Genomic DNA, 115,343 nt, shown 5'->3' with positions numbered 1-115,343 from the left:
GAATCATTTAAACACTAGACTTGTTCTGCTGGGGCAGGTTGGTGGAGAAATTGATGCATTATTGACCACGCGAAGCCTTTTTTGAGGAGCCTAGCCGTAGCTAAGCGACTCAAAAAAGGCACAGTGTGGGAAAATGCCGAAGGCATGCCTATGGCATAAGGCGCAATTTATACCCGACATGATCCCAGCAGAACAAGTCTACTACCCCCAAAGTCGCGAAATCGCCTGCACTTTAAACGCAAAACCCCCTCTTCTCGGAGAGAGAAGAGGGGGTTTTGACAGAAAATAAGCAACAGCTTATTTTAGTATTCCCAAAGATCGTGTTCGAAGTTGAAGATCGTTTGCTTGATCTTATCTGCTTCCAACAGAAGGTCTACGCCTTGAACGTAATCCTGTAAACGACGATTGTGAACATTAGATTCTTTGTAGATATAGCTAGAGAAGAAACGCATTTCCATCAGCGCTTCCCAAGTGATTGGGGCAGCATCGTTGCCAGCGGTGAATACTTTCTCACGAGCTAAAACCTGGCGAGCTTCTGGGTAGTACACCCAAAACATAACTTGCTCATACTTGAAGTTACCATTCTCGTCTTTCACATCCAATAAAGGAGCGATACCAAGAATACGAACTTGCATACGGGAAGTTTCTTCATCGAAGAACCATACCTCTTTCAAGCGGTAACGCTTGATGTCTTCAGGGTTCAGTTCATTACGAACAACCTGAATTTTTTCTTCGTAAGTAACCGGATCAAAAGTGGTTACTGTATCTACTGACGCTCCCATTGATGCTACCTCGTCCGGGCTTAGCCGGTGGGTAAACTTATCATCTTCAGCGCTATAAACGTTAATTTCTTCATTTTCGGCAGCTTCCTGCAGAATAGTAAAGAATGGACGTTCTGGATAAGCAAAAGGAAGGTTCATCTTTTCGCGGATATCAATTACCCGCCAGATGCGCTTTTCCCAAAAAATATCCGCTTCGCGTACTGGATCGTAAGGAAGGATACGCACCGTCTCAATGGTACGCTTGTCAGTGATGTCATCCGTTGGCGGGTCTTGCTCAACGACCTGACTATTACCAGATTCCGTCATAATTACGTTATCCGGTACTTGTGCCACCAGCTGGCCGACACAGAAAAACAGCATTAAGCCCAGGAGCTTCAGAGCGATCTTCATGGAAGTAAATTTTTACCGAGTTGATTGTATTTATACACTTGTTGGAAGGAACCTAACCCTTCCTTTTTAAAACAGATTTCCGACAGGAGTGGTACTCACTTCTGTCGGATCGCTAAATTGCGCTTATTTAACGGATTAACCAAACCCGCTATTGCCTTTAACATACTTGAGGGGGAAACTTTTAACAAATCTCCCCCTCAAGGTTCAAATATTACTGAATTGTGAAGACCATACTGTTAATCTTACGAGTAGCAGTATCTCCAGGACACTTGGCCCGAACGTTCTCAAAGTAGTAGATATCACCTGGCTTAGCCTGGTTCACTAAACGACGAGAAGCATCGTTATAACGTGGTCCACGGTTCTGCGAAGGAATTGCATCCTGACGCTTAGGTACGTATACCAATTCGAAACCGGCAACCTGACAAGTAGCATCGAAATCAAAATCATCAAGGAAGGCACCAACACCACCTTGGGCTTTGAATTCACCAGATCCCATACCACCGCCATTCTTACCAGAAAGACGTGCTTCAGGGTTAGGAATACGCTTTACACGGAAGTCGAAACTACCTAGGCTTTTACCATCAGCAGATACACTGACCTTTGCTGCACCAGGAGCACTAGCATTGATAGTTCGGCTACTACCGCTGCCTTTAATGGTAATTGGCCCTGTAGTACTTACCCTTACATCATTAGAGCTCACTCCAGATGCTACAATCGTAATTGGGTTATCTACACCGATGTAAAATACATTCATTTTGTCAGCAGCAACCGTTACCGAACGAGCTCCTACCTCATAGACAAACTCACTTTCTCCTTTTGACACTTCACCTGTCAGTGGGTTAACTACCTCTACACGTAGAGGGATAGTCTTTTGACCAGCACCGCTACCCGTGATCGAGTATTCTGCAATACCGCCTTGCCCTACTGGCAACTGAGAACCTCCAGCGTAAATTTTTACGTTTTCTGGCTGTAATGAAGTACTATAAGTACCTACTGAAATTTGAGCAGAAATCTTCTCACCACCAACTACATAAGAGCGGTCTGCTTGTACAACAGGGAAGAATGCATCAAATTCAATCGTACGACCACCTGTCAATTCTGCCATATCATTAACCATCGCAGCTTCAGAGCTCTTCAGGTTAGACTGCATCTGAGAAAGCAGTGGCAAAACAGCAGCTAAAGGCATTTGACGGAATTTAAAATCCGACCAGCTCGCCTTGTCACTACCTGGAGCTTGCCAGGTTTCATCATCAATATTGAAAGGCATATTGTTAGCGACACTTTGGATACGGCTCTGAACCTGCTCTGGCTTCAAGCTGAATGAATCACCATTCTCCTGCATCAACTTGGTGTATACGTCAATTAATTCTTGACGGGTTTCCAATATCTTAGCTTTCAATTCTTCTCCACGGCCTTCGTCCACCAAAATACGGGTAGTAACATCCTTGTTTTTCTTACCCTTTGGTACACGCTTACCATAAGAAATGGTGTAATCCTCTTCATCCACTTCACCATTACCATTACCGGCAACATCAATTAACTCGTCGCGGAGTTCGTCAACGTAGCTATTAAATTCAGCCGCTTTCGTACGTACTGCATCAATAGCTGGGCCGATAGGCTGGTACTTGCGCTTAGAATCATCTTTCAATAGATCCTTAACGCCTGTAATAGTAGCTTCTAACTGACTATCAACCGTAGCGATACTTTCTTTATTTCCGTCATCCAGAGCAAAGAAAGCATTCATCACTTCCGCTGATACGTTTAACGCGAGCAGGGCGGTTAACACCAAATACATGATGTTAATCATTAACTGCCGCGGTTCCTTTGGAATAGACATATATTTTGCTTCTTTTTTAGTTCAACAATTAATTCAGGGCAGGTAAATTACTTACCTACGTTAGACATAGCACCAATGATGTTGCCATATACGTTGCCTAAAGAAGCATAAGAATTGTTCAAAGAAGCTATGTTCTTGTTCAGTTCTGTCAATTGTGCCTTGTACTGCTTGGTGTCTTCTACAGAATCAGCCAAGTCAGCCATAGCTTCGTTCAGTTTACCGTAGAAGTTGGTCATAGACTTCACCTGATCAGATACGCCAGAGAAATCTGCTTCCTGTAGTGCTTTTAGGCTACCCAGGCTGCGTGACATACCTTGCAATTCTGTCAACATACCACCCAACTGCTGCTCAACTACTTCGCCGTTCAGGCCAGGAGTCGTATCAACAGCACCACCAGCAGTCAAAGGCTGGATAGGCGTATTGTAATCAGCAAGACCAGGGTACAGTTTGTCCCAGTAGTAATCGGGTTCTGGTCCGATAATACCTAGAAAAGCAAAAATGAAGGCCTCAATACCCATACCGAGAATCAACATCTCAGAAGCGAAAGGCCAGCTTTCAATTTTGAAAAGTGCTCCTGCAAGTACGAAGGCTGCACCTACACCAATAATCAGATTCTTTACGTACTTAAAACTTTTTGTTTTTAAGAAACTCATTCTCGTAACAATTTTACCGAGTTAGTTAATTTGATTGTCTCTCTTGAGTGGCCCCTCCTTTCTTTTAAAGGCGAGGACTAAGCGTTGAAAAGCTTTCACACAACTGTATAATGCAGGGCACAGAAAAAGTAACAGATCAGGGAACACTTTTTTCTAAAAAAAATGCTCTCAACTGTTAATTGCCTCAAAATACACTGACCATCAATAAGTTGTAGGAAATAAAAACATATATGCCGATCTTAAAATGGTGGACTTTTGCCCAAACTACTTTGATCGGTATATCCCGACTGAAGTGTTTGGGCAAGGCTCAAACGACTTAGTTGTCGGTATACAAAAGCGAAAAAGGATACTACTTCTTGAGTAGCATCCTTTTTCACCTATGAAAATCTAGTCTTAAAAATCGTTGAGTGAACGACCTAAGAAGGTTAGGGCGTTACGGAAACCGACGTAGCTCTTAGTGGTATCCTGGTATTCCCAGTGACGAGTACCCGTCTGTAGGAAGTAGGAAATATCTTTCCATGATCCACCACGGATAACCTTACGCTTCCATGATTCTGGATCATCGTCCTTAGCATCATAGCGAATATCAGGGTTCAGATCATGCTGGAAAGAGTAGGCGTTGTCGTAGTAAGCAGAACTTGTCCACTCCGCTACGTTACCTGACATATTGTACAGACCATAATCGTTAGGGTAGTAAGCATCAGCCTTTACCGTGTATTGGCCACCATCCTCTGGATAGTTACCACGACCAGGCTTGAAGTTAGCTAGCAAACAGCCTTTGGCATTGCGGATATAAGGGCCACCCCAAGGGTAAGGCGCATTTTCGCGGCCACCACGTGCTGCATATTCCCATTCGTGCTCTGTTGGCAAACGGAAATCTTCCGTATTAACACCATCACCACGAGTTTGCTGGTAATTATTCCAAAGCAGCGTACGGTAGTAAGCAAAAGCGTTAGCCATGTGCCAATCTACCCCTACTACAGGATAATCATCATAAGCAGGGTGCCAAAAGTAGTTACGTGCCATTGGCTCATTGTAAGAGTAAGCAAAGTCACGCACCCATACCAAGGTATCGGGATAGACATTTACTTTTTTACTCTTAATGAATGCGTTACGAGGAGATTGTCCACGATCACGAGCAGCTTCCTGCCAATCATACCATTGGTATTCGTAAACAAACTTGCTCACGTCTATCTCACGGCGACCAGCAAAGCGATCATCACCTTGGTAGTACAAATCTTCCAGGATTTCATCTTCCCAGTCAATTTCGTATTCCCAATCGATGCTCTCATTGCCATCATCATCAGTGATGTAGTGGTCAAGATAAGCGTGTGCCAATGAGTCACGTACCCAGTATACAAACTGGCGGTACTCATTATTGGTGATTTCTGTTTCGTCCATATAGAAACCAGAAATAGAAATCGCCTTCTGGCGCTGCACGTAGGTGTTGGCTACATCCTGATCACTAGGACCGATATGTAAAGTACCCGATGGTACGTAAACCATACCGAATGGATTAATGCCTTTCCAGGTGGGGCGCTCCAACACGCCAGTGATTTCTCCATTTTCGCGGCGCCCACAAGACACCAGGACAAGCACTAGGAGAAGTAGTGCGACTTTGGATAAGTTCTTCATGTTTATACCCGAGTTTTCCTTCAGATTTTTTTAACCGATTTTCAAAAGCGAACGTAAATATAGACCGTTTGGCTTATTTATCAAAAGAATTTACACTGCCATGGCAGAGTTTAACACATCAACCCATGCATAACGCCAGCTGCCTGACATTTAGTACGAGTAGATTTTAATTTATTGAGTAGAATGAAACATTGGTACTGCTAAATCTGCAGTAAGGAGAAATACTTATCCGGTATTTCTTATCATTTGGCCCGTGGATGATATATAATCCGTGGTGGTTTCCCTTCGCCAAAAGTCTTATTTATCCGGTACTTAATTACGATCTCATGAGAGCCGCTATGTACCGTTTGTAAAGGGGAAAGTGCAACATCATACGCATAAACCAACTGCAACGAAGGAGATAATTGAAAACCTCCCATAACCACTACAGCATCCTGCGTGCTACTGTTGTATCCTCTTAACGAGGCCCCTCCAAAAATATTGCTATTGTATACCGCTAAAAGCGAAACATCTAATTGATTTTCTATTGCATCCGACCTGAACCACATCGAAGGACGTAGTTCAAAACTCCTTCCCACTTCAAAACGGGTCATGACAAAAGCATTGTAAGTTCTTGCTAAATTATAGTTGAATTGATCCAATTGAACGCTCCCTGCATTGATATTCTCAGCGGACAACCCCACTTCCAAACGTTCACTTTGGTAATAAACACCCGTAGAAAATTGGATAGTTGATCCCGACTCGGTCGCTAAACTTAGCAAATCGTCATTATGAGAAACATTCCCTGGCTCTCCATACGTGCCATCAGGCGTAATTAACTCTCCCCCGCGCAGCGTAAATTGCTGAAAACCACCTCCAACACCCAAGGAAAGTACACCACTGCCCAGTTCCATCTGGTAGTTGTACGCTACCTGCGCACGACTCAACCGGTGGGCTCCTATTTCATCATTCTCCACCTGCAAACCAAAACCACCGCGCAAAAAGTACAGTGGCAAGTGCGCACTCAGTCGCTGCCCGGTAGGTGCTCCTTCCAATCCCGCCCATTGCTGCCGGTAGGTCCCCGTTAGGCTAAGCGCATAGTCCAATCCAGCATAAGCAGGGTTGATACGCATCGGGTCCAGCATATAAGTACTGTATTGCGCAGGCTGCTGCGCCTGCAACCCTAACAGTGCAGTACAAAGAATGATAAAAGAGAGAAAGTACTTCATAGGGTTCATTTTTTAAGAGCAGCAGTAAAATAGAATAAATTGTCGATTCCGTCAAGGAAGTTAACTAAAACAAAGGCGGTAAACGTCACGGCCTAGTCAATAAAAGTCAAATCATGGGTAACAGCATACGCCTCCAGCAATGCCGCGATCCCAAAACAAATCATCCAGAAAGTCCGCTTATGGAAAGTTATCCTTTATCATAGACTAAACAATAGAGCCAGAAGATGGTTCTACCTCATTTTTTTCCTACCAATAAGTTTCTTTATGCAGCCCCCCATCGCAAGCTCGGGGCTGGGCTATACGCTTTTACCTGCGGTACCGCTGCTATCCCTGCCTGTTACGGGCTCACCGCCCGTCGGGCTCCGCGCGCTGCGCTCCGCACTAAACAATGTGCTACCTGACGAATGATTTATCTGACTTTTTGTACGAAACCCCATGATTTCTATTAGTGAAATCACGGGGTTTCGTTTTTAACGATAAGTTTTGCGGTTGGTCAGCACGGATTTTGATGACAATCAAAATTCGGGGTGACTTATGTTTAGTAAAGCTTCAAAATCAACAAATCCTGCCTTGGAGGACTATAAATTACTGCACCACCAAACGCTGCGTTTGCAACAAGCCATTAGCTCGTAGTTGCACCAAATAAACGCCGCTGGGCAACTGCAAACTGGCACCAATACGGTAAGGTCCCGCAGGCACTCGCTCTTCGGCTAAAGTACTCAACACCTGTCCATTAAGGTCAAGTATCTGTACCTGTACATCCGAGGCAACTGGCAGCTGAAAATCAATAGCTACCTGATCTTTGGCAGGATTAGGAAATACCTGTAACTGGTAACTAGAAGTTGTTACTTCCCGGTTATTTGTGATAAAACCACCTGGAGGTTCGTCCAAACGAACGGAGGTATACAGGCGGTATTCTCCAGCTACAAAGTCGAGCGATTGGCTCAGGTCTTCTACCAGAATACTGTCTCCGCTAAAATACTCATACCACCATCCTTGCTGTTGAAACGGGTTAGATATCGCCTGTGGCTCAACGGCAAAGTTGCCCAAAACAGCTACATCCATATCGGCAGAATTCAAGTGGATTTTCTTCGCCATACCGTTCAGGCTACTCGTAAAATCGGTCGTCCGGAATACCGGATAATCTGTTTTCAATTCAATCAATGCTTTGGTAACATTGTAAAGGCGTTGGCGATTGGGGCTTTCAAAATAATCCCAGCGAATGGGCTTCGGATCTACCCGACAACCATCGTTTATGGTACCGTTCTGACAGTAATTGATACTAAAACCATACCCTAGTTCACCAAATTGCCAGAGCATTTTAGGCCCCGGAACGGTATAGAAGAATGTACTCGCCAGTTCGCAACGGCGCAAACCCGTCACAGTATTACGCACATTATAACTTCCGCTGGAATTGCCAAACTGGCTATTTTTGTACATCATCCGCTCCTCATCATGGCTTTCCATGTAGGCAACCAAGGCAGGTGTCGTCCATCCACGAGAAGAATAAAAAGCACCACTCAAATCAGATGGAAACCCTAGCGCTGCTTCCAGGTACTGGTTATGAAGCCCGCCACCACTCCAGGAAAGCATACCATTCCCGTAAGTAGTAAGTTCTATTTCTTCATTATTAGCTGCAAAATGCTCAAGAATTACATAGAAATCATCATCTACTCCCCACACTACATCTGCGTAATGTTTAATAATTTCAATCCGCGAAGCATCGTAGTTGCCCCAGGCACCAACGTCTGAATTAAACGTTTGCGTAAAGCCTTTCGACAAATCATAACGGAAACCATCTACCCGGAATTCTTCTATCCAGTATTCCATCACCCGATCCACAAAATAAGTGGTAGCATCACTCTCATGGTTAAAGTCATACCCTACATTAAAAGGGTGACGAGCATCAGGGTTGAGCCAGGGGTTTTCCAGCGTAGGCTTAAAGGCGACAGGGTCCCAGTAGAGTTGCGCCAAGGGGCTCTGGCTGAAAGCGTGATTATAAACAACGTCTAAAATTACAGCAACACCTCGGTTATGGCATTCATCAATAAAAGCTTTCAGTTGATTGGCCGTCCCATAATATTTGTCTAATGCCATGTGGAAGCTCGGATTATAACCCCAGCTAATATTTCCTTCAAATTCGTTGATCGGCATCAATTCAATCGCATTCACCCCCAAATTAGTAAGGTAATCAAGGGTATCCAACAGGGTAATATAATCGTGGTTAGCCAAAAAGTCACGTAGCAAAAGTTCGTAAACAACAAGGTCTTCTTTGGCAGGTGCCATAAACGTTTCCGTCATCCAATCGTATTCCGGTGCACCAGGCTGTAATACACTGGTAATTCCGGTTGTTTTCCCCGTAGGGTAAACTGGCAGGTCAGGAAAAGTCGAAGCAGGGATAAAAGGATCGTTCCAAGGGTCTAAAACAATAGGACTATAAGGATCAGCAATTTTAATGCTTCCATTTACGAGGTACTGAAAGGCATAGTCCTCTCCTTCTGTCAGGTTATCAATTTGCAACCACCATAAATTACCGTCCAGGCTTTGCTTCATCTGATACGCTACAGAAGCTTGCCAATCATTAAAGTCTCCAATCACAAATACGACATCTTTATTTGGGGCATACAATTGCAACAGGTAACTGCCATCTCCCAAGTAATTAATACCATGAGGAAGGTCTAGTGGAGGGTCTTCTTGTTCAATATCTCCGGGAATGACGAACACAAAACTTGAGCTCGCTACTAGTCCGTTGTAAGTTGCTTCAACAACCACCTCCTGGGTTCCACTACCACTAACATTGATCGTCGTACCGATTGTCGCAGCATTGGTCACTGTTTGCACCGGGGTGCCATTAACCAAGATTTGCAGATCTGATTCAATATACGAAGTGGCGTTTACCGGAATCACTGCTCCGGGAAAAGTGATGACTACTGGGTTAGCTGGCGCAGTAATATCTACCCGATAAGTTGCAGTGTAGGTAAAACTTTGGGTAAGTGTATTTGTACCGTCATCAGCTCTGAAGGTAACTTCATGCTCCCCTTCTTCCAGCGCGCGCAGCTCATACGTAAGTTCTGTTACATCAGCTTCTTCTATTACTAGCTCTCCGTCCTCTAAAATAGAGAGAGTTGCTTCTCCTGAAGCGACACCACTAATGGTGATAAACTCTCCCAAGGCTACAGCTATATTATCTTCTAAGGGTGCGTTGAGGCTGATCGACAACGCAATATTGTCTTCAAACACATCATAGTAAATATCTGCACCGCCAGTGGCTTTTCCTTCCAGGCTGCCATCGCCATTACGAAAAACCATTGCTATTTGCTCAATCTCTTCGCCATCAGGCACACCATAGTAGTCCTTTAGGGAAGGAGTGATCGTGAAAGTATATTTATTGTCATCTCCAGGTACTTCTGCCAACTGCCAGTCAGCATTAGCTTCCCCCCAGTTTGTCTGTACATATTTCCAGTCAGAAGGCCCGGTACTTTCAGAAGTAATGACTCCCGTATGAATGTACACATCACAATTACAATCTGCTAAGCCAGCTGTACCTTCGGTAGCGTCGAAAGTAATCGTTACTGCGTCATTAGCTGTGGGAAAAGCAGGCTCAGCAGTGATGAGTTGTGCGTCGAGTTCAGTGTTGAATAACAATGCCAAGAATAGAGGTAATACGCAACGTATTAACATAGCAGTTTTCACCAATGGAGAATTTTTGATTTTTTTCATCATTTAAATTATTGCACTTTTTGAATAAAGGAATAGCATAAACAACCGGTTGTCAATGTATATCATCAACAATTGGCGGTAAGTATAAAGTCGTAATAATAGGATAGATAAGAACCCACAAGATAAGGCCAAGCACTCAAAATTAATCAAAAATTTACCAGAAAAGGAAGGAGCCCTTTCAAAAGTATGACTTAGAGGCAAAAAAAAACGCACGAATACCGAAGCATTCGTGCGTTATGTTATTCTAAATCCTAATTAAAGGACTAGTAGCGATCGCCGCCGCCGTAGCCACCACCGCCACCGCGGCTGTAACCACCACCGCCACCACCACGGTTGTAACCGCCACCACCGCCACCGCGGTTGTAGCCACCACCACCGCCGCCGCGACCGTAGCCACCGCCACCGCGCTTCTCGCGTGGTTCAGATTCTTTAACCGCGATTTCACGGCCATCAAGTTCAGATTGGTCAAGATCCTGAATAGCATTACGCGCTTCATCGTCATTTGCCATTTCGACAAAGCCGAATCCACGAGAACGACCGGTTTCACGGTCCATAATAACTTTGGCAGAAGTAACCTCGCCGAAAGCTTCGAAAGCTTCACGCAACCCGTCATCGGTAGTCGCGTAATTTAATTTAGCAACAAAAATATTCATCAACAAAATATTAAAAAAGTAAAAAGCAATGGACTGAATAACCAGTTCATCTGGCTCAATCCAGAAAAACGAAAGACCAAGAAGTTGAGTGAGGAAAGAAATAGGCTCAAAAAGATGGGCAGATAAAATTCCAACAAACCCACTTGCAGGGTTTTCGATTTCCAATTCTCAGCAAAGGTAAGCTTTATTTAAACACCGCGCCACTTTTTTTCTAATTGTCAGATATTTATACCGTTTTTAGCACTTTAATTAGGGCAAGTGCCAATTATCATGAGAAAAAAGACTGTTTTTTTTAGAGGGATATCTGTTTTGCTGGTGTTATTCTTCCTCTGGTGGGTATTTGCGTTACCTCGCCCTTTATTCAATCTCCCTTTAGCGACAGTCATTGAAGATTCTCAGGGAAACCTTCTTAGCGCACAGATTGCCAGTGATGGCCAATGGCGATTTCCTTCCGTTGACAGTTTACCTATAAAGTTCCAAGTTTGCCTACGGGTGTTTGAAGATCGACGCTTCTGGCAACATCCAGGTGTAGATTTCCGGGCACTGATACGGGCTAGTCGTCAAAACATTCGTTCTGGCCGTATTGTCAGTGGTGCGAGCACCATTAGCATGCAGGTGATACGCTTGTCCAAAGGTAATCCTCCAAGAACCATTGGTCACAAAATTCTGGAAATACTACTAGCTGTAAGGTTAGAGGTTGCTTATTCAAAAAAAGACATTTTACAATATTGGGCAGACAATGCTCCTTTTGGAGGCAATGTTGTAGGCATAGAAGCTGCTAGTTGGCGTTATTACGGCAAAGCCGCTACCTTACTTAGCTGGGCCGAAGCTGCCACACTAGCAGTACTACCTAACAGCCCAGCCCTTATTCATCCTGGTCGTAACCGCGAAGCATTGACTCAAAAGAGAAATAGACTCTTGGCCAATTTAGTAGCACTAGGGGAGCTCGATCAACAGTCTTATGAATTAGCCATTAGTGAACCGCTTCCTGGTGCACCTTTGCCACTCCCTTCATTGGCTCCTCATTTACTGCAACACATCAGAGCTACAAATGGCCCTGGCCGCTGGGTCGTTAGTATCGATGGCCGCTTACAACAAAGGCTCATTCGGTTAGCTCAACAACAGCAGCAACGGCTAGCAGGCAATGGCATCCACAATTTGGCGGTGCTTATTATGAATACTGAAAGCGGTCAAGTAATTGCTTATTTAGGAAACATATCTACGCTTTCTAAAGAACATAGTCCACAGGTTGATTTGATTCAAGCACCGCGCAGCCCCGGAAGTTTGCTCAAACCACTGCTTTACAGTTTAGCAGTCCAACAGGGCGTTATTCTTCCTCAGGAGCTTTTACCGGATATTCCTTCCGTATTCGGTGGTTTCCGGCCAGAGAATTTCCACGAATCCTACGCAGGAGCCGTCCCTGCAAATCGGGCACTGGCACGTTCACTTAATATTCCGTTTGTGCATTTATTGAAAAACTACGGTGTAGCTCCTTTTCATAATGCGCTCCAAGCGTGGCAATTTGACCATATTACCCAAGCACCTGACCACTATGGCTTATCACTGATTCTTGGTGGTTGTGAAGTAAGCCTATGGCAAGCAACAGCTTGGTACAGTAGCTTGGGAAGACTGCTCCTCCACCAGCAGGCTTATCAGGGGCAATACGACCCCGAAGACTGGCGCCTGCCTGATTACCTGGCCCGCCAACAAACTGCTCCTGCTCCTTCACTACAAAATGCCCCCGGTCAGATAGGCGCTGGTGCGGCTTGGGCTACTATTCAAGCCCTTGAAAACTTGGAACGACCTGATAGCGAAGGAGATTGGGAGGCCTTCAGTTCCAGCAACCAGATGGCCTGGAAAACAGGTACTAGTTTTGGTTTCCGGGACGCTTGGGCCGTAGGCCTTGACCCCGACTACACCATCGGTGTATGGGTCGGCAATGCCGATGGGGAGGGACGGCCTGGCTTAGTGGGAGTTCAGGCGGCAGCTCCTTTATTATTTGCTGCTCGTCAATTACTTCCGCGATCTTCAAATGGGTGGTTTGAAACACCATTTAACGACCTGACGCCTGCCGTGGTTTGTCATCAAAGTGGTATGTTGGCTAGAGCTTACTGTCCCGCCGACAGTGTCTTAATGCCTGTAAGGCTTAGCGGGGGGCAGCTCTGTAATCTACACGAACTCATTCATCTGGATCAAGATAAACTGAGGGTAAATCAGCAATGCCTGAAGCAGACTGAAACCTCCCATCCAACGGCTTGGTTTGTGCTACCTTCCTTACAAGCGTACTACTATCGCCAACATCACCCGGCGTATATGCCGCTCCCTCCCTGGAGGAATAATTGCCGCCCGACCTCTGAGGATACGCCACGAATGCAGTGGATTTACCCTACGCAGACCACCAGAATAAATATTCCTCGAAATTGGCAAGGAGAAGCTGAAGCAGTCATTTTTTCAGTAGCACATCGTCAATCAGATGCCATTATCCACTGGCATCTTGACGGGCAATATATAGCTACCACTCGGCAATTGCATACTTTAGAGTTGCAGCCGTCGCCGGGAACACATCAGCTATCCCTCGTTGACCAAGACGGACAACGTTTAACCAGGAAAATAATCATTGAAGAATAATAGAGACATGGCAGCCTAAAGCAACTGTTTTTAAAGCGTGTCATTACAACACAATAACACTTTTAAGTATTCACCTTTTTAGACGATGCCTTGGGGTACTTATCTGCTGTTGTTGACTTCTTAGTTTCTGAAGATTCAGGTACTGCACTTGCCGGTTTATACCGCCATTTTTCCCAGGCAAAAGAAAGGGCTCCAGCAGCTAGATTGAGCATCCCCAACAGGCTTTCAAAGGGCTTATCAATTAACAGGAACAACAGCACGATAACATTAAAAAACAAGAAGATAATTTGTACCCAAGGATAAAGAGGACCTCGCCAGCAGTTGGCCTCCCCTATTTTGCGCCGCCTCAAAATAAATAACCCTACCACCGTAAGGATGGTGAACAATTGAAGAACGAAACCACTGTAAAGCAAGACTTGCTCAAAGGAACTGGTGGTTACAAGGAAAACGGAGATTCCTGCCTGCAACCAAATTGCACGCACGGGTACTCCTGTTTCATTATCACGGGCAAAAAACTTCCACATCTGGTAATCACCAGCCATCGCACGGGTTACGCGTGAACCGACCCAAATCATGGCGCTAATTCCGGCGATCAACAAGCCTGCAATGAGAAAACTAACAATACGTCCTCCCGTCTTCCCATACATTAATTCTGCAACAACCTGTCCAACTTCGACCTTGCCAGCCAATAAACTTGGCGGGGCTTGTCGAAGGAAAGCCACCTGCAAGAGAATAAAAAGTAAACTGACCAATAGTGTCCCTCCCAGCAAGGCTTTTGGTAGATTTTTTTTGGGATTTTTGATTTCATCCGTTAGATAAGCTGCAGCATTCCAGCCTGAAAAAGCATAAATAACATACACCAATGAGACTGCATAAATCGGTTCTATCATTGATGACCAAGAAAAGGAAAATCCTTCGACAGTACTAAATGGACTACCTCCGGCGGCTGGCAACAAAAAACCACTGGCAATGAGGACCAGCACCAGTAAGACTTTCATTCCCGTAAGAATATTTTGAAATCTGCTACTTTGCTTGATATCAAATGAATGAACCAGCGCAACAAAAAGAATGGATAACATAGCCACCGAAGAACCAGGCCAGCCTAGAAATTTTGCCACATAGCTACCTATAGCCATTGCCGCCAATGCAATCGCTGCTGCAAAACCAACAGTGATACTTACCCAGCCAGACAAATAACCAAGAAAGGGATGATAAATACGGGAAAGGAAGTGGTATTCTCCTCCCGATTTAGGTAAGCGCGTAGCTATTTCTGCGTAGGTAAATGCTCCTGCCAGTGCAACAACTCCTCCGATAACCCAAAGTAAAAGGATGGCGCCCATATCCTCCAAACCAGCCAACTGAAACCCAAGTGTAGTAAACACTCCGGTACCGACCATATTGGCCACGACAATCGCAGCGGCAGTTGCCCAGCCTATTTTTGTTTGGTTAAGAGGCATAATAGATCATTCAGCGGATCAATTTATTACCGCTTTACTTTAGACGCCACAATATAACTGCGTAAATCTACAGGTTATTGGACATTGACCAAGAACACTAAACTAGATTAACGAAAGTATAACAGGGATGGTACTTTTACAACCGATGAAGGCGTGGGACTAAAACCCCCAACAAAGCACCAACACCGTAACCGACTAATACATCAGAAGGAAAATGTTTTCCTGCCCGCATTCTTCCATAGCCCGTTATTAGCGGTAAAACGGCAGCGGTAACCCAAACAGTAGACTTGTACCGGCTATCAGGGTAAATATCATTATACATTTGGGCTCCTGCAAAAGTAAAATAAGAAGAAACGGCTGTATGCCCTGAAAAAAAAGAATACCGAGCCTCTTGTTTTAATTTTAATTCCAGCGGAGCAGATCCGTTATAAACAAAGGGTCTTGGTCGGCGAACAATCGTCTTGGTTAGGTTTATTAAGCCGGCGTTGATTAGTGCCCCTTCTAAGGTAATAAGAAGTAACTCTCCACTGTGTTCACGGTTCTCTTTATCCAGCAATAAAGCAAAAGGAAAAGCAATGGAGCTTAGTGCCGTTACATTACTCAACTGGTGACCTGCATTAGAATAATGCCGAATAGAATAACGATCAAAACCCAATATCCTATCAATTTCTAAAATTCCAATTTGTTCTTCTAACAGGGGCTCAACCCTGCGATCAAGGTAAATGGCAACACCCGTTGTCAAAATTCCCGCTCCTAAAAGAGGGAAATCTACCTGGTTGCTTAATTGATAAGGGAAGGTTTGTTGGGCATTAGAACTTACGAAAGAGGCCAGAAAAACAAACACCGTCAAAAAGAAAAATAATCGCATAATATTGAAAATATATAGGTGAATACAACTAGCCAAATAAGCTGTAAAATCAATAGACTTTTTTAGCGAAACAGAATCCCGCCAAAAAAGTCTATTAAGGGAGTTCGCAGAAAATAAAGTGTGTTTTCGTGCTGTTCCTAAAAACCCTGAAAAACAAATATTATTCTTTGTGGGCGTGCTTCTTTTTTATAACACCTTTTCCGTTAAGCCACTCAGGAAGTGCATAAGCTATGCCGCGTCCTTCATAGGGTGTTTTCTTTATATCATCGCGGCGATTGGCCAGTTTTTGTAAACTTCTCACCACCATTTTCTGTACCTCATCCGTACCAGGATTCTCTCCTTGAGCAGCTTTATCTGCTTCAATAAATGCTACGATTTGGGTATTTATCATTGCGTGGCCCGTCTCACGTAGTGCTTTGAAAACGAGTTCATCGTATTCTGACAGGCGATAGCCAGAGGATCTTTCTTTCTTTGTTTTCTTTCCTCCTGCTTTCGGGGTAGGTTTTACTGGTGCTTCTTTAGTCTTCCCCCTTGCAGGGCGGCCACGGCGTTTTGTTCCGGATTTCGCAACTGGTGCAGGAGTATTTACCACTTCTAATTCTGCTTCAACCTCAGCTAACAAAGCAGCTTGTTCTGCTTCTATTTGTTCAATCGCAGGTAAAGTAGATTTTAATTTTTTGATCATATTTCTGGTATGATCAAGTTCGAATTGCAGCTGGCGCTGACGCGACGCGAAATTGGCAAGCAACTGTTTGATGTCGCTGCTGCCAAGTTTTAAATTAGCCATTTGTGTGTGTTAGTTTACCGCAACCCTCTGTAAAACAACCACTTAGCACTTTTCTCCTAAAACAAAATGCTATTCTTCAAGGGACTTCAGGGGATGTAAAACAAAAGGGATGCCATCTTTAAATACATTAAAACTGTCATAGAAAAACGCATTTCAGGCACGAAACATTTTGCACAAAATGCGATTTTCGGCAAAATACGCTTTAAAAATTAAATCTACCTCAATTCAGAAGGAAAAAACATAATTCTATAAGTACCTACCTCCTAAATCAGCAACTAACTATTCTTAGTTATTATCAATATGACAATCAACATTTTAGTCAAAAAATACTCCCGGCCTAACCATTTATTTATTTTTCCAGTCAATTTGAATTTCAATCCCAGCCTAATTCATTTCTTAGTGAAGCGTTAGCCGCTGTAGACCTGTTTTTTGACCAATAGTCATCTTGGATTGTTTTTTTACGCGTTGCTTTTGTGGCTCTCAGCTTACCATCAAATGCACTAGGATATTCATCTATCCACCCCTCTATATAATAAGGTGCAACTGAAGAAAATACGATATTCAGCGTTCTTTTAAACTCTGGATACTCAACAGTATAAACTTTAAGTGCTTCTCCTGAAAATTCAGTTCCTGCGTAATCTGTCAAACTTGCATTCGCGGTGTAGGCCTGGTATGACTGGTGCCGTAACCGGAGAAAGGTAAGTCCTGGAATAACCTTCAAGTCATCCCCCACAGGCAAGCTGCTATAGTCCATTCTTATCCTATTCATCACCTCATCTTCTAGAAAATTTGCAGCGGCTTCTTTTTGCTCATCCCCTTCAGATTCAAAATAGGAAAACAACTTATATTGGTATTGTTCATTTTGCAAATTAATCTGACTAAAAACCTGACCACACCAGTCTTGGGCAGACTGAGTAACTTTGAGTGTCCGTGAAAAATCTTGGGACTTTACGGGAGTAAACACCGAAGTCATAATGGAATAATCGTAAAGCCCTGTGGTAAAGCGAGTGATACCATTCATCTTCAGAATAGCCGTTGAATTAGGATTCTTGTAACTATCGTTTTTTACTTGCTTGTCAGTCAGAAAGTCTTCTGTCACGAAAATAAGTAGTGCTTCACCTGGATGGATTCCCTGGTAACGGTTTTGTTCTAGCTCATAAACATTCAACTCTCCTTTGCCTTGGTACCAATATTTATCTAATGTAACACTGGATTTTTCAAAAGCAGAAGAGGTTAAAGGTAAAGGAGTTAGGCTAGCTGCAGCAGTATTTACCGTTTCTGCATTGCCTGCTGGCGGGGCTTCACAAGAGAAAACCATAGCATAAAGTGCAGCTATCCCTAGCAAATAAAATGATCTTTTCATCACAGCGTTATTTACGCTTAACAACAGTAAATCAGCCCAATAGGTTGAATAAAAAAGCGACTTATCACCGACACCTTGTTAAACAAAATCGCTTTTTTGAATATAATTAATAATGCATCGCTGCCAAAAAATCTAATTTGTTTAACGGTTTTTGCAATTAATAACTATTTTTGCAACGAAAGTTTACTAATGCACTTTTTGTCTCAGGGCTCTTTGCGATGCAAAGAGCCCTAGATTTTTTTTGCATACCCTTGAATAAAAAAAGACGCAACAGTGTCCTGTTGCGCCTTGTAAAAAGCTTAAAGTCGAAATAAATATCTTAGTGCAACTTCAGCACTTCTGTCCATTCTGCTGAAGATGTTAGTATTTTCAGTACGTATTCTCCACGTGGCACTTGCAAAAGATTCATCCGTTTTTCAATGTCTTCCAGGCCATTTATTGTTTCCTCATAAAGAAGATCCCCGCTTGACGTTAATAGATTAATTGTAAAATCGTCTTTCCCTGGATTTCTATAATTGACATCCAATTGTCTCCCTTTTAGCGTGACTTCCGGATAAAAAATCACCTGCCGTTGGCTTAGTTGATATTGAATTGCGCGCTTGGTTAACTTAACAGGTTGGCGGATTTCACTAGAATTCATTTTCAAAATGAAAACATAGTCACCCTCTCTTAATTGTTCCAGACTGTACAAGCCTTGGTAATCTGTCCCGGAAATTTTCTGGCGGAGCAAAACTTCGCCTTTCGTAGATTTCACAGAAAAATCAGCTTGAGCGTGATCCAGGCCTTCTATCTTAAGCCCGAACTGCTTGCCCAGGCCAGCATTGATAATTAGGAAATCAGGTAAATGATTGGCTGCCAGTATAAGCGGCAGGCTGGCTAGCACAAATAAAAAGGCTACTAGCTTGTGTTTTAAAATATTTGGATTGTTCATGTTATTGTCATTTGGTCTAAACATCAATCGTGTGCTTTTAACACTAAGTTGATTATTTATAACAAAAGTACAGTGAAATGGATCTGGTTTCTACCAGTATCTTAACAGAAACTAATGCTTTTTTAACCTAAGACAAATAAATATCGCCATTATTAATCAATATAGATTAACAATAAACGAATTTCACTTGCAAGAAGGAGGCTCCACCCAATGAAAATTCCCCCACTTTTGATAAAACCAAAAGATATTGGGAATTACCGTATCATAATTAAGCCGTACACCCAAGGCGTATAAATCTTATTTTTACCGTCTGTAATCTAAGGTACCCCCATGAACTATTATCTTATTCTTCTATTTTGCTTCTTCTCCTGTACTCCCCTACTCTACAGCCAAGGCTACGAACCCACTTCGGGAAGCATGGCTGCCGCTCATTTCCAGGATGGCCAATCAGCTTTATTGGGTAAGGACTTCGCCACAGCTATCCGACATTTCCGGAAAGCGCTCCGAGAACAAGAAACGCTAACCGTCGCTCACCGAATGATAGGCCAATGCCACGTTTTATTAGGACAATACCCCGAAGCTGCAAATGAATACATTCAAGTACTCAAATCGGATAGTATGTTTTCACGGATGATTTATTTCGAACTGGGAGATACCTATTACAAGATGGGAGAACCGGAACTGGCCCTCCGTTATTTTAAAACCTTTAAGCAGCTACAAAGTATCCCTGTTGAGGAATTTGGCCTTCATGGTGTTGAAGAACTAGCGGATGAACTCGTTATTAGTGATCGACTGAATAACAATATTCGTGCTTGTCAGATGACGATTGACTCCGTAAAGTTTATCAATATCACTGAGATTCAAAATCTTGGCAAAGGCATTAATAGTAGCTTTGACGACTACTTTCCTTTTCTTACCAATGATCAACAACAGCTTTACTACACCCGACAACGGGCAGATGGTGACGAGGATCTCTATTATAGCCAGCTACGCAATGGAACCTGGCGCAATGGTGAACGTATCAAAGATTTTAATACAGAGCAGCCTGAAGGGATGAGCACCTTGGTTCGCAATGGGCGACAACTCTTTTTCACGGCCTGTAAGCGTGATAGCGTTGCTGGCCCATGTGATATATGGGAAGCGCTCATCGAGGGTGCAGAAATACAGGCCATCACGCCACTGGGGGCGCCTATCAATTCGGTGTACTGGGAATCGCAAGCGGCGGTGAGTTGCGATGGGAGTAAACTCTTTTTTGCCAGCAACCGGCCTGGAGGAGTAGGCGGCACCGATATTTACATGACCGAAAAGCTGGCCAATGGCAACTGGAGCTTACCGGTCAACCTGGGCGTACCACTGAATACACCAGGAGATGAAGAAGCTCCTTTTATTTCTAACGATGGTAAAACCCTCTATTTTTCAAGTACTGGTCATTTGGGGCTTGGAGAGCAGGATATTTTCATGAGTTGGTGGGACGAACGCCAGAAGCGGTGGAGCGTTCCTATTAACCTTGGGCCTCCTGTAAACGGTCCTCATCGGGAACTGGGTTTTTATCTATCGGCGAGTGGCAAAACAGGTTTCTTTGCCAGTAACAGGCCGGGAGGAATCGGCGGAATGGATGTTTACCGTTTTGAACTTTCAGAACAACTGTACGGAGAGCCCATTACTTTTGTCGAAGGTATTGTAAAAGACTCTGTCTTACTTACCCCTGTGCAAGCGACGGTAACTATTAACGGTCGGCGTAGCCCTATTGAAACAGATGCTGAAGGGCGTTTTTTTCTTTGTGCAGGGGCAGAAGAAACCCTTGATTTTCAAATTATGGCAGAAGAATACCGCCCTTATCATAATCAGTTCTTCATTCCTCCCTGGGAAAATCGTTCTTTTTTCAACCTCCATCTGTTTCTACAACCCAAGTTTAGTTTTCTTGCCGAATTGGAAGCAGAATCACAACCTCAAGACGTCACGCCTAGAAGTATTCCTAAGAACATTACGCTGGAGCACCATATCCTCTTTGGCTTTGACAGTGCAGACTTAAGCCAGGGTGAACTCGAAAGCATGGAGGCACTGGTAGAAAACCTTAAAAGCAAACAGGTAAAAACAGTAGAAATTGTTGGATACTCTGATGATATCGGAGAACAGTCCTACAACCTGGCACTCTCTGAGCAACGCGCTAAAAAAGTGGCGGTTTTTTTACTCAGCAGAGGCATTGAGGTAGACGATATTCACATCGAAGGTAAAGGGACTATTGTAAATGACCGGACACGAGCCTTTAACCGGCGGGTTGATATTAAGATCACCCTGAATGAATAGGTAAGATGGTTGATGGTTGAATTAAAATTTGAAGCGTGATGAAAGAAGATCAACTAAAAGTAGGTTTCGCTCAAATAGCACCGGTATGGCTACAGCGGCAGGCTACCATTGATAAAATGCTAACTTATGTGCAACAGGCCGGAGAGCAAGGTTGTCAGTTATTAATTTTTGGAGAGACCTTATTACCAGGCTATCCTTTCTGGCTGGACTTTACCGATGGCGCCCGATTCAATTCCTCTTTCCAAAAGGAAATGCACGCCCACTACCTGGAGGAAGCTATTCAAATCGAGCGAGGTGACCTCGATGCTTTTTGCCAAGCTGCCCGTGCCTACCAAATGGCACTAATACTAGGTGTGGTAGAACGGCCCACTGACCGAGGAGGGCATAGTGTATACTGTTCGTTGGTCTACATTACCCCTAAGGGTGAAATTGCGAATGTACACCGCAAACTACAACCTACTTACGAAGAACGCTTGAGCTGGTCGCCCGGAGATGGACATGGCTTGCGGACTTTTCCTTTAGAGAAATTCACGCTTGGAGGCCTCAACTGCTGGGAGAATTGGATGCCGCTTCCGCGAGCAGCCTTGTACGGTTTAGGCGAAGACTTGCATGTTGCCATCTGGCCTGGAAGTGTGCGTAATACGGAAATCCTAACTAGGTTTCTAGCCCGTGAGGGGCGCTCTTATGTTATTTCTGTAAGTGGATTGATGCGGGCAAGTGACATTCCACAAGGAATACCGCATGCTGATCTTCTCAAGGAAAAGGCTCCTTCCTGGATGGCTGATGGAGGCTCTTGTATTGCTAATCCTGACGGAAGCTGGCTTTTGGAACCTGTCACCAAGGAAGAATGCTTGCGGATTGCCACGATTGATCACGCAAAAGTACGGGAAGAACGACAAAACTTTGATCCGGCAGGGCATTACTCGCGGCCCGATGTTACGCAACTGCATGTGAATCGGGAGCGGCAAAGTACGGTATCTTTTAAGGAATAAGCACCTCTAAAGTTGCCAAATCTACGGCCTCCTATTGAGGTAAAGTCTAACAAATTGGTGATTGCCCGAGCTGCCAAAATTTTGATGCACTTGGTGAATGTCATGCTTCTGAAAAAGAGTAAATACTTTATTAAGATCGTAATCAAACATTGGGAAAAAATAATCATTAGAGCCGGTCAATAATCGTCCTAAGCGAGGAAACGTAAATATTAATCTTTGGATACTCTTTTCTTTGGGNGTACTAAGGTTATTATAGGTTAGCTGCAAGAAGGCACTCCCCCCTGGGAGAAGATGGTCCAGCAAATGATCCAGTGTTAGCATTCCCTTATCTGTAGGAATATGCTGAAAAACGATTTCGGAATAGATAAAATCGTATTTCTCTTTAAGAAAAGGAGGGCAATCTGGGATGTTCACAAAAGTAACATTGGAAATATTTTGTTCACGCTTATTCTTTTCTGCCTCAGTCAGCATTGCTTCGGAGACATCAACTCCGGTGACCTGGTCACCATAGGAGCTAAGGGCTAAACTAAGCCGGCCAGTTCCGCAACCAAAATCCAAAACATTAGAAGGTCTAATATCTTTTCTTGGCCAAACTTTTTTCATTTTTCTAAAAACACGTTCCACGCTAAGCCTCCCTGATGCGAAAAAAGCTTCTTTGGCATTGGCATCAAATTGATCGCTTCGGTATTCCGGATGAGTAAGCACGCCAAAGTAAGGATCGGTTTGACCGATTTCCTTCCAAAATTTTGTGTAACCCTTTTTATTCATAAACTAAAGCTAAAAAAAATATTATCCCCAGAGCATGAAGTTTACCTTTAGTCCTGGAAAAATAAATGTTGATCATGAACCAGGCTGCCGAAGTATTTGACAAAATTGTAACTGCCCGCAGGGCTGTAAGGAAATATAAAGAAGATGCTTCCTTCGATTCCGATGCTGTTGCTCGGAGTTTGGCCCGTGCGGTACTGGCCCCTAACAGCAGTAACTTACAAACTTGGGAATTTTACAGGATCAAAACAGCAGCCACCAAAGCTGAAGTCGCCCGCTTGTGTATGAACCAGGGTGCAGCCCGTACTGCGCACGAACTGGTAGTTGTTGTATGCAGAGGTGATAAATGGAGAGAAAACAGCCAACGGGTTTTAGAACACATGCACAAAAGTTTTTCTGACCCACTCACGAAAAGGGACCGCCGCGCGATAGAGTACTACAAGCGCAATATTCCACTGCTGTACATGAATGATCCTTTCGGTTTCATGACGCTTGTACGTACGCTGATCGTTCAATTCAAGAGCTGGCAAGGCCCAATGGTACGATGGAGTGGCAGTGCCAATTCCAGAATCATTACCCACAAAAGTGCGGCGCTAGCTGCTCAGACCTTCATGCTCAGTATGCAGGCGGAAGGCTACGCTACCTGCCCTATGGAGGGGTTTGATGAAAAACGCCTAAAACGATTATTAAAGCTACCTCGCAAAGCGGAGATCAATATGGTGATTGCTACCGGGCCTGCGGAAGAAGGAGGCGTGTATAGCGATCGTTATCGGTTTCCTATTGAGGAGGTGGTGAAGGAAGTGTAGGGGTGGTTAGATGGTTAGATGGTTGATGGTTGATGGTTGAGCTTCCCTAAATAACGTTGACAAGTTTATCAATCATTCAAAGAAGTAAGATCTATTACTCTTTTGTGGCTTTTCTTTGTTGGAGGACCTTTTCGGCGATTTCTACGAACGTTTCTACGCTAATTTGTTCGGGGCGAAGTTGGTAGCGTTCGTTTTGAATTTCCTCGGAAGACAGAACGCCTTTTAGCGAATTGCGTAACATTTTACGGCGTTGGCCGAAAGATAATTTTACCGTTTGCCGAAAGGCTGACCAAAGCTCATTGCTAACAAGGGGATCCTCTCGTCGGACTAAACGAATCACTGCTGATTTTACTTTCGGAGGAGGATTGAAGTTTCCTCTACCCACTGAAAGCATATACTCTGTATGAAAAAAAGCCTGAACAAGAACGCCAATAATACCGTAGGTTTTGCTCCCCGGTCCGGCGACTACACGGTCGGCTACTTCCTTTTGAAACATGCCAACCATTTCGGGCACTTGGTCACGGTACTCAATGGTTTTGATGAGAATTTGGGAAGAGATATTGTAAGGATAGTTGCCGATAATTGCAAAGGGCCTGGTGAAGATTTCCTCCAGGTTTAGGCGCAGGAAGTTGGCGGAAATAATGTTACTGGCAGGCAATTTTGGGTAGTGCGCTTGTAGGTAAGCCACCATATCTGGATCGGCTTCTACGACTTTGAGCTCATAGTCTTTTTCAAGCAAATACTTGGTCAGCATGCCTTGGCCGGGGCCAATCTCTAATACTTGATTGTACTGGTCGGTGAGTTGTAAGCCGTCAGCAATTTGCTGGGCATACTGCTCATTGGTAAGAAAATGCTGGCCGTAGGATTTCTTTGCGCGCACTGGAAAGGAATTAAAATGAATGGGCAAAGGTAAGCTTTTATTGTTCATTGGTTGTATGGCGGCGGAAGTGCAACTTCCGCCCAACGACCAACAGGTGCGGAGAGCACAGGGGCGAGCGAGCACACCCCACCTCTGTCACTTTGTGACACCTCCGCCCGAGTGGATGACTGGACGGGGAGTACAACTCTTCAAATTTAGTAAAATATTTTACCCCAGCGGTAGACCTTTTACTCCGTTTTGATTTACCTCCTAGTGGCTTGATTGTGATGCCGTCCTTTTTCTTGATAAAAAGAACCAAAAATCAAGGCTATGACCATTTACCTAAAAATAGGCAGTGCGTTCCCATCGCTTGCGGAGCCGTTCGCCTGACTACCCTAAACAAAGGAGGTGGAAACGATTCCTTTCCTGTTTTCTCAAACCTTGGGAAATATACCTAGGGCTCAACTTCCGCGCAAGCTTCGCAGTCAATGTCCAAGCTGCCTATTTTTTTAACGGTAAATACTCAATGCCAGTCCTTCTAATGCAAACACTATAAGCCGTCAGGGACGAATAGAACACGCAACACACGTAAGGCTACCCATCTCCGCCCGAGCGGCCACCCACCCCCGGCTCTGCGAGCCGACCCCGCCAGCGGGAATTCCACCCCCGTCTCTGCGAGCCGACCCCGCCAGCGGGGTACATGGGCGGGCGGTGGCCCGTAGATGCTTTGCGCGCAGGCCGGTAGGCCGGAGCGCGGTGCCAGGATGGCGCAAGGACGAGTCCCGATCTTTCATCGGGACGGTAGTGCGCAGCGCAGCAAGTACTAAGAGCGGAACAAGCGGTAGCCAGCGCAGCGCGGCTACGGCCCCAAAATATCAATAAGTACCTCTTTGATTCTTATAGCACCGTATGACCTACAAACTCGGCGTCATCATCGATAATGAGGTCGTCTTGGCGGCGGATACCAATAGCACAGGGGTGATCGCAAAAGAAAACGGAGGCTTGGTAGCGGTGGCCATCTTCGTCGACAGCAAAGCTGGCCAGGTCTTGAAAAACAGGGGGCATATTGCTGTAATCGCCGTCGTTTTCAGCCATTGGACGGGCATTTCCGTCAAAGAGGGCTACGTTTTCTCCGGTGCGCCCGAAGAGGGGTTTGCGGGCGTAACGGCCATCAGGGAAGTCGGTGTAGGAAAACGATGCCTTGAGCAGGGATGGCTCTTGTGGATGATCCCTAAAAACATGGGGCAATACGCCTTTGGACTGCATAATCATGGTCCAGGCGGGGTTAACGACTTTGATTTTGTTCTCCATTACCAGGTCCGTAAGGAGGCCCATTAGTTCGGGTTCTTCGTAGGCAAAAAACTCCCAGGGGATCATTTTGTACCAAAAATCGAACTGGATAAAACGATCCGGACCTATTTCTATAAAGACGCCATTTTCGGGATCGAAAATCACGGCTTCCAGGGCTACTTTATGGACTTCTTTGAAGCCAGCGGCTTTGGCTGCTTCTGCCAAAACTTCAACATTGAGCCAATCTTCTTCGTACCCTAAGGTCGAGAGCAGCAAGGTGGGTTCTTTATCGGGATGCTGCTGCAAAAGGCGCTGAAAGCGGCGGGTAAGCGCTACGAGCAATGGATCAAAAGGCCCACTGCCTTTTTTCTTGCGCATCTCTACCCACAGGTGTCGCTGTACGTGTGCGGTTTCCGGGAGCAGGGAGCAGGTATCGGCATTAAACTCCAGCATTTTGATGGGGTAATCGCCGAAACCTCCAGCAAAATCGAAGCGGCCGACCAGGAAGTCATCCAATTCGTTTTCGATGGAGTATTTTACCAAGCGCTGGGCATTATGGGGGATGCCCAAGTCGCGCCAATTTTGATCTCGTGCTATTCGTTGAGCGGTGTTTCGTAAAGCTTCGAAACAATGCTGTGCAGCCTGTGACCAGGCTCGCTGCTCAGACTCACTGATGCCGATGATTTCGTCCGCAAAATAGTCTTCGTTTTCGCCACTGGACAGCCACTCCATCCCTTCCCTGCGCATAAAACGCGGAGAAGGGACGGGGGCAGGAAACAAACGATTATCCACCATAAGAACGGCTTGATTTGCTGGTGCCATAACCAGAACGGCTGCCACTGCTAGGGCGGCTTACTTTTTGAGAAGTAGAGCGGATGGTATTGCCTGTAGAGTTATTGACCCTGTTATAAGTATTAGGATCTCTATAGGCGCTGGCCGATGGGCGGAAACCGCGGCTCATACTACGGCCAATCATATAACCAAAGAAGCCATAGCTAGCGGCACGCATGATACCGCTGCCTTGCGAGGAGGTGCCTTGCGACTGCATAAGGCGTGCCTCGGTGAGGGTAAAGGTATCAATGCCACCGTCGAGGTATTTGGCGATGATCAAGCTTTGGGAAGTATCCGGAATGGGTACTTCATCTTCGATTTTAAACTCATCTGGCTGCACTTCCTGAACGGTAGTGATCAAGCCTTGGGTAGGAACTTCTTCCTCTTGGTATTCAACGTTACTACCACAGCTGCTAAGGACAGCCATGCCGAAAGAGGTGAAGATAAGTGCAAAAAACAGATTACGAGCTAAGCGTTTAGTAGACATAAGAAAGGGTTTTCCTTTTAATTTCCTCAAATATAGGAAGAATAGGGAAAGATTAATAAACCCTACTTTTGTGATTCGTTAGCATTGCTCAAAACTGACTGCTGTGAAAAAAAAATCTTTCCAACTCTCTGAAAAATCGGCATTGATTATTGCGGTTTTTTTGGCGGGATTATGTTCCATCATTTATGAGTTGTTGATCTCAACGACGAGTTCGTATTTTCTCGGAGATAGTGTCAAGCAGTTTTCCCTGACCATTGGTGTTTACATGGCCGCGATGGGGCTAGGTTCTTACCTATCAAAGTTTATTGATAAAAAACTGTTGACGAGTTTTATCTGGGTTGAGCTGGGGCTGGGGTTCGTTGGTGGGGCGAGTGTACCGATCTTGTACGGCTCTTTCCATTACCTCACGGCGGGGCAATACCAAGGTTTGATGCTTGGGCTTACGGCTGTTATTGGTACCCTTACTGGTTTTGAAATTCCGCTATTGGCGCGAATTATGAAAAAATTCTACCCCCTGAAGGCGAACCTTGCCAATGTGCTTTCCCTGGACTATATCGGGGCTTTGGCGGCAACGCTGTTGTTTCCCTTCCTTTTACTGCCTTTTTTCGGGTTGTTTCGTACTTCGGTCTGTTTTGGATTACTGAATATTGCCTTGGGCTTCTTTATCTACAGCTACTTTCGGTCGGCTACCAGCAATAAAGGGAAAAAAGGTATTTGGGTGATTTCGGGCCTGGTCATTATCTCTTTTGCGCTTTTGCTTCTTTATAGTCAGCAACTGCTTCAGCAATGGGAAAGCCAGGCTTATTCTCATACGATCATTCATGCTGAGCAGACGCCTTACCAGCAAATTGTACTTACCAAAAACCAGGACGAAACGCGGCTGTACCTCAACCGAATCATTCAATTTTCTTCGCGAGATGAATACCGCTATCACGAGGGTCTGGCACTGCTCCCCGCCGGTTACTTGCGCCAACCTAAGCGGGTACTCATTTTGGGCGGTGGTGAAGGCCTACTGGCCCGAGAAGTATTGAAACTACCTAGTGTGGAGGAGATTGTAGTTGTAGATTTGGATCAACGGGTTTTTGATTTAGGTATCAATCATCCACGTTTGAAACAAGTTAATGAAGACGCATTGACCCACCCCAATGTAAAAACGGTAGCCCAAGATGCATCGCTTTTTTTGCGTTTTGACACGACTACCTTTGATCTTATCTTGGCAGACCTGCCAGACCCTTCCAATGAAGCGGTAGCTCGCTTGTATAGTACTTATTTTTTCCGATTGGCAAAAAACAGTTTGGCCCCTGGGGGTATCTTTGCGACACAAGCTGGTAGCCCTTTTCATACCCGAAAGGCGTATTGGTGTATTGTAGAAACGCTGCGGGCTACTGGTTACGCTACGATAGTGCCCTACCATATATATGTCCCTTCTTTTGGAGAATGGGGCTTTGTATTGGCTTCAGATCAACCTTTGGGTAAGCCTACCCTACCCTCCGGGGTTAGCACTCGCTACCTTGAGGCTGGGCGCCTTGATCACCATTTTGAGTTTGCGCCAGACATCAGCGCGCCTGCTGAAGTAAGAACTAACAGCTTGGATCGACCAGTACTGCTGGACTACTACCTCGATGAGTGGAAAACTTGGCGCAAAGAAAAAATCCAGTAAATTGTGCTATTCCTTAAGACCATTAGACCTAAACACATCAAAAAATGTCAAGTAACTAAAATTACCTAATAGAACACGGATTAAACGGATTAAACAGGATTACCACAGACTTGTTTTTTTTATGAAAAATGACCCCAGCGCGCTCGGTCGCCATATTATTTTGGAGCTTTATGATTGCCCTGCTGATTTGCTAAAAGCACCAGCACAGGCAGAAAAATTTCTTCTTGAAGCTGCTGAGCGGATGGAGGCTACGGTCGTTAATGCTCAATTTCATGCCTTCTCTCCCTATGGTGTTTCTGGTGTTGTTGTTATTCAGGAGAGCCATCTTACTATTCATACCTGGCCGGAACACCAGTATGCGGCTATTGATATTTTCACCTGTGGAGCGTTGAAGCTCGAAGAAGGGATTGCTTATTTATGTGACGCATTTCAGTCTAAAAAGCATTGGCAACGGGAGCTTGCTCGGGGGCTTAATCTGGAGCACTCCAGAACAGCTTCAAATCTCTAACCGAGGGTTCGTGCTTACTTTTGTATTTTTGCAAAAAAGTAAGCAAATCGTATGATCGTAGTAACCGGAGCGGCAGGTTTTATCAGTAGTTGTTTGATAGCAGCCCTCAACGAACAAGGCAGAGAAGACCTGATTCTAAGCGATGATTTTAGTCGAGAAGACAAGCTGCGCAACTGGACCGACAAGCAGTTTATCGCCAAAGTTGACCGGGATATTTTTCCTGCTTGGCTGGATACCAATCAAGAAGACGTAGAGGTAATCTTTCACCTTGGTGCCCGCACCGATACTACCGAGCAAGATGAAGCACTCTTTGACCGGCTGAACCTTCATTACACCCAACAGGTGTGGGAGCGTTGCCAGCGCTATGACATTCCCTTGATATATGCCAGCAGTGCTGCTACCTATGGTGCGGGTGAACATGGCTATCAGGACAACCATTCGGTTATTGATCAATTGACGCCGCTTAACCCTTACGGGCGCTCGAAAAATGACTTTGACAAATGGGCATTGCAGCAAGATCAACAACCACGCCACTGGTACGGCCTCAAGTTTTTCAATGTTTATGGCCCTAATGAGTATCACAAGGGTCGCATGGCCAGTGTTATTTTTCACACCTTCCGGCAAATCCAGAAAACCGGCGCCATGAAGCTATTTCGTAGCCATCGCCCTGACTTCAAAGATGGAGAGCAAAGCCGAGATTTTATCTACGTGAAAGATGTGGTAAAAATGATGATCTGGTTGTGGCAAAATACCGCTCCCAATGGTCTTTACAACATAGGCACTGGTCAGGCCCGAACTTTCTATGACCTGGCCGCTAACACCTTCAAGGCGCAAGGATTGACGCCAGACATATCTTTCATCGATACACCACTCGATATCCGCGACACCTACCAATATTTTACGGAAGCAGATATGGACAAACTCCACAAGGCGGGTTATCCTAATGAGTATTATACCCTCGAAGAAGGAATTGCGGATTACGTACAAGGCTATTTGGCTGAGGATAAGGTGTGGTAGGCTGCCTCCAATACCCCAAACGCCTCTTCCAAATCTTGCCCAAACGCAAAAATTCCTTCTTCATGCCCTTCCATAACAAAGAGTTTTCGTGTAGGTAGATCGGTCGTTTCAAGGAGGCGAATAATACCAGCTACCATTTCAGGAGACCCGTAAGGCGCATCAGCAGGAGTCGTAGGCACCTTATTCAATAGATACTGCCAAAGCCCCAAATGGTGGATATGAATAACACCATTCACCCAGGGCAGTTGCTCGTAAATCACAGCATGGCTCATACTTTCTGATGAAGCAAGTATTGGCCCGCTACACCACAACTTGTTATCAACTGCTACCACCGCAGTCACTTTAGCTACTTGTTTAGGCCCCAAGATCGGAATACTACCTGTAGCAGAACCGCTAATAAAAAATGTTTCACTATCCGTGATACGTTCCGAAATATTGCCAAAACCAATTCCATCAGGATACACGCCTATCCATTTTCGTTCATAGCACCTCTGCCGGTACTTCAACAAATCATGAAACTCACTTTCCGGAAATGCAGCTGTTTTTGTCCAAAACGGCTGAAATTTGATATACCCTTCGTCCATTATTCTTATTTTGCACAATAAATCTAGGGCCCTTTTGAAATAAATGGGCACAAAAAATCATTTCAGAAGAGATTTCATCTTTTCTTAACATTAGGAACGGTATATCACTTCACCCCTTATTATTGGACCTGCTCCTTTTATTTGTCAAGCAATTAAACCAACATGTTGAAAAAAACCTTATTAGCGCTTAGCCTAAGCCTCTTCTTTGTTCTAGCTTACGCACAGCCCTTAGCATTACAAATAGAACAACTCAAAACACAAGTAAAGAAAGCAACAGAAAACGATGGCCGTTCCAAGGCGCTGGGCTTAGCACTATTGGGCTATGATTACCTTGCCGCCGACAACCCCGATCTACAGCGTCTCCTTTATGAGACCTATTATTCGACCTCTGAGTACGACATGTATGAAGGCGATTATACCGAAAACACCTTTAATGATGCAGAATGGTCGCCCAACGGCAACCAAATAGTAGCAGCTATGGCAGGTGGAAATATCCGCTTGTATGAGGTTAGTTCGACAGGAAAATTTGAAGAATACCCTATCGTTTTTGGAGGAGATGTTCTGGCCCTTAATTGGTCGCCCGATGGAAAGAATATTGCCTTTGGCACTACTGACGGTATTTTAGGGATTTTCAACATCAGCACCCGGGAGGTAACCCAACAATGGCAGCACGATGATTATCTCCGTGCCGTTACCTGGTCGCCTGACGGAAGCAAATTGGCTGCCGGAGGTGATGAAAACATCATCTTCATTTACGACGTAAACTCCAAGGAGCAATTACGAAGCTTTTCTTCGCATACTGACTGGATACGAAATATTTCCTGGTCTGCTGATGGAAAAATGATCGCAGCTGCTAGTGATGACACTACCGTTACGGTTTGGTCTATCACGGAAGGAAACCTTATTAAAACGCATCGCTCTCATGATGATTATTGCCGCGATGCTGCTTTTGCCCCATCGGGCAATGCACTGGTGAGTTGCTCAGATGATCTGAACATCTACCTTTACGACCCAGCCACCGACAACATTCCAGATCGTAGTTTCTCAGGCCATGAAAACTGGGTAATGGGCCTAGATTGGTCACCTAATGGGAAGATGTTGGCTACCGCTGACAATAGCGGTACTATTATCATCCATACTATTCGTAGTGGAGATCAGATGTTTTTCAACTCTGTTGAGCCGGAGACCTCATGGGCCGATGTCGACTATGCCCCTAAAGGAGATCGCTTTTTGGCGATCAGTGCCTACGAATTAGCCATTTATGAGTTAGGTACCTCTATACCTATTGCCCGCCTTATGCCAGATGGCAATACGGGGCAATCTTCTGACGGTATCAACAACCCGCTGGAAACTTTATTGGCCAACTTACTACCTACCGCTTTCCAGCTGCACTCATCGCCCTCCGGTGATTACCTCGGGATTATTGATGCGGAATATAACTTGCAAGTTATTGATATGGAGGCTGGTAACTCCGTATTCACTATCAATGAGCACAGCGACTGGATTCGCAATATTGCCTGGTCTGCCGACGGCAACCTGATAGCCACCGCATCTGACGATCAAATGGTGGGCATCTGGGATGCACATACAGGTGAAATGCAACACTTCCTCAGCGGCCATACGGACTGGGTACGTGATGTCGACTTTTCGCCGGATGGCAAGGTGCTCGCATCTGCTGGCGATGATGGCTTACTGCGTTTTTGGGATACGGCTACTGGCGACGAACTGGGTACAACCGAAAACATAGGCTCTTATTTACTTGCCGTAAAATGGTCACCCGACCAACGCTATCTCGCTGCACAAAGTTCTGAAGAATACCTTTTCCTCTGGGATGCCAACAACAATGAACTCCTTTTCACTAGTGGTGAACCAACCCTACCAGGTTCTATGAATTGGACGGGTGACCAACAGCTACAGGTACAAAACAGAGATGGCAGTCTGATGCAATGGGCACCTACAACCGGACTGGAATCTGTTGATAACGTATCGGGGTTGGAAGCTAGCAACAAGAATGGTACAACGGCAAAAGTCCAAGGTGCCTACATTGCACTTTCTGGCAAGTCCAGTGGTTTGCTCCAAGGGCACGAAGCACAAGTCGTCAGCCTGGAATGGTCGCCTGATCAGCAGTACCTTATTTCTCAAGGTGCCGATGGGAACATGGGTATCTGGGATGTTAGCAAGCAGCAACTAATCGCCTTACTGCCCATTACTGATGGTTCTCCTAAATCGCTGGTATGGTCTACCGAAGGAAACGGATTTTATCTACCTGGTGCTCCGGGCAAGGTACTTCTTCCCCCTTCTGAGTTGCGTAAAAACATCGCCACAGAACAATACGAGAACCTCTTTTCAGAGAACGATGTGCTGCGTTATCAACTGGAAAAGATTTTTCTGAATGATTCAGCTACTGCTACAAAGCTTAAGGCAGGTGGTGATGCTGGCATACTAACGGCCATTGCCAATTACTATGAAACTCGGGCAGCGGCTCAGGTGGATACAGCAGCTAAAGCTGCCGACGAAAAAATGGCCAAAGCTTTTTCTGCGGCGGCGGGAGAGTAATTAATGTGAGGTTTGCCTCCACAGTACTAGTTTTTAATCAATGGTCTCCCCAATTTTGCAAATCGTAAAGTTGGGGAGATTCATTTTAACACCCTTGTAATGATTCGATCCGCTACGCTATCCGACCTCTCTGCATTGGCCAATCTTTTTGACCAATACCGTGTCTTCTATCGCAAAGAGTCGGATTTACCTGCTGCTGAACAGTTTTTAAAGGACAGGCTTACTTTGGGGGATTCCGTTATTTATGTGGCCGAAATCGAAGGAAAACTAGTAGGGTTCACACAGCTTTATCCTATTTTTTCTTCTACACGCATGCGCCGCCTGTGGCTCCTCAACGATCTTTTTGTACACCCGGCACAGCGTGGCCAGGGGCTTTCTCTCCAATTGCTTGACCAAGCAAAAGTCCTCTGCCGAGAAACCAAGGCCTGTGGGGTAATGCTGGAAACAGAAAAGAGCAATACCATTGGTAATCGCCTCTACCCACGGGCGGGTTTTCAGCAGAATGAAGGGAGTAATTTTTATGAGTGGACGAATAATGAGTAGAAAATTACGCTCCAAGCAAGTTCTTAGCCTATTTGAATGAAGGCATTTTCTAATGCTAATCTCCTTTTCTTAACGGAAGGCACATCCCCCTAAAATCTCTCTCCGTAATTATCCGCAAATGTACTCAACGCCTAGCGCACGCTAGATATCTGGCAATTCATATACCCAAAATTCCAGCCGTTTATCCGTCGAGAGAAGTTCTTCATGCCTAAACCCTCCAGGAATCTCACTCGTATAGTAAAATTCAATCCGCTGTCTATCTATGCTTTTCCTCTGTACTTTACGGAGAACTCTTTGAGCCCGCATGTAGGTGAAGTATACACTATGAAATTGATAGTTTTCCTGTAGATAAAAATCATCGTAAAGTAGTACTCTCATAACTAACTTATGGTTACCCTCTAAAAGGCTAGCCAAGTAATCTATCTTCTCCAGAGATAAACTATCTAGACCTGTTGGAGGCCCTTTTCTGCCTTCTGCTGGAACCCAGAAACTTATTGAGTCAAAAGGAACAACTACCTTTTCCTTAAATATCCCTGTACTATCAAATGGGTGATAGTGAGAATAATAGCTTTGCGATTGTGCAGATATACATAGGGCCATGATTAGTGATAGTATCAAAAGGATCGCTATCGGGAATTTATTAGCTGGCATTTTCTTTTGAAATTTTGGCTTTTCGTTTGAAATATCTCATTATCATAATCATTTAGGTCTTCACTAAAACCGGGGATTAATTATTCGACCGTTACTTAGTTTATCGCTTGCTTTGTCACCCGCGAAGGCCAGCGGCCGGAGCTCGGTGCCCGGAGGGCGCAAGGACAAGGGGGCGCAGTGGTAGTGACGCGCAGCAGGCACTAAGAACGAAGCACCCGGTAGCGCGCGCAGCGCCGCTATGGCCCCAACGTAAAAACCAATTAACTGGTTAACTAGTCTTTATGTTTATGATTTTATGCTTTAAGGAAAAGCCTTACCCCTCCCCTTCCGGAAACAAGCCCAGCAACCCTTCTTCACTCGCCGCGCAAATACCCCGCTCCGTAATGAGGCCCGTGACCAGGCGAGCTGGCGTGACGTCGAAGCCGTAATTGAGACCGGGGCTGGCGTCAGGTGTAAGCTGTACCCATTGATTTTTATTATCGAGTCTTCCCTGGATATGGGTGACTTCGTCGCCGCCGCGTTCCTCAATGGGAATTTCGCGGAGGCCGTCGCGGATGGTCCAATCGATGGTGCTGGTGGGTAAGCCGACGTAAAAAGGAACGCCATTGTCGTGGGCGGCCAGGGCTTTGAGGTAGGTACCAATTTTGTTGGCCACATCGCCTTGACGGGTAGTGCGGTCGGTACCGACGAAGACCACATCGACCATACCGTGCTGCATGAGGTGTCCTCCCAGATTGTCGACAATGACGGTGTGAGGGATGCCCGCTGCCGCTAGTTCATAAGCTGTGAGGCGAGCGCCTTGGTTGCGGGGGCGGGTTTCGTCTACCCATACGTGTATAGGTAAGCCTTTCTCATGCGCTAGATAAATAGGAGCTGTGGCGGTACCGTAATCAATACAAGCCAACTTCCCGGCGTTGCAATGCGTGAGGATATTGATGGTTTCACCGGGCTTGGTAGCTGCAATATCCCGCAATACTTCCAGACCATGCACTCCGATGGCGCGGCATTGGGCAGCGCTGGCGGTGGCAAAATCTTCGGCAGCTTGCCGAGCAACGGCTACGCGATCATGGGGAGCTGCCGCCCGGATACTTAGCTGAGAAGCTTCTAATGCATTGAATAGGTCGACCGCTGTAGGGCGAGTATTTTGCAATTGGTCAATGACCTGAGCCAGGTAATTATCGAAATCAACAGCGCCCTGGTATTCCAGCATCGCAAGATACAGTCCCCAGGCTGCCGTAGCACCAATCAAGGGTGCTCCGCGTACGTGCATCTCTTTGATCGCTACTGCCGCTTGTGCCGTGGTCTTCAGCGGTTCATGCACTAGCTCATGGGGCAAGGCCCTTTGGTCAATAATCCATACGGTTGTGGGATCTTGAGGGTCGAGCCAGATGGTTTGTATAGGGGTCATCGTATTTATTTATTAGTGTATCTCACGCAGAGGCGCAGAGGCGCAGAGCTTTTTATTGTTGGTTAAGCATCCCTTTCAGGAAATGCATCAATGCGTATTTCACTTAATTAGCTTTCCAAAAATAAGGCGTAAACAGCACCAGAATCGTAAACAGTTCTAAGCGCCCAAGCAACATCAGAAAACTGAGCACCAATTTTATTTCACTTGACAACCAGGCGAAATTATCAACTGGGCCTACTTTTCCAATACCTGGGCCTACGTTACCCAAACAAGTTGCGACGGCTCCAATCGCTGTCATAAAGTCCAAGCCCATAGCGGCGAGCACCAGCGAACCCAACACGAATAACGAGAGGTAGAGTAAAAGGAAAATGATAATGTGGGTTATAATTCGCCCTTTGACGATGTCTCCGTTTAGCCGTAAAGGCACCACTGCTCTTGGGTGAATAATACGCTTGAACTCCAAGAGGGAGTTTTTGAAGAAGACCAAATGCCTAATAACCTTTATGCCTCCACTGGTGGACCCAGCACAAGCTCCCATGAACAGCAAAATAAAGAAGAAAAGCGTCAAGCCCACAGACCAACTGGTGTAGTCTGCAGAGACAAAGCCGGTCGTGGTAATCAACGATACGATTTGAAAACTACTGTCTCTGAAGGCTTGTTCCCAAGTGATATCGGCAGCGGCATGAACTGCTATTGTTACGACCAAGCTGAAAAACAAGACCAAAAAAGTATAGGCCTTGAATTCGTCACTGGACCATATTCTTCGCAACTTCCCCTTCAAACCAAAGTAGATAATAGTGTAGTTGGTCCCTGCAAGGAACATAAAAAAACAAACGGTATACTGGATTATCGGAGAGAAAGCAGCCATACTGCTATTACGTGTAGAGAAACCACCTGTAGCCATGGTCGTAAGTGCATGATTGACGGCCTCGTATGGCGACATGCCCTCTAAGAAAAGGATTATGGTAAGGACAAAAGTTAAACCTACATAAATCAACCAGAGCCGCTTGGCGGTTTCGCTGATCCGGGGGTGTAGTTTATCACTGGTGGGCCCAGGGGCCTCGGCTACAAATAGCTCTACACCACCAATCCCCAACAAAGGAAAGATTGCAACGGTCAGCACAATAATCCCCATTCCGCCGATCCACTGGGTGAGGCTTCGCCAGTATAAAATGCCTAGTGGTTGGGCTTCAATGTCCGTAAGTACTGAAGCACCGGTGGTGGTCATTCCCGAAACCGATTCAAAGATAGCTTCCGGGACGGTAGGGATAACGCCACTAAACAGGTAAGGTAACATTCCGAAAAGCACCATTACCAACCAGCCTAGCGCCACAATCAAATAGCCTTCTCTTTTCTTGACGGAGCGATCGTCTCCTAATTTTGGTAGACGCAACAAGCCGCCACAAAGCAGACATACCAGCCCTGACCAAACAAGCGGTTCCATGTCCTTACTCTCGTAATACCAGGAAATGGGAATCCCTGTCCACATCAATAGTCCTATGAGGAGTAAAAGTACCCCCAGGACACGGCTAATAATCCGATAATTGATCATATTAATACTTCTAAGTCTTCAAAGAAGTCGTCTAATTCATCAAAGCTTTTTACGCCTACTTTTTCTTCTGCTGCACCTTGTACGCTGAACCCTTCTACTTTTATTTGTTCTAAAAACTGTGTGGGTGGGGTTCCTTCCAATGGTAGATCAACCAACAGTGGGTATTGCTTTGCCCATGCCTCCAGCTGGTCTGCTCCAAAAGGTGTTCCTTCTTGAATATCGGGCCAGGTGAGGCCGCCTTTATTAAATTGCAGCAAGAAGTAATCTACAGCATCCTTACGTTCTTCCATCAAAGCAGACAACTCTTCTGCCGTGATGTATGCCTCTACAACGATCTCCTGAATGATCTCTACCTTTCCCTTCAAAGCCTGCAAGTTCTCTAGCGGCGTCAGCATTCCGAGCTGGACGGTTTCCAAACCAAGCACCTCTATCGCTGCTTCGATTTCTGGCAAAGTCGCCAAGCTGAACTCTCCACAAATTTTCACCCCATCCACCCATTCTCTAAGGGCAGCAACCAACTGTAGGTCTACGGATTCTTCCGTTCCCGGAGAAAGCATAAATCCGAGCCAGTTCGTTTCCCAAGCTGCGAAATAGCGCGCATCGGTGAGGTGGGTAATGGCACTGGCTTTAACTTTGGTACTCAACATATTTATACAATTTGGAACTTTCCTCCAATAAATGGCGCAAAGGTACATAATGACCAGTCGAAAGTATGCGCAAAAAATGTGATCTTTGAGAATAATTGTGAGTAGTCAAATGAAAGAACTTCCAAAGTATTACGAGAACGTTTACGATGTAGTCCGTTTAATTCCCGAAGGGAGAATCACAAATTATGGTGCCATTGCCAACTTCCTGTCTTTGGGGTCAGCCCGAATGGTGGGCTGGGCCTTAAGTGCAGGTTTACATATCGGAGATGTGCCGGCGCACCGAGTAGTTAACCGCAAGGGAGAGCTTAGTGGCCGCGGGCATTTCTCGACGCCCACCCTTATGCAAGAGCGCCTGGAAGCAGAAGGCATTGTGGTAATTGATGATAAAGTCGTAAATTTTGACCAGCTATTTTGGTCACCCGTCAGTTTCTTAGAATAAAAGTAACCGTTCATGTCCAACCCTTATGAATCAGCCTTTGGGGAAGAAAAACAACCCGCTAAAAAAGCTGCGCCCACGCAGAAGGAAGGTTTGGATTTTTCTAACCTCCCCCCACTTGAAGAGGGCGATCTCACACCAGCACTGGAAGAGTTGCTGGCTCGCTGTGGAGCTTTTGCTCAACAAGCTACTGCGTTTGGGCAGTTACTTTCTCGATTACGGGTTGTTGATCATCAGGTATCCAATATTGTAAAGCAGAATTGGCTAAAATTCCTCATCAAAGTAGAGGACGAGCACCAACAGCCCAGTTTAGCGGGCGAGCGTAAATATTTTCGTTTATTACAGGATAAATTCAGCGCCATTATCGTCCCTATGAAAACATTGGCGCAGCAACACCTTACTTGCTTAAAACAATTTAATGATGAGATCGACGAGCATTATTATGCCCCTAATAAAACAGACCTGGAAGTTAAGCGAGAAATAGAGCAAGTGAAAGCCGATCTTTTGTTGCAAAGGCAGATTTTGCACGATGCTCAAGAAGCACTGACCACCTTAGCTGACGCGATGGAAGCAGCCGAACATCGTTTAGATACCTATGTTAACGCTGGGGGTGAAAACAATTTGGCAACAACAGAATTGGTTTTGATGAAAAAAGAGCGCAAACAACTTACAGAGGGCTTATCTCATCAATTTAACTATAATTTTTTCGCATTAAACCTTCTGGATCAAGCCTCTCTTAAATTTGGGCTCGTCCCCAAGAAGACTACAGCCCAGTATCTCAGCAGCTTAAGTTTAGCATTGGAAAGCAGGGAGTAGTGAAAGCGTAAATTTATCGCAACAGGCTCCCATTTTTTTGTATATTTGTTTCTACTTCTTTGCTATTGCAACGGAGTAATTTTTATTTTAAAAGAGCTTTGAGAGAAAATTGGTACGGTATTTGGTTCTGTCAAGTTGGATGTGCCATTTTTCTAATGCAAAAAATCCAGCCGATGGAAAAACAGAAGATTGAATCGGTAACTTTAACCAACAAAGGAGACGATAATATCCAGTTGGATTATGCCGAGTTACGTAAAGCAGTGATTGTTTTGCGGGCGGTCAACCATAAGTTGCGCCAACAAATTATCAACCTGCTTGACGAAAACGGGAGCATGGCCGTTACGGACATTTACGTAAGCCTGCGCTTGGAACAATCGGTAGCTTCTCAACACCTCGCTATTTTACGGCGTGCTGGAGTAGTAGATACCGAGCGACAAGGAAAGTATATTTATTATGCTTTAGACCAGGATCGTTTAGCTCAAATCGGCAAATTAGTCGAAGAATTAGCAGCTAGCTAAAGCCAACCTTTTTGTAAAAGAGTTACTGTTCATACCAGAACACTAAAAAAACTCCCGACCTTTGACTTTGATCAACTGTCGGGATTTTTTATTTGACTTATCTATAATGGTAATTTTAGCCGGGCTGCTCCGAAGGAATGCCCTTGGCTAAAGCCCAGCTTACGTTTTCTTACCGAGTTACTCCGAATACAAAGCCGCCCTTCCACATAGACTTTGCCTACGTCAAATGCACTCCTAATGGCAAAATCCAGCTTAGTTTTTGTAAAAACGATAATTTATACGATCTTTGCTTGAACACGTTTAATCTTTATTATCAATATCACTGATACAATAAGATTAAGCATCTCTTTTCTCAGTCGTATTTTTTTGACCCACGCAGCAAACACAATTTAAGGCTACTAATTAAGTAACAAATTACGTCCCACTTACCTAAGGGAAGAGGTCAGGTTAACGCCTGTGCCTAACTTTCTAATTGTGTTTACTATGAGCAAAAAAACGAACAACAGAGTCTTTATCGACGATGAGAAACTAGAAGTGTCATCCGAAATTCTACGTGCACTGGCGCACCCTTTACGTATGAAAATCTTATCGTTTATTGATAAACACGGCTCCGTCAATGTCAATAAAATATACAATACGTTACAGCTGGAACAATCTATCACTTCTCAGCATTTACGCATTCTCCGTTTAGCTAACCTTGTTGATACGAATAGAAAAGGTAAATACGTCGTTTACGAGATTGCCTACGATAAACTGGGAGAAACCATTAATTCTGTGAGGGGTTTTATCGAAGATTTTGAAACCGACTATTAGTACGTGCTATCCTATTCCTCCTCTTCTTTTTGTGGCTGGTTGGCTTCTGTAGCTGGTGGGTTATGGAAAAATCCACGGTGAAAGAAAAGTATTTGTGCTACTCCCCAACTAATCGCTACATCAGCAAGGTTAAATACCGGACCAAAGAACAACATGGATTCTCCACCAAAACGGGGAATCCATGCAGGGAGCTGCACTTCAAAGAGCGGGAAATAAAACATATCGACGACTTTTCCATGAAGGAAAGTACCGTATCCACCACCTGGAGGTAAAAATTCCGCTGGCAAACCATGTGCATAGGAAGCCGAGAAAAGCATTCCATAAAAGGTGCTGTCAATGATATTTCCTAAAGCACCCGCAAGGATCAGCGCGAAGCTTATGTACAAACCCTTGGTGATCCCCGGTGTGCGTAGTAAACTCCGCAGGAAGAAAACCAGAAAAGTAGCCGCTACAATTCTAAACAAACTGAGGATCAGCTTGCCGTGAGGAATATTAAACCGTTGCCCGAAGGCCATACCCTCATTTTCCACAAAATGAATGAGCGCTCTGTCCCAACCAAAAATGGGAATCATTTCGCCATAAAGCATATTGGTTTTTACCCAAATTTTGATCATTTGATCAACGATCAAAACCAATACAACAATCCCGGCAACCAAGGTAGAATTCTTCACAAATAAGGTTTATTCTGGAATAATTTCTTCCTCTTCTTCCGTAGCTGTTTTTTTAGCTTTTACTTTCAATGGATTTTCATGCATTTCCAAGTAAACACTACGTTGTCGAGAAATGTCAATCGCCTGAAAGAGAGCCTCCCGAAAGCTAGCCGGGTCAGCTTCGTTCTTACCCGCCAAGCCATAAGCAGTGCCGTGATCAGGAGATGTTCTGATGCCTGAAAGCCCCGCAGTATAATTCACTCCATGACCAAAAGCCAGCAACTTAAAGGGTATTAACCCTTGGTCATGATACATGGCCAGGATACCATCAAATTTCTTGTATTGCCCTGCGCCAAAGAAACCATCCGCAGAGAAAGGCCCTACTGCAAGAACACCGTTTTTCTTCGCCTCAACCACTGCCGGACGAATAATTTTCTCCTCGGCATCTCCCAACAGGCCATTGTCGCCAGCATGAGGATTTAGCCCCAAAACCGCGATGGTTGGCCGTTCTAGCCCAAAATCCATTTTCAGCGTGTGGTGCATCAATCTCAATTTCTCTATAATCAACTCTTTGCTGAGTAAGTGAGCAATCTCAGAAACGGGTACATGGTTCGTCACCAAGCCAATCCGGAGGCTATCACTCACCATAAACATCAAACTCTGTTTGGCTCCAAGCTGATCCGTAATGTATTCGGTATGGCCAGGGAATGGGAAACCTCCCCCCAATTGCATCGCGTGCTTATTAATGGGGGCTGTGACCAACGCGTCAATTCTATTTTCTTTGAGATCAATTACGGCGCGCTCCAAAGCAATTGCGGCGTACTGGCCACTTTCTGTATTCGCTTGCCCAAGCTCAATATTGACTGTTTCTTGCCAACAGTTGAAAACATTAACCTTTCCTGTTGCAATACTCTCAACATCGCGGCAAGCATGAAAATGAAAATCAGGGTTGACTATATTCTTATGATAAGACATCACTTTACTCGACCCGTAAATCACCGGTGTACACTGATTTAGGATACGATCATCTCCTAACGTTTTTATAATTACCTCGGGGCCAATGCCATTGATGTCGCCTATACTAATGCCTATTTTGGGCTTATGCATGAATCTTATTTTTGGAAGCGTAAAGATAGGAGATTTTCTTGCTTTCAGGTATACCGACAACAAAGTGAAGAATCCCTAGAAAAATAGTAGTCGCTGAATTCCTACTACAGCATTATCGGTTAAAAGTTTCACGAAATAAGTCCCCGCAGGCAAGTTCGCCCGGTCGATGATTACTTCGGCAGCATTGACAGCGACCTCTTCGGTATGCAATACTCGCCCATAAGCATCCAGCAGTTGACAGAATCTGACTTGATCATTTTCGGAGAAATAGACCCCTACGCTCTGACGGGCAGGATTAGGAATGAGGCGAATATCTGCGTTTATCAATTCTGCCATCGCTGTCGGAATATCTACCGTAATATCATCGAGATAAGTGAGGTTTCCGAATTCATTCTCCAGTTCAAAACGAATCAACACATCTTCGCCTGCAAAGGAGCTTAAATCGACCTGATGGGTAGCCCACTGGTCTTGTGTTGGCAAGAAAAGCGCTGTAGATTGCGGTGCCGTCGCCAAATCATTGTTGTTTAATTCAAAAAGAAGTTCAAAATTAGCACCACAGTTCGTGGAAACATAGCCACGTAAATCTTCCCGTCCGACACCTGGATAAATAGTATGCGCATAAGAAAAAGAGAGCATCGCTCCCTGATCATCAATGTGCAACAAAGGTAGGTCAAAAGCGTATTTCTGGCCGATATTGCCATCGTAATAATTGATGCGAGCCAGGCTTTGTTCTCCTGTAGCTGAAGCAAACTTGGTAATCGTCCAATCCAATAAATTATCGCTTTGCCGGCTGATTAACGAAGAAGGTAGATTCGTTGTTCCTTCAAAATCTTCGGTAAAAGGAAGCGCTAGCCCTGTGCCATCTTCCCTCGCAAAAGCTACATTTCGGTAATTGTTATTGGGAATATCATCCGGTGTTTCGGTGATCAACTCTACCTGAAAGGTTCTTTTGCCCTCTTCTGTATTGCCTAGGCTAAATGGTAGATTGACAAACAATTGGCCACCAGGTGCCAATCCGCCCCCCACATCAACAGTGAGTGTATCCTGCCAAGTGCCATCTAAGCCTACCCCTGCTTGCAGTGACGTTATGATCTCCAAGCCTTCATTTCTTACGAGAATAAAAGGTTCATCAGCAAAACAAGTCGTTCCTACTGGCAGTACATCTACCAATCCTACATCCCGATTAGGTTCCGGCAATTCTGCAAGGGCTTCCGCAAAAAGATCGATAGCCGATGCCGTTACCGACGTACCATACTGATTGCTGATCATTGCCACCGAAATCCCCGTGCGAGGGTCATACAACAAATAGGAGCGAAAGCCCCAGGCCCCGGCGTGGTAATAAAAGGAGTGCCCGAGATCATTACGCACCCTTACCCCGGTGGTATAGGCGATATATCCATCGCGATAGCGTAAGTCTTCGCTGGAAGGTTCTTCTAGCCAGTCTGAATTAAAGAGTGCCTCGTACCACCGTACCAAATCATAAGGGGTAGACCAAATGGCTCCGGCGCTGGCAGGGAAGGTGAGGAAAGTACGCTCACCGTTACCGTCCAGGCTTACACTCGTGCCGGCAGTATTCCAAAGGTTGGCATAAGGCTGAGCAAAGACATCATCATGTGGCGGGTAAGCCATGTCCAAATCTAGTGGGTCAAAGAGATACTGATGATAAAGTTGCCCCAAAGTAGCCCCTCCGGCAGCTTCAGCGACCAAGCCTGCCACCAGAAAATTGGTATTTGAATAATCAAATTGCTCACCAACACCAAAATAGGGCATTCCCAGCGTGGCCATTAAATCGGCCAAAGACCAAACCCGGTCGTCGTCAGCTCCGTAAGCCGTTTGGGTAGCTCCAGACCAGTCATTGATAAAATCAAAGAGGCCTGTACTGTGATTGAGCAAGGCTCGGATTGAAATATTGCCGTCTACCTGTGGATAATCAGGAAGGTACAGCGATATCGGATCATCTAAATCAAGCAGTCCTTCGTCTTGCAATTTCAGTAGTAATCCAGCAGTGATCGCTTTTGAGTTACTGGCGATACCCAGTCGCATATTGGTCTCCATGGGTACCCCCGGTGCCGCCAATCCATAAGCCCCTGTCCATATTCCCTGGCCGGGAACCAACACGGATGCTGATAGGCCACGATAATCTCCTTGGTCTCCCAGCTCTGTTAATTTTTGCTGAAGTTTTTCTGCGAAAAGCGAATCAAATTCGGGATTGGTAGTTTGGGCGCCAAGTGTGTTTACAAGCAAAAAAGCAAACAATAACGGCAAGTGTAAATAGCGAAGCAAGGATATCATTGGTAGAATTTATTTAACGAATATTACGGCCTCAAAATAGTAAAATTGAGCTTTGCAACAAGCATACCGCATTGTGCCCCTTTTGGGCCTTCTGTCGATACATGGATCTAGATCGCTTCGCGCCCTTTCAATAGTAAAGTATAGGGATTCAAAGACTAAGGGGTTGGCGAATAATAACTTCCTCCCTTTAATACTGATCTTTGGTCGCTGAACTTCGTTGCTCATCCTTTGCGGAACTTTGGCTATGCGCAGTCTTCGCGCCTCGTTCAGCACCCACAATGGCTAGCCTGAAATGGGGAACTTATTATTCGTCGACCCCTAAAAGCGCCTAAAAAGTTACCTTTGGAACCATTACCGTGTTGCTGACGTTAAATATATTGGATTTTTAATTGACCATAAACAATGAGTTTAGAGCAAACGATCATGCAGGATCTCAAAACTGCCATGAAAGCCAAAGATCAGGCCGCACTTCGAGGAGTTCGGGCCATTAAAACAGCCATTACTATGGCTAAAACCGATGGAACGGGCAAGGAGATTGATAGCGCTACTGAAATTAAGATGCTGCAAAAGCTGATTAAACAGCGCCAGGAATCTCTAAAAATCTTTGAAGACCAAAATCGCGAAGACTTGGCCCTTAAGGAGCGGGAAGAAATTGAAGTTATCCAGCGCTACCTCCCCGAACAGATGAGCGACGAGGAGCTGGAAACCCGCATCAAGGAAATCATCCAAAAGGTAGGCGCTACCAGTATGAAAGACATGGGCAAAGTGATGGGTGCCGCTAGTAAAGCCTTTGCAGGCAAAGCGGATGGTAAAGCCATTTCTACTAAAGTCAAGGCTTTGCTGAACTCATAAGTCATGGGTCATCCTGAATTTTGATTGTCATCAAAATCCGTGCTGACCAACCGCAAAGCTTATCGTTAAAAACGAAACCCCGTGATTTATATTAGTGAAATCATGGGGTTTCGCACAAATGATTATATCGTCATTGCTCCTTGGTATTGCGCAGAAAATAAAACACGATTTAGCTTCGCTGCTTCTTATCTGGAAAGTCGGTTAGTTCTTATTACCTTTGCGGCTGCATTTCTTTTAGCTCTAAATAAGACCACAAAAAATGGACAAATCCTTCCTCAAGAAACTCGGACTACAGGCCAACAACGATGGTACAAGTACGGGTTTGAAAACTTCTACTTCTGGAGAATATATTGCCTCTTACTCGCCTGTAGACGGTGAAATGATTGGCAAAGTAAGCAAAACCACACGTGCCGAATACGACGACGTGATGGATAAAGCCATGGTTGCCTTCAAAGAATGGCGAATGGTTCCCGCACCACAACGTGGTGAGGTTGTACGCCAATACGGTGAAGCATTACGCAAGTATAAAGACCCGCTTGGTCGTTTGGTAAGCTACGAAATGGGCAAGAGCCTACAAGAAGGCTTCGGTGAAGTGCAAGAGATGATCGACATCTGTGACTTTGCTGTTGGCTTATCTCGCCAGCTTTACGGCCTTACCATTCAGAGTGAGCGCCCGCTTCACCGCATGATGGAGCAATGGCACCCACTAGGGGTCGTGGGGGTTATTTCTGCCTTCAATTTCCCGGTAGCCGTATGGTCGTGGAATGCCATGCTAGCCATGGTATGTGGTGATGTAATTGTATGGAAAGCTTCTGAAAAAGCTCCTTTATGTAGCGTAGCATGTCAGAACATCTTCAAGGATGTCTTGAAAGCAAACAACGTTCCTGAAGGTGTGAGCAATATCATCAACGGCGACTATAAAGTTGGTGAATTCATGACCAAGGATACTCGTGTACCTTTGGTTAGCGCTACTGGTAGTACCCGAATGGGTAAGATTGTAGCCGGTACCGTAGCCCAGCGTTTAGGCAATAGCCTACTGGAATTGGGCGGAAACAATGCCATCATTGTCACTCCTAATGCTGATCTTGAATTGGTACTAACAGGTGCCGTATTTGGTGCTGTGGGTACTTGTGGCCAACGTTGTACTTCTACCCGCCGCCTGATTGTACACGAAGACATGTACGATGTCATCAAGAATAACCTGGTAAAAGCTTACGCTCAGCTCCGTATCGGTGATCCGCTGGATGAAAACAACCACGTAGGGCCACTGATCGACAAGGATGCTGTGAATATGTACCTCAACTCAATTGCGAAAGCTAAAGAAGAAGGAGCCAACTTCATCGTAGAAGGCGGTGTACTGGAAGGAGAAGGTTACGAAAGTGGCTGTTATGTAAAACCTTGTATTGCAGAGGCAGAAAACCACTTCGAGATCGTACAACACGAGACTTTCGCTCCTATTTTGTACTTGATGAAGTACAAAACCATTGAGGAAGCGATTGAACTCCAAAATGCTGTTCCTCAAGGACTCAGTAGCGCTATCATGACCAACAACATGCGCGAAGCCGAGCGCTTCCTGTCTCCTGAAGGTTCTGATTGTGGTATTGCTAACGTAAATATTGGTACCAGCGGTGCCGAAATTGGCGGTGCTTTCGGAGGAGAAAAAGAAACCGGTGGTGGTCGCGAATCAGGTTCTGATGCCTGGAAGGTGTATATGCGTCGCCAGACCAACACGGTCAACTACAGTACCAAGTTACCATTGGCACAAGGGATCAAGTTTGATTTCTAGGAATGGTTAGACCATAAGATTTCATAAAGCCGTCTTTCACCTGGTGTGGAAGACGGCTTTTTTGTTTTGGGAGAGACAATCGTATGATCGCACTCTACGGTTGGGACACATCTCGAACAAAATCAGGGGTGGAGTCAAACAAAAACACCTCGGAGAGGTGGTATATTGGTAGAAAAGAATAAATAAATGAGAAACCGACCTCGGATGAGGTCGCACAATAGGAAACATCGCATTCTTTTTGGATTTTCTACTCGGTGATCCAATATGAATTGATATTCGACCTCATCCGAGGTCGTTTTAACTCCTAATAAACATGGTTCTACCAATAGATGACCTCTACTGAGGTCAAGACACATAGATGTGTCCCAACCGTAGATCGCACTGGCACGATTGGCTTTTTTTTCCTTGCTTTAATTAAGCAATCCTCTCAACCAAAAACGCCCTACCTTTGTCTACTTCCTAGATAAAATAACTACGCCTGCTATGAAGCGCATATCTATAATTGTTTTTCTCCTTGCTTTCCTCGGAGGTTACACGACCGTCCAAGCTCAAGCTCCTAAACGGTGGTCTTCTACCGAAATTCATGATGGCCTGCAAAAGCTCAATTTCTTGGGTTCTGCCTTGTATTTCGCAGCACACCCCGATGATGAGAACACGCGGATGATTGCTTATCTGGGCAATGTACGCCATGCCAACACCGCCTATCTTTCACTGACACGCGGCGATGGTGGCCAAAACCTTGTAGGCCCGGAGATTCGCGAGCTATTGGGGGTAATCCGTACACAGGAATTGCTGGCTGCACGCCGCACGGATGGCGGGCAGCAATTTTTCACCCGTGCTAATGATTTTGGCTATTCCAAACACCCCGACGAGACGTTCAACATCTGGGACCGTGACCAGGTGATGGCTGATGCCATCTGGGTGATCCGCAACTTCAAGCCAGACATTATTATCAATCGCTTCGACCATCGTTCGCCGGGCAAAACTCACGGGCATCATACTGCCTCTGCTATGCTTTCGGTAGAATCTTTCGACTTAAGCAATGACCCAAAAGTATATCCTGAGCAATTGCAAAGCGTTGCTCCCTGGAAGCCCAGTCGCATCTTCTTTAACACCTCTTGGTGGTTCTATGGTAGCCAAGAAGCCTTTGACGAGGCCGATAAATCCAAGATGGTGTCGCTTGATGTAGGTACTTATCTTCCGAAACGGGGGATTTCTGTCCCGGAGATTGCAGCTACCAGCCGCAGCCAGCACAAGAGCCAGGGATTTGGTTCCAGCGGCACACGGGGTAGTCTTACGGAATACCTCGAATTGGTGAAGGGAGATATGCCGCAAAATAATACTGATCCCTTCGCAGGCATCAACACTACCTGGACCCGCGTTGAGGGAGGTGCTCCTGTTGGTGAAGCAGTGGCCTTAGCGATTGCAAATTTTGATTTTGATCAACCTGAAAAGAGCCTCCCTAGCCTGCTAAGAATTCGCAACATGATCAAATCTTTACCTTCCGGGCATTGGCGAGACATTAAACTTGCCGAAATCAAAAACCTGATCGAAGGGTCGCTAGGTCTCTTTTTGGAGGCCGTAGCCGCAGACCCTAGTGCAGCTCCCGGACAGGATATTGTTATTGAATTAGAAGCCATTAACCGCTCTGGTGTGGAGGTGAAATTGCGCGAAATCAGTTTCCCTGATTTAGACATTGACCAAGAAGTCAATGAGCAACTTGCTTCTAACCAAGGGTTTTCCAAGGAACAGACTTTAAGCATCCCTGCCGACTTCCCTATCTCCAATGCTTACTGGTTGAACCAAAAAGCCAGCCTTGGCATGTATACCGTCAAAGATCAGCAGCTACGAGGGTTACCCCAAACACCATCGGCGCTCGATGTCACTTTTACTTTGGATATTTTTGATAAAGCCAAAAATTCCTGGTCAACGATGGTGATCACTAAACCACTGGTTTTCAAAAAGACCGATCCTGTTAAAGGGGAGCTTTACAGTCCTTTCGAAATCACACCACCTGTATTTACCGGCTTATCCGAGCAGGTCTACATTTTTTCAAACCCAAAGCCGCAGGAAATTACGGTAAAGGTTACCGCAGGTCGTGATAATATTACAGGAACCCTGCGCTTGGCCTATCCCAATGGCTGGCGTTTAGAACCGGAATCATTTCCGCTTACACTTGACCGCAAAGACGAGGAGCAGACATTCAAGTTTACCCTCTACCCTTCCGAAACCCAGGAAGAGAACTTCATCACTCCGATGGTCGATCTAGATGGTATCGTTTACCATAAAGACCGCATAAAAATTGAATACGATCATATTCCGACCCAAACGCTCATTTTGGATGCGACTGCAAAAGTCGTGCGTTTAAACATCAAGAAGGAGGGCCAATACATCGGTTACCTAAAAGGAGCTGGTGATGACATTCCACAAGCACTCGAACAAATTGGCTACGATGTTACTATGCTGGATGATCGTGATATGAATACGGATCGACTTAAAAATTTCGATGCCGTCATTTTGGGCATCCGGGCTTATAACACGCTCGAACGTATGCCCGTCTACCAGCCGGCCTTACTGGAATATGTCAACCAAGGAGGTACCCTCATTGTCCAGTACAACACTAATCGAAGATTAAAAGTCCCAATGGAAGAGCTGGCCCCCTACCCTATCAATGTTAGCAGAGACCGAGTGACGGTAGAAGAAGCCGAAGTTCGCTTACTGGCACCTGACCACCCAGTTCTAAATGAGCCTAACAAGATAACCACCGCAGATTTCGAAGGCTGGGTACAAGAACGAGGGCTTTACTTCCCCAACGAGTGGGCTGACGAATACACCGCCATTCTATCGAGTAACGACCCTGGCGAACCTGCGCGTGATGGTGGTTTGCTGGTCGCAGAATACGGCAAAGGCCACTATGTTTATACAGGCTACTCGTGGTTCCGAGAGCTTCCCGCTGGCGTACCCGGAGCATACCGTTTATTTGCTAATCTTATTTCATTAGGCAATAAGCCTCAACCGTAAAGGGGTGCGCGCTTCGCTCGCCCGCGAGGAACGAGCACCATCACGAGCTTTAGCGAGTACAAACGCGATCCCGAGGCATCGGGATCGCATAACCGTGAGCGCAATCGAACACTACCTCGAACGCAGTGAGCATAGCATTCCACCACAAAAGGTAACCAGCAAAAAGAGGCTTTAACCCCCTTTTGACGCATAGGCTACCCTGTTGTTAAAAAAAACGTAATTAATTGTCGTGTGTAGGATATTTATCTACCTTTAGGCCATTGACTAACTAAATTACACCTTTATGAAATCAAGATTAATGATCTTGGCCCTGGCCGTTTTCTCTTTCTCGGCCTTCCACGCAAACGCGCAGGTAGATGTCACAATTAACCCTATTGGACTTCTCTTTGGCGACCTAAGTATCGGAGGAGACTTCATCCTTTCTGATGAATTCTCTGTTGAAGCTACTATCGGTATCGGTGGAGGTAATGATGATTTTACTAGCCTCAAGTGGAGCAACATTCCAATTGGCGTGGTTGGTAAATATTACTTCAACCCTGATGATGGTGCTGACAAATTCTATGCAGATGCCTTTTTACGTTTCATCTCCCGCAGCTACAAAGCGGATGGTGACACCAACTATGCAGAGTACAGCCAAACCCGTTTTGGTCTTGGTGTAGGTATCGGATACAAATCCGTATCTCGTAGTGGTATCGTTTTTGACATCGGCTTCGGTGTTGGTCGCGCTTTGGTCGACAACACTAAATACGAAGACAGCGGTACTGAATTCACTGTTGATTGGCCAGATATCATGTTCCAGGGTAAACTTGGAATTGGTTACCGCTTCGGTGGATAATTAACAATCACCAACACTTGAAAGAGAATAACTCTTTTAAAAACTACAATGCCCGCTTCGATCTCTCGAAGCGGGCATTTTATTTTAGCGCCTTACTTTGGCCGATGTTACTCTGCGTAACTTTCAATCGGAGGGCAAGTACACACCAGGTTACGGTCACCGAAACCATTGTCTACTCGTGCTACACTGGCCCAAAACTTACGTCCTTCCAGCAGGTAAGGCAAAGGCCACGCTGCTTTCTGTCGACTATAAGGGAAAGGCCATTCATCGGCAGTCAACCATTCCAACACGTGAGGAGCATTGTGCAAGACATTGTTCTCTGCATCGGCTTCACCGCTGGCGATTTCATCAATCTCTTTGCGGATAGCAATCATTGCATCACAGAAACGATCCAGCTCGGCCATGCTTTCACTTTCCGTTGGCTCTATCATGATTGTTCCGGCTACAGGCCAGCTCAAGGTTGGTGCGTGGAAGCTATAGTCAATCAATCGCTTCGCTACATCAGCTGCGGAGATGAGTTCCTTAAAGGGCCGCAAGTCGATAATGAGTTCGTGAGCAGTATGCCCATTTTCTCCTTTAAAGAGCACTGAATAATGTTCTTCCAGGCGGGCCTTGATATAGTTGGCATTCAAGATCGCATAGCGGCTCGCATCGGTCAGGCCGTCAGGTCCCAACATTTTGATGTAAGCGTAACTAATCAATAGGATGCTCGCGCTTCCCCAAGGGGCTGCCGATACAGGAAGTATTCCTTGCTCACCACCCGTTTCTACCAAAGGATGCTTAGGCAGGAAAGGTGCCAGTTTATCATTTACACAAATAGGGCCCATACCTGGTCCGCCGCCGCCGTGAGGAATAGCAAAGGTCTTGTGCAAATTCAGGTGACAAACATCCGCTTTGATCAGGCCCGGGCTGGTCAACCCCACCTGCGCATTCATATTGGCACCATCCATATATACCAATCCGCCAAACTCGTGGATGATCTGGCAAATTTCTTTAATACCCGTCTCAAAAACACCGTGCGTCGAAGGGTAAGTAACCATCAGGCAAGAAAGGTCAGCAGCATTAGCTTCGGCTTTCTCACGTAAGTCGGCGATGTCAATATTGCCTTCGTCATCACATTTCACTACCACTACTTTCATTCCCGCCATTACCGCACTAGCCGGGTTGGTACCATGGGCCGAATCCGGAATGATTGCCACGTTACGATTGTCATCGCCTCGCGAAAGGTGATACGCACGAATCGTAAGTAAGCCCGTGTATTCTCCTTGTGCACCAGAGTTGGGCTGTAGCGAACAAGCGGTAAACCCGGTGATATCACTCAGCCAAGCTTCTAGTTCCGTAAACATCTGATAATAACCAGCAGCCTGATCTTTAGGCACAAAGGGGTGAAGGTTAGCAAATTCAGGCCAACTTACGGGCATCAGTTCTGTCGCCGCGTTCAGCTTCATCGTACATGACCCCAATGCAATCATAGAGTGCGTCAGCGACAAATCCCGGTTTTCCAGGCGCTTGATGTAGCGCATCATTTCCGTTTCCGTCTGGTAGCTGTTGAAAACGGGATGCGTCAGGTAATCGGTCTGTCTGTACAAGCTTTCCGGTGCAGAAATAGTGGCAGGCTCTTCAGTTGCCAATGCGATGGTATCCTGCTCAAAATCGACAGCAAGGATTCCGGCAATTTGCTCGACATCTTCACGAGTCGTCGTCTCATCCAGACTAATCTGAACACCCGTATCTGTATAGTGAAAATTCAGTTCGGCTCCCAAAGCAGCTCGGCGAATAGCCAGCCGGCTTTGGTTATCAGCTTTAATGGTAACCGTATCAAAGTAATGCTCCACTTCCAGCTCGTACCCCAGCTGTTTGGCACTTTGGCCCAGCAATTGCGCCAAGGTGTTGATGCGGACAGCAATCGCCCGCAAACCTTCCGGCCCGTGCCAAGCTGCATACATACCTGCCATAATAGCCAGCAGTGCCTGAGCGGTACAAATATTAGACGTTGCTTTTTCGCGGCGAATATGCTGCTCACGGGTTTGCAGTGCCATCCGCAGTGCAGGTTTCCCTCTTTGGTCTACCGACACTCCGATGATACGCCCTGGTAAAGAGCGCTTGTAAGCTTCGCGACAAGCAAAATAAGCTGCATGAGGGCCTCCATAACCCATTGGCACGCCAAATCGCTGAGTATTACCCACAACTGCATCAGCGCCCCACTCACCAGGAGGCATTAGTACTGTTAGCGCCATCAAGTCGGCAGCTACGGTCACGTAAATGTTTTTGGCGTTCGCTTCGGCAGTCAGTGCGCGGTAATCCTCTACAGCACCATTAGCGGCAGGATACTGTAGCATCAAACCGAAAACCTGGTCGTTTAATTCGAAATCACCGACAGGCTTTACTTGCACCTCAACCCCCAGGGGTTCAGCCCGTGCCTGAAGTACTGCAATCGTCTGAGGAAGTACTTGATCAGCGACCAAAAATACATTGATCGGTTCCTTTTTGTTACGCTTATTTTTCTGGGCAAAAAACAAGGCCATTGCTTCCGCAGCAGCAGTGCCTTCATCCAGCAAAGAAGCGTTGGCGATCTCCATCCCGGTGAGATCACTCACCATGGTTTGAAAATTCAAAAGTGCCTCCAATCGGCCTTGAGCAATCTCTGCCTGATAGGGCGTATACTGCGTATACCAACCCGGATTCTGAAAAATATTCCGAGCAATTACCGATGGGGTAATGGTTGGATAATAGCCCAGTCCGATGTAAGTTTTATACACCTTATTCTTAGCGGCCAATGCTTTTAGGCTGCCGAGGTAAGCATGCTCCGTCTGAGCAACAGGTACCTTTATCGCGTCCTTGCGGCGGATATCTGCGGGCACCGTTTCATCAATTAATTGGTCGAGGCTTTTAACGCCGATGGTCTTGATCATTTGCGAAACCTCTGCAGGAGAGGGGCCAATATGGCGGTTCACAAACTGATCGAAAAATGCCGTTTTACTCATGGTAGTAATTCCGGTTGAGGTAGGTTAGGAACTTCTTTACAGAACATTTGCAAAAGCAGGACTAAAGCCACGGAGTTTCCCCAAAAACAGGGTGCTTGTTCTCCGTACCCGTCTTCCTTGCTGCGAAGATAAAAAATCTTCGTGGTGGATTAACATCCCTACCTCAGGATAGTTTATTTTGACAGTGGAATGTTATTTGGGCGCCTCCCTCCGCTGTGCTTCGGGTCGGGTCGTCCGCCACTCGTTATTCACTCGGCCCTGCGGGCGCACCGGTGCCCGGTGCTGGCTCCCACCCCTGGCGCGACCCATCTTTTCACCCCCCTAATACGGATCGACGTCAATGCTGACGCGGACATTGCTGTAGCCTTGGGTTTGCTTGATTTGTTCGGTGGCGGCGTAGATGTGTTTTTTGGCAAATTTGATCTTCTGCGGGTTCATCTCCAGTTTGATGAGCACATCGAGCAGGTAGTAATTCCTGACGCGTCCAACATGGGGTACCGCAGGGCCCAGTACCCATTCCCCTAACTGCTGTTTGAGCCAGTGGGCATACAATTTCATAGCATCATTGACCACCTGCGGCTTCTTATGCTTGAGGGTAATCCGGATGAGGCGCATAAAAGGTGGATAAGCAAACTCGTGCCGCTCCTTTAATTCACGAGCATAGAAGGCCGCATAATCACCCTCTAGTACTTCCTTGATCACCGGGTGGGCGGTATTAAAAGCTTGGATAACCACTTTGCCCTGCCGGTGTTTCCGCCCTGCCCTACCAGCTACCTGCAACATCAACTGAAAGGCTCGCTCGGATGCGCGAAGGTCAGGAAATTGTAAGAGCTGATCGGCGCTGAGCACACCTACTACGCCTACCCGCTCAAAGTCCAGCCCTTTGGTCACCATTTGGGTACCTACGAGGATGTCGATTTTACCTTCTTCGAATTCGCCGATAATCTTGGCGTGTGCATTCTTGCCACGAACGGTATCCAGGTCCATCCTGCCGATCTTGGCGTCGGGGAGGAATATTTTCAGCTCATCTTCTATCTTTTCTGTCCCGAAACCCTGCATGGTCAAGCCCGTGCTGGCACAGGCCGGGCATTCCGTGGGGAGTTTGGTGCTGTAGCCACAGTAGTGGCACTTTAGCATTTCGTGAAACTTGTGATAAGTGAGGCTCACATCGCAGTTGACACACTCGGAATGCCACGCGCAGGTAGGGCAGCGATAGGTTGGAGAATACCCACGCCGATTCTGAAAAAGGATGGCTTGTTCTCCCCGTTCCAAGGCAGCTTTGAGTTCATCGATCAAGGTATCGGTAAAATGGTTGTACATGCGCTGCTCCAGCTGCGCTTTACGGGCATCGGCGATGATGATCTCCGGGAGTTCGATCCCGCCGAAGCGGTCGTTCATCACTACCAGGCCGTACTTTCCTTTTTGGGTATTGTGGTAGGTTTCCAGCGCGGGGGTAGCCGTACCTAGCAATACTTTGGCCCCAAACTGGTGTGCCAAAACAATAGCAGTATCGCGGCCATGATAGCGAGGATTGGGGTCACGTTGCTTGTAACTGGGATCGTGTTCTTCATCAACAATAACGAGGGAGAGTTCTTGATAAGGCAAAAACATGGCCGAACGCGGACCGACCACAGCCCCTTTGCCCGCTTGTACTTTTTGCCAAAGCTCAATTCGTTCGTTGTGATTGAGGCGCGAATGATAAACCATCACATCATCTCCCAGTACTTTTTGTACGCGCTCAATGATTTGGGTGGTCAGGGCAATTTCTGGTAATAGATAAAGAACTTGACCGCCTTTGGCGATGACCTCCTGCATCAGTTCCAAGTACACCCGCGTCTTTCCACTACCGGTAACACCGTGCAGTAATACGACGCCTTTGTCTTCAAAGTGGGTCTTTATTTCTGTTAATGCACGGGTTTGCTGCTGAGCAAGTGTGGATGCTTCCAGCGTATCTTCTTCATAGCTCCCTATGCGGCTAATTTCGCGTTCGTAAACTTCAAATATTTCCTTTTTGACCATTGCTTTGATGGCCCCATGATCTGCATTTGACTGTTGAATCAATTCTGATTGACGCACAAACTCTTGTTGCTTACTAGTTTGAATGTAAGCCAACAGCGCTGTTTCCTGCCTCGTAGAACGCGAGACCAGCTCGAAAGCGAGGTGCAAGCTATTAGGGTCGGAAGCATAAGGCTCCTGAAAACGAACACAAAGAATTTTCTTGGGTCGATATTTTTCCTTGAGATCTTCCTTGAGGTAGACAATGCGCTTGTCCAGCAAGCGACGGATAATCGGATATACGGTCTTTTGCCCGAGGATGTCCTGTAGGTCATCGATACTGAGCTCTTCCTGAATCGAAAGGGCTTCGGCAATCAGGTATTCTTTATCACTCAGCAAGGCTGGATCCTGATGAAAAAGTGGCCCGAGCGTTACGCGGGTTTCGCTGGTAAGTTTAAAGTTTGCAGGCAGTGCTGCATTCATTACTTCGCCCAAGGAGCAGAGGTAGTAACTTGCCATCCATCGCCACAGCTTGAATTGCTGCTCGGTAACGATGGGTACTTCATCGATGACACTGATGATGAGCTTGGGGTGCTGCTGCGTGGGTGCCTCCTGGTGTACCCGCATAACTAACCCTGTGTACAACTTACTTTTCCCAAACTGTACCTCTACCCTTACACCTACCTGTATTTCGGATACCAACTCTTCCGGTACTGCATAGGTATACGCCCGCGCAATGGCCAGCGGCAAGATGACATCTACGTAATAGCTCGTGGCGGAATGAACAGGATGTAAGTTTTCTTGAGACAAAGCGGGGAATTTAATACTAGGTATGAGGACTTTCTCAATGCGAGCTTATTTGAACCAAATGAGGTAATATAAGGACATGTAAGATTTCTTAGCTGTAAAGCTAGCGTTTTTGTCCAATAATTAAGTTCAAGTACTTGTCAAAAGTTATTTTTTGTTTCACAATTACGGACTCAATCGTACTAGTGCGATTAGCCCTCTAGCAGCTTCAGCGCCTCCCCCATCATTTCCTCTGCATCAGCCGATAGCAGTAGCCGCTCACCTTCTCGCTCCATTTCGTTTTGATAGAGGGGGAGTTCTGCCACAATACGGGCGTCGAGCGCACCGAGCGACCACAGCAAAGACTGCATGGCCCGCTCGCCTCGGGGAGTATGGGGCGTAAAAGTGATAGGCAGTACGGGCTTGCCTACTAATTCGCCAGAGCTGGCAATCCATTCCAGGGCATTTTTCAGGAGGGCCGGAAGATTATGAATGTATTCTGGTGTGGTGATGATAACCGCTGTAGCAGATCGGAGGGCCTGCCGCCATTCGACCACAGACGCTGGCCAAGGTGCGTGATCCAGAGCTGGCAAGAAAAGTGGCAGCTGAGACAATTCGGCAAAATGCGTAAAGCGATAATCGGGGAAGGCCGCAGCAATGGCTTCTAACAACAGCTGGTTGGAAGAACCGGGGCGAGCAGAGCCAGAGAGGGTGAGGATGTTCATCTTGGTTTGTTGGTTGTTGGTGCGAAGATACTTATCGATGGGGGTACAAACCTTGAATTCAGAGACAATACCTTCACATTTTTTGGTTAATCTAAATTGGCCTAGCGATGTGCAGCAGCTACCCGGCACGGGTAGGCCCGAAGGGCCGAGAGCTTGTTTGGGACTTGTTTCTACTACGAATCAAGATTTTACGAACCTGACTTCACTGCGAAATACTCACTTAACCCGCTAAACTCGAATTTCGCAGCTTCGCCAGAACCGTAACTCCTTGATTCTCGTGACGAAACCGCCCCAAACAAGCTCTGAGTGAATAACGAACTGCGCAACGTAGCGCCCGAAGGGAGGCCCCAAAGTCAAAAGGTGAAATATCACAGTTCTAAAAAATGCTTAATTTAGGTCTCAAATAATGACCGATCGGCTATGCTACCTATACTTACTTTCACACAACTTGCACTGACCACCTTTTGGGCTATCGTTTTTGTACAATCGGGCCTAGACAAGGTGCTGGATAGAAAGGGAAACCTCTCTTGGTTGAAGGGGCACTTTAAACACAGCCCCCTAAGGGGAATCGTGCCCTTGTTATTGAGTGTACTGACCATTGTGGAGCTTACTGCAGGCATACTTTGCGTGATTGGAGTTACCCAAATCGTCATTAGTGATGACCTGACGTTTGCGCAATACGGCATACAACTGTCTACGGTCGCATTACTGATGCTTTTCTTCGGTCAGCGCATGAGCAAAGACTATGAAGGAGCTGCTACTATTGCTACTTATTTTGCGGTAGCGCTATTGAGCCTTTACCTTATTGGATAACATAAGTAACTTAGTTTACCTCTCCGTTTTCTGAAAGGAGGATAGCGATTTGCCGCGTGGATTCGAAGCGGGCACACACGATGATCAACATCACCATAATGGGAACACTTAGTACCATGCCCAATACGCCCCAGATAGCTCCCCAGGCAATGAGGGACAGGATGACTACTAGCGGGCTAATATTGAGCGAATTGCCCATCATACGAGGCTCCAAAAAGTTGCCAACCAGCACCTGAATAAGCCCTACGCCCATCAATACCCATAGCCCTGCCCAAGGGTCGCCCTCTTGCAAAACAGCAATAATAGCGGGAAAGGTGGTTGCTATTAAAGAACCGATACTGGGGATATAATTGAGTAGAAAGATGACGATGGCCCAAAGTAAAGGGGTATCCACGCCCAGAATATTCATCACTATATAACTAAGGGTGGCCGTAATGAAACTTGTAAGGGTTTTGATAGAAATATAGTTACCAAAAGACGCATCAATCTTATTGACCAACTCCATCGTCTGTTGGTAGCGCTCTTCTTCCTTAAATAACAGGCGGTGCTTTACTGAAAAAGTTGATTCTTCCATCAGCAAAAATATGACATAAAGCACGATCATAAAGCCATCACCGAGTAATTGGCTTAAGCCATTGACTACCGGCTGCAAGATTTGGGTAAAATCAAAACTGCCCGTAAAATTCTGGATGTAGTCAATAAAGTCAAAGTTGAATTGCTGCTGGAGGTAGTCATTTAATACCGTCACGTTGGCCTCGTAGATAACAAGCTTGTCGGCAAAGGTGGCGATACTGCCTATAAGTAAGCGAGAAACAAAGGTGAGTACGCCAAAAATGATGACAAACACCAGTGTGTTTTGTAACCAACGAGGAAAGCGCCGCTTGATAAAGCGGTTGCGCGCGATAAAGTCTCGAATATCCTTGACGAGGTACCAAATCAATAATGCTACCACAAACGGTAGTAACAACACCTTGGTGACAACCAAAATGTAGACAATAGCAATCAGCAAAATAACGGTATGGGTAGTCTTGATCATAATTACAGCATAGCTTAAAGCTAAAGTACATGAATTGGGAGTAGTGGTCAAGGCTTTTTGGAAGCATCTTAACAATGTGGCGCTAATTACCGTCCAATTACGCACAACGAGTGTTCGATAACGAACATTTTTCGACACCAACCCGACTAACAATTCGACACAAATAACTAAAAGTCAAACACTTACACGTTTTGTCGATTTTCGGCACGCCACTTGCCTATTAATAAGCGAACCCGATCCTCTTTTCACCCGGAGGAAGACCAAAACCAAGAAAGATGAAATACCCGACTGTTGTTACTATCCTTTGCACCCTTTTCTTTTTGAACTTTAGCAATGATTGCCCTGAATGTGTCACCAGTGATACTTTTTTACTGAGCACCGAAGAAACGGTACTGCGTGATGAGCTTCGCCGTGAATTGGTTGCCGATCAACTGGTGGGCAATCATGAAGGTGTAAAAATTGAATTCGAATTCCACGACCTCTTCATCAACGAAGTTATTCCTACTGGTGGGCTAATGGCTAAATACCAGTCTTTGCTCCGGATGCACGGCATTGAGGCTGGCCCTCAACGGCAAGTGCTTATTTCGCCTAGTGGAAAGATTGAAATTGGAGATTATGACGACTGGGGCCAACTACTTGGTGCGCCTATCCGGCTTGGAAAAGCTGTGGCCAGCGCGAAATAATCTGCTCCTAAGAACCTCAATAATAAATACTACGCTCTATGTATCCAAATACGATGGAAGACCGCCCTTACCGCAAAGCGGCACCTAAACCTAGTTTACTTCACCGCCTGAGGGTGATGTTTAGTTTTTTATTTTAACTTTTGAACCACATAAGACACCTAAGGGCACCTAAGGTTTTTATTTTACACAATAGCCACATAGAATTTATGTACACACCGACGTAGGCAAAGCCGACGCCGAACGGGTTATCTTCATTAGCGATGTTGGGTGTAATTGTAGGAGGGTACCGATTGGGAGAGTTGCTGAAAATCGATGTTCATGGTTTTTACGCGGTGCCAGGCGGCCAGGGCTTCGCTGATTTGAGCAGGTTTACTCGCGCCTAATACGACCGATGATACGGCGGGGGAATTTAAGCAATAAGCTAGTGCTAACCCTGAAAAATCTTGCTTGCTCACTTGTTTAAGCATTTCGGCTTGTACCTTTTCAACTTGTTCCGTGCTGTGACTGAGATATGACTGAGGAGGCTTGCCCGCGAGCAGTCCTTTGGCCAATGCTCCTCTGACCAAAACTCCATGATTGGCTTGCTGGAGATGGCCAAGTACAGCCTCTTCCGGCCGCCGATCCAACAGGCTGTACTGCGACATACAGCTTACTCCCTGAGACAGGGCCGTCCATTTACGGATGGTATTCGGGCGGATGCTGGAGATTCCATAAGCACGGATTTTTCCCTGAGATTTTAATAACTCAAAAGCTTCGATGACTTCTTCGAGTGGATCATCGATGGTACCGCCGTGCAGTTGATAGAGGTCAATGTAATCGGTGCCCAGGCGTTGTAGGCTGGCCTCGACGGCGGTCAGGATGTACGCCTTACGCGGCACCCAATCCCAGCCGCTACCATCTTCTCTCCATCGGTTACCGACTTTGGTGGCAATGACGACCTCCTTGCGGATAGATGCTAAGGCTTTGCCGACGATGCGTTCATTCTCCCCTTTATCATAAAGATCGGCCGTATCGAAAAAATTGATGCCACCTTCCAGCGCTGTTTGAATAATTTTCGTACCCTCCGCAGCGGAAGGGAAAGACATGCCACCAAGTGCAATGCGGGAAATACTAACAGAGGAAGAACCGAGGGTAGAAAAATCCATCATGTGCTTGAAAAATTCAGGGTTATTAAAAATTGTTACAGGAAAAAAAACTGTCTGAAAACAGACCAAAATCAAGCATAATTCTCTTTTTATGTCAACAACTTTGGCCAACGAATAGTTACTTAACTTGTAAAAGCTAAACTAATTCTTTATTATAATGAAAAAGCAAGCCATCTGGAATGGGCAAATTGTTGCGGAAAGTAACGACTTGGTGCGTCTCGAAGGAAATTATTACTTTCCTGCCAATAGCCTAAAGCAAGAATTCATCAAAGAAAGCAATACCCATACCGTTTGCCCATGGAAAGGTACTGCTTCCTATTATTCTTTGGAAGTAAACGGACAAACTAATACCGACGCCGTCTGGTATTACCCTAGTCCCAAAGATGCTGCTAAAGAAATCACGGATCGAGTTGCCTTTTGGAGAGGCGTAGAAATAAAGGATGCCTAATAAGGCCTTTTATTGCGCAGAAAACAATCACCCAACAATTATGACAACAGCCCCTACCCTAGCCAGCGCAAAACGCTATCTCCTCCGTTATCAGCAAATTCGGCAGTGGAGTGTGCAATTGTGTACACCTCTTTCTGCGGAAGATTATGTGGTGCAACCGATTGGTGATGTGAGTCCGCCGAAGTGGCACCTGGGACATACGACCTGGTTTTTTGAAAACTTCATCCTTCGAGAACACCTTGACGATTATCAGCTATTCGATGAACGCCTAAACTGGTTCTTCAATAGCTATTACGAAAGTCAGGGGCCGCGAATTTTACGTACCAGTAGGGGTAACATGACGCGGCCATCGACGGCAACCATTCTTGCTTACCGCGAATATGTGGATAAAAACCTGGCCGAATTACTGGAACAGTACCAAGAAAAATTGCCTAAAGAGTTGGCACAGCTTCTGGAAATAGGATTGCAACATGAACAGCAACATCAGGAGTTATTGATGACGGATATCAAATATATCCTGGGTACGAATCCGCTCTATCCGGCTTATCAGCAAGGTGAGGAACCTATCGAAAATCGGTCATTTCCTGAAAGCTGGATCAACGTCGAAGCAGGCCTCTACCCAATCGGTCACCAGGGTGATGGCTTTTGTTGGGACAATGAGCTGAGTCGACACCAGGTTTATCTCGATCGTTTTGCTTTAGCAAAACGGTTGGTCACTAATGCTGACTACTTGGCTTTTATGCAAGACAAGGCCTATGATCGTTTTGAACTGTGGCAGATGGAAGGTATTGAATGGGCCCGGCAATTAGATATCAAAGCCCCTCTGTACTGGTATGAACAAGATAGTGCATGGTTCCATTATACCCTCAACGGCTTACAACCTATCGATTTGGCAGCTCCGGTTACGCACATCAGTTTTTTTGAAGCAGATGCTTATGCTCGCTGGGCAGGTCATCGCTTGCCTACTGAGCAAGAGTGGGAGGTCGTTTGCCAACAGCAACATCCTGAAATCCCCACCAACGCCAATTTTGTTGAAGACAAAAACTGGCACCCGATTGCACCAACCAGTGATGAGGACGATCAACTGCTAGGCAATGTTTGGGAATGGACCAACAGTGCCTATCTTCCTTATCCGCGGTACCCTAGACCCGAAGGGGCATTGGGCGAGTACAACGGTAAATTCATGATCAACCAGATGGTATTACGCGGAGGTTCTTGTGCTACACCGCGTTCTCATATTCGGGCAACCTACCGCAACTTTTTCCAAACCGATAAACGTTGGCAGTTTACGGGCATCCGCCTAGCCAAAGACCTTGATTAACTTGAGGTTACAGGATAAAAGGTTTTTTACAAGCCCAAACCGACACTTATTTACCGTACGTCGTACAGTAATTTACTGCGTCTAACAAATATTGCGCAAAAAACAAATTGAGCATTCTTTGCCTCTTAAATTTTCCCGTATGAATTCTACATCCAGCCCTACAATTACCGAAACCAGCACTTTTGCTGTTGATATTGAAGAAGGCCTCAGCAACTACCCCAAGCAATTATCAAGCAAATATTTTTATGATGCCGTTGGTGATCAACTTTTTCAGGATATCATGGCTATGCCGGAATATTACCTCACCAACGCTGAACATGATATTTTCACTCGGCAAAAGGCAGCCATCCTTGAAGCATTTGGTGACACGACCTTTGAATTGATTGAACTGGGTGCTGGTGATGGAACCAAGACCAAAATCTTACTGGAGTATTTTCTCCAACAAGAAGCAGATTTCACTTATCGGCCAATTGATATCTCCGGAAATGTTTTAAAACAACTGGCCGATGATTGCGCACAACAATTCCCAAAACTTAAGGTCGACGCCGTAAAAGGAGATTACACCAAAGCTCTTTCTCTGATTAAAGAAGAAGACAATCACCGGCGAAAAGTTGTACTTTTTTTAGGTGGCAATATTGGAAACTTCCCTTTACCTAATGCTAAAACATTTATCAGAGAGTTAGCAACTTGCCTTTCCCCTGGCGATTTGCTGCTCACGGGTTTTGACCTCAAGAAAGATCCTAAAGTTGTACAACTAGCCTATGATGATCCAGCCGGTATCACCGCAGCCTTCAACCTCAATTTACTAACCCGGATCAATAGAGAATTGGGTGGTGAATTCGATCTTGATAAATTCATGCATTGGGAAACGTATAACCCCCTAAATGGTGAAGCTCGCAGCTACATTGTAAGTAAAGAAGATCAATTGGTGCAAATTGAGCAGTTACAATTAAGTGTACATTTTGCGGCCTGGGAAGCCATTGCCGTAGAAGTATCCGCCAAATACAGTGAACGCGACATCGCCGAACTGGCCGAAGAAACCGGCTTTGTGGTCAACCATAATTTTGTTGATCAAAAAGCCTATTTTGTGGATAGCCTTTGGGAATTGAAACAATAAATATGATTGCAGCTCACCATATCGAACAAGTTCATTATTCACCTGCCAGTGAGTTGGTTCCTTATGTGAGTTCCTATTGCCATTACAAATTAGAAAGCCATTTACAAGGAGACACCCTGTTTTTCCTACCTGAAGGAATCGTCGAGATTATCTTCCAGCATGGAGCACATACCCACTATACCCACCCCATCAGTAAAGAATGGCTCTCGCGTGAGGAGGCATTTGTAGGCGGCTTGCATACCCGAGCTTACCAAATGAAAATTAGTGAACCCGGATTTGCCTTTAGCATTCGATTCCGTGCAGGCGCTTTTGCTCATTTTGTAAAATTGCCCGTTCACGAACTAAAGAATCAACTATTGAGCCCCGGCCTCATTTGGGGAAAGGCAGGGCAAGAGTGGCAGGATAAATTAGTACTGACCAACAATATCAAGCAGAAACTTGAGCTTACTGATCAATTTCTGCAAAGCCAGTTTAGCGCGTGTTCCCCCTTTCCTACTGCGGTTTTGCAAAATTTCATCCACCAACAAAATGGTCATTGCAAGGTAAGTGACCTGGCCAAGATAGCCTACCTGAGTCCGGCTCAGTTTCGGCACCGCTTTAATGCTCATTTCGGGGTTCCACCCAAAACTTATTTGCAACTCTATCGGCTAGGCCGGGTAAAACATCTTCAGGCAACAACCACTAACTTACGGGACTTAGCTTTTCAATTGGGCTATTATGACCCCTCCCATTTCCACAAAGAAGTGCAACTTATTACCGGGCTTTTGCCAAAAAACTTCTGCCAGCAGCAGGGATAATTCTATACCCGTTATTAGGTGCCAGGTATAGAACCAGCGTTTTTTACAATTACATTGCTTTGAAACTGCCTAAATTGGTCAAAACAATCGATTTATGTGGCAACGAACGTTCATTATGGCCTTTTTCCTCCTTCCTTTACTGCTTGGCGCGCAAGGAAATATTCTATCCACTTATAGTCAAGGTAAATACAGTGATTGTCTGGCAAATTGTAAGGAACAACTTGAAGCAAACCCGAAAGATTCCATGGCCTTATACATTCAAGGGCTCTGCCTGATCCAGGCACAGGATTACAAACCAGCCCTGAAAAGTTTAGAAGCCGCCGCTGAAAATAACTTTCAGCCAAGTGCAAATGTACAAATGCAGCAAGCGCGCTGTCTTGCTCAATTGGGGAAGCAAGAAGAAGCGCTGGATTTGCTCGGCAAGCTCGTTAAAGAAGGATTTAGTAGCTACCAGGCTTTTGAGCAAGAGCAATTCGACGTTTTTTCTCATCAAGAGCACTTTCAAAGCCTAAAAGACAGTGTTCATCGGCGGGCATTCCCTTGCTTTTATGATCCCTACTATACGCATTTCGATTTTTGGTTAGGGGAATGGGATGTTTTTGTCGGAGACATCAAAGTCGGCGAAAATAGCATCACCAAGCAGGAAGGAGGCTGCTCCGTTTTAGAACAATACTCTACGGCACGCGATTACGTAGGGCAAAGCCTCAATTTTTATGATCCATCAGATGGCCTGTGGAAGCAACTTTGGTCAGACAATACGCAAGGGCTGACCAAATACATAGAGACAGAACGCCGGCCAGGCTACCTTCAATTCATCTCAGAATCCAGTAGTACTCCTGCCAACAATGGCACCCTTCGGATGACCTTTACCCTACAGGAAGACGGATCTGTGCGACAATTTATAGAACAAAAACAAACCCCGGAAAGTGAATGGCAAAGTGCCTTTGATGGGAGATACGTGAAGCGAGAAAATAAGAATTAGAAAACGGTCTTTGAGACAAAGTCATCACCCGACTTTATTAGTATAAACACGAGAACATGAGTCATCCCGAATTTTGGCTAAGGCTAAAATCCAGCCTGACTTTAATTTAGAGAGGGTCATTATAATAGCTGAAAGGAATGATTTATCTGACTTTTTTGTAAGAAACCCCATAGATTTCACTAATAGAAATCACGGGGTTTCGTTTTTAACGATAACTTTTGCGGTTGGTCAGCACGGATTTTGATGACAATCAAAATTCGGGATGACTATAAACGGTAGCTATTCTCCTTCAGTTTCAAATCCCTATACCTTCTACCTTTAATCCTTCTACTACTTTCGGCGAATGCCGAAAGTCCAGTTTAGAACTTGTTGGGGAATTTTATTCCGTACCTTCACAATCAAGAATTGCGCAGAAAACAAAGTGTGTTTTTCCTCAAGCTTTCCAAATAGTTAAAACGCTTAAAATGAAGCGCTTATTCAACTATTGTAAAAAACAAAAACACACTTTATTTTCGTGCTGTTTCCAATAATATAATCACCCAAATTGTCTCTGCATGGATTTTCTGCGTACCCCTGACCAACACTTTCAAAATTTGCCGGGATGGACTTTTCAGCCTAACTATATTGAATGGAATGGGATGCGTATGCATTATATTGACGAGGGCGAAGGGGAAACCATTTTGCTCCTTCACGGTGAACCCAGTTGGTCGTACCTCTACCGCAAGATGATCCCGGGTTTAGCGAAAAACCATCGAGTAATTGCTTTTGATTGGTTGGGCTTTGGCCGATCCGACAAGCCCACGCAGATTAGTGATTATACCTTTGATTTCCATTTCCAGAGCTTTCATCACTTGCTAGACCAGCTCCAGCTCAAGGATATCACCTTGGTTGTTCAAGACTGGGGAGGCTTGCTGGGTTTACCAATGGTGGGCCAACGACCTGAGTTATTCAAGCGACTGGTCATCATGAATACCTTTATTCCCGATGGAACAGAACCTGGTAGTAAAGCTTTCAATATCTGGAGGACTTTTGCCTTGAAATCGCCTGTTCTTCCCATTGGTAGAATCATTTCGCAAGGAACGCATCATCCGCTAGATCGTGCTGTACGCAAAGCCTATGATGCGCCTTTCCCCAATGCTAAATACAAGGCAGGAGCCAGGGCTTTCCCTGCATTGGTACCAATGACACCCGGCGACCCGGCAGTGCCCTACATGAAGAAAGCCAGAGAGGTACTGGGGCAATGGCAAAAGCCTTGCTTGGTAGCCTTTTCCGACAAGGACCCTATTGTTGGTGGTGCCCGTGGCTTTTTTGCAGACCTCATCCCTACTGCGGAAGGCCTGCCCGATAAAAGAATTAAAAACGCCGGCCACTTCCTCCAGGAAGATGCCGGCGAAGAGATTGTAGAACATATCCTGGCCTTTATGGACAGACATGTTTAGCCTTTTATCATCAAATCACTGTATGATTAACTACCATATTGTACTGTACTGCTTCTGTCAGGTCTTTCAAATTGAAATGGCCATAGGGAGCAGACCCATAAGATTTCTGCCCTGTTTGTCCTGGCAGTTTACAAGTATTCTTGCCATAGACGATACACCCGTACCCCACAATTTGATCTGCGGATGACCAAATACTGTAGCGGTAAGCCCCCTCGTAAGCAGAAGAGCTATTCAGGTCGACCAAATAATCGGAAACGCCATAAGGGCCATACCATCCCCACATGTAACCAGGATAAAACCCATTGACATCATCACAAGTAGGTACGCCGCTTGCGTAATAGCAACTCACCAGGCCCTGATTGGCGCCGGCTATGCCTACGAAAGCATCCACACTGCTGGTCAGGGAGCTACCCACGGAATAGGAACCACCATCGTTGGGATCGTAACCAGAACCGCCTTTTACTGCCTTACGGCCCAAAGTTACCCCCATGGAATGGCCAATGATATCCACTTTGCTCGCGCCGGTATATGCCAAAACGGCTTCCACAAATTTGCGGATACGCATTACATTTTCTTTGGAATGATAATTATTTGCAGCGCTGGATGCATCTGCATCACCCCATGTAATGGCATACAGTTCAGCCTCGGTATAGCCCTGACCGAGGAAGTAATTCAGTGACTCTGTCCAACCGCTTTGCCCGAATTGGGTACCCACGGCTTTATCAGAATTACCGTGAATGAAAATTACGGGTTGCTTCGTTACAGGGGTATTATTATTCGTTTTACCACCATAGCTATCTCCCACAATATCGGTACGCGAAAAATTGTAACTGCCATAACCATTAGCCGACAGCCAACTTTGAAAATGAGGGGTAAGCGTAGCACCTGTTGGCACGGACCTGCCTTCGGAAGGAATAGACAAAGCCCTGGTATCGTAAGTCGAAAGGCTGGTTTCTTCCCAGTAATCTTGTTCTGTGCTTAAATCAGGGCCTGTTCGCTCAGTTGCTTCTTCTGGCTTCTCACAGGAGAGCAGGAAAAACAGTAAAAAAACTAAGCCAACTTGCAAGCTATTGGAATAAAACATGGACAATTAGTTTGGTTAAGGAATTATTTTTCGCACAAATCGCGATTGTAAAATATTATTCCAAACCCAAACCACCAATCTCTTTATCGTTGAAAAACAGTCACTTAGGCAAAACAGGAAGGGTAGACTTTTTGCGAATATCGTCCACAAAAAACCACACAACCAACTCACTATCAGTCAATTAATCTAAAAAAAAGAACACCATCGACTTCTTAACAGGATCAGATACCTCAAATGAGCGGGATAGAACACAGATTTAACGAATCTGACGGATTTAACACGGATTTTAAATTTGTGGCAAGCTTTAAATAAGGGGCGCTAGATGAAATCGTTTGGGGCTGAATACTTAAGGCGTGGCTTTGACTTCAGTCCGAGCGGGAAGATATTGCGATTGTGGCCGGACTGAAGTCCAGCCTACCCTTTTCCAACCAAACGATTTCATATAGCACCAAATAACTGGAACTATCGCAAAATTTGCGCTTCAACACCACCCCAGAGTTGTTCGAATTCCGCGTAGCCGTTTGCTAAAAGGAAAAGTTGTTGGTCTTTGCGCAACAAAACGGTAGGGTATCCCCGAACACCCCATTGGCGATTCAGTTGAAATTCTGCCTTTGTAGCAGCTATCGTTTCCTCACTGTGAAAGCGCTTCAGAAAGGTTTCATAATCTAGGCCTAAGTTGCTACAAATTGGAGCATAAAAAGCATCGGTCGCAGGGTCTTGATTTTGCACATAAAAGTGGTGTTGCACCAACTCAAAGAAACGATGCTCCAAGGTAGGGTCCATTGTGCGGGCTGCGACTACTGCCCGACAGCTGGGCTCGGTATCATAATTGAAGGATTCGCGCTCGAAAAGCGAATACCCAAAAGGCTGGCCACTGCGCTCATTCACTTCCTCCCAGTGATGCTTGAGAAAGTTTTGAAACTGCTCATTCCAAGGATCGCCACCGCCGGGCCGTAAACCACCTACCACTATTCGGAAAGGAATGCCCTCTTGCGCAGCACGTTGCTCTAATTTATGCAATGCAGGGGAGATTCCCCAACACCAGGAACACATTGGATCGCCTACATAAATAATTTCTACACCGTCTTTTTGCTCCACGGCAAGCTTATCGCTTTCCACTTCAGGAATGACACAGAGGCCCGTTTCCGGATCACAAAAGAAAGGCGTATCAGATTGGGCATTGCTCATGATCAGGCAGGAGTTAAACAGTATTATTAGTAAGAAAATCCTCATGCCTTAATAAGATGATATCGCTTGAAATTGTTTAGCGCTGGTACATCTTCTGCAAAGAAATTTAAACCATATAAGGAATTATAAGAGCATATAGCTTTCTCTTTTGAGGCATCAAAGAGGTTTTCTTTGATGCCTCAAAAGGAATAAAAAAACCTTAAGTGCCCTTGGTGGTTCAAAATATACTACTCCCCTTCTTTTGTTTCGATCCTTTTCAAGAATGTCCTAACCCGATAAAGTCGATAAACGCCAATCATTAAAACCAGAGGAGAGAGGATTACCAGCGCCATGCCCAGGCTATGAATTTCGTGAAGTATTTCCAGTTTCATCACCGCAAAGCCACTGCTTAGAAAGACCATGAAGGTTCTGAAATAGGCCAAGAAAGTGCGTTCGTTGGCCATTTTGGTGCGTTCAAGGGCTAACAAATCTGTATTATTTAGATGAGCCATTTTTTTGTATTAAGGATGCTTGGTTTTATTTCACAAAAGTGATGCTCCAAATACCGCGCAAATCTCCTGGTGCATAGCCAATAGCCTCGTCTTCAGGGTAAAGTCTTTTGATCAAGTCGTAATCTTCCTGCTTTAGGGTTTCTCCCAGTTTACCGTGGCATTTCAAGCAAGCTTCACTCAGAAGAATCGGGGCGTAAAAAGCTACGTCTCCTGCACTGTTGGTCTCCACTAAAGGTTTTAAGACTTCTCCGGCAGCAAATTTAGCGTGGTATTGATCCAAGGCCTTTTTCTCTGCTGCCGTGGGTGCATCTTTGGGTTGACGAATTTTTAACGATGTCCGTCTGATATTTACCTGATGTGCTTCAGATAGGCTGTCAATCAAAGGCAATCCGGCAATGTTACAATATTGTACTGCTTCCGGGACGCCTCCTTTTTTCATTGCTGCCATCAAGCGCCCTGATAATGCCTTGAAAGATGCCGCCACAATTTCTGCTCCTTGTTCCAGGTAATATTCATCGGAATTTACCATCTGCTCTTCCTCCTGCTCTTGGGAGGCTGATTGGTTGGTACAGGTTGCGAGTACACCGATTATTACGGCGATGCTGAGAAAGTAAAATAGATTTTTCATAGTCCTATTGTTGCGCAAAAAATGAATTTATCTTTCTCTCAATTTTTGCAATAGCAGACACACTTAGCCTTCTACTACAAAACGAATGATAAATTCATTTTTGTACTGTCTTTTATTACTTCTTGGGCGGCTCCTGTTCCGTTTTGCCAAACCCATAGACCGACTGGGTCGTAAAATTGTCAGGAAAAGACTCTATACCCGGAAAACCTAACCTAATATCCTGTCCACTGTGTGGAATGTAAGCCGTTTTGAAAATATAATCCCATATCGCTAACGTAATCCCAAAATTGACCCCGAAGTGGCGCTCTTTGGGCAACTCATAAGCATGGTGCCAAATGTGCATTTCCGGGCTATTGAACACGTATTTCATTAGTTTGCCTAACAACAGGCTTCCAGCTATAGCTGAACCCAGCACAATCCCCAAACTCGTAATTAGCGACGGGTCTTGAACGAGGCTCACATCTAACAGGCCTTGTGAAACGATAATTCCCAACAGGGCCCCTAATATTCCTCCTGTAAGATAACCACTCACGCTGATATTGGAATGATTGTAATGTCCCCAAGCCAAGGTAAAAATGTGGATGATAAAGAAATCGTAAAGCCCAATACCGAGCAATGCCAGCGGAATGTATTCCAGCGTACGGTAAACAATATTTTCCATCCAGTGGTAACGCAAATGAGCAGCAAAGCCCATCTCCTCTACCGAATGGTGTACTTTATGGAACTCCCACAGCCGATCCGAACGGTGTAACAAACGATGAATCCACCACTGGACAAAATCGCGAACGACAAAACCTACCAATAGAATAGCCCATAACGGAAATTCATTCAGCGGATTTTGCGCCTGTAAGTCAAAACCTCCAGTAATTGCTTTGATACCATCGTTGAAGAGGTTGACAACGACATTAGACGCCGCGCTGTAAATGATCAGTGAAAATAGGAAGAAATTGAAAAACATATAAAAAGCATCCAGCCAAAAATCTTTGCGCAGAGTAGCCTGTTTTTTCCGCCAGGGAATGGCCACTTCCAGCAGTAAAAAGAAGACAGAAACGGCGATCAACCAATAAAAATAGTTGTCCCAGCCAGGGCGCGTTATCTCGTGCAAAAGATAATTCCCGTAACCGGTATAGCCCTGAATGAATAAATCCCAGTATTTTTCCACAGTTTTTCTATCTTAAATTTGATGGATATGGATGATCAAGAAAGATAAAATTAATAGCCTTCTTCTATTTTTCCTGTGATGTGCATCACATTTTAGGGTAAATAAAATAATCAACCTTTACCTATGAATCCTGCTCTTACCATAAAAACCGTTTCGGAAACAGAGCTTCCACTACTTCGTAATCTAGCAGAAGAAACCTTTGTAGAAGCATTCGGCCCAGTGAACACACCCGAAAACATGTCCCAATACGTCTCTAAAGCCTTTGCTCTTGAACAAGTACGAGCCAGTTTCTTCCAAGAGGGCGTATCCTTTTTTATGGCCTGGAAAGACGGAGAGGCCATTGCCTACTTAAAACTCAATGAAGGAGCTGCACAAACAGAGCAATCCCTGGAAAACACCCTGGAAATAGAACGAATTTACGTAAAAGCTACCCACCAGGGGCAAAATATCGGGCAACAGCTCTTAACCTTTGTAATGGAAAAAGCTAGGCAAGAAAACAAGTCCTCTGTTTGGCTCGGTGTATGGGATCAAAATGAGGCGGCCATCCAGTTTTATAAGCGCCATGGATTCTCTACTTTTGACCAGCACGAATTTTACTTGGGCAGTGATTTGCAAAATGACCTCCTGATGAAAATCAAACTATAACTTATGTCAACTGCAATAATTATCGGTGCTGGCCCTGGCCTCGGGCTCGCGCTGGCCGAAAAATTTGGCCAAAAAGGTTTTTCTATCGCCCTATTGGCTCGGAGTGAAGAAAACCTTAGTGCTTTTGCCAAAATACTTGAAGAACAAGCAGTTTCAGTCAGCACCCACGTGGTTGACGCCAGTGACTTCAAAGCTTTGCGGCAAACGTTGCGCGGCATTGCACAGAAAAACACCGTGGAGGTCGTGATCTACAATGCGGTAAAAAAGCAATTCAATAGCCCACTCCAATTAGATGTTGAAGAAATGGTAGATGCCTACCGGATGGATGTCGCTGCTGCGCTGCTGAGTGTACAAACCATCCTTCCCTTTATGCAAGAAAATGATCGCGGGACTTTTCTATTTACCGGAGGCGGCGCAGCCCTCCATCCATGGATGCAAGCGCCGACGATTAGCATTGCAAAAGCAGGTATTCGCAGCTTGGCTTTCATGCTGGCGGAGGAACTACAGGAAAGCCCTATCCAAGTGGGGACGGTCACTATTTTTGGCACCATTAAAGAAGGAACGGCCTTCGATCCTCACAAGGTCGCAGATACCTATTACCAGCATTATCAACAAGGAGTACCAGAGGTGGAGGTGCAGTTTAAAGGGTCGTAAGACTTAAAGCAAAATGGGAAATGGGTTCCGAGCAATCGGGAGGAAGTGGGAAATTGGCCAACGTAGAGGCGTCGCACCGATACGTCTGTAGATGTGATGCCCGCTGGCAGGACCTGTATTTATAGTTCTCCAAAGTAGGATTTGTGATTTTTGACCTGCTCTTTTTACCCTTCGCTGCGTTGAAAAGCCTCGCCAACTCGCTGCGTTGCCTACGTTTCGCTTCGCGGCTTCTTCGAGGTTTCGCCTTGCGGATGGAAAAAATAGCGTCTTCAAATTCTCACAAATCCTACCTTGACGAACTATAGACTTAGGGCGCAAGGCAGCGCCTGGAGCGCGGGGCCGGGACGGACCAAGGACAAGGGGTGGCAGCGGTACCGCAGGTAATAGCGAACAACCCGGTGCCGTAGTGGCGTTTGCACAGCAACGCCGCTACCGGCATGGCCCCTTATATACCCGTTACTTAGTGCCGGGTATAGATCAGGTTTAGGCAGAAGTCAAGCAGCTTTTCAATAAAAATAAGTCTACCACTTGCATGTACTAACCAAAGTGTTTAACTTTGTGGTTAAATATGGCACAAGACAAAGAAACATTGATCCTGGAAGTAGCCCGCAAACACTTTGTACAAAAGGGGTATGCCGCTACACGCACACAAGATATCGCTGATGAAGCAGGTATCAATAAAGCTTTATTACACTACTACTTCCGATCGAAAGAGAAGTTGTATCACGAGATTACGGTACGGATTCTAGATACCATACTACCGCGATTTGCTAAAGCCCTGGCTACAGAAGGAACGTTTTGGGAGCGCTTGGAAGTCATCGTCACTTCGTACGTCGACTTATTTCAGGAGCAACCCGATATACCGTTTTTCATCATGTCGGAATTATCACAAAAACAAGCCCGGTTTGTCGAAGAGCTAAAGAAAAGAAGTCATCATTTTCCAGCAGTACAGGGTTTTGTTTTAAGCATGCATCAAGAAATGGAGGCGGGTAATATCCGTAAACTACCACCCGCGCAGTTGATGCTTAATATTATGGGAATGACCGTTTTTCCTTTTATCGCCAAACCCATATTTTGTACTGTTTTTGAATTTTCTGACAATGATTTCTCTACTCTCATGGAAGAACGTAAAGACATCATTATGAACTTCTTAAAAGCTGCGTTAAAGAACGATTGATTTTTTTTGGGCTTCTATTAACCAAAAAGTTAAAACACAATACTAAGACGATGATCTTACGAAAATATTATTGCTTCTTACTTCTACTGACAACTGGATTGGTTAATGCCCAGGAAGCAACAGTGACGACGCTTTCCCTTACCGAAGCTTACGATATACTGGAAGAGCGCTATCCATTACTACGCAACGGAGCCTTGCTTGAGCAAATAGCACAAAACCAAAGTGCACAGATCGACGCTGAGAGTAAGCCCGCCATTTCGCTAAAAGCAGATGGGCGCTTGCAATCGGAAACCATCAACCTGGAAAGCGACAACCCCATGTTTCCACTGAACATCAGTCGCCCGCTGGTCAGTGTTCAAACCTACCTGGAGGCTTCGTACTTATTACTAGACGGTGGCCTCAAAGAGGCTCGTCAAAATCTGGTTGCTGCTCAAGTGAAGACGGAACTTCAACAACAGGAAGTCGACCGTTTCCAGCTCCGTGAACGCGTCAACCAGCTGTTTCTCGTAATCAGTGCGCTTCGTGAACAGGAGGTCTTGTTTGATTTGTCGTTGAAAGACCTCGCGGCCCGGCAAGAGCAAGTTCAGGCCGGTGTAGAATACGGCGTATTGCTACAAACGGAATTGACACAACTATTGGTCAAAGAGCAAGAAATTCTGGCGCAGCAAGACAACCTAATCTATCAGACGACAGGAGCTATTCAAAGCCTGGAACAATTATTAGACCTACAACTCAGCCCTACCGTTACCTTGACTTATCCGCCAATGGGGTCAACGGACATTCTTCCCGTTATCCAACGTCCCGAGCAGCAACTTTTCCAATTAAAACAGGAAGCTGTCTTGGCACAGGCTCAGCTGGTCGACAGTGAGCGCAAGCCCAAACTACAAGTCTTTGCTCAAGCAGGTGTTGGTTACCCAAATCCACTTAACCTCCTCGACGGCAATGTCGCTCCTTATGGCATCATCGGCGCAGGATTTAGCTGGAAACTCGTCGACTGGGATAAAACCCGTTTGCAAAAAGAAACGCTTCAATTACAAGCTACCCAACTCCAAAATGCCCGTGAAACTTTTGAATTCAACCTGAGTCAAGGGGAGGCACGCTACCTCACAGAGATAGACCGCATCAATGCGCAGATTATCCGCGACGAAAAAATAGCCACCCTCCAAGCAGAGATCCTGGAACAAATGGCCGTTCAGCTGGATGAAGGCGTCATTACCTCTGCCGATTACGTCAATCAACTCAATGCCGAATTACGAGCACGCCAAAACAAGGCGGTTCACGAGGTTCAGCTATTGCAAACGCAGTTGAATTTTTGGAGCAATCGGGGAGGGTTTTGAAATCGGAAGTCGGAAGTGGGAAGTCGGAAAGCGGAAGTCGGAAATAATGAGATACACGTAGAAGGAGAAGGAGAGCACGCCACTCGCTAATACAAATACTTCCGAGTTTGAAGTCGGAAAGCGGAAGTCGGAAATAATGAGATATACGTAGAATGAGAAGGAGAGCACGCCACTCGCTAATACAAATACTTCCAACTTCCCACTTCCGATCTCCCACTTTGAAAAAGTGGTTCTAAACTGAACAACAATCAAACTAACTTAACAAACGTCAGGATAACGTTTTAATAATTAGCTAAAAATGAAAAATACATATCTTCTCTTCTTGATCACCCTCTCCTTCACTGCTTGCAAGCAGGAAGCCGCCCGGTCCGATGCTTACGGAAATTTTGAAGCGACCACCATATTGATTAGCGCAGAAGCTAATGGCCAGCTTACGGCATTCCCCATTGAGGAAGGGCAAAAAATAAAGGAAGGGCAATTCCTCGGCCTTGTGGATACTACCCTCCTTCATTTGCAACGCGAGCAGGTGCGTGCCCAGATAGGCACCTTACCGGCTAAATTGCGAAACAGTCTGGCCGAGATTGAAGTACTCGACCGGCAACAAGACAACCTGGAACGCGAGCGGGATCGGGTAGCACGCCTGGTAGAGAAAAAAGCCGCCACACCCAAACAGTTTGATGACCTAAACGGAGAACTCACGGTGCTCAAGCAACGTATCCAAGCCGTACGCAGCAATACCAACACGGCCAACGGAGCTATCCTTGCAGAAAAACAACCCATGCTGGCACAAATGGCACTGCTGGATGAACAAATACGACGAGCTTACCTTTACAGCCCGGCCACAGGAACCGTGCTCACCAAAATGGCACAGGCCGGTGAAATGGTAGGGATCGGTAGCCCCTTATTCCGACTAGGGCAATTGGATACCATGCGCCTGCGCGCTTATACCAGTAGCAACCAACTACAAAATGTGTCCCTTGGCCAAAAAGTAGAAGTACTCGTAGATGAAGGCCAAGAGGCTTACCGCCAACTCAGTGGTACGATCAGTTGGATTGCTGCTCAGGCAGAGTTTACCCCCAAAACCATCCAGACTAAAGAAGATCGTGTCAACCTTGTTTATGCATTTGAGGTCCTCGTACCTAATCCGGAAGGCAAGCTTAAAATCGGTATGCCCGCAGAAGTGAATTTTACCCCTAGTAGTACTCAAGCCACAAACCAATAACTATGGGAGCGGTAAAAATCGAGCATATCAGTAAAAGTTTCGGGGACCAATCAGCCCTCAAGGATATCAATCTCGACATTGCGGCGGGCACCCTCTTTGGGCTCATCGGGCCGGATGGTGCTGGCAAATCTACCTTGTTTAAAATCCTCACCAGCTTGCTTATTCCTGACGATGGAAAAGCTACGGTGGCAGGGCTGGATACGGTGGCCGATTATAAACAGATTCGTAGGATCATTGGCTATATGCCAGGCAAGTTCTCGCTTTACCAAGACCTTACGGTTGAAGAAAACCTAAATTTCTTCGCGACGATCTTCGGAACGACCATTGAGGAAAACTATCACCTCATCAAAGATATTTACGTACAGATCGAGCCTTTTCGTAAACGAAGAGCAGGGAAGCTCTCGGGCGGGATGAAGCAAAAACTGGCCCTTTGCTGTGCCCTGATCCACGAACCAGAAGTCCTTTTCCTGGACGAACCCACCACGGGGGTTGACGCCGTGAGTAGAGCCGAATTTTGGGATATGCTCCAACGGCTGAAAGAACACGGTATCACCATTATCGTAAGCACCCCTTACATGGATGAAGCCTCCCGCTGCGAGGAGATCGCCCTCATCCAGAATGGCCAAATTCTCCAGGTCGATACCCCCGACAATATTCGGGAAAGTTACGAACAGCCCCTTTACGCCGTTAAAGCAACATCTTTCTACCAGCTGATAAAAGACCTGAGGGCAGCGCCCTTCACCAAAAGAGTAGAACCTTTCGGCGAATACCTGCACCTGACCACCAGTGGCTACTTCCCAGAAGAAGCTATCTACAACCTACTGAAAGAAAAGCACCACGAACAGATCGAAGTAAAACGCATCGACGCCACTATAGAAGATGTGTTTTTGGAGCTGGCGGGGTAAAAGGTGCGGAGTGCGGGGTGCGCACAAACGTGAGGAACGAGTACAACCGCGAAGCTGGCAAAAGCCGGAGGAGCACAAAACAAAACCAATGTCCTACGCAATAGAAGCACAAAACCTGACCAAGCGATTTGGAGATTTCACCGCCGTAGATGCGATCTCTTTCAACGTGGCACAAGGCGAAATATTTGGTTTCCTGGGCGCCAACGGCGCGGGCAAAACCACAGCCATCAAAATGCTGATCGGACTGAGCCGCCCCACCGAAGGCGACGCTTCCATTGCAGGCTTTGATGTTTATCGAGAGACGGATCAGATCAAGGAAAACATTGGCTACATGAGTCAAAAATTCAGTCTTTATGAAGATTTGACGATTGCCGAAAACATCCGCTTTTATGGTGGTATTTACGGGCTCAGTCGTAAGAGGATAAAGACAAAGACGACTGAGATAATACAGGAACTCGGGTTGGAAGAATATGTAAATCGGCTGGTCGGTGACCTCCCCTTGGGGTGGAAACAACGCCTGGCTTTTGCCATCGCAGGAGTACATGATCCCAAGATCATCTTCCTCGACGAACCCACTGGGGGCGTTGACCCTGCTACCCGTCGGCAGTTTTGGGAGATGATTTACGAGGCCGCAGACCGGGGCGTAACCATTTTCGTTACCACCCACTACATGGACGAAGCCGAATATTGCAACCGTATCAGTATCATGGTTGACGGGAGGATTGAAGCTCTTGGAAGCCCCGCTGAATTAAAGCAACAATTCCAAACGGACTCTATGGACGAGGTCTTTTTGAAATTGGTTCGCGCCTGATGAATCCATTTGGTTGTGCTGAATGGTTCTTAGGTTGGCTTTTTTAGCCGCGGAGACGCGGAGACACAGAGATTTTTATTATGAAATCTTCTAAACTCCGCGCCTCGGAGCCTCCGCGGCTAGCTCTTTTTGAACGTAAAAACTCCTGGTTAGGACTCGACGCATCGCGTCTCTAAAAACAGAAAAATGATCAAGATATTCCTGGCGTTTGTACGCAAAGAGCTGTTCCATATCCTGCGGGACCCCAGAACCCTGGCCATTCTATTTGGTATGCCAGTGGCCTTGGTGTTGATCTTTGGGTATACCGTCACCAACGAATTCAAGGATGCCTCCGTAGCGATATTCAACGAAGCCAATGATGACCTTAGCTACCAGTTAGTCGATCACCTCACGGCATCGGGCCACTTGAAGCTGGTCACCTCCGTTCGTACTACGGCAGAGTTGGAGCAAGCCTTTCAGTCCAACCAAGTCAAAATGGGCATTGTCATTCCTGCTGGTTTTGAAGACGATTTTTTTCGTCAGCGCAAAGCCGATGTTCAGCTCATTGCCGATGCCACCGAACCCAACTACGCCACCACGCTCACCAGCTACGCGCGACAGATGATTGCCACCTTTCAGCAAAACCAGAACGGCACAAGTGGCGTGCAACCTTACCAAGTCAGTACCGAAATTCGCATGTTCTACAACCCTCAATTAGAGGGTGCCTACAACTTTGTTCCTGGCACGGTAGCACTCATTCTCATGCTTATTTGCGCCATGATGACCTCCCTCACCATTGCCAAAGAAAAAGAAACAGGCACGATGGATCTCCTGCTGGTATCCCCGCTACCGCCAATTGTCATTATTCTGGGAAAAGTAACCCCCTACGCCATACTCTCCTTTATCGATGCCATCATTGTCCTCTTTCTTGGCTACTATTTATTTGATGTGCCCGTCCGTGGCAGTTTGGTGCTTTTGCTTGCCTTAGTTCTCCTTTACCTGCTGGTAGCGCTGGCGCTGGGCGTACTGATATCTACCAAAGCGCCTACCCAGCAAACGGCCATGATGACCTCTATGTTTGCGTTGCTCATGCCTACAATGTTGCTCAGCGGGTTCCTCTTTCCTATTGCCAGTATGCCTAGCTTACTACAATATATTTCGAAGATTATCCCCGCAAAGTATTTCATCCAGATCGAGCAGGCCATTATGCTCAAAGCTGCAGGTTGGGACGCCGTTGCCTTTCCCGCCCTCATTTTATTCATTATGCTCATTGTACTCCTCACTGCTGCTTGGCGCAATTTCCAGGTCGTTTATAAATAAGCCTTATGCAAAGATTACTCTATATCATCCAGAAGGAATTTATCCAAATCTTCCGCAACAAGGCCATGCTACCCATGATGACGGTAGTGCCCATTGTGCAGTTGATTATCCTCTCGTATGCAGCCAGCAACGAAGTAAAGAACATCCGCCTGGCGATTGTCAATGAAGACCACTCGCCCACGGCGCGTTTGCTCGTTCAAAAAATCGAAGCCGCAGATCGTTTCCTACTCATCGATTTCCCCGCTTCCGTAGCTCAGGGCGACGATATGCTACAAACTGGCGAGGTAGACATTGTCCTTACTATTCCATCCCAATTTGAGCAACACTTCTATCGCGAAAAACGAGGTAATATCCAGCTCCTGGTCAATGCCATCAATGGGCAGCAAGCCAGTGTGGGGGCCGCTTATTTAAACATTATCATTCAATCTTTCAATCAAGAACTACAGGCCAACCTCAAAATAGTCAACCGAAATGGCCAACCGCCGGCATTTATCAATGTCCCCACCGCCAACTGGTACAACCCCGAGCTTAATTTCAAATACTTCATGGCTCCTGGTATTTTGGGCGAGCTGGTGACCATTTTAGTAATGCTCCTCACCGCCATGAACGTCGTTCGAGAACGCGAGATCGGCACCATCGAACAAATCAATGTCACGCCCATCAAGAAATGGCAGTTTATCCTGGGCAAGCTCATCCCTTTCCTGGGCATTGGCATGGTGCTTTTGACGGTGGGCCTCACCGCTGCGAAGCTCCTCTTCGGCATTCCTATGCAAGGCAGCCTGTTTGTCATTTTTGCCTTCTGTGCACTCAACCTTACGGCAGTTTTAGGACTAGGACTCTTTATTTCCAACCTCTCCGACACCCAGCAGCAAGCCTTGTTCACCACCTTCTTTTTCGTCATTATTTTCATTCTCATGAGCGGCCTCTTCACGCCTATCGAGAGTATGCCCCAATGGGCGCAGTACCTCACCATCCCCAACCCGATCGCCCATTTTGTAAGCGTCATGCGGTCGGTATTGCTCAAAGGAAGCACCTTCTGGGACGTCATTTACCATTTTCGGGTAACGGTGGTATTGGCGGTGGTATTCAATACGCTGGCGGTCTTGAGTTATCGTAAGGTAGAATGATCATCTACCATTATGGGCCCTGCCTTCTCCCGTCCCGACTTTTCTAGTCGGGACGGGATCGCCACCAGGCTATCTGTCGCTATCGCTCCGCCCATCCTTGGTTCTTGTTCCGATGGAAGATCGGAATCTCGGCACCGAGCTCCAGGATAGGGTATTTTGCAAAAAGGCGTTTACAGAAAGTACTTTTTACTATACCGATCAATCGATATCTTCCTGTTTAACTTGGAATAAGCGAACGCAAGGAACCTTTGAATTCGATAATTATTTTTTCAAGATTCTCTAGATTCAAGTCTTGATTGTCTTTTGAATCTAACGTTAAAATCCAATCCGTGAATGGGCCAACTGGGGTAAATGTGGAATCATCTTTTGTTATCAAACCATCAAACCCTTCACTTAAGGCTTCTTCCGTTCCGATTTTTTCATTGTTGTAACGCATTACAACATACTTTGACGTATGAGAGGCTGGGAATAAATTCCCTTGCCGGTCGACCAATGTTTCCCCCCCGGTGTGAGTAAGAACAACTTGTACTTCATTGTTACTTGTAGTGGCACCATACAGCCAAACACGAACTTTGGAGACCCTTACATCCGCCAATCCGTGAAAAGGGGAATCTCCTGCTTTTGTACTCCTTGTTGAAGGTTGAATATTGATACCTATACTGGATACTTCACCTGCTTTGAAAGCATCAAAAATAGCAGCGCCAAAATATTGTTCGTCTAAAGTCACTTTAATATTAGAAAACGGTTGACTGTCACTTCCTAGTGATTCGTGGGCCATAGCAATCTTGTTTTTTGCAGTGGCAGATAGCTTTTCTGCAGTAGCAATATCAATAGAATGAGGCTCAATGTTGCCAAAAAGGGACTCCATATTTAACTTGGCATCTAAAGACCAAAAAGCCGCTGCTCTGACACACATGTAAAGGTCATTAATGAAATAGGAGATGACTTGATGGTGAATACTTTTCATATAGCTTACCATAAGCGGCAAGCCAGGATCTACATCTGTCACGTCTGCTCCAATATCATTTTGGCGCTTTTTTTCTAAGTCAATGTCAGAATGCAGTTTAATATATTGACCGACATAGTCATTGTATAACAGGATAGCCTGATTTCTGGCATTTACAGACTGGACAAACTCATTTAGTGCGATCCTTGCCTCGGCTGCCGATTCCATACTTGCCACTTTGTCTAAAAGGGCGTCCAATTTTTCTTTTTCACAAATAAGTTTCTTAGCATTTGGATCAGCAACACTTATTAGGCCGTTGATCAATCGATATCCTTCATCAAGCTCCTGAAAATCTTGCTCTTGAAGAATAAATTGATCAATTAGTAGTGCTTTTCGTATCGACTCCCCATCCTCTGTTTCAAACTCATTTATACCTTTGTATGCTAGTTTTGCTCCTTCTTTTCCAAGCGTAGCAAGTTTTTTGCTTGTACCTCCTGGGGTTGACGCTACGTTCTTTGTAACTTCTATGAAGTCATTCACATTTAAATTAATCTTGCTTTGAATGGCCTCCGCTACCGCAGTGATTTTATCCATTAATTCTTCTTGCTTAATGGATACATTTTTTTCAAAGGCATCGACCTGAGGGGTAAGTGTTTTTATTTCACTAGCTATTAATTCAATATCTGATTGGAGCTGTAATACCCTGTTCTTTGACTGATTTAATGCATCCGCAAGCCCCCTGATTTTTTCGTCACGGGAAATCGATGCAGATAAGTACTTGGTATAAATAGGTTCGATTGTTTTCAGGCTACTTAGTGACTTGTCAACCTGTTTTCCCCAATATTCATGGTTACCCACTGGAACAAAGTCTGGTCGATGTCCAAAATAATTTTGCCCTTGTCTTAAGTATCTATACATCGCCTTGGCGCTGTTAAATAACTCTTGATAGCCATGAGGGGTGTTTTCTTTGTCAAAACCTTCATTTATATCTAAAAGGAAGATGATTAATTGTACACAGGTTTGGATGTGAGGAGAACTAAGATTGTCTCCTGCTGCCAGATAATGAGCGCTTGCTTTTTCAAGCAGCATGTTGTAAAACAACAAGGAATCTTCCGCCTGTGGAAACAGATCACAAGGGGCAAGGCTTGGTTGTGTTTCATCACTTTTCATAACAAAACTCCCATCTTGCCCTGCTTCTCCTTCTATGAATTTTCCTTCAATACCAACTTTCCCTTCTTCACCTGTGGGGCCTGTTGCCCCTCCTGGGAGAACAATTTCAGGCCCCTTACCCGCATCAAGCTTCCTAGCTTCTTTGCCCCCAACACCTCCACTTCCGGCCTCACCACGATTGCCACCTGCTCCGGGGTTACCCAGGTTGCCCTTATGGGCATTTCCTTTGATATCAAGATCAGGCGTTTTTTTTGCCAGGATCTTAACTTCAATCGTACCACCATTACCTCCTAGTCCTGCATTACCTCCTGGTCCTCCATCTCCACCTTTGCCACCTCTACCGCCATTTTGCCCAACTAAACCGTTACCAAAAAAACAATTATTGAAGGCATCATCTCCTTTGCCACCTTTGCCACCTTTACCGCCATTCTGGCCTTTGCCACCATCGCCGCCATCACCTCCAAGAGCTGTGAGAGAAATACTTGTATTAGGGTCGCATTCAAAAAAGGATAACTTAATATTTCCTCCATTTTTTCCACTGGTGCCATGTTGGCCCCTCTCTCCATCTCCACCTCCTTTGCCATCACCGGGCATAGTATCAGCACCAATGCATTTAACTACGCCGGCAGACCCCGTGTTTCCTATCGGCGCATCAGGGACAGGTAATACCGAACCGTTATTTCCTTTTTGGCCATTAACATTTATGTTTACTTTGTTACCGTTACCCGACAACAACACTTTTTTTGCATAAAGACTAATGTTTTTGCCTGGTGCAGTAATATCGCCATCAATGATTAGTACTTCTGCCCAGATGGTCGTATCGGCAGTAGGGGGAATATAAAGGGTTCCGGCTTCTTCCCCTTTTTCAGCAGCTTGTGTAATAACAAGTGGTTTGGATGCCCATACTGTTAGGGATATGATCTCCTTAGAGTCTTTGTCTATTTCTCTGCTTGTAATTCGTTTATGATAATTTTGATCATAAATGAACTCCGTATTGCTATTTTTTGAATCCATGGGTTTCAGGTTTGTTTAAAACAACAAAATAATACATAATACTGCATTTGAATAAATTAACCGAATAAAAAAAACAACCAATGTACGTTTCGGCAAAAAATCATCTGATAAGATTATTAAGTTAATGAATATTCCCAACAGCTTTCGCTATTTGACAATGGCAAAGGTAGGAGTAGATCACCCTCTACTTAAGCGCATTTTGACCCAAAAACCTAGATGGGGTAGAAAGGAGGGAAGGCATAGGTAGAAATGCCTATTTTCATGTAGTAAGCCCTAATTAACCAGGCATTTAGCTTATATTACTAAAGTATTAAAACCATATTCTTAAATACACAAACACAATAAAATGAACTTGAAACCTAATTTATGGACCCTGATTTTTGCCCTTACGGCTGGCGCGTGGTTTTGGAATATTTACATGAACGATTCCCTTACTGTAGGGCCTTCTCCTGAAATTGTAACCAAAGAGGACACTCCGCTTCTAGGAGAAAAATCGGATTTAGAAATCTTGAATCTTCTGTCACGCTATGAAATCACCCCGGCAGAGTATAAAAAAAACAGAGGGCGATATGTAGGTTTTGTAAAAGATTGTATGCAAACCCAATGCCTGACAGTGGAGTATACAGGCCCCTCGTATTATAAAATACACCGCAATGAAATAGATGAATTCAGTAAGTTAGATACTGGAGGTTATTTCTATTTGATCCCAATAATAGAAGACATAAAAACCAGTGATGGCGCATGTAAAACAGCACTGACTTTAGCTTTTACTAAAGAGAGACCTGAAACAGAGGGGGTAATTAAAGAACTTGGAGCAAATGATAAAATCTATAATTTTGCTACTCCCTGCCCTCCGCTTTGTGAAGATGAGTTGGCCGTAAACATGTTCTGTGAATAAACAGAAAGGGATAGCACAAAGGTAAAAACCTACACACTAGAAAATGATTAAAGAACTCGCCATTGTTGCTGGACAAGTTTACTTGGTCCTTTTGATCCTGAACAATCTTATCGTGATTTTCAGGCACCAGCAACTACCGGTCAAAATCCGCACATTGATCTTCTATTTGACGATCAGCTTAGCCACTGATCTGAGTTCTCGATATTTGTTTAACCAGGCCAGTAACAACCTCTATTTGTTGCATATTTACACTTTATTGGAGTTGTTGGCCTGGTCTTACTTTTTTTACCGCTTTTTCATCCACGAGCAATGGGTACAGCACAAGCTTCCGTGGTTGGTTGGGGGGGTAGCACTACTCCTGATCAGTAACAGCATTTTTCTGGAGCCCATTACTGGCTTTAATTCTAATGCTAAAACACTCGTTCAGTTAATTCTCATCTCCTACGCCATTTATTATTTCTTCTCTTCCTTTGGTAAAATAGATCTTCGTCAGCCTTTACCGCTAGCTGCTACCCTCATCAATTTTGCCATCCTACTTTATTATTCCGGAAGCTTATTTATCTTCATGTTTTCCAAACTGTTGACTAACCAGGGAGTAGCCAGTAATTTACAGTACGGTTTTTGGGCTATTAATGCCTTGCTGTTAGTCATTCTACACGGCCTTATTCTTATCAGCTTATGGATGGTAGCCTCCAGGAAAACAACCTCATCATGATCATTACCCTCGGTATTGTAATGATGCTCCTGTTGGCACTGGCCTTTGTGCTGTTTTTCTATTTTTCGCAACAGAAATTCCAGGTACAGCAGCTGGCAGCCCAGCAACAACAACTCAATCACCAGCAACAATTGTTGATCAGCAGTATTCAGGTTCAGGAAGAAGAACGGCAACGACTGGCTCGGGAGCTGCACGATGAGGTAGGCTCCAAACTTAATGTCATCAACCTGGGGCTACATCGCCTACGGAAACATGCGATGGAAATACCCGATATCAAGGAAACCCTACAGGATATCTTTGGAGTGGTGGACATGACGATTACGACGACCCGCAGGATTGCCCATGACTTGCTACCTCCTACACTGGAAAAATTTGGGCTGGCCACTGCCTTGGAGGAGCTTTGTGAGCAACACAAGCAAGGCGATTTCAACATTTCTTTTACCCTACAGGAACAACAACCATTGGTCATTGATCAGGTTACTGCTTTGAATTTTTTTCGCGTAGTTCAAGAGCTTTTGTCCAATAGTATCAAACACGCCTCGGCTGATAACATTAGTATTCTTCTTTCGCACAATGACCAAGAGATCAGGCTTGCTTACCAAGATGACGGGCAGGGATTCTCCTTGAAAGGAGATCACATTAATAAAGGATTAGGTATGCAGAATATCGAATCTCGCCTACAAATTATCAATGCTACTTACCGCCTAGAGAGTGAACCAGGCAAAGGGCTTTTCTTTCAATCTGTAAAAAGAAAATCATGAGGATTGCTATTGCCGATGATGAGGAACTTTTCCGCAAAGGGATCAGTATGCTTTTGACGGACTTTGAGGGTGTGGAGCTAGCCTTTCAAGCGGGGAATGGCCAGGAATTATTGGATCAACTAGCGGCTGTTGAAACGCAACCGGATATTCTCTTACTCGACTTGAACATGCCTATTCTAGATGGCGTAGAGGCTGCTAAAATCTTGCAAGAAAAATATCCCGAGTTAAAATTCATTGTACTTTCCAGCTACTATTCGAAAGCCTTTATTGTAAAAATGATTGAGCTTGGAGCGGCTGCCTACCTTGTCAAAAACAGTACCCCTGAAGACATGGAGCATACCATCAGAGAAGTTGCAGAGAAGGGATTTTATTACGATGACAAGGTAATGAGCGTTATTCGTGACAACATAATCACCAAAACACGCCCTCCTTCCCGAGTCTCCTTTCGCAACGAAATCAGCAACCGGGAACAAGAGGTATTACAATTGATTTGTGAAGAGCTGACGACACCAGAAATAGCAGCACGCTTATTTATTTCGCCCAGAACGGTACATGGTCACCGCAACAGCCTGCTGTCGAAATTAGATTGTAAAAACACCGCCGGACTGGTAGTCGTTGCCCTGCAAGAAGGCCTGGTAGATATCAAGCGAATGCGCTTTTGAGTACTACCCCTATTGTGCATCAGCCTTCCCTCCTTGCGCCCGCAGACTCTCCACGAGTACAGCTAACAAAATGATAGCACCACCCAAATAGGTCGACCAGCCAGGGTATTCTTTTAAAAAGATAATCCCCATAATGATACCATAAACGGGTTGCACACAGCTCATAATACTGGCTGTAGTTATAGAGAAATGCCGAAAGCTACGCAGTAACAAGGTATGCCCCAAAACGGTAGTAATCACTGCCAGCAAAGCGATATACGGCCAAGCCGTTTCGATATCACCAGTACCTTCCCAAAATAAGAAGGGCAGCAAAACCACGCTCACTGCCAGCATATGATGGTACATAATGATGGTTCCGCTATAGCGGCTGACCTGGCGTTTCATCAGGATATTGCGCAAAGCATAAATGGTGGCCGAGAACACTCCCCAGGCAATCGCCTGTACTTCCCCATTGGCAATATCAAACTCCGGCACCAGAAAGTAGATACCCAAAAGCGTAAGGCCACCCAACAGCAGATGAGTGGCCTGAAAGCGCGTTTTTAACAAAAGGGGTTCCAACACAGCCGTAATCACCGGATACGTGAACAAAGAGAGCATTCCGATAGCTACACTAGATAGTTGCAGCGAAATAAAATAGGTAACCCAATGCAGGGCTATTAATACGCCACCGCTCAGAATGAGGTAGCGATCTTTTTTGTTTTCAATCCATAGTTGTTGTCGTTGCAACTTCAACAACACCATAAAAATAACACTGGCCAGGGCTGCTCGCCAAAAGATGACCACGGTAGCTGGCATCGCAATCATCCGCCCCAACGGGCCCGAAGTGGCAATAAGCAAGATGGCCAATTGAAGGAGGAAAATATTCTTAACATGCGAAGGGGCAGCCATGAAACATCGTTAAATGAGCGTCGAAGATACGGTGCAGTAGCTACAAGGTCGAGGTGTTTCAAATTGAATGACATAAGGCACCCCAGACACCTATCAGGGCAAGTCCATGAATTTGCCCTGATAGGTGTCTTTTTTTTGATCCAGATAAGCCTACCACGCAATCCGTTCTCCATCACGGAAGAAACCGCCGGTGGGGCCACCATCTTCTATCGTTGCCGCCCAGACGATACCTTTGGCACCTTCGGGGATAGAGCGCGTGGCTTCCTTGCCGCCCATGTCGGTACGTACCCAGCCGGGGCAGACGGCATTCACAAGGATATTATCGTTTGCTGTGAGGTGAGCCAGCTTGATGGTTAGCACATTTAGGGCTGCTTTTGACATCGCGTAGGCGGGTTTGCCGCCGTCCATACCATTGAGGGCGCCGGCGCCACTAGAGAGGTTCACCACCCGACCAAAGCCCTTCTCTTGCATCAGCGGGATGAAAGTTTGCGCCATCCGCCAGGGACCAAAAAGGTTGGCCTCCATGGTTTCGTGGCATTCTTCCAGGTCGGCATTGAGGGCATTGTGCCACAAATCGTAGTTGATGCCCGCATTATTGACCAACACATCCAAGCGACCGTAAGTGTTGATGATCCACGCTTTGATGGTAGCGATGCTCTGTTGGTTGTTGACATCCAATTGGTGATAAACAATATCCAAANCCTCTTGGGCGATATCAGCCAGGGCAGCGCGGCCTTTGTCTTCGGTTCTACTTGTCAGGATCACGCGGTAGCCTTCCTGGGCCAACTGGCGACATACTTCTTTACCTAAACCACGGTTGGCGCCCGTCACGAGGGCTATTTTGGAATTTGTCATTGTTTCTGTTTTGGTTCTTGTACCTAGCCGATACGAATACAATACTCAGTCATAACCCTGGTCATTCCCGAAAGGTTTAGCACATGGTCAATTTCCGTTTATGGATAGTACACCTTCTAAGGCATCTACATCTAAAACAAGTGCGCAGGCCGCCAGGCCGGAGCACGCCGCATCCCGATCCATCGGGAGAGGAGGACAAGCGATGGGCAGGAACGACAGTGACAGACAGCGCGGTGCCGAGGCACGATGGCATGGCCCATAACAAATCCTATGGTTAGTATTAACGCTTAGAGGAATGGGTATTGCGGTTTTTAAACCACATGACTTGTCGGGTAAATTCGTGAATTTATCTTGTAAAGTCCCCCGTTACATTCCCTTATAATCCCTCGTATGGTTTATAAAACCCCTATATGCCTATGTGATTAGAAAAAAATCCCCTTTAGTGCCCTTCGGTGTCTTATGTGGTTCAAAAAAACCACCCTACCGTCACTACCTAATCATTAGGTATAGTTTAGGTATTCGTGTTTTCGGACTTGTAGGAATCGAAAAAAGCTCGTTGTTTTATAAACTCTATGTAATAATTTACCTAATCAGGGTTCTTCTTACCTCCTCCTTTCTTATCTTTGCGTCGCTAAAGGGTAAAAACTGTGTCAGTAACTGAACTTTCTAATCCCTGTTTTGTCTTAAAGGCATATTATCTTATTTAGATTTAGTCTAAATCCTAAAGTACCGCCATCTATGAGCGATTCAATGCAGATGAGTGATTCAATGCAGACTTTGGAGGAGCACACCCAAAGTGAATACAAATACGGCTTCACCAGTGACATCGAAACGGATATTTTTCCGGTTGGGTTGAACGAGGAGGTTGTACGCATGATTTCTGCAAAAAAGAACGAGCCTGAATTCTTGACCGAATGGCGCCTGAAAGCCTTCCGTCATTGGCAAACCATGACCGAGCCTGAATGGCCCAACGTGAATTATGAAAAGGTAGATTACCAATCTATCAGCTACTATGCAGCTCCAAAAACGAAGCCACAATACGAAAGCCTGGATGAGGTAGACCCAGAATTGCTGGCGACCTTTGATAAGCTCGGTATTCCTTTAGAGGAGCAGAAATTCCTCGCTGGTGTAGCTGTTGATGCGGTAATTGACAGTGTTTCCGTAAAGACCACTTATACCGAGAAGCTCGGCGAGCTGGGCATCATCTTCTGCTCTTTCAGCGAAGCGGTGCACAACCACCCCGAGCTGATCAAGAAATACCTGGGAACGGTTGTTCCTCCTACCGATAACTTCTTCGCAGCACTGAACTCTGCCGTATTTAGTGATGGTTCTTTCGTTTATATTCCTAAAGGTGTACGTTGCCCGATGGAATTATCGACCTATTTCCGAATCAATGCGGCTAATACCGGACAGTTTGAGCGTACGCTCATCGTAGCCGAAGACAGCAGTTATGTAAGTTATCTGGAAGGCTGTACCGCTCCTATGCGTGATGAGAACCAACTGCACGCCGCAGTGGTAGAACTCGTAGCACTGGATGACGCCGAAATCAAATACTCTACCGTACAGAACTGGTACCCTGGTGATAGCGAAGGCAAAGGTGGTATTTACAACTTTGTAACCAAGCGTGGTATTTGTCAGGGTAAAAATTCCAAGATTAGCTGGACACAGGTAGAAACTGGTTCAGCGATTACCTGGAAGTACCCTAGCTGTGTCCTCAAAGGTGACAACTCCATTGGTGAATTCTACTCCGTAGCCGTTACGAATAACATGCAACAGGCAGATACGGGTACCAAGATGATTCACATTGGTAAAAACACCAAGAGTACCATTATTTCTAAAGGTATCTCTGCCGGGCGTTCGCACAACTCTTATCGCGGATTGGTGAAAGTGGGCAAGCGTGCCGAAAATGCGCATAATTTCTCTCAGTGTGATTCTATGCTGATGGGCGATCGTTGTGGTGCACACACTTTCCCTTATCTGGAAATAGAAAACAGTACTGCTAAAGTAGAGCATGAGGCCACCACTTCAAAAATTGGTGAAGATCAAATGTTCTACCTCAAGCAGCGCGGCCTCAGCGAAGAAGACGCCATCAATATGATCGTTAATGGTTACTGTAAGGAAGTTTTCAACGAACTCCCGATGGAATTTGCTGCTGAAGCACAGAAACTACTTGCCATCAGTTTAGAAGGCAGCGTAGGATAATCATCCAAGTGATGTAAAAATCAACCAATCAAATTAGCATCTTAAAAATAAGCATTCATGCTCACGATTAAGGATCTCCAAGCATCCATTGACGACAAGACTATCCTTAAGGGTATCAATCTTGACATTAAGCCCGGCGAAGTTCACGCCATCATGGGCCCTAACGGTTCTGGTAAAAGCACTCTTGCTAACGTACTTGCTGGCCGTGATGAATACGAAGTAACCGGCGGTTCGGTCACCTATCTGGGAGAAGACCTCCTAGAGATGGAAGTGGAAGAGAGAGCACACGCAGGTATGTTCCTGGCTTTCCAATATCCGGTAGAAATTCCGGGTGTAAGCAACGCTACTTTCCTAAAAAGCTCCGTGAACGCTGTTCGCGTAGCACGTGGTGAAGAAGAATTGAAGCCAGTAGAAGTACTGAAACTACTCCGTGCTAAAGCCAAAATGTTGGGCATCGACGAGTCTTTCCTCAAGCGTTCTTTGAACGAAGGTTTCTCCGGCGGGGAAAAGAAGCGTAATGAGATGTTGCAGATGGCGATTTTGGAGCCAAAACTTGCCGTCCTTGACGAAACAGATAGTGGCCTTGATATCGACGCACTGAAGATCGTTGCCGATGCCGTGAATCAACTGCGTAACGCTGACCGTTCTTTCATCATCGTTACCCACTACCAGCGTTTGCTGAATTACATCGTTCCTGATTACGTTCATGTTCTCCACGAAGGACGCATCGTAAAATCTGGTGACAAGAGCCTCGCGCTCGAGCTGGAAGATAAAGGATACGACTGGATCAAAGCTGAGCAATCAGCTACCGTTTAATTTAGCCCAAAAGCGAAACACATGTCAGCAATTTTGCAAGATCAAGATACGGCTACCAAAGACTGGTACAAGCAATTGTTCCAAACCTACCAGCAAGGGCTCAACGGGCACAGCGAACACCCACTGGCTCAGTTCCGGATAGCTGCTTACAAGCAACTGGAGGGACAAGATTTTCCCACCCGTCGGGATGAAGACTGGAAATATTCCGGTGCGCCTATCGCGCGGATGATGGAAAACCGCTTTCAGGAAACCAGCGCTCCCGCAGTGGACGCCAACACGGTAACAGCCTACCAGATTCCTGAATTAACAGCGGCAACTTTCGTCTTTGTTAATGGTGTTTTTCAAGAAGAGCTCTCGGCCAGCACCCTCCCCAAAGGAGTAAGTGTAGAGCGCCTCAGCACGGCCCTGGAAAACGACGAAAAGCGTGCCTGGATTGAAGATCAAGCTGCTCAGGCAGGAGGTACCGAACAGAATACGTTTTTGCCACTCAACCGGGCTTTCGCCCAATATGGTCTCTATATTGAGACGGAGCGTAACGTCCAGGTTGATACACCAATCTACTGCCTTTATCTGAATACAGCTACAGCCGAAGCTCACCTTAGCCATCCCCAGCTTTTTGTTCGAGTACGTCTAGGTAGCAACCTTTCGGTGATTGAACGCCACGATGCAACACCCGGTACCGGCAGCTATTTTACCAATGTAGCCAACTGGTTTAGTGTGGAAGACAACGCCCACTGCCACCACTACAAGCTTCAACTGGAGAATGAGCAGGCCCTACAAGTACACAACACCCTGGTTCGCCAAGGGCGCGACAGTATTTATAGCAATTACAGCCTCGACCTGGGTGGTAAAGTAGTGCGTAACAACCTTGCCACTACCCTACTCGATTCGAATACCAACACCAACTATTACGGTGTTTACCTCGGCAACAAGCAGCAGCATATTGATAACCAAACGTTTATCGACCATGCTGTACCGCATTGCCAGAGTAACGAATTGTACAAAGGTATCCTTACGGATTATGCCCGTGGTGTGTTTAACGGAAAAGTGACGGTGCGCCAGGATGCGCAAAAAACCAATGCTTTCCAGCAAAACAGCAGCCTGGTACTTTCCAAGAATGCCATCATGGACGCCAAGCCACAGCTTGAAATTTTTGCTGATGATGTTCTCTGTAGCCACGGTGCCACTATTGGCCAACTGGACGAAACCAGCGTGTTTTTCCTACGCAGTCGCGGACTTTCAGAAGAACAGGCCCGTCAACTATTACAGCAGGCTTTCTTGGCTGAAGTGCTCGAAGCTATGCCTAACGAAGCTGTACAGGCTTACGCGATGGAGATGCTGGTAGCAAAATTACTGGGATAAACTCACTGTTATTTTGAACCACTTAAGGCACCTAAGGTTTTTATTCTTAGGTGCCTTAAGTGGTTCAAAACAAAAATAACCTCAAATGTCTAACACCATCACCGCTCCGGCTTTAGATATCGCACGTATCCGTGCTGATTTCCCTCTTCTTGAAGGCGAGATGCGAGGTAAACCACTGGTTTTTCTCGACAGTGCCGCTTCCAGCCAGAAGCCACAGCAGGTGTTAGATGCTTTAAACTACTACTACCGCCACCAGAATGCCAATGTGCATCGGGGTGTTTACGAATTGAGCCAACAGGCCACCGATGCTTTCGAGCTGGGCCGCGAACGGGCTCGTCACTTCCTCAATGCTGGTAGCACCGAAGAAGTAATCCTTGTTAAGGGTTGTACTGATGGTATCAATCTGGTCGCTTCTTCCTTTGGGCGAAAATTCCTACGGGAAGGGGATGAGGTGATCATCTCCGCGATGGAGCACCACTCGAACATCGTTCCCTGGCAGCTGGCCTGCGAATACAGTGGAGCTATCCTGAAAGTGATTCCTATCAATGACCGTGGAGAACTGATCATGGAGGAATACAAAAAACTCCTCAACGAGCGCACCAAGATCGTCTCCATCGTTCACGTTTCCAATGCCTTGGGAACCATCAATCCTGTTAAAGAAATTATCGACCTGGCCCACGAACGCGATATTCCGGTATTGCTAGACGGTGCCCAGGCGACGCCCCACCTGAAGGTGGATGTGCAGGCGCTGGATGTAGATTTTTATGCCTTTTCTGGTCACAAAGTTTTTGGCCCTACGGGTATCGGTGTCCTTTACGGCAAGAAAAAATGGTTGGAAGCCATGCCTCCTTACCAAGGCGGCGGCGAGATGATTGCTACTGTTTCCTTTGAGAAAACCACCTACAACGAGCTGCCCTTCAAGTTTGAAGCTGGCACCCCGGATATTTCCGGTGCTGTAGGGCTGGGCGTGGCCTTGGAGTATATCGAACAAATTGGGCAAGATAACATCAGTGCTCACGAAAACCAGTTATTAGAGGCAGCCACCAAACAACTTCTCGAAATTGATGGTTTAAGGATCATCGGTACTGCCGAAAACAAGGCCAGTGTGATCTCCTTCTTGATCGAAGGTACACATCCCTACGATTTGGGGACCATTCTCGATAAGTTGGGAATTGCCGTTCGTACGGGGCACCACTGTACACAGCCTTTGATGGATCGCTTCGAGATTCCTGGCACTGTACGGGCTTCTTTTGCCGTCTACAACACCATGGAAGACGTAGACAAACTCGTTGCTGGTGTGAAACGAGCGGCGAACATGTTACGCTAATAGAGTATAATGACAATCAACGAAATACAAGACGAAATCATCGAGGAGTTTTCCTTTTTCGATGATTGGATGGATAAATACGAATACCTCATCAGTTTGGGTAAAGACCTCCCCCTTATTGATGAGCAGTACAAAGACGAACAACACCTGATCAAAGGCTGTCAAAGCCGGGTGTGGTTACACGCAGAACAAGCTGCTGGCCAAGTAGCATTTACTGCCGATAGTGACGCGATTATTACCAAAGGTATTATTGGCCTATTGGTACGTGTGCTTTCGGAGCAAAAACCAGAGGATGTAGCCAAGGCTGAACTCCACTTCGTTGATAAAATTGGCCTGCACGAACACCTCTCTCCTACCCGTTCCAATGGGCTGCGCAGTATGGTCAAACAAATGAAACTTTACGGACTAGCCATGGCCGCCCAAAACGATCAAAGCAATGGATAAGGACGCTATCAAAGAGAACATCATTGCCGCTATCAAAACCGTAATGGACCCAGAAATCCCCGCCGATATCTACGAGCTGGGGCTGATCTACACCATAGATATTGACGACACCGGCAAAGTACTCATCGAGATGACCCTCACCAGCCCCATGTGCCCGGTAGCCGACTCTATGCCAATGGAGGTGCAGGAGAAAGTCATTGCCGTAGAGGGTGTCACGGATATCGACCTTAGGGTGATCTTTGATCCCCCTTGGGACAAGAGTAAAATGAGTGATGAGGCCTTGTTGCTCTTGGATATGTTTTAATACAACAAGCCTCACCTTTCTCTTTTTGTCAAATCACGACCAAGGTTTTCTGAAATAATTCTCCGCCTATTACAATTTTTAAGTAATAGACACCAGGAGGTAAATTGGCTACTTGCATTTCTTCCACCAATAAACTGGTCTTTTGTTTTGGGTAGCGCCTTAGCGTATTCCCCAACACACTGACCAAGCTTACTTCGATTTCCTCAACGACAGGAAGCTCTATGCGTATGGTAGCTTTGTTTGATGTGGGGTTAGGGTAAACCGCGAGTACTGGCTGCAACTTTTCTTCGGCAACGGCGACAGTCGCATCCAAAACGACCCCACCTTCAGAGGCAATACAATCCAGCGCACCAGATCTTACCATAATCGTATATTCACCAACAGGTAAATTAGAAAAGATGTTACTCTCTTGCCAATCTAGCCCCCCGTTAATGCTAAAGTAGAGGTCATCCTCTCCGCTGGCCGTAATAGTAATACTACCATCTGTGGTCGTTCCGGTAGAGGGCTGGCTAACGTCGATATTATTAATAATCGGAAAAGCAGCTGGTGTAAGTTCTATCGGATTCTCTACAGCAGATTGTATGCAGCCGAAATTTTCATTACTGACCATCACTTCGTACGCACCTGCGGTAAGGTTTGAAAACGTTGCTGCTGTTGACCAGTTGGCTCCCCCATCAATGGAGTACAGTAAACTTTCTTCGCTGGTAGCAGCAATGGTTATTTCGCCAGGGGTACTAGCCGTACATCCAAGGAGTGCCACGCTTACATTCTGAATAACTGGTGGGGCCAATTCCTCTAGTGCTATATTTTCAATACTCGCATAACAGTCGTTTTCATTTTGGAAGACAATCGTATAAGTTCCGGCAAGCAAATTATCAAAAACAGGTGCTTCCTGGCTCGTCTCCCAATGATCGATACTATACAATAAATCCTCTCCCGCTAGAATAGTGATACTTCCTGAAGCTCCTCCACAAGACGTGCTTTCTATCTCTACATTTAAAACTTCAGGAGCCTCAGGAGCGGTAATTTCCACCTCAGCAAAGGTATCCTGAACGTCACATTCATTGCGGGTCACAATGTCATACCAACCAGCAGCAAGATCCTCAAACAGGGGCGTTTCCTGAAAGGTCATACCACCATCGATACTAAAGCTGATTGCTGATTCAGCAGCAAGGATATTAATAATACCGTTTCCTCCAGCACAGGTTGTACTCGGCGAAACGTCTACGCCCAAAATTTCGGGGAAGACATTGGTATCCGTCAACTCGATGTCGCTTTCGTACATCACTTCACAATTGCCTGCGCCATAGCTGACAGCCACTTGATAAACACCTGGGGCCACATCATTAAAGGCACCCTCCGTGTTCCAGGAGGCTCCATTGTTGATACTATAATGAAGAAGGTTCTCCCCACTCGCCTCCACTAAAATGCTACCACCCAAGCCATCACAATCTGGCTCCTGCCAGGTAACCTCCGTGATTTCAGGAACAGTAGGATCGGCAAGTACAACCTCCAGCGTGTCTCCTACCATGCATTCATTAAGCACCAAAACCGTATAAGTACCTGCTGTCAGGTCAACAAAAAGTGAGGTGGCTTGGAAATTTGCGCCGCCATCGATGCTATACATAAGTTCTCCAGAACCGGCCGCATCGACGCTGATGCTACCGTTATTTCCTCCACAAGAAGTGCTTTCTGCCTCCACATTTAGTAATTCAGGGCCATCGGTAGTGATGATTTCTACCGCTGGGGAAGTAGCCTCGGTGCCACACTCATTGCGGGTCATTATTTCATACCAACCAACCGAAAGGTTCTCAAACAAGGGCGTTTCCTGAAAGGTCATTCCGCCGTCGATACTGTAAGCTATAGCGGCCTCCGTAGCCAAGATATTAATAACGCCGTCTCCTTGTGCACAGGTCGTACTCGGAGAAACATCTACGCCCAAAATCTCGGGGAAGACATTCGTAATCGGCAACTCGATTTCGCTTTCGTACATCACCTCACAATTGCCTGCGCCATAGCTGACAGCCACTTGATAAACACCTGGGGCCACATCAGCAAAGGCACCCTCCGTATTCCAGGAGGCTCCATTGTTAATACTATAATGAAGTAGATTCTCCCCACTCGCCTCCACTAAAATGCTACCGTTCAAGCCATCACAATCCGGCTCTTGCCAACTAACCGCTGTAATTTCGGGAGGTGTTGGGTCGGAAAGCGCAACCTCCAGGGTATCTCCTACCATGCATTCATTAAGGGCCAAAATGGTATACGTACCAGCCGTTAGCTCAAGAAAAAGAGGAGCTGTCTGGAAACTTGCACCGCCATCAATGCTATACATAAGTTCTCCAGAGGCCGCTGCATCTACGCTGATGCTACCATCATTTCCTCCACAGGACGTGCTTTCTATCTCTACATTTAAAACTTCAGGGGCCTCAGGAGCGGTAATTTCCACCTCAGCAAAAGTATCCTGAACGTCACATTCATTGCGGGTCACAATGTCATACCAACCAGCAGCAAGATCCTCAAACAGGGGCGTTTCCTGAAAGGTTATACCACCATCGATACTAAAGCTGATTGCTGATTCGGCAGCAAGGATATTAATAATACCGTTTCCTCCAGCACAGGTTGTACTCGGCGAAACATCTACCTCCAAAATTTCAGGAAAAACATTGGTGAAATTTTCTGTTATGCTGATCGGATTTTGGGGATAGTTGTACTCCTCGCCTGTGACATCACGAAGTAAGATATTATATTCTCCTGCAGAGAGGTCATAAAAATCGCTTTCGACTTGCCAGTTCAATCCAGCATTTATACTGTATTCGTAGGCTCCTTCTCCTCCATTTGCAATAATGCTTAATGTTCCGTTAGGGGTGGTACAATCCGTCACGGCACCAGCATTGACCTCTACAATTGCAAGCGGAAATACAATACACTGGTCTATATTCACGGTAGGTGTAAAAATAGGTGGATTGTGGTCAAAATAAATTGCGGCGTGATTAGGGATTACCGTCTCGTCTGCAATATCCGCTTTGGGGTAAATAGAGAACTGCACAAAGCCATGGCTTTCGGCCTCATGGTTGGTGCTATCCAATAAATTGATATCTGCGAAAGCAAACATCAGTTGACTATCGCCCAATACCCGTAATGTATAATCGTGGCTACTAGGCCCCGGTTGGATGCTCCGCCTATCAAGGTACTCAGGTAGAGTATCCAGAATGACTACCTGAAAAGCGGTATCGTTACCTGTATTTTGGAAACGTATCGTATAATCGAGCTTATCAAGCGCTGTTTTCCAGCAACTTGCCGTATCTGCTGCTACCACTAGTTTATCGTTGGGATCAAAGGAATTAAGAATGGTACTACAATATTCATCCGTTGAGTGGCCTTGTTCCAGGGTGCAATTATTGGTGGGAAAGATAGCACTTCGAAAACAGGTCAGCGTGCCCAATTCCGCATCGCAGGCAACTGCTACCTGAACATTGAATCGGCCATACTCCATCACTCCTAACTCCCCCACTAAGAAGCGGTATGTTCCGTCTACTAGCTGCCAGGGAATATCGGCATCCATAAAGTTGAGTGTTTCATCAAAATCCAGGGTTATGTACACGCCTTCGGCAGCTTGGGTGCCACGATTACTGTATGCTATCGCTATGGTTTGTTCCTGGCAAACTCTTGCTCCTCCTAACACTCCTTCTATGGAAAGCAAAGGGCAAGGCTCCACCACGTGCAGCCCAAAATCAAGATTGTCTTCATCGTCATAAGTATCCTCCAAATGCAAATCGTGGGTAGTCGTCAGCGGGCAGCCAACACTCCACAGTGCGTTTGGGGGGTATAACTCAATGGTAAACTGCCCCGTATCTACCTGATAGTAGTACCAACCTTCCGCATTGGTATTCGCGAATTGCTCACCATTGTTCAATTCGGTGATTCCATTCGCTATAAGAATCTCACTGCTATCACGGATACAGTCCTGATCCGTGTCGAAATAAACCGTACCACTAAGACTGTTTATACAACTATTACCTAGTGAGTCAAATTCGATCAGAATCACTGCCCCTTGCTGGCGCCCTGACAAAATATAACCACCGTGATTACTGGGGACTAGCGAATTTCCGGCTCCGCTGACAAAGCCTCCAACCGCAGTACTTTCCCACAATATTTCTCCATAGGGGCTTACTTTCACGATACTGTTCCACCTGCCGATAATAAAATTACCATCACTTGCGGTAAGTATACTACGGCCACCTAATTGACCTATATTATAGGATTCCAGATATTCCCCTTCACCTGAAATTTTGTAGATCGCCGAAAAGTCAAAAGCATCATAACAACCTTCTGGAGACTTGTTGACAGCTACATAAAGGCTTCCATCTGCTTGTTCTTCAATATCCCAGCCATGACCAAGTGTGCAGAAATCAAAAGGCTCGGCAAGCTCCCATACTTGGGTCAACGTAGGGGTCGTCCTGACCGCTGTAAAGTAGGCTCCTGTTGGCCACGAAAAAGATTGAGGATAGGTAATACCTGTAAAAACGAAATCACCATTGGCCATAATGGTTACATTGTTTGCACTCGATCGGCCATAGTCGGGCTCTCCTCCCTGAAGGACATCCTGTACATACAATGATTTTGTACGCCACTGTTGTTGTTGGCCATTGGCGTCGGTCGTTAAAAAAACCATCTGCTCTTCATCGGAACTAGCACCTTCTCCGGTCCCGGAAATAACGAACCCGCCCCCCGGTAAAACCTCAACATCTGTGCCAGCATAAGCCCAGAAAGCATATTCGCCATAAGTCCTCCACCATTGCGTACTGCCATCTTCTCCGATTTTCACCAAAAGGATGCTTTGTGCTGAAGTAGCTATGTTTTCACTATCCGTAGAACCAACGATTACCGCACTACCATCAGGTAGAGTTCGTACCGCGCTTGCGCTTTCATCACCTGGCCAGACCAAAGTCGTCGACCAAATTTCATTACCGAAATCATCCGCTTTGATGATATGGATATTTTTGCCAGATCCAGCAGCGCTATTGTTTATTTCACCAACAATCAGGTAATTATCGTCTATTGTTCGATCAACATGAAAATCTCCAGTGTAGTTATCACCAGGAAAATAAAACAGTGTTGGCTCACAATTTTGGCTGGTCAAAAAAGAGGAGCTGAAGAGGAAAACAAAAACCAGCATGGGCATCATTGGAGAAAAGAATCGCATAATAACGTTTTTAGGTCTGGGATAGGTTAAACTTCCCCTCGTGAAATCCAATCATTAAAAAAGAAAACACGTAATCTAACAGGCTATAGGATATGCAGCTGCCTCAGAAATAGCTCCCGAAAAGCTGAAGTTTACACTAAATATAGCAAAAAATAAATTTTAGATGCCTGATAATCAATTACCTTGCTTAAAATTCATCACCTTTTTGATTATCACTCATGCTCGGATTACGCACCACCATCTACCAAGTACCGGATTTAGCAGCAGCAAAAACATGGTATACCCAAGCCTTTACCACAGCTCCTTATTTCGATGAGCCTTTCTATGTCGGTTTCAATATTGGTGGTTTTGAATTGGGTTTATTGCCTGCCGAAAAGGCTACTACGGGCCAGCCCGACAATGTGCTCTCCTACTGGGGAGTGGAAGACATTGAAACTGTTTACCAACATTTAATAAGCCTCGGAGCGACCACTCACGAAGCCCCCCATAGCGTCGGTGGGCCGCTTTTAGTGGCTACCGTTCGTGACCCTTGGGACAATATTATTGGTCTCATTTACAATCCTACATTTCCCAATACCATTACCGAAAAGATGAGTCACCCCTGATTTGTGTATGAGCTTTACACAGATCACCCCTTATCTATGTATTATTTTGCGAAAATCACCCCTTATTTGTGTATTTTTACGAAATAATTTAATTATTTCAGCGATGCCACGAAGTAGAAAAGCACTTGACCATTTGAGAAATTGGGCCACACAGCCTAGTCGTAAGCCGCTTATTATCAGGGGTGCAAGGCAAGTAGGTAAATCTACTTTAGTCAGAATGCTAGGCCAAGAATTTTCTACTTTTATTGAATTGAATGTAGAAAAGCCAGAAATCCAAGCGCTATTTACTCGATTTTCTTCCGTAGAACAGCTCTTCCAAGCTATTTTATTAAAGTATAATATTACGCAGACAGGAGACCGCTTGTTATTGTTGCGCACTATGCTGATCATAAACAAATCGCTCAGCTCTCTCCTTTGTATAATAGTTTATGGCAAGCTTTTGTAGATGATATTGAAAAATACGGAGACACCACTAAACAAAGGCAAGTTCTTCGCCACGTCATTAGAACAGCACCACTTGAACAAGACCGAATTAAGTTTGCTGGGTTCGGGCAATCCAACTATCAATCAAGAGAAGTTGGTCAAGCATTGCGCACCCTCAACCTAGCAAGGGTATTGCATCTCATTTATCCCATTACCCAAACTCAACTACCGATTGCCAGTGATTTCAAAAAACGCCCTCGGTTACAAATTTTAGACACAGGTCTACTCAATCATATCTTAGGCATTCAACAAGCGTTGATAGGGATCGAGGATTTACATCAACTTTATAGGGGCCGAATTATTCATCATCTTCTTACCCAAGAGTTGTATAACCTTTACCCCTATGAAAATTACACTCCTCATTTTTGGGTTCGCGAAAACAGCAATGCCAATGCAGAGGTAGATTTAATTTATGTCCATCGTCAGCATATCATCCCTGTAGAAGTCAAATCAGGGCCTGAAGGTCGATTAAAATCGCTTCATCAATTCATCCAGCGTGCCCCCCACCCTTACGCAGTAAGGTTTTTAAAAAACAAGGTTTCTATTGAGTCTTATACCACTCCTGATGGTAAGCAGTATTACCTCATGAATTTACCCTATTTTCTTATGGGTAAAATTGATGCTTACATGGATTATCTAAAAAGTGAACACACTTAAAAAGTGAGTATTCTTCCTCTCCCCCCGTCCACCAACTACCGCCATCACTTCCTCATTGCGATCCTGCTGGGTGCCTGGCTTTATCTCTTTCTGGCCATTATCGGCCCTTTTGATGCGGTAGAGCTCAGCTTAAAAATCAGGATACAGCTCATGATTGGCTACGGATTCGTTACGGTTTTCTCTTACCTGGTTTGTATCCCCGTTCAAAATGGGCTGTATCGACAATTAGGGTACTGGAATGGATTATTGGAGATAACCATCATCCTGCTTTTTTCCATTATTTGCCTACCAACATCCTATCGCTATTACATCACAGATTGGGTTAATGGTGATTACGGCTTCCCTCGTTTTGTATTAGAAATATATATCCCTACACTCATTATTTTGTTACCCTTACTGGTCCTTTCCCGCAGGTTTGCCGCACGAAAATCAGTAGCATCCTCCGCACCGATACCACCTACTATTCTCACCAAATCGGATTGGATACAACTTAGTGGCACCAATAAGTTAGACATTTTGCGGCTTCGTCCCGATCAGCTCATCGCCCTCTCGGCTGCCAACAACTATGTCACCGTCTATTACCTCGAAGAGGGTTCCCTACGAAAAAAGTTACTGCGCAGCACCCTCACCAAAATGCAAGAAGAAGTGCCTTTGCTTTTGCGGGTACATCGCTCTCATTTGATCAATCCACATCATTTTCTGGAGTGGAAAGGAACCTCAACGGCGGTTTTAACCCAGCTAGAAATTCCTGTAACCCAAGCTTATAAAAAAGACTTGCTCGATCGGCTTCAATTTCGTCCCTAACAGGGGGCAATTCACCACAAACGCTCCTAATTCGCTTGATTTCCAGCATCCTACGCAATAGTTTTGTGTGAAACAAAAATCACCAAATCAATACTCCCCGATGAAATTCACCACCACTTCCCTCTTTCTTTTTCTTGCTATCTACAGCCTTTTCGCCCAAGACGCTCCTACTGCCGACGAGCTCCTTGCCAATGCTATCGCAGCTCAACAATTCGCCGGCATCAACGCAGGAGTTGCCGTTGGTGATGAGGTTACCTGGCTTGGGGCAGCCGGCTATTGCAGCGAAGACCGGCAGACACCTTGCAATATTGATACCCGCCAACGTATCGCTTCTATTTCCAAAACCTTCACCGCAGTTGCGGCTTTACAATTACAGGAAAAAGGCCTGCTTGATCTCGATCTCCCAATTGCGCATTACCTTCCTGATTACCCTGCTTTTGCAGCACAGAAAATAACGGCCCGCCAGCTTCTCCACCATACTGCCGGCATCGGCGGTTACCTATCCGGCAAAGAAGCCGAAACCACACAGGAATATGCTACCCTCGCCGAGGCGATTACGATCTTTCAAGATAGGGAGTTACTTTTCGAGCCCGGCACCCAATACCAGTACTCCACCTATGGCTATGTGCTATTGGGGCGAGTTATTGAAGTGGCCAGTGGCCAGTCTTTCAATGATTATATCCAGTTAAATATTTTCGACAAAGCAGGCATGACCCAAAGTGGTATAGATATATTTGAGCAGGAATATCAGAATAAATCGGCCTTCTTTTACCGTAATAGAAAGGGGAAAATCAAAAATGCCGATGCCAATAACCTCAGCAATCGCGTTCCTGGCGGCGGCATTTATTCCAATCCAAATGATATGCTAAAGTTTGGCCAAGCACTCCTCAACGGCACCTTGCTCCAAGACAGCTCCCTCGCCCTGATGCAAACCTACCCCGATGTTGACCGTGGCCGAAACAATCCCTACGGCATGGGGCTCTTCCTCTATGGCGACAACCCAATGGTAGGCCCTGTTATCGGCCATAGTGGCGAACAAACCGGCGCTGCTGCACAAATGATGCTCTTTCCCGAAAATAAAGCCGTCATCATCGTCTTGTCCAATACTGCCCTTGCCTGGCGAGATGCTTTTCAGCTTTCGGTGAGTTTGTTTCCGCTGGTGGCGAAGTAGGTGGAAGGGTGTAAAAGTGTAAGGGTGTAAAAGTGTAAGAGTTGGGTAGACCTTTTAGCTGACAAATCCCTGACGTGTTTTTTTGAGCAATACGGCGTTTAAACAGTCTCCTCAAATTGAGAAAACCTAACTTTTACACCCTTACACCTACCCAACTTTTACACCGTTTAAATCTCCTCCCAAGCCGCCTTCAGCACCCGCTCTACCCCGCTGCCTTTGTATTCCGGTGCACCGGGTATCATGGTTGTCTTTTCCAACAATTGCTCCAGGGTATCGCCTCGGCGTTTGGCTTTCTTCACATAGCGCAATGACATTTTCAGAAAGTGTGCCATCGCTTTCAAGTCTGCCGAAGTGCCTGTTACGGGGTAACCCTCACCGCTGTGGCCAAATACGTAGAAGGTGTCTCTATCGAAGGTGCGACGAGCCTGCCGCAGTACTTCAATCCAGTTGCCGATGTCCGCGCCGGCAGTTTTATCGACATAAGGGAAGCGGCGATTAAACATCAGGTCACCGGTATGTACCACATTGGCTTCTTCAAAATGCACCATCGAGTCGCCATCCGTATGGCCGGGGCCAAAATAATGGAGGCTCACCGTTTCATCACCTACCCGCTGCGACCATTTATCGGTGTAGGTAGTGCCTGGCAGCAAGGTTTCCGCCAGTTGATCGCGTTCTTTAGCTACGCGCTCCTGATTGGCCAGCGAGTTGGCATGAGCTACGTGGGTGTTCACCATTCCTTTAAAGGCAATATTCCCGGCGGTATGATCGCCGTGGTGGTGGGTGTTCACAAGCAAGTCCAGCGGCTTGGCATTGGTTTCCTTCATCAGGGCCAGTAAGTTGCCCGCTTGATCTGGAAACTGGGTGTCTACCACCACGCTGTGTTCGGGGGTCAGTAGGGTCACGATGGTTCCACCGCGCTCCGTGTAAAAGCTGATATTACGCCGAATCGTCGTCAGGTTACCAGCTGGTGGTAGTAAGAAGTTACGAAGCCATGCTTGTTGTGGCATCAGGGTAGCTCCAGCCAGTAGGGCCGAAGATTGAAGGAAGGATCTGCGTTTCATACTAGAAGATGTTTGATTATAAAAATACGGTATTGGGCATAAGGTTCACTCAAGGGTGATTCGGTTTTGGTTTTTGAAAAGGAAAAGCCCTGTCAAAGCTTTAAATCTTGGGGCCATGCCGGTAGTGCCGTTGCCTTGCAAACGGCACTACGGCACCAGGTTGTTCGCTCTCATGCAGTGCTGCGCATTGCATACCGCTGCCACCCTTTGTCCTGCTCCTCCGTCCGCCGGGCTCCGGCCTCACGGCCTGCGCAGCTATTGCTATTCTACTTAGTAGGTTTCGTTAAAGACAAATTCATAAATTTGCCTTAGGTGTCTTTGGTGGTTCAAGAAAGCACATAATTCGTAGATTAGCACAATGAAAACAATTACTGCCTCTTCTGATACCGGCGGCCTGTGGGTCAGGATGATTACCAAACTCCTCAGCTATTGGATTGGTGGATACTGGTTTATAGTTGTCACCAACTTCTTAAATACGTCCACGGTCTTTTTTATGATCCAGTTTCTTTCTGCATTAGCGATCGTCGGCTACTATAGTTATGTGGTACTCAAAGACCATCCGCTCAAGTGGAGTAAAGAAGTCACCTTTGATTTTGACCGACAGTTGATCACCATCACGAAAGATAACCATCGCCGCAATGCCGATGACATCCTTGACGAGCACGCCAAAACCATTGCTTTCGCTGAGATCGAACACCTCAAGGCAGCGCAATATGACAGCTTTTTATTCAGCGCTTATTTCCGTATATCGGTCGTCACCAACGGACAAGAAGAAAAACTCTTGGCCCTCAAAACACCTATTCTTTACAACGATATTCTTGGACAAATGAAGAAGGCGGGGGTTTCGGTAGGTTGAGCATACATCATCAACGGTCAAATTCGTGAATTTGACCTGTACGGGGCGGGGCATCATGCAGGCAAATTCGTGAATTTGACCTGGGCTACACTGTCAAATTCGTGAATTTGACCTATAGAAACCGCTCTTTCCATTCTGGACGGGGCATCATGCAGCTATCCTGTTTGCCAAACCAGCGGTAGCGATTGGCTGCTACCCAGCGATAGATGGCATCGCGCCAGCTGCGGGGCACATACTTGAAAATGCTCACCCAGCCCCAAAAACCTGCCAAGCGGGGAGCTACCCGCAGCGGAACGTCTGAATGGGTATAAGCCTGCCCGTTTTCAATCAGCACGACCGTATCCATCCCCTCCGGATCAAGGTTATGCGCTACCAATAAAGCACGCCCCTCCTCCGATTGTAGACTCGCAAACTGGAAGATACCCTCCGGGTCGCGCGTCAGCATAAACTGTACAAAGCCATTGCAGAGGTTACAAACACCATCAAAAAGTAAAATGGGATGTGAATGAGGCATGGTTATCCGTTTTATTTTCGGGCTGTTCCTTACAAGGTAACGCTAAAACACGAGACACAGTTGGCCTAGCGATGTGAAGTAGTGCCTCCGCAGGGTGCAGACCCCAGCCCTCGCTGGGGGCCGAGCGAATAGCGAGCTACGCAACGTAGCGCCCGAAGGGAGGCTCCCTAAATATGATAAAAGCTACCTATCAAAAAAGAATAATTTTTTCAACATCCGTAAACTCAGCAGTTTGTATCTGCAAAAAATATGCCCCTAAAGGAAGGTTGGAGGTATCAAGTTGGAATTGATGCTCCCCCGAGTTTATAACTTCTTGACGTAAAACAGTTGTTTCCTTACCCTCTTGGCTAACTAATTGAATAATAACGAGGTCCTTTTGCTGGGTAGTAAAAGAAACTTCTGTCCATCCATAAGCAGGATTTGGGTAGACATTCAGAATTTCAAGATGCTGTTGGGGAAGCAGGTCTTGCTGAGCAGTTACGTTTTTAAACGCAAAGTCGGAAACGACCGGAAGGTGATCAGAAGCTATCACGGCATCATCCGAGAAGAGATTAAACGCATCGAGGCTGTCTTGTGACAAACCCGGCGTGAATAAAGCATAATTATTTTGGAGCATTAGATTTGAACCACTGTAAATGATGTAATCTAATCGCCCAGGACTAAAGCTACTTCCTGCTCGATACCAGGTATAAGAAAAAGGTACGCCCGTTGTATAAGGATGGCTATCCAACAGGTCATTACCATCCCAATCTGGGGTGAAGTCTGGCCCGTAAGAAGACTCATCGGCAATGTCTCCGGATAGCAATGTCTCTAACTGGCGGTTGTCGCCCACAAAGTTCATGTCTCCGAGGATAATAATCGGCGCATCTGCTGCTATCGGAATTGGCCCATTACCGGCCTTGGCCTCTCTCAAAAACGCCATCATCAGGTCTACTTCGATCTGTCTCCCGGAATCGTTTGTACAGCATGGTGGATGCGCAACAATCAAGAGCAAATCTGCCGCTACCCCTGGTAGATCTATCAAAAAGGCGCCGTTACCTGCATTTTGGTTGTAACCGGGAATCAGGGCACTTGCCAGTATGGGATACCTGCTTATTGCATGGCAATCCGGCCCTTCCTTGGCATGATACCATTGCTGGCCCGCAGCGGAAGGCAGTATTGATTCCATTTGATTCGCGACTTGTGCCGAGGAGTAATCATAGATTTCCTGGAATCCGATAATATCTGGTTGGGTCGCCTGAAATATCCGGGTAAAGGCAGGAATCCTACTTTGGTCAAAAAGACCATCAGACAAGGCGTTGTAAGAGATTATTCTAAGGTCAGCTTCCTGGGGCTTTTGGATAGAATAAGCTGGAAGTGGCGCTAAGTCTGTTGTTGAAAAAGTATACGCCACTTCTTCATTCACAGCAGGTAGTACATCTCCGTTTGGAATATCGTCTTTGAAAACGATTTTCAAGTTATCGCTTTGAAATACGGGGCTTCCTGAAATGGTGACATTCTTGTTGATGGCCATCTCAAACCGGTCAGACGTAACCGTAGGGGCAGTCACCAAACCGATGTCGATGTGAGCAACTTCAAATACACTCCCCGACTGATAAAAAATACCACCACGGTTGCCAAAATTATAAACCAGATCAGCACCAATTCCACTGATAGAAAACCCTGTGCTCGTATTATCATCTGTATCAAGATAAACAGTAATGTTGTTCAAATCTTGAAGGTTGATTTCAGCACCGATTTCTAATAAGAAAAAGAGGAATTCATCGTCATTATGAATTTTCAATTGTAGAAAATCGATTCCCAGAAAACCTCCATCACCTGTAGCATCGGCGTATACCACCGGATGTTCCTCCCATTCATCGAACAGTCCATCAACAAGAATTCTGCTTTGTGAAAAACTCACAATAGACGAGAAAAGGAGGGAGAGGGCAACAAGATATTTCATTCGGAATGGTTTTGTCAGCTGATGTAAAGCGACGCAAAAGTAAGGTGCTTACTTCTAATTCTCGGCTGGAGCTTCGGCAAAATGCCGAAAGCGTCGCTAAGCCGCCATCCCGTGAACAAACACTTCAACAAATGCCCTCATCTTTTCCAGAATTCGCTGCCCTATCTCTCGTGCTTTTAGGATGCTTGGTCGGTTATCCAGACACTTAAATACGTCATCTCTGATGGGTTCCTGGCCACTGAAAATATACGCATCTATGAGTGCTTTAAACTGTGCGTGATCCAGGTTTTCCTCTTCACAAAGCTTGCCTAATGCCAATACTTTTTCATCTTGCCAATACTGCTCAAAGGCATCGTCGATGGCATCCACATCATCAATGTGAGGCAAATTCTCTTCTATGAATTTTTCAATCAATTCTCGCTTACTTCGCAGCATCACATCGCCGCCCAGTAAATCCATGATGGCTTTTTTCTGTGCCTGAGCTTCCGTAGACTTGGCTTCTTTAAGCTTGGCCAATAATTTGAGGATGTAGGCGACATTGATGACGTCGCGGTGGATCAGCTCCAGTTCAAAATCAATGTCATCAAGGATGGAGGTCTTCTGTTTGGCCCGGTCTTGTTTGATGCGATCATAAAGGTCCAAATATTTGCTCTTGTAATCCTCGTATTCCTGTTCCTCAATGGCAACATCTTCCCAATCAAAATCGGCGTAGGACTGCAATACATTCATACCACGCATCAGCCTCCTAAAGGCTTGTACAAACAGTGCATCTTCTTCCTCACTCGGGAAATCATCGACACTTTGGTAGGTCGGTGCGATGACTCTCAGGTCTTTAAGCGCCTCGTCCACCTTTTTGGCAATATCCTCGTAGGGTGGCATCAGNACCGTTTCGATGGCGGCTTTATTTGAAAATAAAGTGATCGCATCATCGGTTGCCTTTTTGAGGTTTCTAAACGACAGGATATTCCCCTGTGATTTTTGCTCTCCCAGTATCCTGTTGGTACGCGAAAAGGCTTGTATCAGACCGTGCTGCTTCAAATTCTTGTCTACATATAAGGTGTTTACCTTTTTGGCATCAAAACCAGTGAGTAGCATATTTACCACCAACACAATGTCTAAGCGATCCTTTACAAAGCCTAATCGGTCTTTCTGATCATTAAAAACCTCCTTTTCCCGTTCCTTCAGGCGCTTGCTGATGTCTTTGAAGTAATTCTCAAATTGCTTGGCGTCTTTGGTCGAGAAGCTGGTGTTGTACATGGCGTTGTAATCACCAATAAAGCCTTCCAGTTTATCGCGGGTATGGCTGGAGAGGTAGCTTACTTTTGCTTCGGCGGCCATGGGGAGTTCTTCGCTGGGCAGATAGTCTTGCGCGTCCTCATCGTCTTCGTTGGTGCCGTAAGTAAAGATGGTAGCGATGCGTAAATCATGCTTTCCTTCTTCCTTCTTTTTTTGAAACAGCTCGTAATACTTGATCACATTGCTGATGCTGCTTACCGCAAACAGGGCCGAATAATTTTTGTTAAACGTCTTCTGGTCGTGGTAGGCAATGATATAATCGACGATTTTCTCCAACCTTTTGGGGGAATCAAAAACTTCTTTTTTGTCAATGGCTTCCACTTCTATATCAATAAAAGTATTGCGCTTGTTTTTGTACTTGCCTACGTATTCTATCCCAAATTTGAGGACGTTCTCATCTCTGATGGCATCCGTAATGACATATTTATGCAGGCAGTCACCAAACAGGTCTTTGGTGGTGCGTTTTCCTAAATCGTTCTTGGAGGCATTGTCTGCAAATATGGGCGTGCCGGTAAACCCAAAGAGCTGGCTGCTGCCAAAAAACTCGGTAATGCGGCCATGCGTTTCGCCAAACTGACTGCGGTGGCACTCATCAAAAATGAAAACCATCTTCTTGTCCTGCAAGTGCGTCAGGCGATTTTCATAATGCGCTTTAGAGATCGCATTGTTTAATTTCTGGATGGTCGTCAATACCAGCTTGGTATCATCGGTCAATTGTTTGACCAACGAACGCGTATTATCCGTTACATCTACGCTGTCTTCTTTGAAGGCATTAAACTCCTTCATCGTTTGGTAATCCAGGTCTTTGCGGTCGACCACAAAGACGACTTTATGCACGCCGGGTAAATCCATGAGCACCTGGCTGGCCTTAAACGAGGTCAGGGTTTTGCCCGAGCCGGTGGTGTGCCATATATAGCCATTGTCATCGGAGGTGGCTACTTGCTGGATGATGGCCTCTGCGGCATAGTATTGGTAAGGGCGCAAGATCATCATGATTTTGTGCGCTTCGTTCATCACCACATACTGCGCGATCATTTTGCCCAGATGGTCGGGGTTCAAAAAGGCGGCGGCAAAGGGGGTAAGGTCTCTAATATTTTTGTTGTGGCGATCTGCCCAATAGAAGGTTTGCTTAACGGATTGCAGCTTGTTATTGGCCAGGTACTTGGTATTGACGCCATTGCTAATCACAAACAATTGCACGTACTGAAACAAGCCATGATTGCTCCAAAAAGAATGCCGCTGGTAGCGGTTGATCTGATTAAAAGCTTCTTTTATTTCCAGGCCTCGCCGTTTCAGCTCTATCTGCACCAGTGGCAAGCCATTGACCAACAAGGTAACGTCATACCGATTCAAATAAGCACCCGTTTGCTGCACTTGGCTGGTGACCTGGTAGCGGTTGTTCTTCCAGTTTTCTGAATCGTAAAAACGGACGTACACCACTTCGCCATCTTCGCGGGTAAAGCTGAAGCGGTCTCGCAGCGTTTTGGCTTTCTCAAACACATTGCCTTTTGCCAGATGGTTGAGGATGGCATCAAAGGCTTTGTCGGAATAAGTGGTTTTATTGAACGCTTCCAGCTGGGCCTTTAAATTAGCTACCAGCGCATCACCATCACGTACTTTTACCGCTGCGTAGCCCAGGCCAATGAGTTGTTGGATGAGGTGGTGTTCGAGAAGGGCTTCTGGTTGGTGGCTCATTTTTTACAAAAAAATGGATTTATAATTTTGTTCTATCTCAACTATTTCTTGGTCACTAAGTAACACAAATTCTTTTTCACGTGCACGTTTTGAAAGTTTACCTTCATTTTGATCCAGAAAACGTAGCAATAGTGCTACCATTTTATCTGGCATTTCAAATTCATCATCTAAATACCTTTTAAACTCATCGTAGTTTGTCAGGTAGATTATTTCGTTCGGGATAATAGTTTCAATAGTGTCCTGTACACAATCATACAAGAATTCCGCTTGTCTTGTTGCATCAAAAAATCTATAATAGTCTAAGGTATCATTTAATACTTTAACATTATGGTCGGGCGTCTCTTCCCATTCAATAAAATCTAATAATGGATGTGAATAAGCCTCCAAAACATCACGGTAATCGTCCAGGTGATCCAGAATTGATGAAGACACCGGGAATATCATTCCTTGTTGTGAAAATTTCTTTTTAGCGAGTACATGATGGATTAAGTACCGATGTATTCGCCCATTCCCATCTTCAAATGGGTGTATAAACACAAAACCAAAAGCAATCATTGTAGCCATTAGGACTGCATCAAGCTTACTATTCAGCAGCTTATCATTGGTGGCCAGTAAGCCGCTAACCAATTGATCCAGGTCTTCCCATTTTGCGGATATATGGTCGGGTAAAGGTTCTCCTGATGACCGATCATGCTCGCCAACAAAGCCTCCTTTTTTACGAAACCCCATCTCAACAAATCGGTCATTTTCGATCACCGTTTGCTGTAAACGCACCAATTCTTCTTTCGACAAAACTTTAGAACCCGCTTGCCCTATTGCCTGGCCCCATCGCGCGGCACGTTTATTTTTTGGGTTTTCTCCTTCAATCGTAAAGGAAGCCTTAGAATCTTTCAACAAGAGAAATGCAGACGCCCGCTGTAATATGTCTTTCCGCAATCCTTTTAAGTAGGATTCTTTTTGCTCAGCATAATTGTCGTGGATGTATTTTTCTAATTTTTGCGTTTTTTTGATGAGTGGACAAAAATCGCTCGTGCCGGGTAAGTTATTGATTACCAAATGGCGGCTTGACTTTTTACCCTCGACAGCGTATTGAAGCTTTTCGTCAATGACTGGAATGTAACTTCTCCTCGTGAGCTTCTTTTTGCCTAAAAGCGCTTTGCCTAAAATCCATTCTACTAAAAACCATATTCTTCGTGAATACTGCCCCTCAGGCTCAATACTTACCAAGTCCGTTAATTCTTGCTCATCATAATGCTTTGCCAATTGGCTAAACACCAGAAGGTTTACACCTTCGTATTTCAGCGAAAATACTAATTGGCTATACAATGCCTCTATTTCCGTTTTCCCTAAGTGGTCTTCCGGCAAGTATTTATCTGAAAACACGCTCCATTGATCCGTTTTATACTTTTTATTTCGACTACAGACCATCGAGATTTGATCAGGAATCGGAATTCGAAATTCGAGCTTACTAATAATGGAAGCATATCCGACTACATGCCCTTCCTCTGGAAGGGTTCTCCCAAAAAAAACGGGCGCAGATTGAGAAAAATGAGCGGTATTCATGTCTTTATAATAATTCTACGCGCAACTTACAAGAAAAACAGGTGCAACGCAATAAAAACACGCGTATTTTGAGTCTTTTTAATAAAAATACGCGCATCTCACTCACACAAATAGCTGCTGCAACAGCCCTTTTTTAAAGGTTTGGCTTTGGCTGATCTGCTGATTGACACGCTCTATCTTGGTGTCGATGCTGGAGAGGAAGGTGGCTATTTTTTGTTGTTCGGGGAGGGAAGGGACGTTAATTTTAATTTTTTCAATAGTTGATTTAGATAAACTTGGAACTCCTGACGCTTCATTAAATAGTTTCCAGTTTATAGTTTGAAATATTAAATAGATAAAAAAAGGAAAAACTCTTTTGAATGAATGTGTATAGAAAAGCGTATCCACAGTCCAAAATTTTCCACTTAAAAACACAGGTTTATCAATAGTTCCTTTCCTTCCAATCCCAACACTTTCACCATCGAATAGGTACTCGTCTACAGACGTCATATATCCACCAGTACCATAAACGGGAATATCTCCTACTTTAAGATGTTTATAATCTTTACCACTACCAATAGTTAAAACCTCCCCCAGCCGCTTCTCCTCCCAATCCGGATACGCCTCCCCATTTTCATTTTTAAAGCGCAATTCCCCGGAAAAGAGTTGTTGCATCACTCCTTTTTTGTATTGTTCCAGTAATGCGGCCTTTTTGGTGAGCTGCTGTATTTTTTTATCTACTGCGGATAGGAAGGCGGCTATTTTTTGTTGTTCGGGGAATTTAGGCATGGTAATTTTTAGTTTGTAAAAATCACCATGGTTTAAATCTGGTATTGTTGATGTTCCCGCGAGGGTTAGGATTTTGTGCTGGGTTGTATATGAAGTCAAAAAATAATACAAATACCATTTCTCACAAGAGTCATCAAATTTTATCTTGAAGAAGTTATTATGAAAAGCCCCATGCACTCCAGTAACAACCTGTCCCGTATTGCCTGTTCTAGTCATCAATATATCCTCTTCGGAACAAATTACCGAATCACTTGGATTCTTGATGAAATAACTTTTCTTAGAACCTTTTCTTAAAAACTCATTTGTTATATAAAAATAACTTCCTTTAACTTGCTCACCATATCTTTCTGAAATTGGAATTTGTAATCCTTGATTTATTTTTGTGAAATCTTTGAGGATTCTTTGAGAATAATCCCCCTCAAACTCTTTGAATCGTAATTGGGGGGTGCGTTTTTTTTCTTTTGTCTGTGGCATGATTTTCAGGATTTAGGGGTGGTAGGGTTTGTTGTTGTCTGTATTAGGATTTGCAAAATTGTCGGAATCACGGATTTGCACGGATTTTTGGATTCCTCGGATTTTTTTGGGGCATAACACTAACCTTTTGAAGGTTAGTGGTTTGGTTATGTCTCTGTATTTTAGTTTGCTCATCATCTGTGTCATCGTGTAATCTGTGTAATCTCGTAATCCGTATAATCCGTGATTCAGACAACTGTGTAATCCATCATTGTCGGAATCACGGATTTACACGGATTTTTGGATTCCTCGGATTTCTTGGGGGCATAGCACTAACCTTTTGAAGGTTAGTGGTTTGGTTATGTCTCTGTATTTCAGTTTGCTCATCATCTGTGTCATC

95 protein-coding genes are annotated in these 115,343 nt (G+C 45.6%); 51 read left to right on the top strand and 44 right to left on the bottom strand.

What is annotated here, in order from left to right:
- Positions 1–302: 302 nt before the first annotated feature.
- The 5 genes from porN to A3EU_RS0111030 form a co-directional block, all read right to left on the bottom strand.
- Positions 303–1,172 carry a type IX secretion system ring subunit PorN/GldN gene (porN, locus tag A3EU_RS0111050; RefSeq protein WP_020536226.1) on the bottom strand — a complete coding sequence of 290 codons (870 nt, stop codon included), beginning with the start codon at positions 1,170–1,172 and terminating at the stop codon, positions 303–305.
- A 211-nt stretch (positions 1,173–1,383) separates the two neighbouring features.
- Complete coding sequence (gene porM / locus A3EU_RS0111045) at positions 1,384–3,009, bottom strand: type IX secretion system motor protein PorM/GldM (RefSeq protein ID WP_020536225.1); 1,626 nt, start codon at positions 3,007–3,009, stop codon at positions 1,384–1,386.
- A gap of 47 nt (positions 3,010–3,056) precedes the next feature.
- Complete coding sequence (locus A3EU_RS0111040; RefSeq protein WP_020536224.1) at positions 3,057–3,662, bottom strand: GldL-related protein; 606 nt, start codon at positions 3,660–3,662, stop codon at positions 3,057–3,059.
- 393 nt (positions 3,663–4,055) lie between these two features.
- Entirely contained in the window at positions 4,056–5,297 is a 1,242-nt protein-coding gene (porK, locus tag A3EU_RS0111035) for a T9SS ring complex lipoprotein PorK/GldK (RefSeq protein WP_020536223.1), read from the bottom strand.
- Between the two features lie 242 nt (positions 5,298–5,539).
- Complete coding sequence (locus A3EU_RS0111030) at positions 5,540–6,505, bottom strand: PorP/SprF family type IX secretion system membrane protein (RefSeq protein WP_020536222.1); 966 nt, start codon at positions 6,503–6,505, stop codon at positions 5,540–5,542.
- A 264-nt stretch (positions 6,506–6,769) separates the two neighbouring features.
- Here A3EU_RS0111030 and A3EU_RS34230 point away from each other — a divergent pair, with 264 nt between their 5' ends.
- Positions 6,770–6,913: a hypothetical protein gene (locus A3EU_RS34230; protein WP_156825730.1), complete on the top strand. Its 144-nt coding sequence runs from the start codon at positions 6,770–6,772 to the stop codon at positions 6,911–6,913.
- A gap of 177 nt (positions 6,914–7,090) precedes the next feature.
- Here A3EU_RS34230 and A3EU_RS30090 read toward each other — a convergent pair whose 3' ends face one another.
- Together A3EU_RS30090 and A3EU_RS0111015 are read right to left on the bottom strand one after the other, a co-directional pair.
- The gene (locus tag A3EU_RS30090) at positions 7,091–10,228 is read right to left on the bottom strand and encodes a DUF4961 domain-containing protein (protein ID WP_020536220.1); all 3,138 of its coding nucleotides are present in this window, start codon (positions 10,226–10,228) and stop codon (positions 7,091–7,093) included.
- Between the two features lie 260 nt (positions 10,229–10,488).
- On the bottom strand, positions 10,489–11,043 hold the full coding sequence (locus A3EU_RS0111015) for an RNA recognition motif domain-containing protein (protein ID WP_020536219.1): 555 nt from the start codon (positions 11,041–11,043) through the stop codon (positions 10,489–10,491).
- A gap of 105 nt (positions 11,044–11,148) precedes the next feature.
- Here A3EU_RS0111015 and pbpC point away from each other — a divergent pair, with 105 nt between their 5' ends.
- Positions 11,149–13,506 (top strand): penicillin-binding protein 1C, encoded by a 2,358-nt coding sequence (pbpC, locus tag A3EU_RS30085; RefSeq protein ID WP_156825729.1) that lies wholly within the window; start codon positions 11,149–11,151, stop codon positions 13,504–13,506.
- Between the two features lie 62 nt (positions 13,507–13,568).
- Here the strand turns inward: pbpC and A3EU_RS0111005 are convergent, their stop codons facing one another.
- The 5 genes from A3EU_RS0111005 to A3EU_RS0110985 form a co-directional block, all read right to left on the bottom strand.
- Entirely contained in the window at positions 13,569–14,963 is a 1,395-nt protein-coding gene (locus tag A3EU_RS0111005; RefSeq protein ID WP_020536217.1) for an APC family permease, read from the bottom strand.
- 136 nt (positions 14,964–15,099) lie between these two features.
- Positions 15,100–15,831 carry a phosphatase PAP2 family protein gene (locus A3EU_RS30080; RefSeq protein WP_052331296.1) on the bottom strand — a complete coding sequence of 244 codons (732 nt, stop codon included), beginning with the start codon at positions 15,829–15,831 and terminating at the stop codon, positions 15,100–15,102.
- 160 nt (positions 15,832–15,991) lie between these two features.
- The gene (locus A3EU_RS0110995; protein ID WP_020536215.1) at positions 15,992–16,618 is read right to left on the bottom strand and encodes a hypothetical protein; all 627 of its coding nucleotides are present in this window, start codon (positions 16,616–16,618) and stop codon (positions 15,992–15,994) included.
- 373 nt (positions 16,619–16,991) lie between these two features.
- Positions 16,992–17,981, bottom strand: a complete 990-nt coding sequence (locus tag A3EU_RS0110990) for a hypothetical protein (RefSeq protein ID WP_020536214.1) — start codon at positions 17,979–17,981, stop codon at positions 16,992–16,994.
- Positions 17,982–18,300: 319 nt separating this feature from the next.
- A complete protein-coding gene (locus A3EU_RS0110985) occupies positions 18,301–18,912 on the bottom strand; it encodes a hypothetical protein (protein ID WP_020536213.1) in 612 nt (203 codons plus the stop codon).
- Between the two features lie 330 nt (positions 18,913–19,242).
- Here A3EU_RS0110985 and A3EU_RS0110980 point away from each other — a divergent pair, with 330 nt between their 5' ends.
- Entirely contained in the window at positions 19,243–21,219 is a 1,977-nt protein-coding gene (locus A3EU_RS0110980; RefSeq protein WP_020536212.1) for an OmpA family protein, read from the top strand.
- A 38-nt stretch (positions 21,220–21,257) separates the two neighbouring features.
- Complete coding sequence (locus A3EU_RS0110975; RefSeq protein WP_020536211.1) at positions 21,258–22,211, top strand: carbon-nitrogen hydrolase family protein; 954 nt, start codon at positions 21,258–21,260, stop codon at positions 22,209–22,211.
- A 21-nt stretch (positions 22,212–22,232) separates the two neighbouring features.
- Here the strand turns inward: A3EU_RS0110975 and A3EU_RS30075 are convergent, their stop codons facing one another.
- Entirely contained in the window at positions 22,233–22,979 is a 747-nt protein-coding gene (locus A3EU_RS30075) for a class I SAM-dependent methyltransferase (protein ID WP_020536210.1), read from the bottom strand.
- 65 nt (positions 22,980–23,044) lie between these two features.
- Here A3EU_RS30075 and A3EU_RS0110965 point away from each other — a divergent pair, with 65 nt between their 5' ends.
- Positions 23,045–23,782 (top strand): nitroreductase family protein, encoded by a 738-nt coding sequence (locus tag A3EU_RS0110965; RefSeq protein WP_020536209.1) that lies wholly within the window; start codon positions 23,045–23,047, stop codon positions 23,780–23,782.
- A 94-nt stretch (positions 23,783–23,876) separates the two neighbouring features.
- Here the strand turns inward: A3EU_RS0110965 and rsmA are convergent, their stop codons facing one another.
- The 3 genes from rsmA to A3EU_RS0110950 form a co-directional block, all read right to left on the bottom strand.
- Positions 23,877–24,710 carry a 16S rRNA (adenine(1518)-N(6)/adenine(1519)-N(6))-dimethyltransferase RsmA gene (gene rsmA, locus A3EU_RS0110960; protein ID WP_020536208.1) on the bottom strand — a complete coding sequence of 278 codons (834 nt, stop codon included), beginning with the start codon at positions 24,708–24,710 and terminating at the stop codon, positions 23,877–23,879.
- Between the two features lie 828 nt (positions 24,711–25,538).
- Positions 25,539–26,753 carry a glutathionylspermidine synthase family protein gene (locus A3EU_RS0110955; protein WP_026211337.1) on the bottom strand — a complete coding sequence of 405 codons (1,215 nt, stop codon included), beginning with the start codon at positions 26,751–26,753 and terminating at the stop codon, positions 25,539–25,541.
- On the bottom strand, positions 26,716–27,249 hold the full coding sequence (locus A3EU_RS0110950) for a Cj0371 family chemotaxis-regulating polar lipoprotein (RefSeq protein WP_020536206.1): 534 nt from the start codon (positions 27,247–27,249) through the stop codon (positions 26,716–26,718). Before A3EU_RS0110950 ends, A3EU_RS0110955 begins: the two co-directional genes overlap by 38 nt.
- Positions 27,250–27,352: 103 nt before the next feature.
- On the opposite strand from A3EU_RS0110950, the gene A3EU_RS0110945 reads away from it, so the two are divergent.
- From A3EU_RS0110945 to rfaD, 3 genes are all read left to right on the top strand, one after another.
- Positions 27,353–28,909, top strand: a complete 1,557-nt coding sequence (locus A3EU_RS0110945) for a polyamine aminopropyltransferase (RefSeq protein WP_020536205.1) — start codon at positions 27,353–27,355, stop codon at positions 28,907–28,909.
- A 121-nt stretch (positions 28,910–29,030) separates the two neighbouring features.
- Positions 29,031–29,417 (top strand): adenosylmethionine decarboxylase, encoded by a 387-nt coding sequence (gene speD, locus A3EU_RS0110940; RefSeq protein ID WP_020536204.1) that lies wholly within the window; start codon positions 29,031–29,033, stop codon positions 29,415–29,417.
- 51 nt (positions 29,418–29,468) lie between these two features.
- A complete protein-coding gene (rfaD, locus tag A3EU_RS0110935; protein WP_020536203.1) occupies positions 29,469–30,434 on the top strand; it encodes an ADP-glyceromanno-heptose 6-epimerase in 966 nt (321 codons plus the stop codon).
- On the opposite strand, the gene A3EU_RS0110930 is transcribed toward rfaD, so the two are convergent.
- Positions 30,407–31,018 (bottom strand): class II aldolase/adducin family protein, encoded by a 612-nt coding sequence (locus A3EU_RS0110930; protein ID WP_020536202.1) that lies wholly within the window; start codon positions 31,016–31,018, stop codon positions 30,407–30,409. The genes rfaD and A3EU_RS0110930 overlap by 28 nt on opposite strands.
- A gap of 162 nt (positions 31,019–31,180) precedes the next feature.
- Between A3EU_RS0110930 and A3EU_RS0110925 the strand changes: the two genes are divergently transcribed.
- Both A3EU_RS0110925 and A3EU_RS0110920 read left to right on the top strand, forming a co-directional pair.
- Positions 31,181–33,574 (top strand): WD40 repeat domain-containing protein, encoded by a 2,394-nt coding sequence (locus A3EU_RS0110925; RefSeq protein WP_020536201.1) that lies wholly within the window; start codon positions 31,181–31,183, stop codon positions 33,572–33,574.
- A 99-nt stretch (positions 33,575–33,673) separates the two neighbouring features.
- Positions 33,674–34,117 carry a GNAT family N-acetyltransferase gene (locus tag A3EU_RS0110920; RefSeq protein ID WP_020536200.1) on the top strand — a complete coding sequence of 148 codons (444 nt, stop codon included), beginning with the start codon at positions 33,674–33,676 and terminating at the stop codon, positions 34,115–34,117.
- A gap of 141 nt (positions 34,118–34,258) precedes the next feature.
- Here the strand turns inward: A3EU_RS0110920 and A3EU_RS34545 are convergent, their stop codons facing one another.
- From A3EU_RS34545 to trpF, 4 genes are all read right to left on the bottom strand, one after another.
- Complete coding sequence (locus A3EU_RS34545) at positions 34,259–34,768, bottom strand: hypothetical protein (RefSeq protein ID WP_020536199.1); 510 nt, start codon at positions 34,766–34,768, stop codon at positions 34,259–34,261.
- A 313-nt stretch (positions 34,769–35,081) separates the two neighbouring features.
- Positions 35,082–36,176 carry an S-methyl-5-thioribose-1-phosphate isomerase gene (gene mtnA / locus A3EU_RS0110910; RefSeq protein WP_020536198.1) on the bottom strand — a complete coding sequence of 365 codons (1,095 nt, stop codon included), beginning with the start codon at positions 36,174–36,176 and terminating at the stop codon, positions 35,082–35,084.
- A gap of 103 nt (positions 36,177–36,279) precedes the next feature.
- Positions 36,280–37,728 carry a TrkH family potassium uptake protein gene (locus A3EU_RS0110905; protein WP_020536197.1) on the bottom strand — a complete coding sequence of 483 codons (1,449 nt, stop codon included), beginning with the start codon at positions 37,726–37,728 and terminating at the stop codon, positions 36,280–36,282.
- Complete coding sequence (gene trpF / locus A3EU_RS0110900) at positions 37,725–38,375, bottom strand: phosphoribosylanthranilate isomerase (protein WP_020536196.1); 651 nt, start codon at positions 38,373–38,375, stop codon at positions 37,725–37,727. Before trpF ends, A3EU_RS0110905 begins: the two co-directional genes overlap by 4 nt.
- Positions 38,376–38,484: 109 nt before the next feature.
- Here trpF and A3EU_RS0110895 point away from each other — a divergent pair, with 109 nt between their 5' ends.
- From A3EU_RS0110895 to A3EU_RS0110880, 4 genes are all read left to right on the top strand, one after another.
- Entirely contained in the window at positions 38,485–38,814 is a 330-nt protein-coding gene (locus tag A3EU_RS0110895) for an MGMT family protein (protein ID WP_020536195.1), read from the top strand.
- Between the two features lie 12 nt (positions 38,815–38,826).
- Positions 38,827–39,627: a hypothetical protein gene (locus A3EU_RS0110890; protein ID WP_020536194.1), complete on the top strand. Its 801-nt coding sequence runs from the start codon at positions 38,827–38,829 to the stop codon at positions 39,625–39,627.
- Positions 39,628–39,800: 173 nt separating this feature from the next.
- Positions 39,801–40,145 carry an ArsR/SmtB family transcription factor gene (locus tag A3EU_RS0110885; RefSeq protein WP_020536193.1) on the top strand — a complete coding sequence of 115 codons (345 nt, stop codon included), beginning with the start codon at positions 39,801–39,803 and terminating at the stop codon, positions 40,143–40,145.
- 483 nt (positions 40,146–40,628) lie between these two features.
- Positions 40,629–40,958, top strand: a complete 330-nt coding sequence (locus tag A3EU_RS0110880; protein WP_020536192.1) for an ArsR/SmtB family transcription factor — start codon at positions 40,629–40,631, stop codon at positions 40,956–40,958.
- Between the two features lie 11 nt (positions 40,959–40,969).
- Here the strand turns inward: A3EU_RS0110880 and A3EU_RS0110875 are convergent, their stop codons facing one another.
- The 3 genes from A3EU_RS0110875 to A3EU_RS0110865 all read right to left on the bottom strand — a co-directional run bounded on the left by A3EU_RS0110875 (position 40,970) and on the right by A3EU_RS0110865 (position 45,007).
- The gene (locus A3EU_RS0110875) at positions 40,970–41,629 is read right to left on the bottom strand and encodes a lipoprotein signal peptidase (protein WP_020536191.1); all 660 of its coding nucleotides are present in this window, start codon (positions 41,627–41,629) and stop codon (positions 40,970–40,972) included.
- Between the two features lie 9 nt (positions 41,630–41,638).
- A complete protein-coding gene (pdxA, locus tag A3EU_RS0110870) occupies positions 41,639–42,715 on the bottom strand; it encodes a 4-hydroxythreonine-4-phosphate dehydrogenase PdxA (protein ID WP_020536190.1) in 1,077 nt (358 codons plus the stop codon).
- A gap of 75 nt (positions 42,716–42,790) precedes the next feature.
- Positions 42,791–45,007 carry a serine hydrolase domain-containing protein gene (locus A3EU_RS0110865; RefSeq protein WP_020536189.1) on the bottom strand — a complete coding sequence of 739 codons (2,217 nt, stop codon included), beginning with the start codon at positions 45,005–45,007 and terminating at the stop codon, positions 42,791–42,793.
- 402 nt (positions 45,008–45,409) lie between these two features.
- Between A3EU_RS0110865 and A3EU_RS0110860 the strand changes: the two genes are divergently transcribed.
- From A3EU_RS0110860 to A3EU_RS0110845, 4 genes are all read left to right on the top strand, one after another.
- Positions 45,410–45,859 carry a GatB/YqeY domain-containing protein gene (locus A3EU_RS0110860; protein ID WP_020536188.1) on the top strand — a complete coding sequence of 150 codons (450 nt, stop codon included), beginning with the start codon at positions 45,410–45,412 and terminating at the stop codon, positions 45,857–45,859.
- A gap of 259 nt (positions 45,860–46,118) precedes the next feature.
- Positions 46,119–47,645, top strand: a complete 1,527-nt coding sequence (amaB, locus tag A3EU_RS0110855; protein WP_020536187.1) for an L-piperidine-6-carboxylate dehydrogenase — start codon at positions 46,119–46,121, stop codon at positions 47,643–47,645.
- Positions 47,646–48,128: 483 nt separating this feature from the next.
- Complete coding sequence (locus A3EU_RS0110850; RefSeq protein ID WP_020536186.1) at positions 48,129–50,666, top strand: PIG-L family deacetylase; 2,538 nt, start codon at positions 48,129–48,131, stop codon at positions 50,664–50,666.
- A gap of 283 nt (positions 50,667–50,949) precedes the next feature.
- On the top strand, positions 50,950–51,501 hold the full coding sequence (locus A3EU_RS0110845) for a DUF3575 domain-containing protein (RefSeq protein WP_156825726.1): 552 nt from the start codon (positions 50,950–50,952) through the stop codon (positions 51,499–51,501).
- Positions 51,502–51,608: 107 nt separating this feature from the next.
- Here A3EU_RS0110845 and gcvP read toward each other — a convergent pair whose 3' ends face one another.
- The 3 genes from gcvP to A3EU_RS0110830 all read right to left on the bottom strand — a co-directional run bounded on the left by gcvP (position 51,609) and on the right by A3EU_RS0110830 (position 57,991).
- Positions 51,609–54,485 carry an aminomethyl-transferring glycine dehydrogenase gene (gcvP, locus tag A3EU_RS0110840; RefSeq protein WP_020536184.1) on the bottom strand — a complete coding sequence of 959 codons (2,877 nt, stop codon included), beginning with the start codon at positions 54,483–54,485 and terminating at the stop codon, positions 51,609–51,611.
- Between the two features lie 321 nt (positions 54,486–54,806).
- Positions 54,807–57,290: a replication restart helicase PriA gene (priA, locus tag A3EU_RS0110835; RefSeq protein ID WP_020536183.1), complete on the bottom strand. Its 2,484-nt coding sequence runs from the start codon at positions 57,288–57,290 to the stop codon at positions 54,807–54,809.
- Positions 57,291–57,478: 188 nt separating this feature from the next.
- Positions 57,479–57,991 (bottom strand): NADPH-dependent FMN reductase, encoded by a 513-nt coding sequence (locus A3EU_RS0110830; protein WP_020536182.1) that lies wholly within the window; start codon positions 57,989–57,991, stop codon positions 57,479–57,481.
- A gap of 420 nt (positions 57,992–58,411) precedes the next feature.
- Here A3EU_RS0110830 and A3EU_RS0110825 point away from each other — a divergent pair, with 420 nt between their 5' ends.
- Positions 58,412–58,804 carry a hypothetical protein gene (locus A3EU_RS0110825; RefSeq protein ID WP_020536181.1) on the top strand — a complete coding sequence of 131 codons (393 nt, stop codon included), beginning with the start codon at positions 58,412–58,414 and terminating at the stop codon, positions 58,802–58,804.
- Positions 58,805–58,814: 10 nt separating this feature from the next.
- Here the strand turns inward: A3EU_RS0110825 and A3EU_RS0110820 are convergent, their stop codons facing one another.
- Positions 58,815–59,840, bottom strand: a complete 1,026-nt coding sequence (locus A3EU_RS0110820) for an AI-2E family transporter (RefSeq protein ID WP_044085709.1) — start codon at positions 59,838–59,840, stop codon at positions 58,815–58,817.
- A 275-nt stretch (positions 59,841–60,115) separates the two neighbouring features.
- Between A3EU_RS0110820 and A3EU_RS0110815 the strand changes: the two genes are divergently transcribed.
- A complete protein-coding gene (locus A3EU_RS0110815) occupies positions 60,116–60,523 on the top strand; it encodes a hypothetical protein (RefSeq protein WP_020536179.1) in 408 nt (135 codons plus the stop codon).
- 254 nt (positions 60,524–60,777) lie between these two features.
- Here the strand turns inward: A3EU_RS0110815 and A3EU_RS0110805 are convergent, their stop codons facing one another.
- Positions 60,778–61,671: an aldo/keto reductase gene (locus tag A3EU_RS0110805; RefSeq protein WP_211213923.1), complete on the bottom strand. Its 894-nt coding sequence runs from the start codon at positions 61,669–61,671 to the stop codon at positions 60,778–60,780.
- A 154-nt stretch (positions 61,672–61,825) separates the two neighbouring features.
- Between A3EU_RS0110805 and A3EU_RS0110800 the strand changes: the two genes are divergently transcribed.
- The 6 genes from A3EU_RS0110800 (at position 61,826) to A3EU_RS0110775 (ending at position 67,772) form a co-directional block, all read left to right on the top strand.
- Positions 61,826–62,116 carry a DUF427 domain-containing protein gene (locus A3EU_RS0110800; protein ID WP_020536176.1) on the top strand — a complete coding sequence of 97 codons (291 nt, stop codon included), beginning with the start codon at positions 61,826–61,828 and terminating at the stop codon, positions 62,114–62,116.
- Positions 62,117–62,156: 40 nt separating this feature from the next.
- The gene (gene egtB / locus A3EU_RS0110795; RefSeq protein WP_044085741.1) at positions 62,157–63,437 is read left to right on the top strand and encodes an ergothioneine biosynthesis protein EgtB; all 1,281 of its coding nucleotides are present in this window, start codon (positions 62,157–62,159) and stop codon (positions 63,435–63,437) included.
- A gap of 139 nt (positions 63,438–63,576) precedes the next feature.
- Positions 63,577–64,554, top strand: coding sequence for an L-histidine N(alpha)-methyltransferase (gene egtD, locus A3EU_RS0110790; protein WP_020536174.1), 978 nt, complete (start codon positions 63,577–63,579; stop codon positions 64,552–64,554).
- 2 nt (positions 64,555–64,556) lie between these two features.
- On the top strand, positions 64,557–65,351 hold the full coding sequence (locus A3EU_RS0110785) for a helix-turn-helix domain-containing protein (protein ID WP_026211333.1): 795 nt from the start codon (positions 64,557–64,559) through the stop codon (positions 65,349–65,351).
- Positions 65,352–65,445: 94 nt separating this feature from the next.
- The gene (locus A3EU_RS32705) at positions 65,446–66,333 is read left to right on the top strand and encodes a tetratricopeptide repeat protein (RefSeq protein WP_020536172.1); all 888 of its coding nucleotides are present in this window, start codon (positions 65,446–65,448) and stop codon (positions 66,331–66,333) included.
- 554 nt (positions 66,334–66,887) lie between these two features.
- Positions 66,888–67,772: a haloalkane dehalogenase gene (locus tag A3EU_RS0110775; RefSeq protein WP_020536171.1), complete on the top strand. Its 885-nt coding sequence runs from the start codon at positions 66,888–66,890 to the stop codon at positions 67,770–67,772.
- Positions 67,773–67,782: 10 nt separating this feature from the next.
- On the opposite strand, the gene A3EU_RS0110770 is transcribed toward A3EU_RS0110775, so the two are convergent.
- The 5 genes from A3EU_RS0110770 to A3EU_RS0110750 form a co-directional block, all read right to left on the bottom strand.
- Positions 67,783–68,856, bottom strand: a complete 1,074-nt coding sequence (locus A3EU_RS0110770; protein ID WP_020536170.1) for a lipase family protein — start codon at positions 68,854–68,856, stop codon at positions 67,783–67,785.
- A gap of 462 nt (positions 68,857–69,318) precedes the next feature.
- Positions 69,319–70,044: a DsbA family protein gene (locus tag A3EU_RS0110765; RefSeq protein WP_020536169.1), complete on the bottom strand. Its 726-nt coding sequence runs from the start codon at positions 70,042–70,044 to the stop codon at positions 69,319–69,321.
- A 227-nt stretch (positions 70,045–70,271) separates the two neighbouring features.
- Positions 70,272–70,535, bottom strand: coding sequence for a DUF202 domain-containing protein (locus A3EU_RS0110760; RefSeq protein WP_020536168.1), 264 nt, complete (start codon positions 70,533–70,535; stop codon positions 70,272–70,274).
- Between the two features lie 25 nt (positions 70,536–70,560).
- Positions 70,561–71,163 carry a Tll0287-like domain-containing protein gene (locus tag A3EU_RS30065; RefSeq protein WP_020536167.1) on the bottom strand — a complete coding sequence of 201 codons (603 nt, stop codon included), beginning with the start codon at positions 71,161–71,163 and terminating at the stop codon, positions 70,561–70,563.
- 115 nt (positions 71,164–71,278) lie between these two features.
- A complete protein-coding gene (locus tag A3EU_RS0110750; RefSeq protein ID WP_020536166.1) occupies positions 71,279–72,325 on the bottom strand; it encodes a sterol desaturase family protein in 1,047 nt (348 codons plus the stop codon).
- Between the two features lie 123 nt (positions 72,326–72,448).
- Here A3EU_RS0110750 and A3EU_RS0110745 point away from each other — a divergent pair, with 123 nt between their 5' ends.
- From A3EU_RS0110745 to A3EU_RS0110705, 9 genes are all read left to right on the top strand, one after another.
- Positions 72,449–72,970: a GNAT family N-acetyltransferase gene (locus A3EU_RS0110745; RefSeq protein WP_020536165.1), complete on the top strand. Its 522-nt coding sequence runs from the start codon at positions 72,449–72,451 to the stop codon at positions 72,968–72,970.
- Between the two features lie 3 nt (positions 72,971–72,973).
- On the top strand, positions 72,974–73,624 hold the full coding sequence (locus tag A3EU_RS30060) for an SDR family NAD(P)-dependent oxidoreductase (protein ID WP_020536164.1): 651 nt from the start codon (positions 72,974–72,976) through the stop codon (positions 73,622–73,624).
- A 568-nt stretch (positions 73,625–74,192) separates the two neighbouring features.
- Positions 74,193–74,801: a TetR/AcrR family transcriptional regulator gene (locus A3EU_RS0110735; RefSeq protein ID WP_020536163.1), complete on the top strand. Its 609-nt coding sequence runs from the start codon at positions 74,193–74,195 to the stop codon at positions 74,799–74,801.
- 50 nt (positions 74,802–74,851) lie between these two features.
- On the top strand, positions 74,852–76,138 hold the full coding sequence (locus A3EU_RS0110730; RefSeq protein WP_020536162.1) for a TolC family protein: 1,287 nt from the start codon (positions 74,852–74,854) through the stop codon (positions 76,136–76,138).
- 298 nt (positions 76,139–76,436) lie between these two features.
- Complete coding sequence (locus A3EU_RS0110725) at positions 76,437–77,360, top strand: HlyD family secretion protein (protein WP_020536161.1); 924 nt, start codon at positions 76,437–76,439, stop codon at positions 77,358–77,360.
- A gap of 2 nt (positions 77,361–77,362) precedes the next feature.
- Positions 77,363–78,265 (top strand): ABC transporter ATP-binding protein, encoded by a 903-nt coding sequence (locus tag A3EU_RS0110720; RefSeq protein WP_020536160.1) that lies wholly within the window; start codon positions 77,363–77,365, stop codon positions 78,263–78,265.
- A gap of 88 nt (positions 78,266–78,353) precedes the next feature.
- Complete coding sequence (locus A3EU_RS30055) at positions 78,354–79,076, top strand: ABC transporter ATP-binding protein (protein ID WP_020536159.1); 723 nt, start codon at positions 78,354–78,356, stop codon at positions 79,074–79,076.
- A gap of 186 nt (positions 79,077–79,262) precedes the next feature.
- A complete protein-coding gene (locus A3EU_RS0110710; RefSeq protein WP_020536158.1) occupies positions 79,263–80,375 on the top strand; it encodes an ABC transporter permease in 1,113 nt (370 codons plus the stop codon).
- A gap of 5 nt (positions 80,376–80,380) precedes the next feature.
- Positions 80,381–81,502 carry an ABC transporter permease gene (locus A3EU_RS0110705; RefSeq protein ID WP_020536157.1) on the top strand — a complete coding sequence of 374 codons (1,122 nt, stop codon included), beginning with the start codon at positions 80,381–80,383 and terminating at the stop codon, positions 81,500–81,502.
- 217 nt (positions 81,503–81,719) lie between these two features.
- Here A3EU_RS0110705 and A3EU_RS35265 read toward each other — a convergent pair whose 3' ends face one another.
- Positions 81,720–84,632 (bottom strand): hypothetical protein, encoded by a 2,913-nt coding sequence (locus A3EU_RS35265; RefSeq protein WP_020536156.1) that lies wholly within the window; start codon positions 84,630–84,632, stop codon positions 81,720–81,722.
- Positions 84,633–84,978: 346 nt separating this feature from the next.
- Between A3EU_RS35265 and A3EU_RS0110695 the strand changes: the two genes are divergently transcribed.
- From A3EU_RS0110695 to A3EU_RS0110680, 4 genes are read left to right on the top strand one after another with little or no spacing between them, the layout of a single operon-like run.
- Positions 84,979–85,530 carry a hypothetical protein gene (locus A3EU_RS0110695; RefSeq protein WP_020536155.1) on the top strand — a complete coding sequence of 184 codons (552 nt, stop codon included), beginning with the start codon at positions 84,979–84,981 and terminating at the stop codon, positions 85,528–85,530.
- A 43-nt stretch (positions 85,531–85,573) separates the two neighbouring features.
- On the top strand, positions 85,574–86,245 hold the full coding sequence (locus tag A3EU_RS0110690) for a hypothetical protein (RefSeq protein ID WP_020536154.1): 672 nt from the start codon (positions 85,574–85,576) through the stop codon (positions 86,243–86,245).
- Positions 86,242–87,006 carry a sensor histidine kinase gene (locus A3EU_RS0110685; protein ID WP_020536153.1) on the top strand — a complete coding sequence of 255 codons (765 nt, stop codon included), beginning with the start codon at positions 86,242–86,244 and terminating at the stop codon, positions 87,004–87,006. The genes A3EU_RS0110690 and A3EU_RS0110685 overlap by 4 nt, the downstream gene beginning before the upstream one ends.
- Positions 87,003–87,668: a response regulator transcription factor gene (locus A3EU_RS0110680; RefSeq protein ID WP_020536152.1), complete on the top strand. Its 666-nt coding sequence runs from the start codon at positions 87,003–87,005 to the stop codon at positions 87,666–87,668. Before A3EU_RS0110685 ends, A3EU_RS0110680 begins: the two co-directional genes overlap by 4 nt.
- 9 nt (positions 87,669–87,677) lie before the next feature.
- On the opposite strand, the gene A3EU_RS0110675 is transcribed toward A3EU_RS0110680, so the two are convergent.
- Both A3EU_RS0110675 and A3EU_RS0110670 read right to left on the bottom strand, forming a co-directional pair.
- Positions 87,678–88,556, bottom strand: coding sequence for a DMT family transporter (locus tag A3EU_RS0110675; RefSeq protein ID WP_020536151.1), 879 nt, complete (start codon positions 88,554–88,556; stop codon positions 87,678–87,680).
- A gap of 150 nt (positions 88,557–88,706) precedes the next feature.
- Entirely contained in the window at positions 88,707–89,411 is a 705-nt protein-coding gene (locus tag A3EU_RS0110670; protein ID WP_020536150.1) for an SDR family oxidoreductase, read from the bottom strand.
- Between the two features lie 756 nt (positions 89,412–90,167).
- On the opposite strand from A3EU_RS0110670, the gene sufB reads away from it, so the two are divergent.
- The 6 genes from sufB to A3EU_RS0110640 all read left to right on the top strand — a co-directional run bounded on the left by sufB (position 90,168) and on the right by A3EU_RS0110640 (position 95,866).
- Positions 90,168–91,613 carry a Fe-S cluster assembly protein SufB gene (sufB, locus tag A3EU_RS0110665; RefSeq protein ID WP_026211332.1) on the top strand — a complete coding sequence of 482 codons (1,446 nt, stop codon included), beginning with the start codon at positions 90,168–90,170 and terminating at the stop codon, positions 91,611–91,613.
- Between the two features lie 57 nt (positions 91,614–91,670).
- The gene (sufC, locus tag A3EU_RS0110660) at positions 91,671–92,429 is read left to right on the top strand and encodes a Fe-S cluster assembly ATPase SufC (protein ID WP_020536148.1); all 759 of its coding nucleotides are present in this window, start codon (positions 91,671–91,673) and stop codon (positions 92,427–92,429) included.
- A gap of 21 nt (positions 92,430–92,450) precedes the next feature.
- Positions 92,451–93,791 (top strand): Fe-S cluster assembly protein SufD, encoded by a 1,341-nt coding sequence (sufD, locus tag A3EU_RS0110655; RefSeq protein ID WP_020536147.1) that lies wholly within the window; start codon positions 92,451–92,453, stop codon positions 93,789–93,791.
- Between the two features lie 85 nt (positions 93,792–93,876).
- Complete coding sequence (locus A3EU_RS0110650; RefSeq protein WP_020536146.1) at positions 93,877–95,118, top strand: SufS family cysteine desulfurase; 1,242 nt, start codon at positions 93,877–93,879, stop codon at positions 95,116–95,118.
- Positions 95,119–95,127: 9 nt separating this feature from the next.
- Positions 95,128–95,562: a SufE family protein gene (locus A3EU_RS0110645; RefSeq protein WP_020536145.1), complete on the top strand. Its 435-nt coding sequence runs from the start codon at positions 95,128–95,130 to the stop codon at positions 95,560–95,562.
- On the top strand, positions 95,555–95,866 hold the full coding sequence (locus A3EU_RS0110640) for an iron-sulfur cluster assembly protein (protein ID WP_020536144.1): 312 nt from the start codon (positions 95,555–95,557) through the stop codon (positions 95,864–95,866). The genes A3EU_RS0110645 and A3EU_RS0110640 overlap by 8 nt, the downstream gene beginning before the upstream one ends.
- A 28-nt stretch (positions 95,867–95,894) precedes the next feature.
- On the opposite strand, the gene A3EU_RS0110635 is transcribed toward A3EU_RS0110640, so the two are convergent.
- The gene (locus tag A3EU_RS0110635) at positions 95,895–101,072 is read right to left on the bottom strand and encodes a T9SS type A sorting domain-containing protein (RefSeq protein WP_026211331.1); all 5,178 of its coding nucleotides are present in this window, start codon (positions 101,070–101,072) and stop codon (positions 95,895–95,897) included.
- 218 nt (positions 101,073–101,290) lie between these two features.
- On the opposite strand from A3EU_RS0110635, the gene A3EU_RS0110630 reads away from it, so the two are divergent.
- From A3EU_RS0110630 to A3EU_RS0110610, 5 genes are all read left to right on the top strand, one after another.
- On the top strand, positions 101,291–101,677 hold the full coding sequence (locus A3EU_RS0110630; protein WP_020536142.1) for a VOC family protein: 387 nt from the start codon (positions 101,291–101,293) through the stop codon (positions 101,675–101,677).
- A gap of 7 nt (positions 101,678–101,684) precedes the next feature.
- Positions 101,685–102,122 (top strand): AAA family ATPase, encoded by a 438-nt coding sequence (locus A3EU_RS35495; RefSeq protein WP_083937363.1) that lies wholly within the window; start codon positions 101,685–101,687, stop codon positions 102,120–102,122.
- Entirely contained in the window at positions 102,092–102,817 is a 726-nt protein-coding gene (locus tag A3EU_RS30045) for a DUF4143 domain-containing protein (RefSeq protein WP_020536140.1), read from the top strand. The genes A3EU_RS35495 and A3EU_RS30045 overlap by 31 nt, the downstream gene beginning before the upstream one ends.
- A 3-nt stretch (positions 102,818–102,820) precedes the next feature.
- Positions 102,821–103,621, top strand: coding sequence for a LytTR family DNA-binding domain-containing protein (locus A3EU_RS0110615; protein WP_020536139.1), 801 nt, complete (start codon positions 102,821–102,823; stop codon positions 103,619–103,621).
- A gap of 100 nt (positions 103,622–103,721) precedes the next feature.
- Positions 103,722–104,792 (top strand): serine hydrolase domain-containing protein, encoded by a 1,071-nt coding sequence (locus A3EU_RS0110610; RefSeq protein ID WP_020536138.1) that lies wholly within the window; start codon positions 103,722–103,724, stop codon positions 104,790–104,792.
- Between the two features lie 167 nt (positions 104,793–104,959).
- Here A3EU_RS0110610 and A3EU_RS0110605 read toward each other — a convergent pair whose 3' ends face one another.
- The gene (locus A3EU_RS0110605; RefSeq protein ID WP_020536137.1) at positions 104,960–105,853 is read right to left on the bottom strand and encodes an MBL fold metallo-hydrolase; all 894 of its coding nucleotides are present in this window, start codon (positions 105,851–105,853) and stop codon (positions 104,960–104,962) included.
- Positions 105,854–106,211: 358 nt separating this feature from the next.
- Between A3EU_RS0110605 and A3EU_RS0110600 the strand changes: the two genes are divergently transcribed.
- Positions 106,212–106,709, top strand: a complete 498-nt coding sequence (locus A3EU_RS0110600) for a hypothetical protein (RefSeq protein ID WP_020536136.1) — start codon at positions 106,212–106,214, stop codon at positions 106,707–106,709.
- 112 nt (positions 106,710–106,821) lie between these two features.
- Here the strand turns inward: A3EU_RS0110600 and A3EU_RS0110595 are convergent, their stop codons facing one another.
- The 5 genes from A3EU_RS0110595 to A3EU_RS0110575 form a co-directional block, all read right to left on the bottom strand.
- On the bottom strand, positions 106,822–107,223 hold the full coding sequence (locus A3EU_RS0110595; protein WP_020536135.1) for a thiol-disulfide oxidoreductase DCC family protein: 402 nt from the start codon (positions 107,221–107,223) through the stop codon (positions 106,822–106,824).
- 190 nt (positions 107,224–107,413) lie between these two features.
- A complete protein-coding gene (locus A3EU_RS30040) occupies positions 107,414–109,168 on the bottom strand; it encodes an endonuclease/exonuclease/phosphatase family protein (protein WP_020536134.1) in 1,755 nt (584 codons plus the stop codon).
- Between the two features lie 96 nt (positions 109,169–109,264).
- Positions 109,265–112,159: a type I restriction endonuclease subunit R gene (locus A3EU_RS0110585; protein ID WP_020536133.1), complete on the bottom strand. Its 2,895-nt coding sequence runs from the start codon at positions 112,157–112,159 to the stop codon at positions 109,265–109,267.
- A 3-nt stretch (positions 112,160–112,162) separates the two neighbouring features.
- Entirely contained in the window at positions 112,163–113,722 is a 1,560-nt protein-coding gene (locus A3EU_RS0110580) for a Fic family protein (protein ID WP_020536132.1), read from the bottom strand.
- 102 nt (positions 113,723–113,824) lie between these two features.
- A complete protein-coding gene (locus A3EU_RS0110575; protein ID WP_020536131.1) occupies positions 113,825–114,964 on the bottom strand; it encodes a restriction endonuclease subunit S in 1,140 nt (379 codons plus the stop codon).
- Between the last annotated feature and the right edge of the window lie 379 nt (positions 114,965–115,343).

This window comes from Lewinella cohaerens DSM 23179, from assembly GCF_000379805.1.
Taxonomy (GTDB): Bacteria; Bacteroidota; Bacteroidia; order Chitinophagales; family Saprospiraceae; genus Lewinella; species Lewinella cohaerens.
The sequence above is the reverse complement of the archived record's forward strand: the minus strand, read 5'-3'. Positions and strand labels throughout refer to the sequence as shown.

Bases quoted from the DNA above. Each gene is read 5' to 3' on its own strand.
- sufB (WP_026211332.1), top strand. From the start codon at position 90,168: ATGAGTGATTCAATGCAGACTTTGGAGGAGCACACCCAAAGTGAATAC.
- mtnA (WP_020536198.1), bottom strand. From the start codon at position 36,176: ATGACCCCTATACAAACCATCTGGCTCGACCCTCAAGATCCCACAACC.
- A3EU_RS0110765 (WP_020536169.1), bottom strand. From the start codon at position 70,044: ATGAGCAATGCCCAATCTGATACGCCTTTCTTTTGTGATCCGGAAACG.
- A3EU_RS0110640 (WP_020536144.1), top strand. From the start codon at position 95,555: ATGGATAAGGACGCTATCAAAGAGAACATCATTGCCGCTATCAAAACC.
- A3EU_RS0110885 (WP_020536193.1), top strand. From the start codon at position 39,801: ATGGAAAAACAGAAGATTGAATCGGTAACTTTAACCAACAAAGGAGAC.
- A3EU_RS0110995 (WP_020536215.1), bottom strand. From the start codon at position 16,618: ATGGCTAATTTAAAACTTGGCAGCAGCGACATCAAACAGTTGCTTGCC.
- pdxA (WP_020536190.1), bottom strand. From the start codon at position 42,715: ATGCATAAGCCCAAAATAGGCATTAGTATAGGCGACATCAATGGCATT.
- A3EU_RS0110845 (WP_156825726.1), top strand. From the start codon at position 50,950: ATGAAATCAAGATTAATGATCTTGGCCCTGGCCGTTTTCTCTTTCTCG.
- A3EU_RS0110650 (WP_020536146.1), top strand. From the start codon at position 93,877: ATGTCTAACACCATCACCGCTCCGGCTTTAGATATCGCACGTATCCGT.
- A3EU_RS0110965 (WP_020536209.1), top strand. From the start codon at position 23,045: ATGTTGATCATGAACCAGGCTGCCGAAGTATTTGACAAAATTGTAACT.
- A3EU_RS0110610 (WP_020536138.1), top strand. From the start codon at position 103,722: ATGAAATTCACCACCACTTCCCTCTTTCTTTTTCTTGCTATCTACAGC.
- gcvP (WP_020536184.1), bottom strand. From the start codon at position 54,485: ATGAGTAAAACGGCATTTTTCGATCAGTTTGTGAACCGCCATATTGGC.
- A3EU_RS0110985 (WP_020536213.1), bottom strand. From the start codon at position 18,912: ATGAACAATCCAAATATTTTAAAACACAAGCTAGTAGCCTTTTTATTT.
- A3EU_RS0110830 (WP_020536182.1), bottom strand. From the start codon at position 57,991: ATGAACATCCTCACCCTCTCTGGCTCTGCTCGCCCCGGTTCTTCCAAC.
- sufC (WP_020536148.1), top strand. From the start codon at position 91,671: ATGCTCACGATTAAGGATCTCCAAGCATCCATTGACGACAAGACTATC.
- A3EU_RS0111005 (WP_020536217.1), bottom strand. From the start codon at position 14,963: ATGCCTCTTAACCAAACAAAAATAGGCTGGGCAACTGCCGCTGCGATT.
- egtD (WP_020536174.1), top strand. From the start codon at position 63,577: ATGAATTCTACATCCAGCCCTACAATTACCGAAACCAGCACTTTTGCT.
- A3EU_RS0110980 (WP_020536212.1), top strand. From the start codon at position 19,243: ATGAACTATTATCTTATTCTTCTATTTTGCTTCTTCTCCTGTACTCCC.
- A3EU_RS30080 (WP_052331296.1), bottom strand. From the start codon at position 15,831: ATGCGATTATTTTTCTTTTTGACGGTGTTTGTTTTTCTGGCCTCTTTC.
- A3EU_RS32705 (WP_020536172.1), top strand. From the start codon at position 65,446: ATGTGGCAACGAACGTTCATTATGGCCTTTTTCCTCCTTCCTTTACTG.
- A3EU_RS0110825 (WP_020536181.1), top strand. From the start codon at position 58,412: ATGCTACCTATACTTACTTTCACACAACTTGCACTGACCACCTTTTGG.
- A3EU_RS0110805 (WP_211213923.1), bottom strand. From the start codon at position 61,671: ATGATGGATTTTTCTACCCTCGGTTCTTCCTCTGTTAGTATTTCCCGC.
- A3EU_RS0110680 (WP_020536152.1), top strand. From the start codon at position 87,003: ATGAGGATTGCTATTGCCGATGATGAGGAACTTTTCCGCAAAGGGATC.
- A3EU_RS35265 (WP_020536156.1), bottom strand. From the start codon at position 84,632: ATGGATTCAAAAAATAGCAATACGGAGTTCATTTATGATCAAAATTAT.
- A3EU_RS0110605 (WP_020536137.1), bottom strand. From the start codon at position 105,853: ATGAAACGCAGATCCTTCCTTCAATCTTCGGCCCTACTGGCTGGAGCT.
- porN (WP_020536226.1), bottom strand. From the start codon at position 1,172: ATGAAGATCGCTCTGAAGCTCCTGGGCTTAATGCTGTTTTTCTGTGTC.
- A3EU_RS0110705 (WP_020536157.1), top strand. From the start codon at position 80,381: ATGCAAAGATTACTCTATATCATCCAGAAGGAATTTATCCAAATCTTC.
- A3EU_RS0110920 (WP_020536200.1), top strand. From the start codon at position 33,674: ATGATTCGATCCGCTACGCTATCCGACCTCTCTGCATTGGCCAATCTT.
- pbpC (WP_156825729.1), top strand. From the start codon at position 11,149: ATGAGAAAAAAGACTGTTTTTTTTAGAGGGATATCTGTTTTGCTGGTG.
- A3EU_RS0110775 (WP_020536171.1), top strand. From the start codon at position 66,888: ATGGATTTTCTGCGTACCCCTGACCAACACTTTCAAAATTTGCCGGGA.
- A3EU_RS0111040 (WP_020536224.1), bottom strand. From the start codon at position 3,662: ATGAGTTTCTTAAAAACAAAAAGTTTTAAGTACGTAAAGAATCTGATT.
- A3EU_RS0110895 (WP_020536195.1), top strand. From the start codon at position 38,485: ATGAAAGAACTTCCAAAGTATTACGAGAACGTTTACGATGTAGTCCGT.
- A3EU_RS0110785 (WP_026211333.1), top strand. From the start codon at position 64,557: ATGATTGCAGCTCACCATATCGAACAAGTTCATTATTCACCTGCCAGT.
- sufD (WP_020536147.1), top strand. From the start codon at position 92,451: ATGTCAGCAATTTTGCAAGATCAAGATACGGCTACCAAAGACTGGTAC.
- A3EU_RS0110760 (WP_020536168.1), bottom strand. From the start codon at position 70,535: ATGGCTCATCTAAATAATACAGATTTGTTAGCCCTTGAACGCACCAAA.
- A3EU_RS30090 (WP_020536220.1), bottom strand. From the start codon at position 10,228: ATGATGAAAAAAATCAAAAATTCTCCATTGGTGAAAACTGCTATGTTA.
- A3EU_RS34230 (WP_156825730.1), top strand. From the start codon at position 6,770: ATGCAGCCCCCCATCGCAAGCTCGGGGCTGGGCTATACGCTTTTACCT.
- A3EU_RS0110600 (WP_020536136.1), top strand. From the start codon at position 106,212: ATGAAAACAATTACTGCCTCTTCTGATACCGGCGGCCTGTGGGTCAGG.
- A3EU_RS0110735 (WP_020536163.1), top strand. From the start codon at position 74,193: ATGGCACAAGACAAAGAAACATTGATCCTGGAAGTAGCCCGCAAACAC.
- A3EU_RS0110925 (WP_020536201.1), top strand. From the start codon at position 31,181: ATGTTGAAAAAAACCTTATTAGCGCTTAGCCTAAGCCTCTTCTTTGTT.
- A3EU_RS0110675 (WP_020536151.1), bottom strand. From the start codon at position 88,556: ATGGCTGCCCCTTCGCATGTTAAGAATATTTTCCTCCTTCAATTGGCC.
- A3EU_RS30040 (WP_020536134.1), bottom strand. From the start codon at position 109,168: ATGAAATATCTTGTTGCCCTCTCCCTCCTTTTCTCGTCTATTGTGAGT.
- A3EU_RS30060 (WP_020536164.1), top strand. From the start codon at position 72,974: ATGTCAACTGCAATAATTATCGGTGCTGGCCCTGGCCTCGGGCTCGCG.
- rfaD (WP_020536203.1), top strand. From the start codon at position 29,469: ATGATCGTAGTAACCGGAGCGGCAGGTTTTATCAGTAGTTGTTTGATA.
- A3EU_RS0110575 (WP_020536131.1), bottom strand. From the start codon at position 114,964: ATGCCACAGACAAAAGAAAAAAAACGCACCCCCCAATTACGATTCAAA.
- A3EU_RS0110890 (WP_020536194.1), top strand. From the start codon at position 38,827: ATGTCCAACCCTTATGAATCAGCCTTTGGGGAAGAAAAACAACCCGCT.
- A3EU_RS0110930 (WP_020536202.1), bottom strand. From the start codon at position 31,018: ATGGACGAAGGGTATATCAAATTTCAGCCGTTTTGGACAAAAACAGCT.
- A3EU_RS0110745 (WP_020536165.1), top strand. From the start codon at position 72,449: ATGAATCCTGCTCTTACCATAAAAACCGTTTCGGAAACAGAGCTTCCA.
- porM (WP_020536225.1), bottom strand. From the start codon at position 3,009: ATGTCTATTCCAAAGGAACCGCGGCAGTTAATGATTAACATCATGTAT.
- A3EU_RS30065 (WP_020536167.1), bottom strand. From the start codon at position 71,163: ATGAAAAATCTATTTTACTTTCTCAGCATCGCCGTAATAATCGGTGTA.
- A3EU_RS0110710 (WP_020536158.1), top strand. From the start codon at position 79,263: ATGATCAAGATATTCCTGGCGTTTGTACGCAAAGAGCTGTTCCATATC.
- A3EU_RS0110880 (WP_020536192.1), top strand. From the start codon at position 40,629: ATGAGCAAAAAAACGAACAACAGAGTCTTTATCGACGATGAGAAACTA.
- trpF (WP_020536196.1), bottom strand. From the start codon at position 38,375: ATGTTGAGTACCAAAGTTAAAGCCAGTGCCATTACCCACCTCACCGAT.
- A3EU_RS0110865 (WP_020536189.1), bottom strand. From the start codon at position 45,007: ATGATATCCTTGCTTCGCTATTTACACTTGCCGTTATTGTTTGCTTTT.
- A3EU_RS0110580 (WP_020536132.1), bottom strand. From the start codon at position 113,722: ATGAATACCGCTCATTTTTCTCAATCTGCGCCCGTTTTTTTTGGGAGA.
- A3EU_RS34545 (WP_020536199.1), bottom strand. From the start codon at position 34,768: ATGCCAGCTAATAAATTCCCGATAGCGATCCTTTTGATACTATCACTA.
- A3EU_RS0110595 (WP_020536135.1), bottom strand. From the start codon at position 107,223: ATGCCTCATTCACATCCCATTTTACTTTTTGATGGTGTTTGTAACCTC.
- A3EU_RS0110800 (WP_020536176.1), top strand. From the start codon at position 61,826: ATGAAAAAGCAAGCCATCTGGAATGGGCAAATTGTTGCGGAAAGTAAC.
- A3EU_RS0110815 (WP_020536179.1), top strand. From the start codon at position 60,116: ATGAAATACCCGACTGTTGTTACTATCCTTTGCACCCTTTTCTTTTTG.
- A3EU_RS0110950 (WP_020536206.1), bottom strand. From the start codon at position 27,249: ATGTCTACTAAACGCTTAGCTCGTAATCTGTTTTTTGCACTTATCTTC.
- A3EU_RS35495 (WP_083937363.1), top strand. From the start codon at position 101,685: ATGAGCTTTACACAGATCACCCCTTATCTATGTATTATTTTGCGAAAA.
- A3EU_RS0110690 (WP_020536154.1), top strand. From the start codon at position 85,574: ATGATTAAAGAACTCGCCATTGTTGCTGGACAAGTTTACTTGGTCCTT.
- A3EU_RS0110695 (WP_020536155.1), top strand. From the start codon at position 84,979: ATGAACTTGAAACCTAATTTATGGACCCTGATTTTTGCCCTTACGGCT.
- amaB (WP_020536187.1), top strand. From the start codon at position 46,119: ATGGACAAATCCTTCCTCAAGAAACTCGGACTACAGGCCAACAACGAT.
- A3EU_RS0110720 (WP_020536160.1), top strand. From the start codon at position 77,363: ATGGGAGCGGTAAAAATCGAGCATATCAGTAAAAGTTTCGGGGACCAA.
- speD (WP_020536204.1), top strand. From the start codon at position 29,031: ATGAAAAATGACCCCAGCGCGCTCGGTCGCCATATTATTTTGGAGCTT.
- A3EU_RS0111030 (WP_020536222.1), bottom strand. From the start codon at position 6,505: ATGAAGTACTTTCTCTCTTTTATCATTCTTTGTACTGCACTGTTAGGG.
- A3EU_RS0110905 (WP_020536197.1), bottom strand. From the start codon at position 37,728: ATGATCAATTATCGGATTATTAGCCGTGTCCTGGGGGTACTTTTACTC.
- A3EU_RS0110990 (WP_020536214.1), bottom strand. From the start codon at position 17,981: ATGAAAAGATCATTTTATTTGCTAGGGATAGCTGCACTTTATGCTATG.
- A3EU_RS0110820 (WP_044085709.1), bottom strand. From the start codon at position 59,840: ATGATCAAGACTACCCATACCGTTATTTTGCTGATTGCTATTGTCTAC.
- A3EU_RS0110850 (WP_020536186.1), top strand. From the start codon at position 48,129: ATGAAGCGCATATCTATAATTGTTTTTCTCCTTGCTTTCCTCGGAGGT.
- A3EU_RS30055 (WP_020536159.1), top strand. From the start codon at position 78,354: ATGTCCTACGCAATAGAAGCACAAAACCTGACCAAGCGATTTGGAGAT.
- A3EU_RS0110635 (WP_026211331.1), bottom strand. From the start codon at position 101,072: ATGCGATTCTTTTCTCCAATGATGCCCATGCTGGTTTTTGTTTTCCTC.
- A3EU_RS0110725 (WP_020536161.1), top strand. From the start codon at position 76,437: ATGAAAAATACATATCTTCTCTTCTTGATCACCCTCTCCTTCACTGCT.
- A3EU_RS0110730 (WP_020536162.1), top strand. From the start codon at position 74,852: ATGATCTTACGAAAATATTATTGCTTCTTACTTCTACTGACAACTGGA.
- porK (WP_020536223.1), bottom strand. From the start codon at position 5,297: ATGAAGAACTTATCCAAAGTCGCACTACTTCTCCTAGTGCTTGTCCTG.
- egtB (WP_044085741.1), top strand. From the start codon at position 62,157: ATGACAACAGCCCCTACCCTAGCCAGCGCAAAACGCTATCTCCTCCGT.
- A3EU_RS0110955 (WP_026211337.1), bottom strand. From the start codon at position 26,753: ATGGCACCAGCAAATCAAGCCGTTCTTATGGTGGATAATCGTTTGTTT.
- A3EU_RS0110975 (WP_020536211.1), top strand. From the start codon at position 21,258: ATGAAAGAAGATCAACTAAAAGTAGGTTTCGCTCAAATAGCACCGGTA.
- A3EU_RS0110860 (WP_020536188.1), top strand. From the start codon at position 45,410: ATGAGTTTAGAGCAAACGATCATGCAGGATCTCAAAACTGCCATGAAA.
- A3EU_RS0110645 (WP_020536145.1), top strand. From the start codon at position 95,128: ATGACAATCAACGAAATACAAGACGAAATCATCGAGGAGTTTTCCTTT.
- A3EU_RS0110630 (WP_020536142.1), top strand. From the start codon at position 101,291: ATGCTCGGATTACGCACCACCATCTACCAAGTACCGGATTTAGCAGCA.
- A3EU_RS0110770 (WP_020536170.1), bottom strand. From the start codon at position 68,856: ATGTTTTATTCCAATAGCTTGCAAGTTGGCTTAGTTTTTTTACTGTTT.
- A3EU_RS0110685 (WP_020536153.1), top strand. From the start codon at position 86,242: ATGATCATTACCCTCGGTATTGTAATGATGCTCCTGTTGGCACTGGCC.
- rsmA (WP_020536208.1), bottom strand. From the start codon at position 24,710: ATGAACAATAAAAGCTTACCTTTGCCCATTCATTTTAATTCCTTTCCA.